Origin of the sequence: Algorimicrobium algoritergicola (assembly GCF_008086165.1) — a bacterium.
GTDB classification, from domain to species: Bacteria; Bacteroidota; Bacteroidia; order Flavobacteriales; family Flavobacteriaceae; genus Algorimicrobium; species Algorimicrobium algoritergicola.
Genome location: NZ_VSKL01000008.1, coordinates 1 through 114,210, shown reverse-complemented (window position 1 = coordinate 114,210; position 114,210 = coordinate 1). Strand labels below are relative to the sequence as shown.

Below are 114,210 nucleotides of genomic sequence, written 5' to 3'. Positions count from 1 at the left end.
ACTTAGCTTTTCAATAAATGCTTCTGAACGTTGCTGAAAACGTTGCCGTTTTTAGCGGCTGCAAACATACAACCTTTTTTATTCCTGCAAAGCTTTTTTTAGTTTATTTTGAAAGTTTATTTCTAATTCCAAATTACTAAATCTTTTTATGCTTTTCAAGGAACTTTGCTTTCATCAGCGCTGCTGTTTTAAGCGGCTGCAAATATACAACCTTTTTTATTCCTACAAAGCTTTTTTTGATTTAATTTGAAATTAAATTTCTAACCCCTAATTTAAACTTCTATTTTGCCTCTCAATGAACGTCGCTGCCAACTGTGTTACCGTTTTTAGCGGCTGCAAATGTACAACCCATTTCTACCCTTTTACAAACTTTTATTCATGTTTTTTTGAAATAGTTTTCTTCTTGCAGTATATCAAGTGGTTACACGGCCCGTTTTTAACTTAACAAATCATCTATAATGCCTTTTGGGTTCGCTTTGATTAACAGCTGCGTTCCTAATTTGTCGTTTTCCAATCAAAATCAACATATATAATATAGTATAATGATTACACATTAATACCTTTATTATAGGAAGAAGTTCCAGACAACGCCAAAACGAACTGCAAAATCTCGATACGGATAATTAGGTGCTGAATAAAAATCATAACCGGTCCAGGCAGAATTAAAGTGTTCTGCTTTTAAATAGATTCGTATTTGACTAATTTTTGCATTCACAAAAAAATCAAATCGTGGGAAACTACCATAGTCTTGATTGTTCTGAACATAAAACTCCGCTAACAACGGATCGTAACCATCCATCTTATAACTGGAGAAGTAATTAAAGGTTATACCTGTTTGAAGAAACAACGCGTTCTTAAAAAACCTATTGGAATACATTAATGTGTTTCGCGTAGTTAGTTCTGGCAAATTGAATACCATACCATCATCCTGTACATTCTGATACATGATGGTATTATATAAGGTAAACTTGCGAAAGAAGTCAAATCCCTTTTCCCATTTTACTTTAACGTAACTAATAGACTGATCTGTTTGAAATGGTTTCACTAAATCATCTATACCATCTTTCATAAAATAGGTATAGTCGTTTATAGTATTAAAGTCCGCCGAGATTGTTCCTAATAATTTTGAATTCACATTAAAACCGAGTTGCTGTGTTTCGGTGTTATTAAAATTACTTTGCCAATTATAGTTTTTGTAAACACTTTGATATAGTTGATAGTTATAATTTGGTGCTCGGGAGTTGTGATTTATTTGGGCTCCGAATGAAAATTTATCATTTAATCTATAGGATGCATTGGCTAATAGATAATTTCCATCAAAATCGCCAACAACATTTAAACCGGCTTCTGCATGAAGTTTAAATCCACTTATAGTTTTATCATATTGCCCACCTACAGAAACAACATCACCTTTTAACCTATTCGTTATATATTGATTATTAATCAAGGCAACTTTATCATACCCATAATTATAATTGGTATAGCCCACGCTAAATTTAACATCACCTATTATATTGTTCTTATAATTTATCCCTAATTCTGTATTAAAATTTTCTAAAGTAACCCGATCTCTTAAGCCACTAGTTTGAAAGGACTCTCCAAAATATGCAGTCTCTCGATCTTGATTGTATTCATAATACTTATCTTCAAAAGAAATAATATTACTAACACGCAGTTCATTTTTGGAAACTGAATCTTTTGGTTTAATTAAATAGTAGTTATGATCTAAGTGAAAGCGCTTACCTTTTAATATGTTTTCAGCATCTTCAAAATTAACTGCCAGAACGCCTCGATCTGTAAATTCAGGATTGCCGGATTCAAAAAACGGAATGTTATCATCTCGTACACCACCATTTTCCTGGTTCATTAAATCCTGCATGACAATGTGCGCGTTTGCGAAATACCGATTGTTTTTAGTTTTATAACTTGTGGTAAACCTAAAATTCCCTGTGCTCGTTAATATATGTTGGTATTTTCCTAATGACCTCAACCCTTTATATGCTATGGAAAAATTTAACTGTTTGGAGGTATTTACGGTAAAAAATGCATCTAGCTGCTGACCTTGCTTAAAGGCTGTTTTATAGTAAAGCTCGGTAAATGGCGTAGGCACTTCATAATAATTAATGTCTTCAATTTCCATATAATTAAAATGACGTGCTCTTGCGCCAAATAATGGCATTAAAGCATCCTTTTTATATATGTAGCTTAAGGAATTGTAGGATTGACCTACGTTTGAGAATGGCAGCAATTCAAAATTATCTCTTCGTAAATAATTAAACTTATATTCCTTCTGAATCGTTAACGTGGTATCAACATAGGTTGTATCATTACTTTCAGATATAATAAGATACTGTTCAATTCTAGCCTCTAAATTTTTAATATCCTTAATACTGGTGCTTTTGGCAGATCCTCTGGAAAGCGTATCATTATATGGTGTGTTTCTCTCAACACTTCCATCACTATTGAGTCGCCCTTTTGTTTGACCTATAAGTAAATTACCACAAAACACTAAAAAAACGACTAAAATTATTTTCCTCATAATTATTTTTTCGACCTTGCAAATGTATATACAATTTATAATAACGTCATTATATTAAGAATTATTTACATGCTAAAATTACAATATTCAGATTTTAAGTACGAATGTGGCACAGACGAAGCTGGCAGAGGCTGCTTAGCAGGTCCTGTTACTGCAGCTGCTGTTATTCTTCCTGAACATTTTGAAAACCTCATTTTAAATGATTCCAAGTTGCTTTCTGAAAAGAAAAGAAATATTTTGAAACCTATTATAGAACACGATGCATTAGCTTTTGGTTTTGCTCATATTTACCCGACTGAAATTGATAGCATCAATATATTAAATGCATCTATTTTAGCCATGCACCAATCAATAGAAACGCTTAAGATACTTCCGGAGTTTATAATTGTAGATGGCAATAGGTTTAAACCCTATCAAGACATTCCTCATGAAACCATTGTGAAAGGAGATTCAAAATTCTTGAGTATTGCGGCCGCTTCCATTTTAGCCAAAACGTATCGAGATGCTTATATGGAAACCATTCACGAAGAATTCCCCATGTATAACTGGAAACAAAACAAAGGCTATCCAACCAAAGAACATCGGGAAGCTATTCGGAAATATGGCCCTACAAAATACCATCGAAAGTCCTTTAGATTGTTACCTGAACAGTTAAAAATGGAATTGTAACTTCTGCCTATATTCATTTTAAACCTATAAATTATTTATGTAGGTTTGTATAAATTCCCTCATCAATGAAAAACATTTGGTTTTTATGTACTTTGAGTCTACTTTTTTTAGGATGTAACTCCTCTAAAAAAAAGACACAATTAATGGATTACCTCAATAATGACGCCGCTGTTATTGTTAAGGTTAAAAATGTAGGAAGTTTAAAAAGCAATATTAGCAACAATGCTTTTTTGCAAGCATTAGAAACGACTAGAAACTACAAAAACCTTTCAGAAACGTTATCACTTCTGCAGTATTTAAAAACAGAAGACGATTTATACCTGTCATTATTTAATGCGAATGATAGTTTAGATTTTTCAATTATCACCAAAATAAAACCGGATCTTTTCCTGATAGATTCTTTACCAAACCATAGTATTGAAACTTTAAAGTACGCTAAACATACCATCACCAAAAGTCAAGTAGGTAATCAAGCGCTTTTCAGCATTACCAAGGATAGTGTTTTTATAGGCGCTTCAACTAAAGCGTTATTGATAGCATCACTGGAAGATGATAAAATTCATCCAACTATAAAAGCGCTTATCAATTCATCTAATAGTGATAATCAACTTTCCGTTTTTATTAATAAGAAGAAAGACAGCCATATCAATAGCTTTTTCATTAATGAAAACATGAGCACACTAACCTTAACGGATTATTTGTTTTTTGATGTGGATATTGATCAGAACGCCATGAAATTAAATGGTGTTGTAAAGTCTGCCGATTCCACTAAAAAACTCATTGATGTTTTCAAAAACACCAAACCTCAAGAAAACAAACTAGCAACTATTACGCCTTCCAATAGTGATGGCTTTTTAAGTATGACGTTTAATGATTATGCCATTTTCAATAAAAACCTCAACGCGTTTAGAAAAGCAGACTCTACCCAAACCACTACTCTACTAGATAATGTTATTGAAACAGGTGTAATTTATGAAGGGAACAATCGCGCCATTGTATTAAACTCCTTAGATGTTTATATTACTAAAGATGCGCTGTTGAACGATCAAGATATGATTGAAACCTATCGTGATATTGAAATTTTTAATTTTAGTCAGCCCGAATTTTTCCTAAAAACATTTTCACCTTTCATCAATTTCAAAGAGGCCAACAAATACTGTATCGTAGATAATTTTATTGTATTTTCTAACAATATTGAGTTTCTTCATACTATTATAGCGAGTTATAAGAATCAAACTACCTATAGTTCTCAAAGTTCATATAAAAGTCTGAAAGACCAGTTTAGCGATGAAGCCTCTATATTAAGTGTCGTAAATCCTGATAAACTAGAAACTATTATTAATAGAAACCTTAACGACAGCTTAAATTTAAAGCTAAACGCATTTAATGCAACAGGTTTACAATTTATATATGACACTAATTTTGCGCATGTAAATGCTGTTATTCAAAAAGGAAAAACGCGAGCAGTAGAAAATGCGGTTACTGAAATGGCAGCTGTAAAAATTGATGCCGATTTATTAAACAGTCCGCAATTGGTTACCAATCATGTTACCAATGAAAAAGAAATTGCCGTTCAGGATATTAAAAACAACTTGTATCTGATTTCTAGTAGCGGAAAAATTCTTTGGAAAAAACAGCTTCAGGGTGCCATTTTAGGCAAAATTGAACAAATAGACATGTATAAAAATGGCCGACTGCAATTAGCTTTTGCCACAACAAATCGGGTTTATGTATTGGATAGAAATGGAAAGGATGTAAAACCATTCCCTATTAAATTCAATGGTGCTATTACGCAACCGCTTTCTGTATTTGATTATGATGGCAATAGAAAATACCGCCTAATGGTTACACAAGGTAAAAACGTGTTGATGTTGGATGACAAAGGTAAATCGGTTAAAGGTTTCAATTTTGAAAAAGCTGCTGATAACCTTATCCACCAACCACAACATATTAGAATTGGCAGAAAAGACTATTTATTATTTAAAACAGCAAACAAGCTATACATTTTAGATCGCGTTGGAAAAACACGTGTTACACCAAAAGCGACTTATACATTTTCAGATGAAGCCGTATATTTATACAAAGGTAATTTTGCAACCACTACAACAAACGGTAAGTTAGTAACTATTGATACGAAAGGAAATACGGCAGCTCAAGATTTGGGCTTAACCGATCAGCACTATTTAGAAACCACCAGTAAAACGCTTGTAGCATTATCAGAAAACAGATTAACCATAAAAAGTAATACTTACGAATTGGATTACGGTAATTATAGTAAACCAAACATCTTTTACCTCAACGACAAAATTTACGTGTCGGTTACCGATAAACAAACCCAGAAAGTATTCTTGTTTGATAGTAATGCCAAACTGCTTTCAAACTTTCCTGTTTATGGTACATCTCAAATAGATATGGCGAATATGGATAAAGGCAGAAACCTAGAGTTTGTAACAAAAGGCAGTAGTAACACCATTTTAATCTATCAGATAAACTAATTATAATCAGCTATTTGAAACATAAAAAAATTGTTTTCACAATAATATGTCCATAAAAGTGTTAACTTTATAACATGGGCTTTATTAATAAGTCTAAATGACTATAATATTTTAAATTATGAGAAAAAACCTTTTTGTATTAGCATCCTTCGTACTCGTACTGGTTACGGTATTTAGTTGTGATGATGATGATAACCTAAATAACGGAAACGACAATCAAATTGTACTGACTACTGAAAACAATTTATACGAAGGCGATTTATACGCATTGTATTTAGAAAAAGAAGTCAGCAATACTCAAAACACCATTGCGCTCTTACAAGATATTATTGACGCTGGTCAAGGTACTCCTGAAATTGAATTGCAATTAGACGAAGCAGAACAACAATTAGAGATCCAAAATTCCAATTTGGCTATCCAAATGGGAGTAGAAGCTGAATATGTTTTACCACCACGTGTTCCAAGAAGACCACCAAACCCACCAAACCCACCTTCACCATGTCAAGGAACATGTTTTCCGTTAGATGGTGGTTTTAATTTTATAACCATTACACCAGACATAGCAAGTGTAAACATTAGGTTTCTAGATTATAATACGGAAGATGAAATTGAAACCGTTATGTTTAATAACTTTTCACCTTCTGAAAATTATAATGGGGTTGTATCTATTCAACCTGGTTCTTTGAACAAATTCACGGGTCAAGTAATTATTATTGTAGAAAGAGAGAATGTTAATGGAGCTACTGCATCTTACAGCTTAAATGCTAGATTCTATTAATTTCAATAATATAACATTATAAAAAAGCTTTTTGTAACTTTACTTAAAGCTTTTTTTATGCGATACTATTACCTCCTTATTTTTTTAGTTTTGACCGCTTTCTGTAGTTATGCTCAAGAAGATTTTTTAATTGATGAGATAGGCGACAATTTAAACGAAGATTTCGGTAAGGCATATCAATACTATTATAGTAATAAAGATTCCACATACTTTTATTTCAATCGCGTAAAGCAAACGGCAAATAAGTATAATTTTATCGAGTATCAACTAGAAGCTTTGATACGAGAATCATGGGCCGCCAGTTTTCATAATGATTTATACATCATTAAAGAAAACATTCAACAATTAGATTCTATTCAATTAAATAACAAAAAAGAATTGGATACCATCTACTTGAAAAACTATTATACATCTTCTATAACATATACAAAAGGGCTGTATGAATATGACTTGAATAATTATAAGCCCGCTTTAATGCATTTTAATGAGTTTATTAGAACTTGTGAAGAAAACCAAAATTACTACGAAGACACTGAAATTTTAAAGCTTTATTTGTCCGCTACTACTTTTGTAGGTAAACTGTATGTAAATGAAGGCAAATATAAACTGGCTAAAGACTTCTATGAAAAAACCTTAAGAACTATAAATCAAAACACGGGATTTGACATGAGTTTTTCCAACAATATTCAAATACTGTTGGCTGATATTCATCAAAAAGAAGGGCAATTTGAAAAAGCCAATGCGAGTATTTTAAAGGTTTTGCATTATTATATTGACGTAACAAAAAACAGCAATCGGATTATTACATCGTATCAACGCATTATTGATAACCATTTAAAACTCAAACAAACGGATAGCGCTATCTATTATTTACAAAAAATGAAACCTTTTGTTACTGAAGCACATCCGCTTTTTGATCGGTATTATACATCAAGTGCTCATATTAGTGAAGCAGAAGGCAATTATGCGGAAGCCGAAGTGGATTTGCAAACCGTAATAGATATTTTAAAAGCAAACCCACAATCCATTGAAAACAACAAATTAGCACAAGCTTACCAAGAAATGGGCTCGTTACATATGCAGTTTAATCAGCCCAAAAAAGCTTTGGTTCAATATCAATTTGCAGAACAAAATTTAAAGGAGAATAAGACAACCATAAATCAGACCAAGTATCTTCAACTTTTAAAACATAAAACACAGGCTTTAAATAGTCTGGAATTGTATAATCCAAGTTTAGAAACAACGCATGAAGCCATAGCAATACTTGACGCTTTAAAACCAACCTTCAAAAACAATTCAGACAAACTCTTTTTAATAGATGATGCCTTTCCTGTTTTTGAATCTGCTTTGGAAGCCAATTTTAAGTTATATCAAGAAACCCAGCTAGACAGTTTAATTGATACCGCATTTTATTATTCAGAAAAAAGTAAATCGGTTCTTTTAATGGAAGCGCTTTTAAGCACGAAAGCCACGAAATTTGCTAACATTCCTAATCATATTATTGAAGAAGAACAGATCTTAAAATCGCGTATCACCTATTTGGAAAAGCAATTGAACACTGCAAAAAACACCGATTTGGAAGCTGAATTGTTCGATACCCAAAACAGCTATCGCGAATTAATAACCAAAATTGAAACCGATTATAAAACCTATTACGATTTAAAATACAATTCCGAAGTAATCAGCTTACCAGAATTACAGAAATTTTTGAAACCTAATACAGCGTTAATATCCTATTTCTATGGAAATGATGCTATTTATAGTATTACCATTACTAAAAACAGCAAAGCTATACAGCAACTAAAACGAGATGTGGTATTAGATGAAGCTATTATTTCGGTTTATAATATGCTGAATAACCCGAAATCAGATTTGGAAGCACTTAATAAAAAAACATTTCAATTGTATTCCCAATTCGTGGCACCAAGTATTGAGAACGTTTCAGAAAAAAATATCATTATTATAGCGGATGGCTTATTAAATTACTTGCCATTTTCTAGTTTATCTGTAACGGGTTCAACAGAATATCTGGTTGAGAATCGTGCTATTAGTTATGTAAATTCGGCCACTTTACTCCAGCAGCTTTCAGACGGCGAATCTATTAACAATAAAGTTTTAGCCTTTGCTCCTAGTTTTGATGGCCAAGATACCAACAACCTATTATCCTTACCAAATAATAAGAATGAAGCTACAGATATTTTAAACTATTTCAACGGTAAAACATTAACTGAGAGTCAAGCAACACTGCAAAATTTCAATACCGAAAGTGCTGATTTTGGCTTATTACATTTTGCAACCCATGCCATTTTAGATGATGAAAATCCCGAGTATTCCTATTTGGCATTTCAACCAGATGGGAATAGCAATTTATTATATGTAAGTGATTTATATAATTTAAATAGCAACACCAGTTTGGTAACATTAAGCGCTTGCGAAAGTGGTATGGGCGATTTAAAACGTGGTGAAGGCTTTATCAGTTTAGCTCGTGGCTTTTACTTTAGTGGTGCAAAAAGTATTGCTAGTACCTTATGGAAAATTAATGATGGGTCGTCCTCAAAAATCATGGATGCTTTCTACAAAAATCTATCCGAAGGCGATGATAAAAATGTGGCTTTACAAAAAGCACAATCGGCATTTATACATGATAATAGCCAAAATGCATTGGCGCATCCTTATTATTGGTCAGGTTTTGTAATATCTGGAAATATGCAAGCTATTGAAACGACCAACAATTGGATGTGGTATACTCTTGGAACTTTAAGCTTTTTAGTGCTTTTGTTTCTGTTTATAAAACGCCGGAAATCTAATTGAGTTCTTCTAACAAGGCTTTTGCTTTGGCTTGATTATAACTGTAATTAGCAATCAGGTTTTCTAAATGAATTTTGGCTTGCTCTTTGTCTTTATCCTTTATAGCTATGAGTGCTAAATACCAAGTAGATTCTGCAACAAAATCAGAATGATCATCTTTCACAATTTCCGTGAATAGTGTTTTGGCATCGTCTATATTTTCCAACCCTAAATGAGCTTGTGCTTTATAAAATGGAATATAGTTTTGTGCTGTTGTTTCTGAAAGCGCATCAAATTTCTCAATAGCTGTTTCATAGTTTTTAGTTTCGTAGGCTACAAAAGCTTCACGTTCTAATGTGTTTTCATCATCGCCTCTCGTAATGGTGTAAACGGTATTGGGATATTCACTGAAATTCGTGTTGTATAAATTGGAATAATTTGTTCCAAAAAAGGAGTTATAGCCAAACCAGCCAACCAATAAAACAAGGGAAGCTGCTACAGCTAAATAACGATAATTAAAGGACTCCGTTTTTTTGGAATTAATATCGTGTTCAAAACCTTGCAGTTTGGTTTTTAACACATCAGACTCATGACTTTTAATAGCTTTTTTTAAGCTATTTTCATATTCGAATTCAGCCTTAAATTCTTCATCTGATTCTAGGAGTGTCTGAAAAACCACCTCCTGTTCAGCCGTTAAGCTGTTAGAAAAGTAGTGATATAATAAATCTTGATTAGTCATTGCTATTGCTATTAATACGTTCTTTAAGGGTTTTCATACAGCGAGATTTGGCGCTCTTTACCACATTTTCACTGGTATATTCACTGGTTGCTATAATATCTTTAATGGAATAACCTCTATAATAAAATAAGGTTAATAATTCTTGACATTTTTTTCCAAGTGTTCCAAAATACTTCTTCAATAATACTTGTTCCGTGGTCAAATCGTTTGGATCTAAATCAAACGAGGCATCAACGAGTGCATCGCGTTCTCTAATAAGCGACAAATCAAAATCTGGATTTATAGTCTTATTATTTTTCTTCATTTTATCAAAAATTAAATACTTCCCAATGCTAAATAAATAGGTGGAAATGGTACTTGTAAATTCTTCAACTTTACCTTCCATCACATTATTATAGAAAATAATATATGCATCTTGATAGACATCTATTGTGTCATCCTGTGGCAAATTATACTTTCTAGCAAAATTCAGAAACTTATCTCTATTGTCTTCATATATCTGTTTGAATAACAAATCTGAGCCTTGTTTTAAATCTTCAATCGTTATGTTCTCTTGAACGCTTTCCATTTAATATCCTAGAATTAAAAAGGTTAACATACTACCGCTAATTTAACTTATTTTAAGAAAAGTCCCTTACAATTCTTACAAATCTGAATTATTTTTCAATCAAATAGCATTTTCATGTTAACCTTTAATATTAGCAATCATAAAATATTACAATTTTAAAACACATATTATGAAACGTATAACAAAACATCTATTTCAAACCTTTATGGTGACGCTTTTAATATTCAATTGTAGCGCAGATGACGAACCTATTGATGGACCTGCACCAGCATCTACTATAAATTTAGAGTTTGACCTCACAACCAATCAAGATCAAATGGGCGATTTTGCTAACAATGCCATGGCGGTTTTTAACGGTAAGGTTTGGTCTTTTGGTGGATCTAATGATTATGTTGCTGAAGGCGATTCTACTGATGAATTATGGAATAGCAGCAACGGAACCAATTGGGCTTCTACCGATACTGGCGGAACCTTGACAGCTTCTGGCAGACACGAACACACATTGAGTGTTTTTAATGGAAAAATGTATTTAATTGGTGGTCGCGATAATGATGATAACTTATTAAGCGACATTTGGGTAACGGATGATGGCACCACATGGTCTAGACTCATGGAACTGGCACCTTTTGGCCAAGTTTCTGGACATAGCACCTTAGTATTAAATGGAAAAATGTACGTGATTGGTATAAACTATAGTACAGGAAACACCAAAGTTTGGTCTAGTAGTAACGTTACAGACTGGACTGAAGAAACCGCCAATGCATTTCCGGGTTTAAAACGCTATAAAGCCATTGTAAAAAACAATGCTATGTATGTGGTTGGAGGCGATAAAACAACATCCGAATTAACCAATGAAATTTGGAGAAGTTCCAATGGTGATAGTTGGTCATTAGTTACGCAAACAAGCACAACATTGCCAGCAATTAAAAGACATACCGTTACCGTTTTCAACAATAAAGCGTATGTAATTGGTGGTCATACCGCAAGTTCAGAACATACCAATACCATTTACTACTCCTCAGATATGGAAAATTGGTTCATTTATACAGACAGTAATCCGTTAGAGGAAATCAATAGCCATGCAACGCTGGTTTACACTAGTGATTTATGGGTTTTTGGTGGATCTAGAGCGGGAACAGCCGGTAGGACTGGAAAAATCTGGCGCATTATGGAGTTTTAAAGCATACAAAACCTATTAATAATTAATTATATGTTTTAAACAGAAACAAAATTCTGTTTTGTCATGCGCGAATGTTAACCTTTCAATTTAAAAGACATTAATAAGAAAACAATATTAAAATCTAACAATTTAAAACATGAAACAAATGAATCAGAAATCATTTAGAAATTACACGTTTATTTTAGCCGGAATGATGCTACTATTTACAACTGCAAAAATGCAAGCACAAATTGCCATTGGTGGTGGTTTGGGTTATAATGAAAAAATTTCAGGTCCGGGTATTACGGTAAAAGCTGAATTTAATATTACAGATGCTATTGCGGTTTCACCAGGCGTGACTTATTTTTTTGGGAATAGCTTATATGGTTTTAATCAAAACACATTAGCAGTGGATTTGAATGCGCATTACTTTTTTCACCTAATTGAAAATAAGCTTAAAATTTATCCACTTCTTGGTGCCAACTACTCCAATTATAAAACAGGCGCTTCCTATTACAGTTATTATTATGATACGTATGAAGTTAGTGATAGTGCTTTTGGTGTCAATATTGGCGCTGGAGGAAGATGGCAATTTTCAGAAAAATTAAGTGTGTATTTAGAACCTAAATATGTGGTAAGCGATTATGAACAAATTATAATAAATGCTGGAATCCTCTTTCAACTCTAAAAACAGAACATTTTATTTTATTTGAATTAGTCTTCAGATAAAAAAGCCAAAAGTTTATGACTAACCTCGTTTAAACTTTTGGCTTTTTACATTTTTAATCCCAAACAAAAATAGCTTTGGAACATTTGTTATATACTTTGAAACATTTGTGCTATCCTATATTAAAGCCTCAAACTAGATTTGTTCCTGTAAAAGATTTCGGTTTTTTTATACGGTATGTTAACCTTTCAAAAGGGTAACCATTAAATAGAAAACAATATAACAATCAATAAACTTTAAAATTATGAAAACACAAACAATTCAAACAATGATGTCAAAAACAAAATTTGTACTACTGGCTTTTTTAGTCGCCTTTAGTTTCTCGTGTTCAACCGAAGATGGTAACGATGGTGCGGCTGGTCCAATTGGTCCTGCGGGATCCAATGGAGCAGATGGAACAGATGGCAATGCTAATGTGCAAACCTTTGTGTTTGACACATCAGCAATGTCTGGGAGTGCTTTTACATTAAATATTCCTGAAATCACACAAGACGTTATTAATAATGATGTAGTATTAGGTTATATAACAACTTTTGATGCCTACACGCATTCAATACCAGGAGCTGTATATGGAGGAAGCTATCTTGCAAGAGCGTATTGCATCCCGAGTACATATAAAATTACATACAACAATTGGGATGGTTCTTCACATTCAGTTACTGCAGGAGATTATAATACTGCAAAAATTATTATCATAGAATCTTCAAGTACAACAACTGGAAGATCTGTGCAAGGAAAACAACAAATTTACAACGAGCTTAATCAAGCTGGCGTGGACATAAACGATTACCATGCTGTTTGCGATTATTACGGAATTGATTATTAAATATACCCTTAAGTTTCTTAATTAAACCGAAGCCGAAAAGCTTCGGTTTTTTTATGAGTTATGTTAACCTTTTTAAAAAACTAACATTAAATAGATAACAAACAAGAATCAATAAACTTTAAAATCATGAAAACAATTTCAAAAACAACGCAAACAAACATTTCAAAATTCAAGTACCTGTTATTAGCCCTATTGGTAACTTTTAGCTTTTCATGCTCTCCGGAGGATGGAAATGATGGTGCTCCTGGCCCAACGGGAATTGACGGAACTAATGGCACGAACGGAACAGATGGACAAGATGGACAAGATGGGAATGCTAATGTTATTGCATCCGATTGGTTTGGACCAGATGGTCAAACATTTGTAACCAATGGATACACAAAATATGCCGAATTTGATGTTAATGTACCTGAATTAACAAACGACATAATTGATGGCGGTGTTATATTGGTATATTCCAAATTCACCAACTTTGTTCCTGAAGTTTGGCCAGCTGGAAATACAGCACTTTTACCAATTACTATAAGTGGGGGAACCACAGATCATGTGTTTACATTTTATACTGAAACGACTAATATTAACTTTCGCTATGGTCGGGAAGGACCAGCTCCTACTTGGGAATTTTCAAATACAGCCCGTTTTAGATATGTTTTAATTCCGAGTGCAGAGGCCAAAAATAGTTTAGATTATTCTAAAATGACCTACGAAGAAGTTATGAATCATTTTGATTTAGAACTATAAAATTTCCCTAACATGTATTAAAATTCGAAGTTAAAAGCTTTGGATTTTTTTTGTAGTTATGTTAACCTTTCAAAAAAGCAACCATTAAGTAGAAAACAATATAGCAATCAATAAACTTTAAAATTATGAAAACACAAACAATTATGTCTAAAACAAAATTTGTACTACTCGCTTTTTTAGTAGCCTTTAGTTTTTCTTGCTCAACTGAAGACGGGAACGATGGTGCTCCAGGAGCTGAAGGGCCACAAGGACCTGCAGGAACAGATGGTAATGCCAATATAATAGTAAAAACAGTAATACCAGATCCAGGACCATATTTAACTTGGACCGTTGGATCTTACCTTGGTAATAATGCAAATGTACATGCAATAACTGATACTGATATTTCGCAAGATGTATTAGATAATTCAATGATCGTTGTTTATTTTCAACTTCGTGGAAGAGACACTTGGTATCCTATGACTTATAGTTTTGTTGACGGTAGTGGAAGTGAGATAATTACCTTTACTACAGGCTTAAACAATTTAACAATCTATGCTTATACAGATTCTGGTGTATTGAACGCTGTAATAACTAAAGTGAAATATTATATAATTGATAGTTCCAATAATAAAACCCAATCGATAGATTATACTAAAATGAGCTATGAAGAAATCATGAATCATTTTGATTTAAATTAATAAATACATAATCAAATTCATATTTAAACCGAAGTTAAAAGCTTCGGTTTTTTTATGCCTTTTTATTGCAAAATGATTAGTATTGTAATCTGAAATTTTAGATTATGATATCCCGTAAAAACGCTTCCATTTCCAAATGTATTATTCATAAAGTGGGTAATAAACACAACAATACTAAAAATGCTTTTTCTGAAAAAGAAGTCATTTTTGATGAAGCCAGTTATGAATTGATGTTACCGTTTTTATTACGGCCATTTGCATCTGTAGTACAATCATATCGTTTTAATCATCACGCCGATATTTCGCTTAATGAAATAAACACGTACAGCAATCAGATTTTTACAGAAGACGATAATTTTATTGAAACCTCACAACATATCGTAAAGCATTTATTTGAGCAATCCAATTCCGCACAAATTAAAACAGGCGATGTGCTAGTCGTACTTTTTGAAGGTATTGAGTTTAACGAAATGACCACCAATGCTATTGGGATTTTTAAAATTGAGAACAAGGTGAATTTCTTTCAAACCTATTTGGAAAACAATAGTTATGACGTTTTAGTACAAAAAGGCATCAGCAGTAAAAAAGTAGATAAAGGCTGTTTAATTTTAAACCAGAGTGATACGGAAGGACGCATTATTTTTAGTGCCGACAATAATAATTACGACACGCAATATTGGACCAATCACTTTTTAAATATAAAATATGCTGATGATGCCAATAGCCATACCCAACAATATATTGAGTTATGTAAAGATTTTTCTGAAGACATTTTAAAAATATCCTACGGAAACCAAGAACAAAACACATTTTTAGCCAAGACTATCGATTTCTTTAAAGAGCATGAGGTTGTCAATGTAGAAACGTTCAAGGATGAATTATTTGAGGAAGACAAACACAAATCCTTGTTTGACGATTATAAGAAAACCTTTGAAAGCGAAAAAAACCTCGTTATTCGGAATCAGTTTGATGTGGCAGAACTCGTTGTTAACAAAGAAAAGAAAAAGATTAAAACTGAAATTAAACTGGACACCAACATTCAAATAAAATTAGATATTGATGCTCCTGAAGCATCCAGTGAATATCTGGAACGCGGTTATGACGACGAAAAGAAAATGCATTACTACAAAGTATTCTTTAATGTAGAAGGGTAGAATGATTGGTGATTGGTGATTGGTGATTGGTGATTGCAAAAAAAGGTTGATTAGAATGTAAATCCAATTTTTATTCCACCATATTTTGCAGCATCACCCGATTCAAATTCACGTGTCATTGCAGATCTAGCATATTCAAAATACAAGGTTTTAGTCTGTATAACCAACCCATAATTAAAGGTTGCCGTAAAACGTTCAATATTGTTAGAACTTATAGTATAAACACTTTTTCTATTAAATAAACTACCTTGCAATGTGGCATCATAACCTATCACATTTCCTACGGTTTCAGCATAAGCATACACACGAAAACCGGTTCTTTTTTCAGAAGCTGAAAATGGTGTGTTAATTATTCCTAATGTGGTGTTTAATCCTAAAGATGCATTTGTAAATAACGTACCTATCTCTGCTCCTGTTTCCGCTTGTAAAGAAAAGACCTTCTTAAAATTCACCAATTGCTGTTCATAATCTACACTATAATTTATAACAACATCGTTTTTAATTTGATGTTTCCAACCTTGAGGAATTTTGTTTCCTGTGGCTTCATGGATACCCACTTGCATTTCTTTTCCAAAAGCACCTGGTCCTATAATACCAAAACTATATGATTGTGATAAACGAAATTTTTCTTCTGTATTTGTTGCAATTATAAAAGATTTCAACATAATGGCAGCTGCAAACGGTCGGTCTCCAAATTGGATTTCTGGACTTGCATAATCATTAGGTGTAAAACCAATATGCTCAATGGCTAATCCATATTTTAAGCTGGATTCGGTCGTTTTAAAAAACAGACTATTTATGGGATTCTTTTTCAAACTTGGCATCACCAACTCCAAATTATAACCTTGTGTATAGTTTTCATCGGTTGCAGCAAAGTAATCATTATCATAATTAAATCGGAAATAGCGTTCGCTGTCTATATCGCGAAACGATTTAAAGTGTTCTATTTTTTGAGAAAACATAGAACCTGTTACCATAAAAAAAATGCCGAGCGATACCAATTTTAACTTCATACCCATACCTACGAGAAATATAACATCATGGTTTTGAATTGTAAACTGAATAGTCGAACTTGAATCCTTCTAAAATCAAGTTTGCTATGAAACAACTTCAAATACTTACAACCCTATTTATTATGCTTATTATTTGTCCATTAACTGCTCAAAATCGCGATATCAGTTATATGACATCTGGTGGCGAAATCCATCCGCTTCAAGCTAATATGGATATCAGGCATTACACCATTGATTTAGATGTGGATATTACCAACGAATTCATAGCAGGATTTGCCGAAATTGATATCCTTTTAAACAAACCAACCGATTCGTTATTATTCGATTTAGTCCATTTTTTAAAAGTAGAAAGCATATCGGTTAATGGAAAAACGACCGAATTCTTTCAGAAAAAAGACTACATATATATAATAAACAAAACCGGTTTTTCAGCAGGACAACAAACCGTGAAAATTGATTATGGCGGAAAACCGCCTGTAGCTATCAAACCACCTTGGGATGGTGGCTTCACGTGGACAACCGATAAAAGTGGAAATCCGTGGGTTGCTATTAATTGCCAAGGCGAAGGTGGTAAAGTGTATTTCCCATGTAAAGATCATCCAAGTGATGAACCTAATGAAGGCGTGGATCTATATGTAACCGTACCCAATGGCCTAAAAGTTGCTAGTTTTGGAATGCTTCAAAGTGAAACTCCAATGCCAAACAACAAAACCCAATTCCATTGGAAAACCAATTATACCATTAGTAATTACTGTGTGGTTTTTAATATTGCCGATTATCATGTGGAAAAACGCATGTACACAACCATTGATAATAATGAGGTTCCCATGGAATTTTATATTCTGGCGGAGGACAAAGAACATGCGAATAAGGTATTAGACATTCGGGAACGCGACACACGAGTTTTAGAAAAATATCTTGGTGAATATCCTTGGGTAAACGAAAAGATAGGGATAGCTCATGTGCCAAATCCCGGTATGGAACATCAAACCATGGTTACTTTTGGTGATCCCTTTGATTTTAAACTCATTTATGGACAACCGTATTCAGCCAATTTATACCATGAATTTGGACATGAATGGTTTGCTAATAAAGTTACCAATAGCGATTGGACGCACATGTGGATTCAAGAAGGAATTGACACCTATATTGAGTCGTTTTTATTTAAAGAAATTGGTGGTGAAAAAGCCTACGATAGTATTATTGGAACCTTTAAAAAACGGATTAAAAACCAGCAACCATTGGTTTTAGGCAATCATGAAACGGAAGCCGCAATATATACCAGTGATATTTATTTTAAAGGTGCCTTTTTTATGCATTCGTTAAAAACTGTTATTGGTGATGATGTGTTTTTCAAAACCCTAAAAGAACTTGCCAACAACCCCATTTACACCTATGACAATACCGTAACAACGGATGATGTGGAACAACTTTTCAGTGAACGTTCTGGTAAAGATTTAAAACCATTTTTCGATTTTTATTTACGAACCATCAATAAACTAAACGTAGACGTTACAAAAACAGGCGATTCAAATTATACCATTTCAACAAATAATGCACCTATTCCTATGCGCATAGAAATTACGACGAATACAGGAATACAGACAGTTTTATTAGAAAAAAACAAACCATTTGTTATTTCTAGTGAAACCTCACCAATTTTAGATGCAGGTGATAATTTTTTAAGCAACATGACATATAATGAATAGCACGCAAAATTTCACTGAATGCATTAATTTAAAATCTGATGACTGTTTAATTTTAGCCATCTATTAAACCATTAAAACCTCATGAAAAAAACGCTCCAAATTAGTAACGGTATCGCTTTGGTTTCCACCATAATTATTAATTATTTATCCAATACAGGAAACATAAACAACACAACAATTGGTGACGTTTCAAACAATTTAAATTCCCTGTTTACTCCCGCTGGTTATGCATTTTCCATTTGGGGATTTATATACTTACTACTTCTAGGGTTTATTGTTTACCAAGGTAGAAGCTTATTTGTAAAAGTCCGCAATGACGATTTCATTTTAAAAACAGGTTGGTGGTTTGTTATATCGTGTGTCGCAAATAGTGCGTGGGTTTTTGCTTGGCTTTATGGTTACACCGGATTATCCTGTGTTTTTATATTCTTATTATTAATAGCGCTTCTTAAAATAGTTATTAATAATGTCATGGAATTATGGGATGCTCCCATTTCAATTATCGCATTTGTTTGGTGGCCATTTGTATTTTATAGCGGTTGGGTTACGGTTGCTAGTATTGCAAACGTATCATCCTATTTAGTGAAAACTGATTGGGATGGTTTTGGAATTTCACCCGTTACATGGACTATTATTATGATTGGTATTGCAACTATTATTAATTTACTGGTCACTTGGCAACGCAATATGCGCGAATTTGCTTTGGTTGGTGCTTGGGCTTTGATTGCCATTGCAGTTGCCAATAAATCGGATCAGGAAACAATTTATATAACGGCTATTATTGCTGCTGGAATTTTAATTGTCAGTTCGGGAATTCATGGTTTTAAAAATCGTACAACCAGTCCGTTTATAAAATTAAAGGAATATCGCAATCAGACATAATTTCAATAATAAATTACTTAACCGAAACGGATTCTGCAATAAATGATGATTCAAAAAGTGCCGAAAAATGCGTTAATAATTTCGCTTTTACTTCGGTTTCATCTATCGTTCGTTTTCCTAATTCAACGTTTAATGAGGTAACCGCTTTGCCTTTAATACCACACGGAATCATATTATCAAAATAGCCCAAATCGGCATTGACATTCAAGGCAAATCCATGCATGGTAACCCAACGACTCGCGCGAACTCCCATAGCACATATTTTTCTGGCAAATGGTGTTCCTACATCCAACCATACGCCTGTTTCTCCAGGACTACGTTCCGCTTTCAGGCCATATTCTTCTAACGTTAGAATAATCATTTCCTCTAAAAGGCGTAAGTATTTATGAATATCGGTAAAGAAATTTTCTAAATCCAAAATCGGATAACCCACTATTTGTCCAGGTCCATGATAGGTAATATCGCCACCACGATTCACTTTATAGAATTTAGCGCCTTTTTCTACTAACTGCTTTTCAGAAATTAATAGGTTGGACATATCGCCACTTTTCCCAAGCGTATACACATGCGGATGTTCTACAAGTAAGAAATAATTAGGCGTTTCTAGATTAGCATCCTCTCGCCTATTCTTAATTTTAGTATCAACCACATCCTTAAAAAGAGCCTCTTGATATTCCCAAATGTCTTTGTAATCGCGTAGTCCTAATTCTTGTAAAGTAATCTGCTTATTCATAGATGGCAAAATTACGATAAAGTTTTAAATACAAAAAGTGATTAGTGATTAGTGATTAGTGATTAGTGAAAAAGTACAAAAACACTATATCCTATTGGTTTGAAGCTATCAACTTTACATCTTTGAAACTTTGCGTCTCTGCGAGAAAAAATAACTTAACAGCAAACAACGCTACGACTCACAACACTGAACACTAATTCTTCGGATTATTCAAAATAACCAAAGCAGCAATCACGCCTGGAACCCAACCGCAAATCCAAAGGATAAAAACTATTAAAATAGATCCGCAACCTTTGTCTAAAACCGCTAAAGGAGGACATAAAATTGAAAGTAGCACGCGCCAAAAACTCATAATAAATGTTATTTAATAATTGATGTATCTATAGGACTCAAAAAGTGCCAAAACGTTACAGACGATTTTCAGTACAATATATTGAAATCCTAATGAATAGTAATTATCTTTGTGGCTTCATAAAAAATAATCAGTTTAAAAATATGTCGCAGTTATCAGAAGTGGAAATCGTAAGAAGAGAGAAGCTTGCCAAATTACGTGAGTTAGGTATTAACCCATATCCAGCAGATTTATATCCTGTAGAAGAAACTTCTAAACAGGTCAAACAGAATTTTTCTGAAGGAAAAACCGTTATACTTGCTGGACGTTTAATGTCGCGACGTATTCAAGGAAATGCTAGTTTTGCGGAACTTCAAGATAGTGCGGGTCGTATTCAAGTGTATTTTAATCGTGATGAAATTTGCACAGGAGACGATAAAACAAAATACAACACCATATATAAAAAGCTTCTGGATATTGGCGATTTTATAGGTATTGAAGGTGAACTTTTCACAACCCAAGTGGGCGAAAAAACCGTTATGGTTAAAAATTTCACCTTATTAAGTAAAACGCTAAAACCCTTACCACAACCTCGTGAAGATGCTGAAGGTAAAATTCATGATGCCTTTACAGATCCAGAGCAACGTTACAGACAACGCTATGCTGATTTGGTGGTGAATCCGCATGTGAAAGAAATTTTCATTAAGCGAACCAAACTTTATACAGCTATGCGTAATTTTTTCAACAACGCTGGCTACTTTGAAGTGGAAACGCCCATTTTACAACCTATTCCAGGTGGTGCAGCAGCTAGACCATTTATAACACATCACAACAGTTTGGATATGCCTTTGTATATGCGAATTGCCAACGAATTATACCTAAAACGCCTAATAGTTGGTGGTTTTGATGGTGTTTATGAGTTTTCTAAAAACTTCCGTAATGAAGGTATGGACAGAACCCATAATCCGGAATTTACGGCTATGGAAATTTATGTATCCTATAAAGATTACAACTGGATGATGGATTTCTGTGAGCAGTTATTGGAGCATTGTGCTATTGCTGTAAACGGAACATCTAAAGCTACTTTTGGCGAACACAGCATAGATTTTAAAGCACCGTATGCACGTGTTACTATGGCAGAATCTATAGAACATTTTACAGGATTTGATATTGCAGGAAAAACCGAAGCTGAAATTTTTGAAGCTGCTAAAGGCATGGGAATTTCTGTGGATAAAACCATGGGTAAAGGAAAACTAATTGATGAAATTTTTGGCGAAAAATGCGAAGGGAATTACATCCAACCAACCTTTATTACAGATTATCCAAAAGAAATGTCTCCGCTTTGTAAAGAGCATAGAGACAATCCAGAATTAACTGAACGTTTTGAACTCATGGTTTGCGGTAAAGAAATTGCCAATGCCTATTCAGAATTAAATGACCCAATAGATCAGCGTGAACGTTTTGAACACCAATTAAAACTAGCCGCAAAAGGTGATGATGAAGCCACCGAATTTATTGATTACGATTTTTTACGTGCTTTAGAATACGGTATGCCGCCAACATCAGGCATGGGTATTGGCATGGACCGATTAATTATGTTTTTAACCAACAACCAATCCATACAGGAAGTATTATTCTTCCCACAAATGCGCCCAGAACAAAAACCAGTTGCTATAGGTGAAGATGCCAAAGCCGTTTTAGAGCTTTTAAAAAAATCAGAAAAACTAGCTTTAACAGATTTAAAGGAAGCTTCTGGATTAAGCAATAAAAAATGGGACAAAGCCATTAAGGACTTAACAAAAAACAAAGTCGCTAAAGTTGAAAAAACAGACGACGGTTTATTTGTGGAAGTGGTATAAATAAAACCCTTACCCATCCTAATAGGTATCGAAAATAAATTTACGTTATAAAATTAAAAGGCTTACTAGTTAGTAAGCCTTTTTTGTTACCTAAAAATAAGTATCTTTATGGGATAACAGTCACTTACAACCTACTCTATCCTGACGTAATTACTGGATATGAGTGATAAAAGTTATTATATAACACGTTAGTTTTAATGCTTAAGCAAGTTTGCGGAATTAAAAACGTAACATGAATATGCTATTTTCCAAAAAGATATAAAAATCAATTCTCACTCAATTTCTAAAAGGAATATTTTACGGATTATTTAGCTCGCTTGCGGAATCAAAAAAAATTAGATTACGCTAAAAATTACTCAATCGGAGTTTAGCTATTTGCGGAATTATTTACTCAAACTCCAATAAAGGAAAAAGGGAAATCACTCAAACGGAATTTTAGCAAGTTTGCGGAATTGAAAAATATAATGAATAAAAAAGAATTTAATTGGAATCTAAAAAGCACTAAAAACTAACAACGTGTATCAAAAATTGCTAGATTAGTGCTTAAATTAAGATCGTTGCTATTTTGTTACGTCTGATTTTCCTTCGGAAAATCCTCGCTTACAAAAACGCAACTTTCCATACACGAACACGTTGCCAGTAATTTGAGAAAACCGAAATCGAATTGAAAATATGATATTGAATAGGATAACGGAATTTTATGATGACCTTTTCCAGTATCATTATGAAAAGCAAAAAAAATTGGATTCTGACCCAGAAGCGTTTCCAACTTTTATAATTTCTTTTTGTCAAGGCACTAACATATTGCTGATTTTAATAATCCTTTATTTCGTAACTGACTTGAGCATGATTGTTGGCAAAAAATTTCTGCCTTATTCGGTTTTCGGACTTTACCTAATTTTAGTAGGAATTAACACCTATTTATATACATTTAAAAAAAGAGCAGAAAAAATAATAGAACGGAATAAAACGATTAACAAAAAAATGAGATTATTTAGTAATTTATATATACTATTTTCAATCTGGTTCCCATTGTTTTTGATTTATTTCTTTAACGAGATTTATTAAATCGGATTGATTGAACAACTGAATAGCGGAATAGCGGAATAGCGGAATAGCGGAATAGCGGAATAGCGGAATAGCGGAATAGCGGAATAGCGGAATAGCGGAATAGCGGAATAGCGGAATAGCGGAATAGCGGAATAGCGGAATAGCGGAATAGCGGAATAGCGGAATAGCGGAATAGCGGAAAAATAAAAAACTACTGCCAACACACGTATAAAACAAATAAAAAACTTCTAATTTATTTATAAAAAAAAGTATCCTACTTTAAATTTTAAAAATAAATCACAGCTAAAGTTCGTGAGAAGTATGTACTGCCAACACGGTAAATAAAAAAATGCTTATTTTCGTGCCTAATCAAAAGGAAAGTGCGTGTTTACTTTCTTATGATTTTCGTTCCGAAAATCCTCTGACACAAACCCGCACTTTTCATACACGAAACCGTTGGCAAACATTTGAGAAATGAGATACCTGAAAATAATTTTTGTTCTTTTTTTTGTTTTTGGTTGCCAAAAACAGAATAAAACCCACATCGCAATAGGAACTTGGAATAAATGCTTGAAAGATGGGAGCTATTTCGAATATAAAATTACGGACGAATATATAATGGTTTTGACAACCAAATCAGAAGAAATTATACTTTTTCGAAATAAAGTGACTGACAAAGGACTCATAATGTCGGAATTTAAAAATGGCGCAAGTTTAATAATAAATAATGATACTTTAATTACCGTATCTGAATCAGAAAACAAAGTTATTTTAAAAAGCACATATACATATGACACATATGAATTCAATAAAGCTGAATTTAAAATTGACAAAATTGATTCTTTAAATTTGGAATCGTGGAAAAACAAAACAGTATCTGAATTTAAAAAAAGAGCAGAATTAGCAAGTTGTCTTGACTTAAGAACTGAAGAAGAGAAAATAATTCCGACTTTGAATATGGATGACCTTGAGGAAGAGGAAATTCAAATAATCGAAACTGAAAAAAAATAAAAAACGATTTGCCAACACACGTATAAAACAAATAAAAAACTTTTAATTTATTTATAAAAAAAAGTATCCTACTTTAAATTTTAAAAATAAATCACAGCTTAAGTTCGTGAAAAGAATGTACTGCCAACACGGTAAATAAAAAAATGCTTATTTTAGTGCTTAACCAAAAGGAAAGTGCGTGTTTGCTTTCTTGCCATTTTCGTTCCGAAAATCGGCTAACACAAACACGTAACATTTCATAAACAAAAACGTTACCAGCAAGCCCATATGAATCCTATTTCAAATTTAATTGATAGAATAAACAAGGAGAATCTTTGGGATAGAGAAATACAATTAGAGCGCAATGAATATTTAAAAATCAAAGGTAGTATTGACACGAACATCTATCTAGTCATAAATGGAAGCTTGAGAATATTTGTAATTGATGAATATGAAGAACACACCATTAGGTTTGGATATAAAGATAATTTGATAGCTTCATTAGATTCATTTTTAAATGAACAGCCTTCTGATTTTTATATTCAAGCATTAAAGAAAACGACGTTAAAATCCATCAATAAAAAAAAGTATATATCTTTCATTGAATCAACTGTAGAGAATAAAAAAATATGGCTTTCTATTTTAGAAAGTTTCGTTTTACAACAAATGGAAAGAGAAAGAGATATTTTAACGTCATCTCCTGTAGAACGCTATCATAGAGTTTTAAAAAGAAGCCCTCAACTATTCCAGGAAATTCCAAATAAATATATTGCTTCGTATTTAAGAATGACTCCTGAAACGCTTTCAAGAATTAAAAAATCTTAATTTCGATCAAGGTTTTAATCAAATTATATCTTGAAATTTGTAATAAAAAATTATGGTATCAACATCAAACAATTTATTGCAAGACTTATTAGAGCTTACTCGTGAGAATTTAAACATTGTAGAAAATTTAAAAAACCAATCTAAAGACCATTTAAATTGGAAAGAAAATCTAGAAAGTTGGAGCGCATTAGAATGTATTGAACATCTAAATAAATATGGCGATTTTTATATTCCAGAAATAGCAAATAAGATACATACGTCTAAACATAAAAGTTCTGAAATATTTAAAAGTAATTGGTTAGGAAAATATTTCAGTAAATCGGTTTCATACAATGAGGATTTAAATAAAATGAAAACATTTAAATCTATGAATCCATTAAACTCAAAACTAAACAATCAAACACTTGAAAAATTTATAAATCAACAACATCAAATAATTGAATTACTCAATAAGTCAAAAAACGTCAATCTTGACAAAACTAAAACCGCTATTTCAATTTCGAAATTAATTAAGTTAAGACTAGGAGACACATTTAGAGTATTAATATATCATAATGAAAGACATATCAAACAAGCAGAAAAAACAATAGTAAAAGCCAGCAAGTAACATACGGATAAAACAAAAAAAACTCAAATTTATTGTTAGACAGCAAGTATTCTACCTTAAATTTTGAAAGTAAATCACAGCTTAAATTCGTGAGAAGTAACTATTACTAACACGGTAAATAAAAAAATGCTTATTTTAGTACATAACCAAAAGGAAAGTGCGTGTTTGCTTTGTTGTCATTTTCGTTCCGAAAATTCGCTGACACCAACACGCACTTTTCCATTTACAATCACGTTGGCACACATTTGAAAACCGAAACTTGAGATTAATAATAAACATATCGATTTTGACTTTTTTACTGCTTGGATGTTCAAATCCAAAACGGAATTTAATTGTTGTGGAAAACGATTATGAAATTGATTTAACCGAATTAGGTTCTGTACGGGAAAATCTAAACGGATTTTGGATTCCTGAAAATCACATTGATTCTGAAAATATACTCTGGTTAGATTTTCATAAAAAGAAAAATTTTGCGCCTTGGGAAACAATCCCATATACTGAAGAAATTAAACGAACTGAATCTTTACCAATAAAATCTTGTCCGACTTTAGCTGGATTAATAAAATTGAATGGTAAAGTTCAGTTGGAATTTGTAAGTTTAGGAGGTTCAGACACAACCGAAATCGAATCTTTAACTAAAACGAAATTCAAAATAGACGGAATGACATATTTGAAACACAAAGGTTATGACTTTTTAAAAACTTGGAATGTTCACGGATATGAATCTGAAAAATGAACCCCAATAAAGGAATGACCAATCAAAAAATCACCATAAAATACATATTAATAGGAATAATTGCCGTTTTTTTCACCTGGATGATTCACGAATTTACCCACTGGTTAACAAGCGAACTATTAGGGCATAAAAATATTATGAGATTAAATGCAACATCTATTATCCAAGGGCAAAACCCAACAGAAATTGATAACGCTATTATTTCCATTTCTGGACCGATTGTAACTGTTTTTCAAGGAATAATTGTTTTTATTTTTCTGAATTTAAAAGGTTGGAATAAATATATTTACACGCTTTTGTTCACGGCGTTTTATATGAGATTTTTGGCTGGACTATTTAATTTGATAATGGCGAATGATGAAGGACGTGTTGGTCAGTTTTTGGGAGTTGGGACTTACACACTTTCAATAATTATAAGCGGAATTTTGTTTTATTTGGTATATAAAATATCCAGCAAATACAAACTGAATTGGAAATTTCAATCTTGGACAACTGTTATAATTATTTTGGCAAGCTCGGTTCTGATCTTTTTAGATCAACTTTTTAAATTCAGAATATTGTAAAAAACAACATATAGAAGAAAAAGTCTAGGCATAACACCATATATTTTTTAGTACTTAACCAAAAGAAAGGACGTGTTTGCTTTCTTCCGCTAGTCGTTACGAAAATCCGCTGACGGAAGCATGTACTTTTCATACACGAAACCGTTGTACCAATTAACCCAAACAACAACTTTCCTATTCAAATTCAACAAGATACAAGGAGACTCTAAAATAAAAGTTAAAATGTTTTTTATTTCTAACCGATTGTTTAGTTTTGCAGTGTAATTAGAAATAATGGCAAGAAAAAAAGAATATAATGAAGACGTAGTAGTTGAAAAAGCAATGAATATTTTTTGGCGAAATGGCTATGGAACTACCTCTATGCAAATGCTTGAAAAAGAAATGGGCATTAATAAGTTTTCTATATATTCAAGTTTTGGAAACAAACATGGTCTATTCCTCGAAAGTCTAAAAAGCTACAAAAGAAAAGTGCATTCCGTTTTCGAAGAATTCAAAAACTCTAATAATGGTCTAGAAGACATAAAAGACTTTTTCTATAATTCAGTTCGTATTTGTAATGTAGATGGAAATGAAAAAGGGTGTTTAGTAACGAATACTTACAATGAATTTTCACAAATAGAAGATGAATTAATTAATGAACAAATGAATTCTTTTATGAATAATCTAAAAGAGTTATTCATTATGAAATTAAAAATGGACACTACAAAGGATGAAGAAACTATATTAAAACAAGCTAACTATTTATTATTAGCAAAACACGGCTTGGCTGCGGCATCAAAAGTAAATAATGAAAAAGAAATAGAAGATTATATTGAAATGACCTTCAAAAATTTATAAACATTTTTTTTAACCAATAACTAAACGATTGTTTAGTTATTAAATAACAAGTAAATAAATAAAATCACAATTATGACAACTTTAAAAATTCACAACATCGAAACTGCACCAGAAGGTAGCAAAACATTATTAGAGCAATCTCTTAAATCCAACGGTATGATACCAGGTTTACACGGTGTTTTAGCTGGAGCGCCAGAACTATTAGAAGCATACCAAACTTTGCACAAACTGTTCACAGAATCATCATTCAACAAAGAAGAATTAACTGTCGTTTGGCAAACAATTAACGTAGAACACGAATGTCATTATTGTGTACCTGCTCATACTGGTATTGCTAATATGATGAAAGTAGACTCAACTATAAGTGAAGCATTAAGAAATAGAACAGCCATGCCAACCGAAAAATTGCAAGTCCTACACGATTTTACTTTAAAGGTTGTTCGCAATCGTGGTCACGTAACTCAAGAAGATTTGAGCACATTTTATGAAGCAGGATATGAAGAAAGACAAGTTTTGGAAGTTATTTTGGGCTTATCTCAAAAAGTGATAAGTAATTATACAAATCATATTGCGAACACACCTGTGGATGCCCCTTTTCAAAAATTTGCTTGGAAATAAGAAACCGTTTAATTCTAACAGCACAAGAAAAGTTCAAACCAATAGTTTGGACTTTTCTATTTAATGATTAGCATGTACTTTTCATGAATGAAACTGTTAGGACTAATTTGATAAAAATTGAATGTTAGATGTAATTGGAGAACTACTTTTTTGGCGTGAAGATTCTAAATTTGCGAAACGGAAAAAAGCCAGACGTGAATTTGAAAAAGAAAACCATCTTCCGAAAAAACTAATGATTCATCCTGTTTGGCAATTATTCGGAATTTTTATGCTTTTGGTACTCATAGCAAAATTAGTAATTGGCCATTTCTTCTTTTCTGATTATGGAACAAAAAAAACGACTGAAAAAATAGCTAAAATTGAACTGATACTCGAAAATGAAAAAAAATCAATCGGAATATATCCTGAAAAACTAAATATAATAATTAGAAATAATCCGTTAAGAAAAAACATTACATCTGATTATTGGAATAATGAGTTCATTTATGAACAGATTGAAGATGGAATTGGATACCTTCTTATCTCAAAAGGTAAAGACGGAATTTTAAAAACAGAAGACGATATTTACGGAATAAAAAACGTTTCTCAATAAAGTACACCATTAAAAATCAAGTCGCATTGCATTCCCTTTTCATTACAATCTGTCTTTAAAGTATCACGTCTTAATTCCACGCATTCCAGCAGATCGCGCCAATTGTAATTCCTTTTTCTTATTTTTAAAGAAATGAACCTGTTGCTACAACGACTTATTCCATATAAAACTATTTTACTATGAAAACTATTAAAACTGCTTTGCTCATCATGTTTATTTGTGTCGCTGGAAATCAAGTGCATGCGCAAACAATTAACACAAACCAATCCAGAGTGAATTTTGAAATTACAGCTGGTGCTATTTTTACTGTAAATGGCACGTTCAGCGGGATGCAAGGTGATTTTAATTTTAATAAATCAAATGTAAACAATTCTAATTTCAACATTTGTGTGGATGCTAAATCCATTGATACAGATAATAACAAGCGTGATACCCATTTGCGTTCTGACGATTTTTTTGCAGTAGACACCTATCCAACTATTTGTTATAAGTCTACTTCCGTTATAAAAACGGATGCAGGCTATGCCACTACAGGAGCGCTAACCATTCATGGTGTTACCAAACAAGTAACAATTCCTTTTACCTTTATAAACAACACCTTTAAAGGTGACATTGAAATTAACCGTTTTGATTATAATATTGGTGAAGACTACGGAACCTTCCGTGTGGGTACAACAGCAACGGTTACCATAACCTGCCTGGTAAACTAAATGAATGTCCTCATTTTTCCTTCTTTATTAAAATTTGAACTATTTTAGCTTTATTAAACCCCAATCATGAAATTAACGTACCTATCTATTACCTTATTATTACTTTTAGTATACCCAAAAAACACATCAGCACAAACCTATAATTCATTTTATGGTAGTGTTGTAAACAATGTTTCGGCTACAAACATTTTAGCAGATTTAACAACCTTTGAAGGTTTTGGCGTTAAGGAATTAGGCTCTGCACAATTAAACAATACTAAAAATTGGCTTGTAGATCGTTACCAAAATTTAGGCTATACAGCTATTGAGGAGCAAGCATTTTCAGTTTCGGGAAATACAACTTATAATGTAATTGTTACCAAAACAGGAAGTCTATATCCCAATACTTATGTTATAATTGATGCACATTACGATACTATTAATGGTCCTGGAACGAATGATAATGGCTCTGGAACTATTTTACTATTAGAAATGGCACGACTTTTTGCCAATGTAGATACCGAATACTCTATAAAATTTATTCACTTCAGTGGCGAAGAATTAGGTCTATTAGGAAGTAGTTATTACGTTAATAACACCGTTAACCCTGAAAATTTAGATATTAAATTAGTTTTAAATATTGACCAAGTTGGTGGTACGAATGGTGCTAGTAATTCGACTATTGTTTGCGAAGAAGACAGAAGTAATCCGTCAGGAAACAATGCGGCTTCATCTGCTGTAACGCAAAGTTTAGCCACGTGTATTGAACTCTACTCGAGTTTAAATACGGAAATTTCTAATGCCTATGGTTCCGATTATGTGCCTTTTGAAAACAACGGCGAAATAATAACGGGTTTATATGAAAAAAATGAAACACCGTATTCACATACAGCCAATGATTTATTAGCAAATATGGACCCTGCCTATCTGTTTCAAGTTACAAAAGGTGCGCTTGGAGCGGCTTTAGAATTTGCAGTATCTACCAATCCATTAAGTATGGAATCAAATAATTTTGATGGTGATGTTACCGCATACCCAAATCCAACATCTGGAAATTTAAACATTCAATTAACGAATCCATCACGCAAAAATACGTCAGTAACAATCTATAATATGATTGGGAAAAACGTCTTCTCTACCCAACTTGATAACAGTAATAATTCAGTAGATTTAACAAATCTGGCTCGTGGTTTATATTTAGCCGTTATTGAAAATGGTTTTCAAAAAACAACCAAAAAAATTATTCTTAACTAAGAATATATTAATCACGAATTAAAGGCATCGTACTGCAACGTAACAAGCCTTCCTGCTTTGCTATTTCGGCATAAGGTACTTCTTCAACGGTTATACCATTGCTTCGTAACCATGTGTTTAAGCGGGTGAAATTCTTTTCGGAAATAACAACGTCTTCAGAAATAGAAAACACATTACTATTCATATTATACATTTCATCTCGCGTAATATGAAATAGGTTTTCTTTTCCAAATAAATCTACCAAATACATATAATCGCTTTCTTCACGGAAACCACTTTTATAAATGATTCCTTTATTTTTTCCAACCGGTTGAAAACAACAGTCTAAATGAAGTGCGTTATCACGTGGTTCGATTTTAGATTTCACTAAATCGAATTCCTTAACAATTTTATTCGGAAACAAATCCTTTATATATTGAACACCTGCCATATTAGTTCTGGCCGTGATATAGTTTTTATAATCACTCCCTTTATAGGTTCCAACAAAAATATAATCATTCCAAAGCATGACATCACCACCTTCAATATGAACTTCTTCGGGCGGGCGCACTACTTTTTCTGGATTTACTTGATCAATAATATATTGAACGGCTTCCAACTCTTCTTCACGATTAGGCAGAATATTCGCTTTTACAAATACATCATCAATGACAAAGGCAATGTCTCGTGTAAAAATCTGATTGCAGTCTTGTATTAATTTTGGTCTGTAAACTTTAACATCATACTTCTCAAAAACATCAGCAACAGCTTGGATTTCTTTTACCATATCTGCTTCCACAGGATAAGTTCCTGCTTTTATGTGCTCCAATGATTTTGGATCATAAGCTTCATCTTCAGTTGGTGTTGGACCATTACTAATGGCTGTACCTAATACAACAGCTCGTAATCTCGATGTTTCGTTTTTAACGTTTAATTTTAGCATAGTGTAAATATAAAAAAGCTTCATTAATAAAAATGAAGCTTTTGAATCGTATATAAAATATTATCTTTTATCAATAGACTTAAATGGCCTTAATGTTTCGCCTACATAAATCTGACGTGGACGACCAATTGGCTCATTATTCAAACGCATTTCTTTCCATTGAGAAATCCATCCTGGTAAACGACCTAAAGCAAACATAACCGTAAACATATCTGTTGGAATACCCATAGCTCTGTAAATAATTCCCGAGTAGAAATCTACGTTTGGATATAATTTACGATCTACAAAATACGGATCTTGTAAGGCTTCTTGCTCCAATGCTTTTGCAATATTTAGAATTGGATCTTCAACACCTAAATCGCTTAAAATTTCGTCAGCTGCTTTTTTAATAATTTTAGCTCTTGGATCGAAATTTTTATAAACACGATGTCCGAAGCCCATTAATCTAAATGGATCTTCTTTATCTTTAGCTTTCGCCATGTATTTTTCTGTGTCTCCACCATCTGCATTAATAGCTTCAAGCATTTCTAATACGGCTTGATTAGCACCACCATGAAGTGGACCCCAAAGTGCCGAAATACCTGTAGAAAGCGATGCAAATAATCCAACATGAGACGAACCAGCAATTCTTACCGTTGATGTAGAACAGTTTTGCTCATGATCTCCATGAAGAATTAATAATTTATCCAAGGCGTTAACTACTATTGGGTTAAATTTATATTCTTCATTAGGCTGCTTAAACATCATTTTCAAGATGTTTTCAACATAGCCTAAATTTTTATCGCCATAATCTAATGGTAAGCCATTTTTCTTTCTAAACGTCCAAGCTACTAATACCGGAAATTTCCCTAATATTTTTACAATAGCTTTGTACATATCCTCTTCCGAATTCACATTTACCGAAGATGGGTTGAAAGCCGTTAATGCACTAGTTAAAGATGCAATAACACCCATTGGATGTGCTGATTTTGGAAACGCATCTACTATTTTGCGAATATCTTCATCAACAACTGACTGTGCTTTAATATCTGTATGGAATTTATCTAACTCCGCTTGCGTTGGTAATTCACCAAAAATTAATAAGTAAGCAACTTCTAAAAAATCTGCTTTTTCAGCTAGCTCTTCAATAGAATAACCACGGTACCTTAAAATTCCTTTTTCACCATCTAAAAATGTAATTGCGCTCTCGCAAGAACCCGTATTTTTATAACCTGGATCTAAAGTTACAACACCATTGGTTGCAGTTCGTAAATTTTTAATGTCGATTCCCACTTCATTTTCTGTTCCTTTAATAAGAGGAAATTCGTGCTTCTCGCCATTAATTTCTAAAGTAGCTGTGTTTGCCATATATCTATTTAATTATTATAATGTTTATTTGAATTCTTTCGGGATTACGAAAATACGAAATATCTCCCTATTTTTAAAGTCAATTAACAAGGTTTTATCAATAAAGATATTGGTAAAACTGATGCAAAAAAATAGCGATTATTAGGAGACTAACAATCGCTATTTAAAATTTTATGTTTATCAAGTAGATTGGCGCCTACCTTTTAACTTTAAAGGCTTTATCTTTTGGAAAGTAAGCCGTATCACCTAATTCTTCTTCAATACGTAATAATTGATTGTATTTTGCCATACGATCACTACGTGATGCCGAACCTGTTTTTATTTGTCCACAATTTAAAGCTACCGCTAAATCTGCAATGGTATAATCTTCAGTTTCACCTGAACGATGAGACATAACAGATGTATAGCCTGCGTTATGTGCCATATTTACAGCTGCAATGGTTTCCGTTAACGTTCCAATTTGGTTGACTTTAATTAAAATGGAATTTGCTATATTGCTATCAATTCCTTTAGATAACCGCTCCACATTAGTTACAAATAAATCATCACCAACTAATTGTACTTTATCACCAATTAATTCAGTTAAATATTTCCAACCGTCCCAATCATTTTCATCCATACCATCTTCTACAGAGATAATAGGATATTTACTACATAGTTCTGCGATATAATCGGCTTGTTCTTTGCTGGTTCTTATTTGTCCTTTAGCGCCTTCAAATTTTGTGTAATCGTAATTTCCGTTCACATAAAACTCGGCAGCAGCACAATCTAAAGCAATCATAACATCATCGCCTAGTTTATAACCTGCATTGTCAACAGCTTTTTTAATCGTATCCAAAGCATCTTCGGTTCCGCCTTCCAAATTTGGAGCAAAACCACCTTCATCACCAACTGCTGTACTTAATCCACGATCATGTAACACCTTTTTAAGGTGATGAAAAATTTCGGTTCCCATTTGCATAGCATGACTGAAATTTTTTGCTTTTACTGGCATTACCATGAATTCTTGAAATGCAATAGGTGCATCACTATGAGAACCTCCATTAATGATATTCATCATTGGTACTGGAAGTGTATTGGCTGATACGCCACCTACATAGCGATATAATGGTAAACCTAACTCATTTGCAGCGGCTTTTGCTGCAGCCAGAGAAACACCCAAAATGGCATTGGCTCCTAATTTTGATTTATTGGGCGTGCCATCTAATTCCATCATGACTTGGTCAATTGTATTTTGTTCAAATACAGATGTACCTAGTAACTCCTGCGCAATAATGGTATTCACATTTTTAATAGCTTTAGTCACACCTTTACCCATGTAAGCCGTTCCACCATCGCGTAATTCTACAGCTTCATGCTCGCCAGTGGAAGCACCAGAAGGGACCGCTGCACGTCCTAAAAAACCGTTTTCTGTAGTAACATCTACTTCTATGGTTGGATTACCACGTGAATCTAAAATTTGTCTGGCGTGAATATCTATTATTATGCTCATAAGATTAATTTTAAGTTTAATATTTAGCGATTTACATTTACGATCTTCTTTGGTAAAATGAAACTGCTATTTTTATACTATTATTTTGTAATACATAAACCTCAAAGAATTAGATAGTTCCTTGAGGTTTTAGGATTATGCGTTTTTAATGTTTTCAATAAATTGATCGAAAAGATATGAGGCATCATGTGGTCCAGGACTTGCTTCTGGGTGATATTGAACTGAAAAACAATTTTTCGTTTTCATTTTAATACCTGCAACCGTATTATCATTTAAATGTACATGTGTAATTTCAATGTCTGGATGCTGCTCTGTTTCTTCTCTATTAATTGCAAAACCATGATTTTGCGATGTAATTTCACCTTTAGTCGTAATCAAGTTTTTAACTGGATGATTTATTCCACGGTGACCATTATGCATTTTATAGGTTGAAATACCATTAGCTAATGCAATAACTTGATGCCCTAAACAAATACCAAATAAGGGTAAATTGCGCTTTATAATTTCTTTAGCTAAAGTTTGTGCATCCATAAGTGGTTCAGGATCTCCAGGACCATTGGATAGGAAATAGCCGTGTGGTTTAAAAGCTTCTAAATCTTCAAATTTAGCATTAAAAGGAAATACTTTTATATAAGCATCTCGTTCCGCTAGATTTTTTAAGATATTCTTTTTTATCCCAATGTCTAATGCTGCTATTTTATACGTTGCATTCTCATCACCATAAAAATATGGTTCTTTGGTAGATACTTTTGAAGCTAACTCAAGGCCATCCATATTTGGAACATCTGCCAATTGTTTTTTTAAAGCCTCAATATTTTCAACATCTGTAGAAATAAGAGCATTCATAGCACCATTATCTCTTATATAGCTAACAAGTGCACGTGTGTCCACATCTGAAATAGCTAATACATTATGTTTTTCGAAAAATTGCTCTAAACTGCCTTCTGCTGAAGGTCTTGAATAATTGTAGCTGAAATTCTTACAAATAAGACCCGATATTTTAACGGATTCAGATTCCATTTCATCTGCATGGGTTCCATAGTTACCAATATGTGCATTGGTTGCAACCATTAACTGGCCAAAATAGGATGGATCCGTAAAAATTTCTTGATAACCGGTTGTTCCTGTATTGAAACACACTTCGCCAAAAGCAGTTCCTTTTTTACCGATAGATTTTCCGTGAAAGATTGTTCCGTCTGCTAATAGAACTATAGCTTTTTCTCTTTTATTATATTTCATTTCTAAAAAAAGGTTTTGCAAAATTGCATAAAAAAAAGGATAAACTAAAATGTTTAACCTTTTTTAAGTTTCAAAAATTTAAAAAATTTTAAAGTGTTTTATTATAGCGCAACATTTGCAAGAAATCCTGTTCGTCTTTTATTGACAACTCATTTTCCTCAACATACTTTTTCAGTTGCTTTCCATGGTCTTTAAAAAGCATTTTAAATGTTTTATTATTAAGCTTAATCTCTTCTAATTTATCATTCTGAAGCAAATAAAAATCATTATAAACAAAGTACTTATCATTACTTATGCGTTCTTTAGTCATTTTGCTAAAGTTTCCTTTTATAATTTTTGCCTTGATCCTTTTTAAAATGGTATACTCATTACTCTCATCTAAAACAAAAAAATATTTCATTTCATTATCTTCATCTTTAAGCTTTAAAACTTTTTTGTTATTGATTAGCGCAAAAACAATATCATTATCATTAAATTCATAAAACTTCCCCACATCTAGTTTTATAACTAATTTATCACTCATGCCATTGTAGTTACCATTATCAAACTTATAATATTTATCATCAACAGTATGGATAACAAGTGTATTGGCTTCGCCTTCAAAACCAAGGGGAGAACCTTCTACATAGTTAGGCGAGTTCGGGTCATTATTATGTGGATTTAAAGCATCTAGAATTTGTGAATTAGAACCAAAGTAATCTTGCGGTGGTGATAGCTGATTTGGCATAAGATCAGGTGTTGGAGCTATAGCGTACGTTGTTTCTGATCGTATTGGAGCAATCTGTGCATATCCATAGGCACTAAAAATTAATAAAAATAGAAAAAATCGTGTTTTCATAGTATAGGATTTTTGTTCTTAAATAATAATATACTCTTATAAATTTTCAACTCCAAATAAATGGATATAAATTAAATTGAGCGATACCTTAGTTTGGGGTGAATTTTCAATGGCGCCACCGAAACTGAAAACAAAGGGAAAGCGCTTCCAAAATAATTATATTAAAAAAAGGGATAACTAGTATCGTTATCCCTTTTTAAAATTACCATAAATTCTAAAACGCTTTAAAGCGTCTTATTATAGCGTCTTATTATAGCGTAACATTTGTAAAAAATCTTGTTCGTTTTTTATAGACAGTTCATTTTCCTCAACGTACTTTTTCAGCTGCTTTTCATGGTCTTTAAACAACATTTTAAATGTTTTGTTATTAAGTTTAATCTCCTCTAGTTTATCATTCTGAAGTAAATAAAAATCATGATATACAAAGTATTTATCTTTACTAATGCGTTCTTTTGTCATTTTACTAAAGTTACCCTTTATAATTTTAGCTTTGATTCTTTTTAAAATTGTAAACTCTGAGTTCTGGTCTAAAACAAAAAAATATTTCATTTTTTCATCTTCATCTTTAAGTTTTATAGCTTTAGTATTATTTATTAAAGCAAAAACGATATCCTTATCATTAAATTCATAAAACTTCCCCACATCTAGTTTTATAACTAATTTATCACTCATACTATTATAGTTACCGTTATCAAACTTATAATATTTATCATCAACCGTATGAATAATAAGCGTATTCGCTTCGCCTTCAAATCCAAGCGGTGAACCTTCAACGTAGTTAGGGGAGTTTGGATTGTTATTCACTTGACTTAAGGCATCATTTACATATACATTAGTTCCCAAGTACTCTTGTGCTGGAGATAGCTGATTTGGCATTAACTGCGGAGTTGATCCAATAGCGTAACTTCCTTCTGAAATTTGAGAAAACCCCAAACTAGAAGCGCATAATAAAAGTAATATGATTCGATTTTTCATTTTTAAAGGATGTGTTTAATTACTTTATTAAGATAACACAATAAATTAATAATTACAAACAACCTGCAAACGAACTCATTAAACCAGATAATTGATTAAAACAGTTCTAAAAAACTGGACATAAAAAAAGGGATAAACCTTAATTGGTTATCCCTTTTTTGTTTTAATAAACGTTTATTAAAGCGTTGTATAATAATTAAATATTTTAACGAAATCTGATTCCTCTTTAATATTTAAGTCACTTTCTTTTATATACTTTTTCATCTGTGATTCCTTATCCGAAAACAATTCAGAGATAAGTTTTTTCTTCAGTTTAAGTTCTTCTAATTCCTCACCATTCTTGATGTATAAATCTTCAACCATGTAATATCTATCGTTTGATGTACGTGCTTGCGTCATTTTGTTAACTCCACCTGGCTTAATTTTAGCGACTCTCTTTTTTAGAATATAAATACTATCGTGGGAAGCTAACACCTCATAATAACGAGCTCTTTCTTTCTCGCCACTAAAGCGTTTCATTTTCTTGTTATTTAAAAGTGCAAAATCAATAGTCAATGTATTCATAACATAAATAGAATCTTTATTTAATACAGAAACAAACTGATCACTTTGTGCATTATAATTTCCGTTAGGAATATTAAATTTAGTACCATCTTTAGCAACTAATATCAATTTATTATCACCTTCTTCAAAGGCCAAAGGTGTTCCATCAACAGAATATCTGCTTTTATTTGGCAACCAACTACCTCTTGAATTTAAGGCATCCATGGATTGACCTAAAGAATTACTTTGGGTTCCTTGTAAATTTGATAAACCGCCATTTGATCCTTGAGCGAATGAAGTTAATGTTGAAAGGGCTATAACTGCTAGTAAAAAAAAGTTTTTCATAAATATTTTTTTAATTAATGGAAACAAAAATAGGATAAATTTTTACAATTTATCCTATTAGAGCACTGCGTTAACATAAATTAACGTTTATTCTTCTTCTTCGTTTGAAGCTTTAGTTTCTGCAGCAGGAGCAGCAGCTGGTTTAGCACCACCTCTTCTACTTCTACGCGTTGTTTTCTTAGTTGCTTTATCAGCATTGTAGATTTCGTTGTAATCAACTAATTCTATCATGGCCATATCAGCGTTATCACCTAAACGATTACCTAACTTGATAATACGCGTGTAACCACCTGGACGATCACCAACTTTTGGCGCTACATCTCTAAATAATTCAGCAACTGCCTCTTTTTGTCTCATTCTAGCCATTACTATACGTCTGTTATGAGTTGTATCCTCTTTAGACTTTGTAATCATTGGCTCAACAAATTGCTTCAACGCTTTTGCTTTAGCAACAGTTGTGTTAATACGCTTGTGCTCGATTAATGAACATGCCATATTAGCTAACATTGACTTTCTGTGAGCAGTTTTTCTACTTAAGTGATTTATTTTTTTTCCGTGTCTCATGACATTTGTTTTATCATCTTGCTACTAAACTCGACATCGAGGAGCAAAATATGATTAATTAATCTTTATCTAATTTGTATTTTGATAAATCCATTCCGAAATTAAGACCTTTAACATTTACAAGCTCTTCTAGCTCTGTTAAAGATTTTTTACCGAAGTTACGGAACTTCATTAAATCGTTTTTGTTGAATGATACCAAGTCGCCTAAAGTATCAACTTCAGCAGCTTTTAAACAGTTTAATGCACGTACAGACAAGTCCATATCAACCAATTTGGTTTTCAATAATTGTCTCATGTGAAGTGATTCTTCATCATACGTTTCAGTTTGTGCAATTTCATCAGCTTCTAATGTAATACGCTCATCAGAGAATAACATGAAGTGATGAATAAGTGTTTTAGCAGCTTCAGTTAACGCATCTTGTGGGCTAATTGAACCATCAGTAATGATTTCGAAAACTAATTTTTCGTAATCTGTTTTTTGTTCTACACGGAAATTTTCAATGCTATACTTAACATTCTTAATTGGTGTGTAAATAGAGTCAGTAAAAATAGTACCAATTGGTGCAGAAGCTTTCTTATTTTCTTCAGCAGGCACATATCCTCTACCTTTTTCTATGGTGATTTCCATATTAATATTTACTTTAGGATCTAAATTACAGATTACTAATTCTGAATTTAATACTTGGAATCCTGAAATAAATTTTTGAAAATCGCCAGCTGTGATTTGCTCTTGACCAGAAATAGAAATAGAAACAGATTCGTTATCTACATCTTCAATTTGTCTCTTAAAACGTACTTGTTTTAAGTTTAAAATGATTTCTGTTACGTCTTCAACTACACCTGCAATTGTTGAGAATTCATGGTCTACGCCTTCAATTCTAACGGATGTAATTGCAAATCCTTCTAAAGAAGACAATAAAACTCTTCTTAAAGCATTTCCTACTGTTAAACCATAACCAGGTTCTAAAGGTCTGAATTCGAATTTACCTTCGAAATCAGTAGAATCAATCATGATTACTTTATCGGGTTTCTGGAAATTAAATACTGCCATATTTTTCTTCGTTTTAATTGTTATTTAGTTGCGCGATTTAAACGTATGAAGAAGACCTATAAATCCTTTGGCTAAATAGCAATATATTATATTATTATTTAGAATAAAGTTCTACGATGAATTGCTCGTTGATGTTTTCTGGAATTTGAAGTCTAGCAGGAACAGATACATACGTACCTTCTGATGTAGAGTTATTCCAAGTAATCCATTCGTAAACGTTACTTGAGTTAGCTAAAGAGTTCGTAATAGCTTCAAGTGATTTTGATTTTTCTCTAACGGCAACAACATCTCCAGCTTTAAGTTGGTAAGATGGAATGTTTACTAAGCTACCATTTACAGTAATATGTCTGTGAGATACTAATTGTCTAGCACCGCTTCTAGAAGGAGAAATTCCCATTCTGAAAACAACGTTATCTAAACGTGATTCACATAATTGTAACAATACTGTACCTGTAATTCCAGGAGCAGCCGTTGCTTTTTTAAACATATTTCTGAATTGTTTTTCTAAAATACCGTAAGTATATTTAGCTTTTTGCTTCTCCATTAATTGGATTGCATATTCAGATTTCTTTCCACGACGCTTGTTTGCACCATGTTGACCTGGAGGATAGTTTCTTTTTTCAAAAGATTTATCTTCTCCGAAAATAGCTTCGCCAAATTTACGTGCTATTTTAGTTTTAGGACCAGTATATCTTGCCATTTTAAAAATTTGTTATGAGAGTGGCTATGAATTAAGGTCTTAATCTTATCCTTCGATAACCGTTACTCTCTCGTTGATACTTGTTTATAATTTATTTTTTTAGTTTGCAAATTTACATATAAATATTGACATCAACTATAAAAATATAGTTGATGTCAAATTTAAGATATATATAAATTATACACGTCTTCTTTTTGGAGGACGACATCCATTATGTGGTAATGGCGTAACATCAATAATTTCTGTTACTTCAATACCTGCATTGTGGATAGATCGGATAGCAGATTCTCTACCATTACCTGGACCTTTAACATACACTTTTACTTTCTTTAAGCCAGCTTCTGTTGCTACAGCTGCAGCATCTTCAGCAGCTAATTGAGCAGCATAAGGTGTGTTTTTTTTAGATCCACGGAATCCCATTTTACCAGCTGATGACCATGAAATTACATCGCCTTTTTTGTTGGTAAGAGAAACAATGATATTGTTAAATGAAGCAGTTATGTGAGCTTCACCAACAGCGTCTACTATTACTTTACGTTTTTTTGTACTTGACTTTGCCATATGATTATAGTTTCTAGTTGTTAGTTTTTAGTTGTTAGAATCCTAAACATTGCTATTTCAAACAGATTCATCTAACGGCTAAACTCTAATGACTAATGTCTATTTATTATTTAGTTGCCATTTTTTTGTTAGCAACAGTTTTTCTTCTACCTTTTCTAGTTCTAGAGTTGTTCTTAGTACGTTGACCACGTAATGGAAGTCCAGATCTATGACGAATACCTCTGTAACATCCAATATCCATTAATCGCTTAATGTTTAATTGTGTTTCAGAACGTAATTCACCTTCAATCGTGAACGATCCAACAGACTCACGAATGTTTCCAATTTCGTCATCCGTCCAATCTTGAACTTTAGTACTTTCTTCAACTTTAGCTTGTGCTAAAATTTCTTTTGCTCTACTTCTACCTATTCCATAGATATACGTAAGCGAGATAACACCTCTTTTGTTTTTTGGTATGTCTACACCTGCAATTCTTGCCATAATTATCCTTGTCTTTGTTTGAATCTAGGATTCTTTTTGTTAATCACGTAAAGTCTACCCTTTCTGCGGACGATTTTACAGTCTGCACTTCTCTTTTTAACTGATGCTCTTACTTTCATCTGTTCCTTTTTATTAGTATCTATAAGTTATTCGAGCCTTCGTTAAATCGTAAGGACTCATTTCTAATTTCACTTTATCCCCTGGTAACAACTTAATGTAATGCATACGCATTTTACCAGAAATATGTGCTGTCACAATGTGACCGTTTTCTAATTCAACACGAAACATAGCATTTGATAATGCTTCTATAATTGTTCCGTCTTGTTCTATTGCTGCTTGTTTTGCCATGGTATAATTATTGAGCTACTGCTTTTCTATTTTTACCTGTTTTCATCAAGCCATCATAATGTCTGTTTAACAAGTATGAGTTTACTTGTTGCATTGTATCAATAGCAACACCCACCATAATTAAAAGTGAGGTTCCACCGAAAAACAATGCCCATCCAGATTGTACACTCATAAGTTTAACGATAATCGCCGGGAACACAGCAATAAGTGCTAAAAAGATAGAACCTGGTAAGGTTATTTGCGACATAACTTTATCTAAATATTCAGATGTTTCTGTTCCTGGACGAATGCCTGGAATAAAACCACCACTACGCTTTAAGTCATCTGCCATTTTATTGGTAGGTACTGTAATAGCTGTATAGAAATATGTAAATACTATAATCAATAATGCAAACACTAAATTATACCAGAAACCAAATATGTCAGCAAAATTAGTAGCCATCCATTGTCCAGTTGCCGTATCTTTCAAGAATGATGATCCACCAATTAAACTTGGAACGAACATAATTGCTTGAGCAAATATAATTGGCATAACTCCTGAAGCATTTAGCTTTAAAGGAATATACTGTCTAGATCCAAATACGTTTTTCTCATAACCACCAGAGGCAGTTCTTCTTGCGTATTGTACGGCAATTTTTCTAACTCCCATGACCAGCATGATTGAAGCTAAAATAATTAACAACCAGATTACCAATTCAAAAAGAATCAGCATCACACTGTTTGATTCTAATCTTGAAGATGCGTTTAACAAAAAGTTCTTAGGTAATGTAGCAATAATACCCACCATAATTAATAATGAAATACCATTACCAATTCCTTTATCCGTAATTTTTTCACCTAACCACATCGCGAAGATACAACCAGTTACTAAAATGATAACAGATGAGAAATAAAACAAACCGCCTTGACCTAATAAGAATGCCGATGGTGGAATTCCTAAAGCTGGTAAGCTTGCTAAATATCCTGGAGCTTGAACTAAACAAATAGCAATGGTTAACCATCGTGTTATTTGATTAATTTTCTTTTGTCCACTAGCACCTTCTTTTTGTAATTTTTGCAAATACGGAATAGCAATTCCCATTAACTGAACTACAATAGAAGCCGAGATATAAGGCATAATACCCAACGCAAAAACAGAAGCATTTGCAAACGCACCTCCTGTAAAAGCATTTAATAAACCTAATAAACCGTCTTCAGTACTACCTTGTAAACCTTCTAATTGCGCCGCATCAATACCAGGTAATACAACCTGTGCACCAAAACGATAAACTAATAAAAGACCTAATGTAACAACAATTCTGTTTCTTAATTCTTCTATTTTCCAAACATTTTTTAATGTCTCAATAAATTTCATGCGCTTAAATTAGATTATAAAGTTACTACTTCACCTCCTGCAGCTTCTATAGCAGCTTTTGCTGAAGCGGTAAACTTATGTGCAGATATTTTTAATTTTGCTTTTAATTCTCCACGTCCCATAATCTTAACAAGATCATTCTTGTTAATTAGACCAAGAGTCATTAGAGTTTCAAAATCTACTGTATCTTTAATTTTCTTATCGTCAACCAATTGTTGAAGCGTATCTAGGTTTACACCTTGATGCTCTATACGATTGATATTCGTAAAGCCAAACTTAGGAACACGTCTTTGAAGTGGCATTTGACCACCTTCAAAACCTATTTTCTTAGAATAACCAGAACGAGATTTTGCTCCTTTGTGACCACGAGTTGCCGTACCACCTTTTCCAGAACCTTGTCCTCTACCTATTCTTTTACCTTGACTTTTAACTGAACCTTCTGCAGGTTTTAAATTACTTAAATCCATTTTTCAGTATTTTATTTTGTTTCTTCAACAGAAACTAAATGTGAAACTTTAGCTACCATACCAAGGATATTTGGTGAGGCTTCGTGCTCTACAACTTGACCAATTTTTTTAAGACCAAGAGCTTCTAAAGTTCTTTTTTGTCTTAATGTACGATTGATTGCGCTTTTAACTTTTGTTACTTTTATCTTTGCCATCGTTCTTATCCTTTAAATACTTTATCAAGAGAAATACCTCTATCACGAGCAATTGTTTTAGCGTCTCTTAATTGCAATAATGCATCAAAAGTTGCTTTTACAACGTTATGTGGGTTAGATGAACCTTGAGATTTTGATAATACATCATGAACTCCTACTGCTTCCAAAACTGTTCTCACAGCTCCACCAGCAATAACCCCTGTACCAGGAGCTGCAGGAATAATGTTTACTCTTGCTCCACCATATTTACCTTTTTGTTCGTGTGGTAACGTTCCTTTTACAATAGGAATACGTACTAAATTTTTCTTAGCATCTTCAATTGCTTTGGCAATTGCACTAGCCACATCTTTAGATTTACCTAAACCTTGACCAACTACACCTGCTTCATTTCCTACAACAACAATTGCTGAAAATCCGAATGCTCTACCACCTTTAGTTACTTTTGTAACTCTCTGTACTCCAATTAAACGATCTTTAAGATCTAATCCACTTGGTTTTACTAGCTCTGCGCTTTTGTATTTTTGATACATAATTTCTTAAAATTTAAGTCCTGCTTCTCTAGCACCATCTGCTAATGATTTTACTCTTCCGTGATATAAATATCCACCTCTATCAAAAGAAATAGTATCTACACCTGCTTTAAGGGCTTTTTCAGCCACAGATTTCCCTACTAATGTAGCAACCTCTGCTTTTGTACCTTTTGCAGAACTAATGTCCTTATCTCTTGAAGATGCTGCACTGATAGTTTTACCAGTAACGTCATCTACAACTTGTGCATAAATTTCTTTATTGCTTCTGAAAACAGATAATCTTGGTCTAGCTTCTGTACCAGAAACTACCTTACGAACTCTGCTTTTTATTCTTAATCGTCTTTCGTTCTTTGTTAATGCCATAACTTACTTATTAAGCTGATTTACCTGCTTTTCTTCTTAATTCTTCGCCAACAAACTTCACACCTTTTCCTTTATAAGGTTCTGGTGGTCTAAAGCCGCGGATTTTGGCAGCTACTTGACCTACAAGTTGTTTATCATGAGAGGTTAATTTAATGATTGGATTTTTCCCTTTATCTGAAATAGTTTCAACATTTACTTCTGGAGCAATGTCTAATACTATATTATGAGAAAAACCTAAAGCTAATTCAAGTTTTTGTCCTTGATTACTCGCTCTATATCCAACACCAACTAACTCTAAATTTTTTGTCCATCCATTAGATACACCTTCAACCATATTATTGATTAGTGCTCTATAAAGACCATGTTTTGCTTTTTCGTCTTTCTTATCAGAAGAACGCTCAACTATAACATTTCCTTCTTCAACTTTAATTGTTACATCAGAAAATTCTTGTGATAATTCACCTAATTTTCCTTTTACTGTAACCACGTTATTGTTGATTTCAACTGTAACTCCTGCTGGAATTACTACTGGGCTATTACCTATTCTTGACATGTTCTATAGTCTTTTTTAATTAGTAAACGTAACAAAGTACTTCACCTCCTACATTATCTCTTTGTGCCTGTTTGCCTGTCATTACACCATGTGATGTAGAAACGATAGCAATACCAAGACCATTAAGAATTCTAGGAAGTTCTTTTGAACTTGCGTACTTACGTAAACCTGGTTTACTTATTCTTTGAATCTTCTTAATTACAGGCTCTTTAGTTTCTTTGTTGTACTTAAGGGCTATTTTAATAGTTCCTTGTACAGCTGAATCTTCAAACTTGTAACTTAAAATATATCCTTGATCGAATAATATTTTAGTGATTTCTTTCTTCAAATTAGAAGCAGGTATCTCTACCACTCTGTGATTTGCACTCACAGCATTTCTAATTCGGGTTAAATAATCCGCGATTGGATCTGTAGTCATAATTATAAATTTGCGGTAACGGTTTTCAATCTTATTTTTAAGGATTAAACCTGAAACCAATTAATATTTTTTACCAACTTGCTTTTCTAACACCAGGTATTAAACCTTGGTTAGCCATTTCTCTAAACATTACACGAGATAAACCAAATGTTCTCATATAACCTTTAGGTCTTCCAGTTAATTTACAACGGTTGTGTAAACGTACAGGTGAAGCATTTTTAGGTAACCTTTGTAATGCTTCATAATCGCCAGCTTCTTTTAAAGCTTTACGTTTTTCAGCATATTTAGCTACTGTTTTTTCTCTTTTTACCTCACGGGCTTTCATTGATTCTTTAGCCATATCTTAATTTTTTTGAAAAGGTAATCCTAATTCGGTTAATAGTGATTTTGCTTCTTTATCAGTATCCGCATTGGTTACAAAAGTAATATCCATACCTGAAATTTTGTTCACTTTATCAATGTCAATTTCTGGAAAGATAATTTGTTCTGTAATTCCTAAATTGTAGTTTCCTCTACCGTCAAATCCGGTTGCTCTAACACCATTAAAATCTCTTACTCGTGGTAAAGCTGAAGTTACTAAACGATCTAAAAATTCGTACATTTTTTCACCACGTAAAGTTACTTTAGCGCCAATTGGCATACCCTTACGTAATTTAAATGATGCAACATCCTTTTTAGAGATAGTTGCTATTGCACGTTGTCCTGTTATAGTCGTTAATTCTTCCACTGCGTGGTCTATTAACTTTTTGTCTGCAACTGCTGCACCTACACCTTTAGATAAAACTATCTTTTGTAGTTTAGGCACTTGCATAACATTATCATAACCAAATTCATCCTTAAGAGCAGCAATTATTTTGCTGTTGTACTCTTCTTTAAGTCTCGGTGTATATCCCATAACTATATTACTTCATTTGATTTTTTAGAAAATCTCACTTTTTTGTCGCCTTCCATTCTGTATCCTACACGTGTCTCTTCACCTTTAGCGGTTAATAAAGACAAGTTAGAAATATGAATAGCTGCTTCTTTTTCAACGATTCCTCCTTGAGGGCTTTGTGCACTTGGTTTCATATGTTTTTTCACCATGTTCACACCCTCAACAATCGCCTTGTTCTTATCTATTAATACCTTTAGTACTTTACCTTCAGATCCTTTATGATCTCCAGCATTAACTTTTACGGTATCTCCTGATTTAATTTTAAGCTTTGTCATTTTATTTTTCATTAAAGCACTTCAGGTGCCAATGATACAATTTTCATGAATTGTTTATCACGAAGTTCTCTAGCAACAGGACCAAATACACGTGTTCCTCTCATTTCACCCGTTGGGTTTAATAAAACACATGCGTTATCATCAAATCTAATATAAGATCCGTCTGGTCTTCTTACTTCTTTCTTAGTACGTACGACAACTGCTGTAGAAACAGCACCTTTTTTAATGCTTCCATTAGGTGTTGCATCTTTAACGGAAACAACTATTTTGTCTCCTACAGAAGCGTATCTTCTTTTAGTACCACCTAGTACACGAATGGTTAAAACCTCTTTCGCTCCGGTGTTATCAGCTACTTTTAATCTTGATTCAGTCTGTAACATAATTACTTCGCTCTTTCAATTATTTCAACTAATCTCCAACATTTAGATTTACTCATAGGTCGTGTTTCCATGATCTTTACAGTATCTCCAATGTTACAATCGTTCGTTTCATCGTGTGCAACATATTTCTTTGTTTTCAACACGAATTTTCCATACATAGGATGTTTTACTTTCTTAACTTCAGCTACCACAATAGATTTCTGCATCTTATTACTAGTAACAATTCCTACACGTTCTTTTCTTAAATTTCTTGTTTCCATCTTTCTGCAGAATTATTGTAATTCTCTTTTTGTTAATTCTGTTGCAATTCTTGCTACGGTTCTTCTTGCAGAACGCAACTGAATTGGATTTTCTAGAGGCGAAATTGCATGAGCCATTTTCATTTCTGAATAACTCTTCGTTGTCTCACCAAGTTTCTCTTGTAACTCGGCTACAGATAATTCTTTAATTTCTGATTGTTTCATAGTATCAAATAAATTATGCTTCGTAATCTCTAGCAATTATAAATTTAGTTTTAACTGGCAATTTCTGTGCTGCCAATCGTAATGCTTCCTTTGCAACATCTAGTGGTACACCACCTACTTCGAAAAGTACGCGACCTGGCTTAACTACTGCTACCCAATATTCCACGGCACCTTTACCTTTACCCATACGTACTTCAAGAGGTTTCTTTGTAATAGGCTTGTCTGGAAAAATTTTAATCCAGATAGATCCTTCTCTCTTCATGAAACGTGTAGCGGCAATACGTGCTGCTTCAATTTGACGTGCTGTAACAAAGCTAGTGTCCATTGATTTTATACCAAAGGTTCCGCTAGATAGTAAATGCCCTCTTCCGGCATTACCTTTCATACGTCCTTTTTGTTGCTTACGAAATTTTGTTCTTTTAGGCTGTAACATTCTTTCTTTTCTTTAAACGATTACTTTCTACGACGAGGTTTTGAATCTCTGTTTCCACCACGTCCACCTTTTCCTTGCTTTTTAGATAATCCAACAAGCGGAGAAAGTTCTCTTTTACCATATACTTCACCTTTCATGATCCATACTTTAACACCTAGTCTACCATAAGTAGTATGTGCTTCAACTAAAGCATAGTCAATATCGGCTCTAAAGGTTGATAAAGGAATACGTCCTTCTTTGTAATGTTCGCTACGTGCCATTTCAGCTCCGTTTAAACGACCACTAATTTGAATTTTGATTCCTTCAGCATTCATTCTCATAGTTGCAGCAATGGCCATCTTAATCGCACGTCTGTAAGAGATACGATTTTCAATTTGACGAGCCACACTAGATGCAACTAAAAACGCATCAAGTTCCGGTCTTTTAATTTCAAATATATTTATTTGAACTTCTTTACCAGTAATCTTTTTAAGCTCTTCTTTCAACTTGTCTACCTCTTGACCGCCTTTACCAATAATGATACCTGGACGAGCCGTTGTGATAGTAACGGTTACAAGTTTAAGCGTACGCTCAATAATTACTCGTGAAACACTAGCTTTAGATAGACGTGCATGAACGTACTTTCTGATCTTATCGTCTTCGGCAAGTTTATCACCATAATCGTTTCCTCCGTACCAGTTAGATTCCCATCCTCTGATAATTCCTAAGCGATTTCCGATTGGATTTGTTTTTTGTCCCATATCTATTTAAGCTTGTGTGTTATTGTTGGCTCCAACTACGATTGTTACGTGGTTTGAACGTTTTCTAATTCTGTGTGCACGACCTTGTGGTGCTGGACGCAATCTCTTTAACATTGAACCACCATCTACACGGATCTCCTTAATAAATAATTCAGCATCTTCAATACTTGCATCTTCGTTCTTCGCTTGCCAGTTTGCAATTGCAGACAATAACAAAGTCTCTAAACGACCTGATGCTTCTTTTGAGCTAAATTTTAAAATATTAAGCGCTTTCTCTACGCGTTCACCTCTTACTAAATCGGCTACTAAACGCATTTTTCTCGGTGATGTAGGACAGTTATTAAGTTTTGCAAAAGCGATTTCCTTTTTTGCTTCCTTAATAGCGTCTGCCATTTGTTTTTTACGACTTCCCATAGCTTACTACTTTTTACCTTTATTTTTAGCACCTGCATGACCTCTAAAAGATCGTGTTGGTGAAAATTCTCCTAATTTGTGCCCTACCATGTTTTCAGTTACATAAACTGGAACAAACTGACGTCCGTTATGTACTGCAATTGTTTGACCAACAAAATCCGGTGTAATCATTGAGGCTCTAGACCACGTTTTGATTACCGTTTTTTTGTTACCCTCCACATTGGTAGCCACTTTCTTCTCTAATTTATAATGAACGTAAGGTCCTTTTTTTAATGATCTTGACATGTCTTATTTCTTTCTACGTTCTACAATATATTTATTACTCGCTTTTGTTTTAGAACGGGTTCTATAACCTTTAGCAGGTATACCATTTCTAGAACGTGGATGACCACCTGAAGATTTACCTTCACCACCACCCATTGGGTGATCGACTGGGTTCATCACTACTGGTCTTGTACGAGGTCTTCTTCCTAACCATCTTGATCTACCAGCTTTACCTGATACTAACAATTGATGATCTGAATTAGATACAACACCTATTGTAGCCATACATGTAATTAACACTAAACGTGTTTCACCTGATGGTAATTTTATAGATGCAAATTTATCACCTCTAGCCATTAACTGTGCAAATGTTCCAGCACTTCTAGCCATAACAGCTCCTTGTCCTGGACGTAATTCTACACAAGAAATAATAGTTCCTAATGGAATTTGAGATAGTGGCATAGCGTTACCGACTTCTGGAGCTACATTGCTGTTTCCAGAGACGATAGTCTGACCAACTTGTAAACCATTTTGAGCAATGATATACGTTTTCTCACCATCTTGATAGTTTAACAACGCAATAAACGCTGTTCTGTTTGGATCGTATTCGATAGACTTAACTTCAGCTGGAATTCCAGTTTTGTTACGTTTAAAATCGATAATACGATACCTTTGCTTATGACCACCACCTATGTAGCGCATAGTCATTTTTCCGCGACTGTTTCTACCACCAGACCTTTTTTTCGGAGCTAATAAACTTTTCTCCGGCTTATCAGTAGTAATGGCGTCGTAACCATTTACTACTCTAAATCGCTGTCCTGGTGTGATTGGTTTTAATTTTCTTACTGACATTTTTTGTTGTCTTTAATTACATGTTACTGTATAAATCAATCATTTCACCTTCCGCCAGTTGTACAATTGCTTTTTTAACAGCATTTGTTTTACCATGTTGAATACCAGTTTTTGTAAACTTAGTACTTCTATCTGGACGGACATTAATAGTACGAACTTTTTCAACAGAAACGCCATAAGCAGCTTCCACCGCTTTTTTGATTTCTACCTTGTTCGCCTTGGTATTCACCGCGAAAGTATAGCAGTTTCTCAACTCGCTATTAGCAGTCGCTTTTTCTGTGATTATAGGTTTAATTAAGATGTTCATCTGTTTCTTATTTACTTAAATTCGTTACAATTCCTTCTAAAGAACTCTCTAAAAGTATTACTCGATTTGCATTTAAAATCTTGTAAGTACTTATCTCCGAGCTAGTTATAACTTCAGAACCTTTTAAATTGCGTGACGACAAATATACATTATTATTTGAAGCACCCAACACAAAGAGAGATTTTTTATTGACTAGGTCTAAAGCTTTTAAAACTGCTGTGAAGTTTTTTGTTTTTGGAGACTCAAAATTAAAGTCTTCTAAAACAACTATTGACTTCTCGCTTGCTTTAATTGAAAAAGCAGATTTACGAGCTAATCGTTTCACATTTTTGTTTAATTTAAAGCTATAGCTTCTAGGTCTAGGTCCGAACATACGTCCACCACCTTTAAAAAGACCAGATTTTATACTACCAGCACGAGCTGTACCTGTTCCTTTTTGTTTCTTTATTTTACGTGTACTACCAGAAATTTCTGCACGTTCTTTTGCTTTATGAGTCCCTTGTCTTTGGTTTGCTAAATATTGTTTAACATCCAAATAAACCGCATGATTATTAGGCTCAATAGCAAACACATCTTTAGACAAGTCAACTTGTCTTCCTGTGTCTTTTCCGTTTAAATCTAAAACTGCTACTTTCATTATTTTCTAATAATTACATAAGCGTTTTTATGTCCAGGAACACATCCTTTAACAACTAGTAGGTTCTTTTCAGCAACTACTTTTAAAACTCTTAAATTTTCAACTTTTACTTGATCAGTTCCCATTCTTCCGGCCATCTTCATTCCTTTAAATACTCTTGCAGGATATGAAGCCGCACCAATAGAACCAGGAGCTCTTAAACGGTTGTGTTGACCGTGAGTAGCTTGACCCACACCAGCAAAACCATGACGTTTAACAACACCTTGAAATCCTTTACCTTTTGATGTTCCAGAAATATCCACGAACTCTCCTTCAGCAAAATGCTCAACTGTTATTGCATCACCTAATTTGTACTCCTTATCAAAACCTTTAAATTCAACGATCTTGCGTTTTACAGAAGTTCCTGCTTTTTTAGCGTGACCTAAGTCCGCTTTAGTAGCACTTTTTTCTGTCGCGTCATCGAAACCAAGTTGTACAGCACTATAACCGTCAACTTCTTCAGTTCTGACTTGGGTAACGATACATGGTCCAGCTTCGATTACTGTACATGGAATGTTTTTTCCATTTTCATCGAAGATGCTGGTCATACCGATTTTTTTTCCAATTAACCCAGACATAATTTTTCTTTATTATATTATGGACAACTCGCGATTTGTCCTGCTTGTTTGTTTATGGATGATTCGCGACTCACCCGTAAAATATTCAAGGCTGAAAAATACGTTTCAGCCTTGAATTGTATTTTTCCGTTTTTCCTTAACCAATCGTTAAGGACATGTAAGCTTATAACTAAACTTTGATCTCTACTTCTACACCACTTGGTAACTCTAACTTCATTAGAGCATCAATTGTTTTTGAAGAAGACGAGTAAATATCAAGTAAACGCTTGTAAGAGCTTAATTGAAATTGTTCCCTTGACTTCTTGTTAACGTGTGGAGAACGTAATACAGTGAAAATTTTCTTGTGTGTTGGTAATGGAATTGGCCCCGTTACGACTGCACCTGTACTTTTTACTGTTTTTACAATCTTTTCAGCAGACTTGTCTACTAAATTGTGATCGTAAGACTTTAATTTTATTCTAATTTTTTGACTCATTTTCTTAAGATTTACGATTCAATACCTTTAGCAGCTTTTATAACTTCTTCTGAAATATTAGAAGGCGTTTCAGCATAGTGTGAAAATTCCATTGTTGATGTTGCACGTCCTGAAGACAATGTTCTTAATGTTGTTACATAACCAAACATTTCAGATAAAGGAACAGTAGCTTTTACAGTTTTTGCACCTGCTCTGTCACCCATATCACTCATTTGTCCACGACGACGGTTTAAATCTCCTACAATGTCACCCATGTTTTCTTCAGGTGTAATTACCTCAAGTTTCATGATTGGTTCCATTATAACCGCTTTAGCAGCTTTAGCACAGTTTTTAAATCCTAATTTAGCAGCTAATTCGAATGATAATTGATCCGAATCCACATCATGATAAGATCCATCTCTCAATGTCACTTTCATAGAATCAATTTCATAACCTGCTAATGGACCATTAACCATAGCCATTTTGAATCCTTTTTCAATAGAAGGGATAAATTCCTTAGGAACGTTACCACCTTTAATTACAGATTCAAATTGAAGACCTACTACACCTTCATCTGCTGGTTCAACCGTAAATACGATATCAGCAAATTTACCACGACCACCAGATTGTTTCTTGTAAACTTCTCTATGATCTGCAGCAGCTGTAATAGCTTCTTTATATTCAACTTGTGGTTGACCTTGATTTACTTCTACTTTAAACTCACGACGTAAACGATCTACAATAATATCTAAGTGAAGCTCACCCATTCCTGATATAATTGTCTGACCAGAATTTTCATCAGTTCTAGCTGTAAATGTCGGATCTTCTTCAGCTAATTTAGCTAAAGCCATACCCATTTTATCAACATCTGCTTTAGTTTTTGGCTCAACCGCAATACCAATTACTGGATCTGGGAAGTCCATAGACTCTAAAACAATTGGATGTTTTTCATCAGACATGGTATCACCAGTCTTAATATCTTTAAATCCTACTGCAGCTCCAATATCTCCTGCTTCAATAAAATCGATAGCATTTTGCTTATTAGCGTGCATTTGGTAAATACGTGAGATACGCTCTTTTTTACCTGAACGGTTGTTCAAGATATAAGAACCAGCATCTAAACGACCTGAATAGGCACGGAAGAATGCTAAACGTCCTACGAAAGGATCAGTAGCAATTTTAAATGCTAAAGCAGCAAAAGGCTCATTAACATCTGGTCTACGTCTTTCTTCTTTATCTGTATCTGGATTAACGCCAACCACACTTTCTCTATCCATTGGAGAAGGTAAGTAACGACAAACCGCGTCTAATAAGAATTGAACCCCTTTATTTTTAAATGAAGAACCACAAATCATAGGAATAATAGCCATATCCATAACAGCAGCTCTAAGCGCAGCGTGCACTTCGTCTTCTGTAATAGAATCTTCATCTTCCATGAATTTTTCTAATAAATTCTCATCGTAGCTAGCAACTTCTTCAATCAATAAAGCTCGGTATTTACGAACTTCATCTTTCATGCTTTCTGGAATCTCCACTACGTCAAAAGTGGCACCAAAATTTTCGTCATGCCATACGATGGCTCTGTTCTTAACTAAATCTACAATACCTTTAAAGTTTTCTTCATCACCAATATTCAAAACAATAGGCACTGCATTAGAACCTAACATTTCTTTAACCTGGTTACAAACCATCAAAAAATCTGATCCTTGACGGTCCATTTTATTAACGAAACCAATTCTTGGCACTTTATAGTTATCAGCTAGTCTCCAGTTAGTTTCAGATTGTGGCTCAACACCATCAACTGCACTAAATAAGAATACTAAACCATCTAATACACGTAAAGAACGATTTACTTCAACCGTAAAATCTACGTGACCAGGAGTATCAATTATATTAAAATGGTAACTTTGTGCATCTGGAGTTGGCTCTGCGTTTTCTTTCGGGAAAACCCAATCACAAGTAGTTGCAGCAGACGTAATTGTAATACCTCTTTCAGCTTCTTGCTCCATCCAGTCCATTGTAGAAGCACCATCATGTACTTCACCAATTTTATGTGAAACCCCTGTATAAAAAAGAATACGCTCTGTTGTTGTTGTTTTACCAGCATCAATGTGAGCAGCAATTCCAATATTTCTTGTTAGTTTTAAATCTCTTGCCATTTCTTAAAATCTAAAGTGTGAGAATGCTTTATTTGCTTCTGCCATCTTATGTGTATCAACACGCTTTTTAACGGCTGCTCCTTCTTCTTTAGCTGCTGCTAAAATTTCTGAAGCTAAACGCTGCGCCATTGATTTTTCATTTCTCTTACGTGAATAGCTAATTAGCCATTTCATTGCCGTTGAAACTTTACGATCTGGACGGATTTGCATAGGAATTTGGAATGTAGCACCACCAACACGACGACTACGTACTTCTACGTGAGGCATCACATTAGATAAGGCATCTTTCCACATTTCTAATGCAGTTTTCTCATCATCTGTTTTCTTTTCTTCTACGATATCAATTGCATCGTAAAACACTTTAAAAGCTACTGACTTCTTACCATCCCACATCATCATGTTTACGAATCTAGTTACTAACTGATCGTTAAAACGTGGATCTGGTAAAAGCGGTCTCTTTTTTGCTGCTCTTTTTCTCATGTCTTCTTCTTAAAGTTTTTTAATTACTTCTTAGGGCGTTTTGCACCATACTTAGATCTACGTTGCGTTCTACCTGCAACACCTGCTGTGTCTAAGGCACCACGTACAATGTGATATCTAACTCCTGGTAAATCTTTTACCCTTCCACCTCTAACCAATACTATCGAGTGTTCTTGTAGGTTGTGTCCTTCTCCTGGGATGTAGGCGTTTACTTCTTTACCGTTTGTTAACCTTACCCTTGCAACTTTACGCATTGCAGAATTTGGTTTCTTAGGTGTAGTAGTGTAAACACGCGTACATACTCCACGTCTTTGTGGACACGAATCTAAAGCAACCGATTTACTCTTCTTGGTTATTTTGGTTCTTCCTTTACGTACTAATTGTGAAATTGTTGGCATATATTTCTATATAATTTATGTTTAACCTCTCATTTGAGGGCTGCAAAGGTAGAAATAAATTTTTATTTTTCAAACGTTAATTCATTAATTTTCAATTCTTATTAAAAATCACACCCCAAATTATATCAAAACGAATCTTTTTGCGTTAGTTTTACATTCTAAAGACTTTCAGAAAAAGCGTGCATAGATTTCTTATTTTATTCCTTATTATACTCTTTGGATCAACCTCTGATTTAATGGGACAAAATTTGTACCTCAAAATTCAAAACGAATTCGCAGAAAACACGCATGTCATAGATTCCATTAGCTACCATAAAAAGCACACGGATTACAATTCATTAAATAGCGAAATAGATACACTTAAATATACATTAATTAGATTAGGTTATATAGACGCCAAATGGCAAGGTGTTACCAAAATAAATGATACTATTTTTGAAACTTCAGTTTCACTTGGCAAACCCTTCAAATCCATAGATGTCTATTATGATCTGGAGACACTTCCGCCAGGTACATTAAAACAATTACGTGTTCATAGCAGTAAATTATATTTTACAATCCGTTTTAAAGAAATTGAACAAACACTTCAATTTATCAATAAAAAAATAGCAGACCAAGGCTTGCCTTTCAATACCCTTAAACTTGATAACATTAAAAAAACGAATAATAACACACTAAAAGCCGATTTAGTCCTGTCAGGAGATAATGAAAAGCGTTTTGTAAATAAAATAATCGTTAAGGGTTATGAGAAATTCCCAAAATCGTACTTAAAGTATTTTTTAAAACTTAGAACTGGCAAAACTTTAAACTTGTCAGAAATAAAGCAACAAACAAATTTACTTCAAGAATTACCGTTTGCGAATCAAATAAGAGAACCTGAAATTTTATTCAGCAAAGACTCCACCATATTATATGTGTACATTGAAAAAACAAAAAGTAACACGTTTGATGGTTTTCTTGGATTTGGCACCAATGAAGAAACCAGCAAATTAGAATTAACAGGTTACCTAAACCTTGAACTCACCAACAATTTAAATTTCGGAGAAAGTTTATCACTTGCGTATAGAAGTGATGAGAGTGAACAAAAGTCCTTTAATGTCAATATTAAGTTACCATACCTTTTCAGTTCGCCAATTGGTACAGAATTAGAGCTTAATATTTTTAAAAAGGATTCCTCCTTTACAACGGCCGACCAAAGTGCGCGAATTAATTACCAATTAAACTCCAAAAATCAATTTTCCGTCGGAATTAAATCTACAAAATCAAATAACCTACTAAGCAGTGCCAATTTAAACCCATTTATTAAAGATTACGAAACAACTTTCTACACAATTGGATACACTTTTGTTAATCGCGTTACAGATCGTTCAATTTTTAGAAGAAATGCACAAATCCGAATTGAAACAGGCATTGGAAATAGAACTATTGCACAACTAAAAGATCAGCAATACCAATATACTGTAGACGCATTCAAAATATTCAACTTAAACCCAAAGAACAATGTTTATTTAAGGACAACAAGTTTTGGTTTATTTTCAGATAGTTATTTAGAGAATGAATTAAGCAGGTTTGGCGGTATTAATTCTATTAGAGGGTTTGAAGAAAATAGTTTAAGTGCTACGTTTTATGGCTTAATAGCTACTGAATATCGTTATTCATTAAGTAGTGATTTATATATTCATTCAATAATTGACATTGCTTATTTTGAAAATAAAATAATAGATCAAAAAGAAAAACTATATAGTTTTGGTTTTGGTTTTGGATTAAACACCAAAGCCGGACTTTTACGCTTCAATTATGCCAATGGTAAAAGCGAAAATCAAAGTTTCAAACTATCCAATTCTAAAATACATTTAAGTTTATCCGCACTTTTTTAGGAATAATAGGTGTTAAAAAGCGTAGATTTTGAAAATAATTTGAAATTTTAACCCTTATTTATTGTTTAATTAACTTTTTATTATGATTTTTGGCCTAGACTAATTCAAATAAAATACAAAATGAAAACAAAGTTTAGTGGAATTTTAACGCTGTTTCTAGCGTTTGTTGTGCAACTTACGTTTGCGCAAGAAAAAACAATTTCAGGAACGATTTCCGATGAAAACGGATTACCTCTTCCCGGAGTTAATATTATTGTAAAAGGTACTACAACTGGAACTCAATCAGATTTTGATGGTAATTACTCCATCAATGCGAGCACAGGAGATGCCCTATCCTATTCCTTTATTGGATACACAACCAAAGAAATGACTGTTGGTGCATCCAATACAATTAGCTTTGCAATGGAGGTTGATAGTGAGGCTCTTGAAGAGGTTGTCATTACCGCTTTAGGTGTTGAGAGAACAGCTGGTCAGTTAACTGCTGCTACGAAAGTAGTTGATGCAGAAGAATTAACACAAGCTGCCAATCCTAACGTTGTACAGAGTTTAACTGGTAAGGTTTCTGGTTTAAAAATTAACACAACTAATAATGGTGTTAACCAAACAACTAGAATTGTATTAAGGGGTAACCGTTCATTAACAGGAAACAACCAAGCGTTGATTGTTATTGATGGTGTTATTTCTAGTGCAAATACACTTTCTAATTTAGCTCCTGAAATCATTGCCTCTACCAACGTTATTAAAGGTGCTGGTGGTAGTGCATTATATGGTTCTCAAGGTTCTAACGGTGTAATTATCGTTACGACTAAAAGTGGATCTTCTAGTGAGAAAATTGAAGTTTCTATAAATTCTTCTATCTCTTTTGAAGATGTAGCATTCGTTCCAGAACGTCAGACTAAATACGGTCAAGGTTGGAATGGTGTTCATACATCATACGAAAACGGAGGTTGGGGTCCAGAATTTGATGGTACTATGCAGCCTGTAGGTTTACCTCAAGCTGATGGTTCTTATATTATGGCACCTTACTCTGGTGATAGTGACAATATTAAAGAATTCTTTAAAACTGGTACTATTTTACAAAACGGTGTAACACTTTCTGCTGGTGATAAAACAGGTAATGTTTTACTATCTGTAAACAACCAACAAACAGAATTTGTTGTTGAAGGTGATGAATTAAACAGAACTACTGTTTTATTTAAAGGTAACAAACAATTAGGTAAATGGAATGTTGGTGGTAACGTAACGTATAACACGTCTTCAGTTAAAACTACAACTTCAAACTTATTTACTGAATTATTACAAACAGCGTCTAACGTTCCTGTTGAGCAATTTGAAAACTCTGGAAACGAAGGACACTGGACATCTTACTACAGAAATCCATATTGGATGAGAGATAACATTAGAAATTCAAGTAATACGACTAGAATGAATGGTGTTGCAAACATTAAGTATGAAGTAAATGATAACATCAACGTTGTATTGAACAGTAGTGTTCGTAACTTCAAGAGTTATTCAAGAAATTATACAAATGAATACATTGACACGATCGGTATTGGTGGTGGAGATCATTCTACAGTTTCACAATTTGGACAAAGTAATAGTGAAGAAACAAATATCTACAATGATATTTTTGTGAACTTTGACTATATGTTAACTGATGATATTTCATTAACAGCTTTAGTAGGTAATAACATTCAAGATAATATGTATTCTGCTACTTCAGTAAGTGGTAGTAACTTAACAATTCCTGGATATTACAACATTGATAACATTACAGGAAGACCTAACACATTTAACTCTATTGAGAGAGACCGTCGTTTCTCTTTACTAGGAAGTGTAGATTTAGGATATAAGGATTTCTTATACATATCTGTAACTGGACGTAATGACTGGACATCAAGATTAGCAGACGATCGTAACTCGTTCTTCTACCCTTCTGTTGGTTTATCTTTTGTAGCAACTAATGCTTTCCCTGGATTAAAGAAAGGTGGTATATTAAATTATGCTAAAATTTCTGGAAACTGGGCTAAAGTTGGTAACGACCGTGTTGGACCTTACCAAATTAATTCTACTTTAAACCAAGCAACTGGTTATCCATTTGGAGGTTTAAACTCTTTTGTATTAGATCAAACAATTGCTGATCCATTATTAGTAAATGAGTTTATAGAATCTTATGAGTTAAACCTTAACTTAGCATTCTTTAAAGGTGATAGAGTTCGTTTAGACTTTTCTATCTATGAAACTAAAAACACGGATTTAGTAACAGGTATTACAACATCTGCTGCTTCTGGTTTAGCTAATACTACGGTTAACGTAGCAGCTTCTACTACATCTGGTTTTGAAATTGATTTAGGTTTAACACCTATTAGAACAAAAGATTTCCGTTGGGATTTAGATCTTAACTTTGCAACAGATAAAACAGTTATCGACAAGATCTCTGACAATTCTGACGAAGTTGCTTTAGCTGCTTTTGCTGATGTTGGTATTTTTGCAACAGCTGGTGAAGAGTTTCCTTTAATTAAAGGTACTGCTTACCAAAGAGACCCTCAAGGTCGTGTATTAATTGATCCTTCTACAGGTAACCCATTAAAAACTGGTAGTTTCCAAGTATTAGGTAAGTCAAACCCTGATTACGTAGTAGGTTTAAACACTGCTGTAAACTATAAAGGAATCAGACTTGCTGCTGTAATGGACTATAGAACTGGTCACCAATTTTGGGCTGGTACTAAAGACTGGTTATCTTGGTCAGGTCACTTAGTAGAATCTGCTGATGGTGGACGTAGAGGATTTATTTTCCCTAACTCTGCAATCAATACAGGTACTGCTGCTAACCCAGTATACGAAGCAAACACAAATGTAATTACAGGTGGAACTACATACGCTAACTATTTAGATTATTTCTCTAATGAGTACAGAAGTGTAAGTGAAAACTTTGTATTGGATGCAACTGCATTCAAAGTAAGAGAATTATCATTAAGTTATGCATTTTCTAAAGAAATGTTGAAAAACGTAGGATTATCAAGTTTAAGACTAGGTGTTAATGCAAGAAACCCTTTCACTGTATTACCTGCTGAAAACAGAGGTTATGCGGATCCAGAAATCGGAAGAAGTTCTGGTAACGATCAAGGTTTAAGTGTTACTGGTCAATATCCTATCACAAGAACATACGGTATGACTCTTAATTTAACTTTTTAATAAATAAACATGAGAACGAAATATAAATTTTTATTATTAGTAATCTTCGCGATTACTGTATCGTGCAGCGATTATTTGGATGTAAACAAAAGTCCAAATTCACCTTCTGCCGAAGATGTGACACCGGATTTAATTTTGGCAGGTGCTATGAGTGATACTTATAGAACACAAGCTAGAAGAATGAACCGTTTAGGAAATGTCATGATGAATAACTGGGGAGCTAACGTAAACTCGTTTACAGGTGGTTTCTCTGAAGAATTCACGCTTGCAATTGATAACAACTTTTACAATGATCTTTTTACAGGATTATATAGAGGAACATACAATTTCCAAGCTATTATAGACTATGATAGTGCTGATTATGACAATCATAAGGCAATTTCAAAAATCATGAAGTCTTTCTACTTACAATATGTAGTTGATTTATATGGTGATGTACCTTATTTTGAAGCACACCAAGGAATCAAAAACTTGACACCTGCATACGACGATGATCGTGCAGTGTATGAGGAATTATACAATCAAGTTGATGAGGCAATTGAATTAATTGCAAACGCAGGATTAAATACAATTCCTGTAGGTAGTGAAGATGTTATCTTTAACGGATCTATGTCTAGCTGGGTTGCTTTTGGTAACTCATTAAAATTACGTTTATTATTACGTCAAAGAACGGATGCTACAATGAATGGTGATACTGAATCTGCTGCTTTTATAGCTAGCAAATTACCAGAATTACAAACTGCTGCGTTCTTAAACAATGATGCAACAATCAACCCTGGATACTCTTCAGAGAGTACTGCTCAACAAAACCCATTTTATAACTATATTGGTTTCTCTAATAACGAGACAACGGCAACTGGTTATAACTTCTACAGAGCATCTCAATATGCTGTTACATTTTTAATTAACAGTGCAGATGATCGTGTAAACTTCTTATATGACGAAGCTGATGATGGAAGTGGTGGAGTTGTTGGTCATGAACAAGGTGCTGATAGTGATAACTCACCAGCTGGATTATCTCCAATTGGACCAGGTTTATTAATTGACTCAGCTCAAGATGGTTATGTAATGACTGCTGCTGAAAGTTTATTAATGCAATCTGAAGCACAATTATTCGGATTAATTCCAGGTGACGCTCAAGCTAGTTTTGAAGCTGCAATTGATGCATCTTTCCAACTTTTAGGAGCTAACAGAGCTGGATACACACCAAACCAACCAGGAGTAGGTTGGGTAGGATCTGATAGTGATAAGTTTGAAGCTATCATGAGACAAAAATGGATTGCTACTAATGGTATAAATGCTATTGAATCTTATATCGAGTTCACAAGAACTGGTTTCCCAGATGATATTCCTTTAGCTTTAACCGCTCAATCTTCAACCAGACCAAAGCGTTTGATGTACCCATCTGATGAGTATATTTCAAATTCTGCAAATGTACCAGACCAAACAAGTGCTGATGTATTCGCAACTGGACCATTTTGGGCACAATAATTAAAAAAAAATAGAAATTATGAAAAATTTAAAAATTTATTTTACAGCGGTTTTCGCCTCTGTAATTTGCTTCTCGTGTATAGTAGACGATGAAGTAGAGAACGCAACTCAAAATGAAGATTTGTCAAGAATCATTGGGTTTAAAGAAGATGTAACTTTAGGTAACTTTGTTCAAAGTGCTGGTACTACATTTGATTTTGGCGTACCTGTTCACTTATTAGGTGGAAACAATGGGTTAGCGTTTGATAGTGAAATCACAGTTACTTATGAAATTGGTGATATTCAAGATTTAAACTTAAGTGCAAGTGAGTATGCAAGTACTTTTAACTTAACTAAAGATCAAAGATTAGCAATAGAAGGTGGTACAGCTACTATCTATGACTTCGCTGTGGAAGCACAAGAAGGTGTTCATTTTGATTTAGTTGATACAACGTTAGAATCAACTATTCCTGCAAATTCTACATTCGATTTAATTGATACGAAAGTGTACAATGATGAATTAAATGCTAGTAAAATTTCATTTTACGTTTTAAACTTAAAAGCAATCACTACAAGTGGTGATGTTGTAATTGGTGAACAACTAATAACAACTATTGTTAAGTTACAATTATGTAGAACAGATTTAGCAGGAACTTATACTGCATCAGGAAACACAAGTGGTTCATTTACTATTACTAGTTTAGGTGGTGGTGATTACCAATTGAGTTCTATGTTTGGATGGCCAACTAGTGGTTATACATCTTTCTTTTATGCTTGTGCTGGTCAATTAGTATTTACAAGCTGGCCTTACTCCAATGAAATTATTCAAGGTGTTCCTGGTTATGTAAACGGTAGTGGTCAAATAGTATTTGAGCAGTTTGGAATTGAAAACGTTTATTCAGGTTGGACAGTAATTTTGACTGCACAATAAGCATTAACTAATAAATAAATTAAAACAAAATGAAATATATAAAACACTTAATGCTTTCAGCTTTAGTTTTAGCGAGCTTCTCGTCGTGTATTGATGATGACACAGAATACACGTTTACGCCAAAATCGCTTGTAACTATTGATAATGTATCTGAAAGTGCTATTACAGAAGGAGAGAGTGTAACTGTAACTTTAACAGTTGATAAGCCTTTCAAAGAAACTTTAGATTTCAAATTAGAAATGATGTCTGGAGGCGATAATTCAGATTATACTGTTGGTAATGACCCAACTGATCCAAATTCAGCTACAACAGCAGATGATGGTTTTGGTAGCCAAGGATATTTAGTTCAAATACCTGCGTATGCATCATCATATACGTTTCAAATTAACGCTGTTCTGGATTTAGACGTTGAGGGAACTGAAAAGTATACCTTTAAATTAACCAACACTAGAAATGGTCAAGGTTTAATAAATGGTAACAACATCATTAAATTTGATGTTGCTAACTATACGGATGATAACATGGGCTTACGTTTAAGCTGGGCTAAAGATGAATCTTTCCAATATCTGAAAGAGAATGTATTACTAGCGATTGATAATGACACAGGTCTAGAATATGTTTATACGGATGATGATGAAATATTATCTGACACGAAAGATTTATGTGGTGTTGTTGATTTTGATGTATTTTTAGATAATGCTAACGTTTTTGCTTATACAGGTGACTGTCCAGAATATGTTATTACTGGTAGTGCAGTTCCTAATGCAAATAACACAGAAGTATTAGCTGATGGTACTTATCAAGTAATAGTTGATATGTGGGATTTTGATTTGAATTTTGATGATGACGAATCTTTAGTTGGTGGTTTTGCTGTTCCTTTGGAAATAGAAATCGCAAAAACTGGTCAATTCCATACAAGTATTTCTTACCCAAGCTTGTTTTTCTCTTACAGTGATGTTAGTACTCCTAACACTGCTAATGGTCAAAAGCTTGTTGCTACTGTAGAAGTAATGGGAGGTAAATACACAGTATATAATAACCTAGGTGAATTAGTTGCTCAAGAATAGTAACTATTTTATTTATAATATTAAAACCGCTTCTTTTTAGAAGCGGTTTTTTTATACCTTTGTTTTATGGAACAGGAAACATTAATTTTTGGCTTACATTCAGTTATAGAAGCTATTCAAGCCGGTAAGACTATTGAGAAAATCTTTATTCAAAAGGGGCTACAAGGCAACCTTGCCCACGATTTAGAATCTCTTATCAGAAAAGAAGGTATTAACGCCTCCTATGTGCCTGTTGAGAAATTAAACCGATTAACATCCAAAAATCATCAAGGTGCCGTAGCGCAAATATCGCCTATTGAATACCATGATATTGAGAATTTAGTGCTAAACGTGATTGAATCGGGTAAAACCCCCTTATTCTTACTGTTGGATCAATTAAGTGATGTTCGTAATTTTGGAGCTATAATCCGTACGGCAGAATGTACAGGTGTCAACGGCATTATTATCCAAAAAAAAGGAAGTGCACCCATAAATGGTGATACCATTAAAACAAGTGCTGGCGCTGTTTTTAAAATGCCTATTTGTCGGGTAGACCATATTAAAGATGCCATGTTTCATTTACAGGCTTCTGGTATAGCTGTTATAGCCGCTACCGAGAAAACAAATGATACTATATATGATATTGATTTTAAAGTACCATGCGCTATCATCATGGGATCTGAAGGTCGTGGTATAAATCCATCCGTACTTAAACTTGCAGATAGTAAAGCTAAACTACCGTTACTTGGCACTATTGAATCCCTCAATGTATCCGTTGCTTGTGGCGCCATTCTTTATGAAGTGGTAAGACAACGCTTAGTTTGATGAATCGTCAGACTTTTTAAAAATATAGTTAATAGAAATGGGTTGGTTCTCCTCCTCTACTTCTGTTTTAATGTCTTCGGTTTCTGGTAAGCTTTCAATAAAGTTACCATGTTCATCAAAGTGTTTTAGAAACGGATCTTCTTCTTCTATATAACTCGGTTGTTCCCAATAGTATTTATTAGGTATTGGAAGATGTTTCTTAAAGATAAAAGCAAAAACCAATCCCACAATTAAACCAGATAAATGTCCTTCCCAGGATACGCCGTCTTTAATAGGTAGCACATACCAAATCATACTTCCATATAAAAAGATAACCAATAGAGATAAGGCAATTAGCCGAAAATGCTTGGCTATAATACCTTTAAAGAATAAGAAACTAACTAATACATAAATAAGTCCACTGGCACCAATATGATAAGCTGGCCTGCCAATACTCCACGTTAATAAACCCGAAAGTAAAATTCCTAGAATAAGGATTTTCCAAGCCATCTCCCTATAGAAATAAAACAAGGCGGCGGTTAGCACAAACAAGGGAATAGTATTATGATATAAGTGCGTAATCCCAGAATGAATAAACGCACTAAAAACAACACCACGGAGACCAAATAATTTCTGTGGAAATATGCCATAATTTGTGAAGTCGAATCCAAAACGTATTTCAAACCAGAATACTAACCAAATGAGCAAGACAAATGCTACTGGGACTAAAATAACCTGATTAGAAAATTTAAATTCTTCTTGACTTTTCATAAACAAACCATTACAAATAACTAACCATTAATGACGTTCTGTTAAATTGTCAGTCTGCAAGATTGACAACTAATTACAAATTGTTAATCAAAATGTACAAAACCATTCCAATAGAACCTATAATTATAATTAAATTTGCGCTATGAATGAACCTTTAGCAGAACGATTAAGACCCAAAACACTTGACGACTATATTAGTCAAGCACATTTAATAGGTCCTAATGGTACGTTAACCAATCAAATAAAGCAAGGCTTAATCCCATCCCTTATACTTTGGGGTCCTCCTGGTATTGGAAAAACAACCTTAGCAAATATTATTGCTACAGAATCCAACCGACCTTTTTATACATTGAGTGCTATAAATTCAGGCGTTAAAGATATACGTGAGGTTATAGATAAAGCCAAACAGTCTGGCGGTTTATTCACTACCAAAAACCCCATTTTATTTATTGATGAAATTCACCGATTTAGTAAATCACAACAAGACTCGTTATTACAAGCCGTAGAAAAAGGTTGGGTAACATTGATTGGTGCCACAACTGAAAACCCGAGTTTTGAAGTAATTCCTGCATTATTATCACGATGTCAGGTGTATATTCTAAATGCCTTTAATAAAACGGATTTAGAAGCCCTTTTAAAACGCGCCATTGAAAAAGACACCTACTTATCTCAAAAAAATATTACGCTAAAAGAAACGGAAGCTTTAATGCGTATTTCCGGAGGTGATGCCCGAAAACTATTGAATATTTTTGAGCTAATAGTTAATTCGCATGAAACTGGAGATATTATCATTACCAATGAATTGGTTACACAACGCATTCAAAATAATACAGCCAGATATGATAAAACCGGCGAGCAACATTATGATATAATTTCAGCACTTATAAAATCTATTCGCGGTAGCGATCCCAATGCCGCAGTGTATTATTTAGCGCGAATGATTGAAGGTGGTGAAGATGTAAAATTTATAGCCAGGCGCCTCCTTATTTTATCGAGTGAAGATATTGGAAATGCAAACCCAACGGCTTTAGTTATTGCCAATAATACGTTTCAAGCGGTTTCTACTATTGGACATCCCGAATCCCGAATTTTATTAAGTCAATGTGTGACGTATTTAGCCTGTTCACCTAAAAGTAATGCCGCCTATTTGGCCATCAGCAAGGCACAACAAGTGGTACGTGATACGGGCGATTTAAGTGTCCCATTATCCATTAGAAATGCGCCAACCAAACTGATGAAAGAAATTGGTTATGGCGAGAATTACCAATATGCCCATAACTATGAAAATAATTTTGCCAAGCAGGAGTTTCTGCCAGATGACATTAGTAACACCAGATTCTATGAGCCAGGAAACAATGCACGTGAAAACGCACAACGGGAGTTTTTAAAACAACGCTGGAAGGACAAATATGGCTATTAAAACGTCACGTTTAAAGTATGAATTAATAACGAGCCATCAGCAGTTGTTTTAGCAATGACCCAATTATCGTTTACTTTATAAACGGTAGCCTGTATACCTTCCACCATATAAAATTCTTCTTTACCCGAAAAAATTAAGGTATAAACTACTTCCCCTTTGTCGTTCAGTAACTCATAATTAATAACATCCTTCTTTTTAGCTGTTAAAGCTTGAGTTGCATCTGTTTTTTTAGATTCAGAAATTAATTGATCACCCAAAGCAACTGGAGGTGCTATAGCAGCGGGTTTTGTTATTGTACTTGCAGTTGCACTTGCTGCTTGAGTTGCCAGGTCAGCATTGTAACTATAATTCAATGTATTAAACGACTCAAATGCTTGTCTTAATGATAAGTTATAAGCCACTTTATATTTTTTTTCTCGCGATTGCCCAATTCCGGATGTGAAAACAACTTGTTTTTGACAGTTTTTCAATTCTATTCTAAACTTGGTTTCAAAAATGCCAGATTCATTTAACACATCTGCCCATAAAGCCAGACAGCCATTATTTATTATATCTTGTGGTAGAGGCTCATCACTCATCAGTGCTACAAAGCCTTGCTTTTCAAATAAAAATTTGGTCAATGAGTTTAATTGATATTGGTCACGTTCTGTACAGAATTCATAGGAAGTTGGTACAATTACATACTTATATTGATTCAAATCACTTTGTGAAAAACTAGATTGAACGGTTATAAATAAAGCGAATAAAAGGGTGATTTTTTTTATCATGATTTTTTTTAAAAGTAAAGATTAAAGATACATTAAAATTACAAATAGGCTTTTAATTCCTTCAAATTTGTAACCTGTTTTATGTTACTATCAATTTTCACGCCATGGTAGTTAAAACAAATAGCGTCCATGCCAAAATTTAATGCTCCTAAAACATCAGCTTCCAAATTATCGCCAATCATTAAGCTCTTCGTTTTATCAGCTGCTGCCCTATTTAGTGCATAATCAAAAATTATGGGATTGGGTTTCTTAACACCTGCTAATTCAGAATTAGTAACTGTTTTAAAGTATTTTGATATTTTAGATTGTTCCATCTTTTTATCTTGTGCCTCTTGAAAACCATTGGTAATAATATGCATTTGATAATGTGGCTGTAAATAATTTAATAAGTCAAAAGTGCCTTCAAACAAATGATTAAACGTGGGTAAACTAACAATATAATCTATAGCTAATTGATTAATAACATCGTCGTGAATTACGGTTTTTATAGCATCAAAACTTTCTTTTAATCGTCTGTATCGCAATGATTCTTTATCAATCTGATCATCTCTATACAATTTCCAATAGCTTAAATTTATGGGTTCGTAAACTTTTAGAAAATCAAGTATATCAACGTCTATATTATGTGTGTTGAATATTTCCTCAAATGCTAAAGCCGAATTTTTATCAAAATCCCAAAGGGTATGATCTAAATCAAAAAAAATATCTGTAATGCCGTTAATCTTCATTTGCTGAATCTAATATCATATTAAACAATTCTTTATAACCTCTCCATCGTTCCATATCACTAAACGTATAGTTATGAAAAACAGAAACAAACTCGCCATTTACTTGTTTCACTTGGTTGATAACACGTAACAGAGATTCCTTTTTATCTAATAAAGAATTATGTTTTAAAAGTGTATAATCCATAACGTGGTAAGCCGTTATTTTTAAAGGTGTTTGTATTTCAAAATCCAAATCATAAAAGAAAAATGGCGTACAGGTTCCTGCTCGAAATCCACTGTAATTAACATACCCCATGGTATAATCTTCCATGATTTCCAATTCTACCAAATTTCTATACGAAATAGGTAAATTTAATTTAGAAAAGGAGTGTCTGGATGCTAATAGTGATGTGTTTAAAATAGATTCCATCCGGAGTTTTTCCTTCTTCAAGATAGCCATATTATCCAACGCAAAAAATGATGCTTTAAGTCCTACATGGCAATAATCTGCTACTTGTTTTATAAGGGATATAAATTCTTTTTTTTGTGCATTAACACCTTTATCATAGGTGGAATAATCACCTATTAAAAAGAAAAATAGAAACTTATTTTTACGCTGTTTTTGTCGATTTATAATATATTTAAAGGTATCATCTGGATCGTGTTTTAAGCCTAATAACACCATAAAACGCATATATAATCTACGAAATTTAAAGCCAGATAAATCCTTAAGCGTGCCGCCAATAGTACGCATTAAACCCTTCGCTTTAAAACTGAAGGCTGAAGGCACATCAATAATTGGCTTAACAGAATAGGTTTTACTTGGAAAAACAAAATCGGGATAGTGATTTTCTAATATTAGTTTGAATTTATAAGCCCAAATATCAACTACTGGCTGATGAAGAAATCCATGTTTAAAGGCCAAACTTTCTTCTGCCGTAAAACGACCAAATTCATCCTTTACATGTGGCAAATACTCTTCATAGCGACTTAACAAATAAAAAGTAGCCGCAAACAGATCATAAGGTATACAACTCTTATCATTGGTTGTGAAAAAACATTTGGTTTCCTCCCAATCATGCACTTGCACCTCAACATCCGATAAGCCTTGTTCAAAAAGAAGTTCATGACTTTTTATAAATAACTCGTTCCCTAATGGTTGTTTGGCGTAGGAAATTTTAATGGAGTTATGTGAAATAAACTCTTCCACAGTGGTTGTGAAATTTACAGGAACTTTTAAGATACGCGTAAAAACATGCTTAAAAGCATACTTAATACGTGGTGTTATTTTGGGAGTGTATATGAGAATCATTACAGTAAGTTATCATCTGCAAAGCTAAAATAGGCCTTTTCCGTTACTATAAGATGATCCAATACCTTAATATCTAAACTTTCGCCTGCTTTTTTTAATTTTTGGGTAATTTGCTTATCGGCTTCGCTAGGTTTTAAGGTTCCAGACGGATGGTTGTGCGCTAAAATTATTCCAACGGCTCCAAATTCTAAAGCATTTTTAAGTACCAATCGTACATCTACCAAAGTTCCTGTAATTCCACCTTTACTCAACTGTTGTTTTTGAAGTACTTTGTTCGCATTATTTAAATAGATAATCCAAAATTCTTCATGTGGTAATTCGCCTATAATAGGTTGCATGAGTTCAAAAACGGACACACTGGATGTGATTTTTTTACGTTCCAGAGCTTCTTCACCTCTACGTCTCCTACCCAATTCCATAGCAGCTGCAATAGATATGGCTTTTGCTTCACCAATACCTTTAAAATCCATGAGTTGTTTAATACTTAACTTACCCAACTGATTTAAATTATTATCCACGCTTGCCAAAATACGCTTGCATAAATCCAAAGCGCTTTCATCACGATTGCCAGAACCTATAATAATGGCAACCAATTCGGCATCGCTTAAAGCGGCTTTACCTTTGTCGCGTAATTTTTCGCGAGGCTGATCGTCCTGCGACCAATTTTTAATGGATAATGATGGTGCTTTTTCTGACATCCGTTAAAGATAAATATTGTAAATTTCAACTGCAATAAATTAGCCACTTAAATAAACCCGTAAAGGCAAAACAAAAATTTTGAATTACCCACCAAAACAGCATCAAGATAGCAGTAGAAAACATTTAATTCATGTGATAAATACCTATCCGTTGGCAACCGTTATTTCCGTTTTAAACAACGAACCCATAGTCACACATATTCCGTTAATTTATGAAAATAACAAATTAATTGGCCATTTGGATGGCAATAATCCACATGCAGCATTGCTACAAAACCAGAATAAGGTAACCGTAATTTTTTCGGGTCCACAATGTTATATTTCACCAAGTATTTATACAACCAAACAGTTACCAACTTGGAATTATGTAAAAGTGCACGTTGAAGGCGTAGTTTCAGAAATTGAAGACCCAGAAAGCATTAAGCAAACTATGGTTGCTATGACAGAGTTTTTAGAGCAACCGCATCACAACTATACATTAGATAAAAATGATCCAGATATGGACACATATCTTCCCTATGTAAAAGGTTTTAAAATAGCTATTACCAATTGGGAAGGTAAATTTAAACTCTCACAAAACAGACAAACGGAAGATTTTGAAATAGCAAAAACCGAAATGATAAAGCATAACCAAGTTCATCTTGGCGATTTTTTAAATCAAATAATCCAATAACAAAACGTTTGTACAAATGAAAAAAGGTGCCTTAATCATTTTTCTATTTCTTATTAGCTTTTCAGCAAGTGCTCAAAACACCATTCTGTGGAAAGTAAGTGATACTATTAACCAAAAAACCTCTTATATTGTAGGAACCTTTCATCAGTTTGGAAATTCATTTGTGGACAGCATTCCGCAATTGCAACAGGCTTTATTAGGATCTGAGCTCGCTATTTTTGAATCTGTTAACAATACGGAAAGCGCTCAAAACATTATCAATTCACGCCAAGCTACAAATGCTATTGAAACCGGTTTGAAAAAGCGTGATTTACAAAAACTTAAAACTATTACAGGCAACTGGAAAGTAGATTTGCATAAACTAAAGCCGTTAGAATTACGCTGGAAACTACAACAGGAATCTCAAAAGGTAATCTGTGAGACTGTTAAACCTACTGATACTTGGGATCACTTTGATAATTACTTGATACATATTGCCAAAACAAATACCATTCCTGTTTTAGGTTTAGAAACGGATAGCTTACAATTGGAATTTATAACCAAAGAAAATAAAGATCCTAATTGGAAGCAGGAACGTAAAAACATTTCCAAGCTTATAGAGCAGCTCACTACAAATAAACCCAATATGGATTATTGTGTTTTTGCTAACAAATACAGGAATTTTGAGCTCGACTATAAATTTGAAGATTCGTGTCCAGAAAACATACTTATAAAACAGCGTAATTCCGATTGGCTACAAGTGATTCCCGATTTATTGAAAACAAAAAATACCTTTATAGCCGTTGGTTATGCTCACTTACGAAATAGCTGTGGACTTTTAGAGCAATTAAAACAAAATGGCTTTTTAATAGAACCGGTGTTGCTTAAAAATAGCAATTAAACGTTTTTATAAATAAAGTTGCCAAGCAATTACTGCTTTGCATTTCATTTTACCAAAAATTCATTAAATTTATAGTGTGGATATAGACTATTGCTTATATCCAATTGTTACCACACATTTGAGAGCAACATTGAGAAATTGGAATAACATAGAATGGATTTTTGAAAAGGATGGAGCCTTAAGGGATATTTATGTCCAAAACGCAACGATTGCGGATTGGGAAAAAGTAGTTGATTTATTAAACTCTGAATACAAATTGACTTTTGGAGTTTATGAAGATAATTTGACGGACAAAATTGACTTCGGATACGTGAAAACAATGTTTGCGGACGAAACTGGCGAATTGGAAACTAAATCTGCAACTATTGATTTAAGTGGAATTGTTGTTAAGTGCTTCTTTTTTCTAGAAAACCAAATTGAGTTTGACATAAATCCAACCGAAATTAAAACGGAATCGGAATTTAATAAGATTACGGATTTTATGAAATCCATCAGTTCCAAATTGGAAAAACAGATAACACTTTGTGGAGAAAACCAACCTGAATTTCCACTAATAAAAATTGACCCTAAAAACGGAATTGAAAAAATACTGACTGAAAAAGAGGCTGAAAATTTATGGAAAAAATCTGACCAGAATTTTAGCGGATTTACAAAGTTAAAATCAAAAATAATAATGAAATACTTTCCGAAAATATTTGAAAATAAAATTATGGAAAGTGCAAATAGTGAATATAAATCAACACCGAAAGAAAAAAACGTGTGGTAACAACGTGTATAACCAATTGCTCAGTTTGTGTGTACTCGGAAAATCCTGCGGATTTTCCTACTGGTTCGTTTTCTTTTGCTAACTTAGTTCTCGCCAACGCAACAAGCCATACACGAACACGTTGCCATTAATTGCGGAGCGCACTCAAAACCTGAAAAATATGAGTATAACGAAAAAAGATTTTGGAATTAATTTAAAGACAGTTAATTGTCCAAAATGCGGAACTGAACAACCAAAAATAAGAATACCAAAAAGTTGGAAAGAAATTTTATTTGGTGGAAATACCTGTATTAGTTGTGGATGTAAAATGGATAAATACGGAGCTGAAATAAAATAAACTCTAATCTAGTTTTAAAACCAAAACCGTATACGGTATTTAGCCTGTGTCGGAATTATTCACTCAAATGGATTTTAAAGTTATTGCGGAATAAAGTACTGACCCAACTTACTCAAACTCTGAAAAGCGGAAAACGGAAAACGGAAAACGGAATTTAACTGAATGAAAAACAACGAAATGGCAACAAAGTACTGTGGTGAAAAACAAGTAAAAACTCATTAATTCATTCCTAACTTGAGTTGCATTAAAGACATTAAATTGACACAATTAAATAAGATTACATTTATCTTTATACATTAAAAAACCAAATAAATGATAGGGATTTTAATTGCAATTGCCATTTCGTGGTTGCTTTTATATTTAACTGAAAAGAAGACTATTCTAGCTTTAGGGTTTCTTCCTGTAGGTAAAAGATTAAAACAACTCGCAATCGGGTTTATAATTACCGGAATGCTTTGCGTTATGGTTCAGTATTTGGAGGTTTATCTAAAATCATCAACTTGGGTTTTGAATGAAAATATTACGCGCGCAATTATTTTAAAATCATTTTGGTGGGATTTTAAATCTGTACTTACAGAAGAACTGATTTTTCGCGGCGCATTATTATATATTCTCATCCAAAAAATTGGTGCAAGAAAAAGTATCTTAATTTCCGCAATTTCATTCGGAATTTACCATTGGTTCTCTTACGGCGTTTTGGGAAATATAATGGCAATGATTTTAGTTTTCATAGGAACAGGAGTAATGGGTTACGCTTGGGCTTGGGCTTTTTCAAAAAGCAAATCTATAATGCTCCCTTTCGGACTTCATCTAGGTTGGAACTTTATTTATAATACATTATTTTCAAAAGGACCATTGGGCGAATTAGTGCTAATTTCAAAAGGTGGAAATGAACTGACCGATTGGGCTTCATTATTAAACTTTATTAGTGGATTAGTCATAGTTCCTATTTTGGTGCTGATTTATGTAAAGTATTTTGTAAAAAAAAATGGAAATAATAACAACCGAATAAATCGTACACCAAATTCACTTAAACGCTGGAATAATAAAAACTAAAATTAAGTCAAAATAGTAAACCATCTGAATAAAAACAGCCAAATGCTAACTTAAGCCATGCATAACATATAACTAGCTTTACCTTATTTACAAATCTAGAAGTGTCAGGCCTCACGCATACGTGGCGGCAGACAGGATTTTCTATTCGGTTTTTATTTGCTAAATTACGTGCTAAACGTGGCAACAAACCTTATACAATTACGTGTGCCATTAAAAAAACACCAAAATGAATGAATAGAAAAACAAAATTAATAATTCTATTTTTTTGTATTCTAAAACTGGTTTTACACGTAATAGCAGATAGCCATTCAGGATTTCAAGGCGACGAATTATTACATATAGAAGCGGGAAAACACCTAGCATTTGGCTATATGGAATTTCCGCCTTTAATTGGTTTAATGGCCTTTTTGCAAAATTTATTTCATTCGCATTCCGTTTTTATCCATCATCTTTTTCCGCATGTCGCAACCATACTTATCTTAATTTATGTTGCCAAGACCACGTTTGAATTGGGCGGAAAAAACAAAGCCATATTTTTAGTGCTATTGGCTATTATTATTGCACCTGCTTTCGGACGCTCTCAACAACTTTTTCAACCCGTAATTTTTAGTCAATTATTTTGGGTTCTGGGTTTTTATCAACTTGTCCGTTTTATAAAATACCTCGATAACAAATCGCTATGGTACCTGACGCTATTCTGTACATTAGGTTTCTTAAGCAAATATGATAGTATATTTTTCCTATTCGGTCTATCCGTATTGTTACTCTTCAAAAACACGAGAACCGCATTAATACAAAATAAGTTTTGGTTCAAGATCCTTGTTTTTCTTTTATGTATCTCACCAAATATCATTTGGCAATACTTAAATGACTTTCCTTTAGTGCAAATGACCAATAGGCTTTATGAAACGCAATTGGATAAAATAAGCAGAGTTGAAAGTTTGATAAATTTATTAATGGCAGTAAATCCGTTGACATCTTTATTATTGATAATTCCAGCCGTTTTTTTCCTTTTCAAATCAAAAAATGAAATTGTATTTCAAATGCTGTCAATCGCAATTGGATTATCATTTGCTCTACTCATTTACAAAAACGGAAAAGGATATTATTTTTATCCCATAATATTGACTTTGCTTCCATTTGGAGCGCTATTTTGGGAGCAAGTTGTGTTAACAAAAAAAAGGTGGGCAATTTATCCCATTTCAGTTTTATTGATTTCAGGTGCTGTTCTTATCCCATTTGGGATGCCTGTTTATAGCTTTAATCGCTATCTTGAAAAAGTATATCCGCATGAAGAGAAACACATTCAAGGCGGCAAATTCGGAATTAAATACGATGAATATTATACAAAAGACAAATGGAAAACAACCATGTTGACCTTAAAAAAGGTTTACGACAGTTTACCTGATAAAGAAAAAGAACATTGTTTAATTTGGGGCAAACATTATGCGCAAGCTGGAGCGGTAAATTTGTTTGGAACAACGTACAACCTTCCTAAAGCTTTTTCCTATCACGGTAGTTTTTATAGTTGGGTCCCTAAAGGGAAAATGCCCAATACAACTATTGCATTGAGTTACCAAGTTGGCGACTTTTTTAAACCTTATTTTGAGAAAGTGACTTTGATGAAATCAATTTACAATCCGTATGCAGACAATGAAGAGGAACTTTATCAAAAGATTTATATCTGTGAAAAACCCAAGCAAAATTTTGAGGACATGAAGCTATTATTTGAGAAAAGAATATTTGAATAATAAGCAGCCATTAAACCTAGTTATAAAATATCTTTATCAGGTCCTTATAATTATCGAATTTAAAATAACATTTACATGGATGTTGTTAATCTGAATCAGAACTTTGCTAACGCTAGGTCCACCAATTAGCCATCAAAAAAACGCCTCGTGCTGATTGAACAAAACATTATGAAGAAGAAACAATTAAAACGTATATTCCGAATACTCTTTATTATTACGAGCATAAGTTCTCTTTGGTTCGTACCATGGATTTTGGTAAAGGCATGGATATTACCACTGCCTGATACGGTTCAAGAACAAGTAGAAGAAGCTATTAGTCATGGCGTAGATGGCATGATTGTTTATGTAGATGAAGCAGGCAAACCCCCTGCATTTTATGCTGCTGGCTGGCACGACCGAGAAAACAAAATTCCTGCCAACCCGAATGCTTTGTTCAAAATTGGTAGCATTACCAAATTATATGTTGCCGTAGCTGCAACCAAATTAATAAAAACTAAGCATTTGTCCTTGGATAAAACTTTAGCGGACTACTTTCCAGAACTCATTGGAAGAATTGAAAATGCCAATGAAATTACGTTGCGAATGATGTTGCAGCATCGTAGTGGCATTCCTAATTTCACCGATCATACAGATTACTGGGTTAATCCACCAGACGCTAGGCAAGAAAAGTTGGAATATGCGCTTGATTTACCGGCTAGTTTTAAACCAGATAAAGGATATGAATACTCCAACACCAATTATATGCTAATCTCTGATCTTATTGATAAGGTTTTGGGTTATAGCCATCAACAATATATTAAAGAAGAAATCTTAATCCCACTCAACCTCAACAATACTTTCGGGTCGCTACACAATGTAAATATAAACGATGTTATGAGCGGATATTACGTTGGAATTGAAAACGACATAAAAACTGATTATTCTGGTTTAATGATTGCCACAGCACAAGATGTTGGTGTATTCTTGCGCGCCCTGAATGATGGCTCTGTATTTAACGAAGGTGAACAGGAAATTTATTCTTACGTTTACGAACATGGCGGTTTACTTCCAGGCTATCAATGTCTTGCGGAATACCATAATGAGATAGATACCGTTGTTGTGCAATTTATGAACACGACCAATTTTGATGGATACAATTGGAATTTATCGCAAATTGTAATAAATAGAATTGTAAAAATAATAAAGTGCAAGAAAGACCAATAACAATTAAGTTGAACTCTTGAATTGAACAACAACATTATTCAATCGCCTATGTATCACTAACTACATCTAATCCAAAAAACTGGCAATCAAACCTCTTGGATGCGTGGTGTTAGGAACCGGAAAATCAAACCAACTTGACATACTTTTTTCAAAACCTGCCTTATTTAAATAATTATGTAGCGCCAAGTTTAATCCTCTGGTGTATGTAGGATGATCTGCACCTTGCGGATCTTGGTGGTATAAATCATTTTGAGCAAACCCTTTAAAAACTGGCCCTGTTATTTCTATTCCAAACGCTTCAGGATTCTGACCGATGGGACTGTGAATTGTAGTTGTAAATTGATGCCAATATGCCGACTGAATACAGTTTCGTTCAAATAACTGTTTTACCACTTCCAATGAATCGATTGTTTCTTGTTCAGTTTGAGTCGGAAATCCATACATTAGATACGCATGAACCATGATATTGTTTTGAGAGAAATTATCAGTCACGCGTGTTACTTGGGCAATATCCACACCTTTTTTCATTTTGGACAATAATCTATCTGAAGCCACTTCCAATCCGCCAGTTACCGCAATACAACCCGATTTTGCCATAAGCGCACACAATTCTAAATTGAAAGTTTTTTCAAATCTAATATTTGTCCACCAGGTAATAAATACGCCTCTCTCTAGTAATGTATTAGATAAAGCACGGAGCATTTTAGGTGGAGCCGCTTCATCAACAAAATGGAAACCGGTTATACCTGTGTCTTTTACTATTTTTTCAATTCTATCAACTAAATCTTCAGCTGTTGTATTTTGATAGTTTCCAATATAATCCAAGCTCACATCGCAAAACGTGCATTGCTTCCAGTAACAGCCATGAGAAATGGTTAGTTTATTCCATCTGGCATCTGTCCACATCCGATGCATGGGGTTTACAACATCTAAAAAAGACACATATTTATCAAAAGGTAATCCAGAATAATCGGGCGCAGGTAAATTTTTATGATGATAAATGGTATTTGGAACTTTGTTTTTATAGCTAACAGTAGCATGTTCTAAAACAAATGTGCGTTCTAAATCATCTATAGAAATATGTCCTTCCAGATAATTAACCATTTTAAGCAAAGGGCCTTCGCCATCATCCAATGAAATGAAATCTACAAATTCAAAAATCCGTGGATCTGTAAGCGATCGTAATTCGGTATTGCAATAGCCACCACCAAAAGCCACATGAATATCTGGAAAAAGCTGTTTTATAAATTGCGCACAACGTAAAGCAGCAAACAAATTACCAGGAAATGGAATGGTAAAACAAACTAAATTGGGTGTTTCGGTTTCAATTTGTTCGACTAAAATATCCAGCATTCTCTCTTCAATGATAGTCGGTTGGTAACTTAAAAACTCATCCAACTGATCAAAACTACTCGCAGATGTTCCAATTTGTTCCGCATATTTAGTAAACGCGAAAAACTCGTCCACGTTGGCTTGTATAAAATCGCCTATTTCTTCAATAAAAAGTGTTCCAAAATGCTTGGCTTTATCTATGACACCTATATTTCCAGCTTCCCATATAATTTCTGTATTTGCTTTGGATAGCCGGTGTCCTAAAGGTAAAAAATCAGGTTCCAAAATTTTATGAGCCGTTTTAATATCTTGCTTCTGAAGAAATGCGAGAACAACATCAACTCTTGAAATGTATTGGTGTTTCATCTTACTCACTTCAGGATACTGATAATTTTCCAAGTCTGCAGCTTCCTGAAACATAACACGTAGAAAATCACCCGTAAAAATGGCGGTAAATAGCTCGATACTCAAATCGCAATGTGCAACAGATATCTGTTGTTCTTCTAAAAACCCTTTTAAATAAGCCGTTGCAGGATAGGCTGTATTTAACTGCGTAAAGGGTGGCGTAATAAAAAGGATTTTAGATTGCATCGTGCAAAGATAGCGTTCTATAAATAGATTGTGTGAAATGGTATTGTTTTCTAAATCCAGAATATATTTCAGTTTCTATTTTTTTCAACCTGTTAAATTTTAGCCTGATACGTGTATAATTCATAATATCTGCCTTCTTTAGCTATCAATTGGTCATGTGTACCACGTTCCACTATATGGCCAGCTTCTATGACTAAAATTTGGTCTGCTTTTCTAATGGTACTTAATCGGTGAGCAATAACAATAGTGGTTCTGTTTTTAACTAATTCATTTAAACTTTTCTGAATTAGCGCTTCACTTTCGGTATCTAAACTAGACGTCGCTTCATCTAAAATAATAATGTTTGGGTTTGCTAAAATAGCACGAGCAATAGCTAAACGTTGTCGTTGACCACCAGATAATTTCACACCTCTCTCGCCTATTAAGGTTTCTAAACCGTCATCAAAACGATCCGTAAATTCATTGACGTATGCGGCTTTTACCGCATTTTGCACATCGGATTCAGTGGCATCTGGTCTTGGAAACATGATGTTCTCACGAATGCTACCTTCAAATAAAAATTCGTCTTGCAGCACGACACCTAAATACTTCCGGAAACTACTTAATTTAACCTGTGATAAATCGTGATTATCAATGGTCACTTTACCAGATTTTGGTGTTAAAAACGTTGCTGAAAGTCCCGCAATAGTGGATTTTCCAGAACCAGAACTTCCAACCAATGCCGTTACAGAACCAGCAGGCGCTTTAAAACTGATGTTGTGTAATACGTTTTTGCCTTCTTCATATGAAAAAGATACGTCATCAAATTCAATAGCTCCTTTTATGGTATTCAATTCAATATGTCTAGCTTTGTTATCCTCTTCAGCCGTCATATTCATAAGCTCTTCCGTTCTATCTAATCCAGCAAGGGCTTCCGTTAATTGACTTCCTATATTACTCATTTGTACAATTGGAGCAATCATAAAACCGAGAATTAATGTGAAGAATAAAAAATCACCTGTGGTCATTTCACCTATCATCATATAATAACCACCCATTCCCATAATTCCAGTAGTTGCCACACCAATTAAAAACGTGGAAGAACTCGTCATTAAAGCGGTTGCTGTTAAACTCTTTTTGACGTTTTGATATAATTTATCAACCCCTTTTTCAAAAACCGTGTTTTCTTGTTCTTCAGCATTAAACGCTTTTATTACACGAACGCCAGCCAGAGTTTCTGTTAATCTGCCTGTAACTTCGGCATTAATTTTACCACGTGCTCTAAAAATTGGACGAATAAATTTGAAGGCACGCAAGGCGATATAACCAAATATGGATAATGGCACAAACACGAACAAGGTCATCCAAGCGTTCAGTTTTATTAAAATTATTAAGGATACAACAGCTGTAAATGAACCACCAACTAATTGCACCAAACCGGTTCCAATTAAATTTCTGACACCTTCCACATCGCTCATAATTCTGGACACTAATGCACCAGATTTGGTATTATCAAAAAAACTAATAGGCAGCGAAAGCACCTTTTTCTGAACTTTTGATCGTAATTCGCTAATTAAATATTGTGCTTGAACGCTTAATATTCTAGTTAATAGAAAGGACGTTACAGCTTGTATGGTTATGGCACCAATTACAATGGCGATTAAGGTGTATAATTGCGACGTATCTTTATTTGGAACCACCTCATCTAGTAAAACTTTACTTTGCCATGGTAAAACCAAACCCGATAAACTTCTGATTACAATCAAAAGGAGACCAATAAAAACCAAATTTCGTCTTGGCCAAATTATGGTTTTAAAAGCCTGTTTCATGGTGACTCTCGGCTGTGATTTATCTTTTTTATCTGATGTTTTTTTTAAATGTCGCATGTTTTCTATTAGGTAATACAATTTGCAAAAATACGCATTACAACATCGTTAATTGATCAAAGCAAATAAAAAAGCATGAACGTTAAAAATAGATAGTCCACGCAAAGAAATTAAAGATTTAGTATCTTGCCTTTATCATGAAGATGTAACTTACTATTTAAGTCTGATTGTATAGATTCATTAAGTCAACACGAAAAACCAATATAATATGAAACGTATTATTACAACATTACTATTTGCAGGAATTCTAATTTCTTGTAACTCATCAGACAAAACGAAAACGGTAATTGAAGAATCTTCTGAAATTAAAAACCCTACAGATAGCGCAACAAATAAAGTCAATAAACAACTAAAAAAAATTGATTCAGACGAAGCTCTAATTGCAACCGCATTAATGGCTGCTCCGGAAGTAAGCCGATCTGGCGCTAAAATTATAGGTTATAATATGGCTGGTGAATTTGTGACCTTAAGAGAAGGTAACAATGAATTTATTATTCTTGCTGACGATCCGAATAAAGATGGATTCAGTGCCGCAGCGTATCATAAAGATCTTGAGCCATTCATGGCAAGAGGGCGCGCTTTGAAAGCGGAAGGAAAAAAACATCAAGAAATATTTGATATGCGCGAAGAAGAAGTGAAATCAGGAAAACTTAAAATGACCATTGGGTCAACCTTGCACATTTACTATGGTCCTGATACGAATTATGATCCTGAAACAAGTAAGGTTGAAAACGCGAAACTTCGCTATGTCGTTTATATGCCATACGCAACAGCAGAATCTACAGGTTTACCAGAAGTTCCAATTGCTCAAAACCACCCTTGGATTATGAATCCAGGAACGCATAGAGCACATATTATGATTTCACCAGTAGCAGAAAGCAGCAAGTAGTATTTAGGTTATTCCAAAATGCGACTTGAATAAAATGACTAACTCCAAAAACAATTCCGCTAACTATACCGTTTGCCCTGAATGTCATGGACGTGGTAAAAAAAGACGCAAACTTCGTAAAAAAGTTCGACTTCAATATCAGTTTGCACTGGATGTGGTTAAAAAAATAAATAGCAAAGAAACAACTCCAATTTGTCCTAGAGGTCACCTCTACTTCTGCTTGAAGTGTTCGGGTTCTGGTTTGGTTTCAGCTAGTCATCCACCTCAAGCCGATACCGAAAATTATCCACACGTGGCTATTATTGGTGGTGGCATTGGTGATGTAGCGTTTGCTGTGGCTTGCATCCATCGTGGAATTCCGTTTAAACTTTATGAGCGTAATAGTAGTTTTGATGAACGCAATCAAGGTTACGGACGCACTTTACAACAAGCCAGCAAAGTCGTTGCAGGATAGGCTGTATTTAGCTGCGTAAAGGGTGGTGTAATAAATAGGATTTTAGATGGCATCGTGCTAAGATAGCGTACCTTAAAATAAGTTGCTTTAAATGGTATCATATTATATCTATAAATCCAAACCATAAAGCAAAAAACCTATCTTTGCCCAACTAAATAACATCATGGCTCATACGCTTCTTTCATCACCTTTACAAGGTTTTACAGATTTCAGGTTTCGCAATGCTTTCAATCAGTACTTTGGTGGTATTGACACCTTTTATGCACCTTATATTAAGCTTAATGGCAAACTGAAAATTAAGCAATCTTACCAAAACGATTTACTACCAGAAAACAATGCGACTATAGAAGTCATTCCGCAAGTAATGACCAATGATCCTGATGAATTTTTATTTGTTACCAAATATGTTCAAAGTTTAGGCTACAAGGAGCTAAACTGGAATTTAGGTTGTCCTTATCCCATGGTTACCAAGTCTGGAATGGGTTCTGGCTTAATTTGTAACCCGTCACGAATTGACGAGGTTTTACACAAAGTACATAATGAAACGGATATTCTGGTTTCTATGAAAATGCGCATGGGCTATGAACATGCAGAAGAAATTTTAGATGCCTTTCCTATTTTAGACAACTATCCACTTAAAAATATTGCTATTCATGCCAGAATTGGAAAGCAACTTTACAAAGGACCAGTGGATTTAGATGCGTTTGAAAAATGCATTAGTAGCACCAAGCACAAATTGTATTATAATGGTGATATTACCAGTGTATCTGCTTTTAAAGCCATGGAAAAACGCTTTCCGAGTATTGATCATTTTATGATTGGTCGTGGCCTAATTGCCGATCCGTTTTTACCAAGTATGATAAAAAATGACACCACAGAATATCCTGAAAATAGATGGGAAATATTTTCAAAATTTCATGATACTATTTACCAGCAATACGATGAGTACTTGTCTGGCCCAACACCTATAAAAATGAAAATGCTCGGCTTTTGGGAGTTCTTTTCACAATCGACTTCCAATCCACAAAAAGTATATAAAGCTATAAAAAAAGCTTCAAACCCTGTGAAATACAAACAAGCGGTTGATAAAATTTTAAGTACGGAAATGAAAGCAAAAAGTACATTGAAATAGCTTTTTGTGTCAAGTATCAAATTCTAGTTTTAATAAGAAACATACGTACCAATTTACAACGAAAAGATGTTATAAAATGGCAATAATAGTCTGTGTTAACAAAGGTCTTCTTTAAATTAGGCAAATTGGAATATAAGGGCTATGTTTACCTTTTAATCGCAAGTAAATTGCTTGTAGAATAGAAGTATGAATCTAATAAGAACAAATCACCTAATTACTTTTTACGAAACGCTCGTAAGCAGGTTTTTTGATCTTTATTTCTATTTTGAAATATCTCCAAAACGCCAAATTATCTTCCCGAATTAGTCAGGCATAGCGCGTGTGCCTGAACAACTCCTTTACATTATTTATTACAGAAGCTATTCAATTTAAACATACTGAATACCTGTACTCGCATTAAAATAATGTAGAAATCCGGAATTAAAACGATGTTCTATTTTTTATATAAATTTAAAATAACAATATCATGGCTAAATTAAGAAAGAAGCTTACAAAAACTGAATTAAACGATAGGAAACAAGAGAAGATTCAAAAGAAAATGGAAGATAAAAAAATGAAGAAGCGTAAATCTAGAGTCTAACTTTATGGTTTATTAGATTTTCCTTAAATTTTTATAAAAAAGGCTGTAAATAAATATTTACAGCCTTTTTGTTTTGCGAAATATCATGTAATTATTCCGCCAAAAAAATAGCAATCAGGCGAAGCATTCGGGTAATTAAAAAAATAGTTTTATCTTAATGAATTAGGAAAACAAAAATGCACATAAATTATGAGTAGAGGATTTGTAAAAGAAGATGATCAGGAAGAAATACCTTTTGTAGCACCACGAGCAGATTTGCCTGAAGGTGTAACAAACTACGTGACCCAAAATGGGATGGATATGTTATTATCCGAAAAACAAGTCTTTGCTGACGAAAAAGAACAATTAGATATTTCAGACGAAAAAGAAAGACGTATTGCCATAAACCATATAAACGCCAAATTGCAATTACTAACAAACAGAATAGCAACCGCAAAAATTGTTGATTTATCCAAACAACCGCAAGATGAAATTCGTTTTGGCGCATTAATTACTCTTAAAATTGGAAGTGCTAAAACGTCTCAAAAATATCAAATAGTTGGTGTGGATGAAGCCGATATTGCTAAAGGTAAAATTTCCTTCATCTCACCCATTGCGAGATTATTAACAGATAAAAAAGTAGGCGACCAAGCTATTTTAAAACTAGCCAAAGAAGATCGGGTTTTTGAAATCATGGGTATTTCTTATGAGAACTAATCATAGTAAACTACCTCGTGGCATTGGTAGGAAATGAACTTTTAATGTCAAGGCAAGCCTCGGGGAATTATACCCTTTGGCGGTGCCAATTAGTTTAACCGGGGATCTGGTTTTAGCGCCATTTTTTGAGTCCAAATAATTTCAACACTACAAAAATCAAATTCTTCAGTTATTTTGCCATAACACGCATATATTCCAATGCCATGAATGGGATATTTTTCTACCGTATCATGAAAGTGTACGGTATCAAAATAACACCCTTCATCATCTACAAATGTGCAAAACCGCATGAGCTTTCCTGTGGCACCTTTATGAAATCGTGTATTTACCAATTTACCATATAACAGCACGTTTTCATTTCGATGTTGAAACATGTTTTTGGCTTTGATATGTTCCCGAATGGGTTCATTTATCAAATCGAAATAATTGCACAAAGGAAAACCCAATAGTTCCATTTGGTCATAAGCATCTTCTATCCAACTGGAATTAAGTTTTGGCAACGTAAATGCCTTATGATTTGGTTTGAATAATTGTTTTTGAGGTGTTTTTGCTTTACTAGAATTTATCTTAAAAATAGCATTCCAAAGTAATTCGGATTTGGGGATTTCTGTAAAATTAAACGCACCAATTCTAATTAAAATGGTTAATTGTTCAATACTAATCACCACGCGATCAATAAAATCATCCAACGATTTGAATTTACCATACAACTGCCGTTCGGTTAAAATTCGTTTTACCGTATAACTCTCTAAATTTTTAAGATAGCCAAAACCTAAATAAATCGTGATTCCTTCTATTGTATTGGGATGGTCACTTTTATTAATACACGGTGTTTTTATAATACCCTGACACATTTTTGTTTCATGAATATAATGTTCGGTGCTATAAAATCCACCACCATTATTTAAAACGGCCACCATAAACTCTAAAGGATAATAGCATTTTAAATACAGACTCTGATAACTTTCCACGGCATAAGAAGCCGAATGTCCTTTTGCAAATGCATAGCCTGCAAAACTCTTTATTTGCTCCCAAACTTCAAGGGTTAGTGCTTCTGTATAGCCTTTAGTTTTACAATTGGCTATAAATTTATCTTCAACAGCTTGAAATTCGGCTCTCGACCTAAATTTACCACTCATACCACGTCTCAACACATCGGCTTCTCCTAATGTTAAGCCTGCAAATTGATTAGCCACTTTTAGCACATCTTCTTGATATACCATAATACCATAGGTTTCTGGCATAATCTTTAACAATATCGGATTGGCTTCTTTCCGACGTTCTGGATGTCTTTGGCGTTTAATAAATTCTTGTTTCATCCCTGAACCCGAAACGCCTGGTCTTATAATGGAACTTGCTGCCACCAATCCTAAATAATTTTGGGTTTGGAGTTTACACATTAAACCTCTCATGGCTGGCGATTCTACATAATAAGCACCTGTGGCTTTTCCGTTTTTTAATAGCGCATTTACTTTGGGATCTGTTTTAAATTTTTCAACATCTGTGATATCAATTTCGGGTGCTTCGGGTCTGTTATATTTAATAATTTCCAACGTATCTTTAATTTTTGCTAATCCACGTTGTCCTAAAATATCGAATTTGAAAATCCCAGCATCTTCGGCTATAATCATATCAAACTGAACGGTTGGAAAGCCTTTTGGAGGCATATTGGTTGCTGAATAATAATGAATAGGTTTATCCAGTATTAATATCCCACAGGAATGTACACTCACATAGTTAGGAAAACCCTGAATTAATTCGCCATACTTAATTACCAAAGCACCCATTTCATCAAATTCTGGCTTTTGATATCTACCAGTACATATTTTATCTATTTCTTCTTTGGGCATTCCAAAAACCTTCCCTAATTCTCGAACAACAGCTCGGAATTTAAAGGTGTTATAAACAGCTAATAAGGCAACATTTTTAAAGCGTTTAAAAATATATTCGGTAATATCATGGCGTTCTTTCCATGAGAAATCGATATCAAAATCAGGTGGCGATTTTCGGAATGGATTAATAAATCGTTCAAAATACAAATCCAATTCTATGGGATCTACATCGGTAATCCCTATAATGTATGCCACAATACTATTGGCACCACTTCCCCTTCCTACATGAATATATCCTTGACTTTTTGAATAACTCACAATATCATAATTGATAAGGAAATAGGATACAAAATTCATTTCCTTAATAGTTTTGAGTTCAGTTTCTAATCGTTCTCGTACTTTTATGGAAGGAGTTGGGTAACGTCTGTAAATTTTCTGTTCGCAGAGTTCCTTTAAATAATTAAAATCTTCTTGTTCCGTTTCCAGATATACAGATTGATTTTGTGATATGCGATTTTCACCAAAACTAAACTCAATATCACAGGCTTCAAACAGTTTGTTTGTATTATCAATTATAAAAGGAAACAATTGAAAAAATTGCTTTAATTCAATGGATGAATACATTTTGTCATGCTCACTACATTCCTCTGTTTTTGATAATTTACTCAACAAGGTATTGTTATCAATGGCACGCAACAAACGGTGTGCATTAAAATCTTTTTTATTCCGAATAGTCACTTGTTGCTGGACGACCAGTTTATCTTCATAATCCTTATAAATTGTAAAGGGCAACTTTTTAAGATCATTAATAGTGATACCTATAAACTCAAAATCTTCAAATTTGGTTTTCTCAAGTTGCATAACTTGTTCCAACGGGTAAATTACAAACGCATTCTCAAATTTTGGGGACACGTCTGGAAGCTGCTTTTTTTGATGTGCGTATTCCGATAAAAAAACATTCAGTTCCTGAAAGCCGTCATTATTTTTTGCAATTCCTACAAATTGTTGTTTCGCGCCATTTCTAAAATCGATTCCTACAACAGGTTTAATGTGATATTCCTTCGCTTTTCTAATAAAATTTAAACAAGCCGATGTATTATTAATATCGGTTAACGCTAAATGTTTTACACCACATTGCTTGGCCAATTCCAAAAGGTCAACTTCTGAAAATGTGCCAAAACGCAAGGAATAATATGAGTGACAATTAAGATACATTAGTGTTTACGGTGTGCTAAAATTACGGGGGGTTCGCCATTAAATGGATTTTTAAAACGTCCAATGGTTTTTGCGCCTATGGACGCGGCGCGCTGAATGCTTAATTCGCCATATTTACTACGAATAGTATCCATAGCGTTATATAAATTCAGCATGTCTTCGGTATCATCAAACAAATTAATTTGATAATTTCCTGTAACAATATGGGTGAATTTAACGCCTACCAAACGGATTAATAAACGCCGTTGGTATAGTTTATCAAATAGTTCCAAAACCGCAGGAACAAGAATATGGTCTGCGCTGGTGTATGAAATTTTAATTTGTTTGGTATAGGTATTAAAATCGGAATACCTGATTTTAACAGCAATACAAGCTGTTAATTTATCGGCTCTTCGTAACTGAAACGCCAAATTTTCTGCCATAGCAAAAATGGTAGTTCGTAATTTTACAACATCAATGGTATCTTTTGTAAACGTGCGCTCGGTAGAAATAGATTTACGCTCATGAAACGGAATTAGTGGTGGATTATCAATACCATTGGCACGCTTCCAAATAGTTTTACCGTTGGCACCCAAAACACTTATCATCATTTCCAAAGGCATTTGCTGAACCACATGTACTTTATCCACTCCCAAATTCCGTAATATTTGATAGGTTTTTTCGCCAACAGATGGAATTTTCCGAATGGATAATGGCGCTAAAAACGATTTCTCATAACCCATATCAATCCGTAATTGATTATTCGGTTTGGCTTCACCTGTAGCTACTTTTGACACAATTTTATTGGCTGATAACCCAAACGAAATAGGCAATCCGGTTTCTCTTATAATTTCCTGGCGTAATTCCGAAGCATATTTATAGCTCCCAAAAAATTTATCCATTCCGCTTAAATCGGCATAAAACTCATCAATACTTGCTTTTTCAAAAACAGGCACGCGCTCTTTAATAATTTCAGTCACCAGGTGTGAATATTTGGTGTAGGTAGATGAATCGCCTCTAATAACAACCGCTTCCGGACATAAGCGTCTGGCTACTTTCATGGACATACCAGAATGCACACCAAAACGTCTGGTTTCATAACTACAAGCTGCTACCACACCTCTATCGCCAATTCCGCCAACTAATAATGGTCGTTTTTGTAATCGACTATCAATCAGGCGTTCACAGGACACAAAAAAGGTGTCTAAATCCAGATGTAAAACTTGTTTGCTCATGCCGCAAAGTTAGCTACATTATTAAGCAATTATTGCTTACATTTGTAGCATTATGAAAAATATCACTAAAAATATTCGGCACCTTCGCCATCTCAAGGGGTTAACGCAAGAAGTATTTGCGGACGATCTAAAAATTACGCGTTCTCGAATCAGTTCGTATGAAGAAGGTCGCTCTACGCCTTCTATTGACATGCTTATTGAACTATCAAATTACTTTAAGATTCCTGTGGATATTCTTATTAAAAACGATTTAACCAAGTCTAAAGACACCTCCTTTATTGAAATTGGAAACAAGCGTGTTTTATTTCCCATAACCGTAGATGATGACAATGAAAATTTAATTGAAGTGGTTCCCATTAAAGCTTCTGCTGGTTATTTATCCGGTTATGATGACCCCGAATATATAGAGCAATTACAAAAAATTAAATTGCCGTTTTTACCATCGGGAAAACACCGTGCGTTTCCTATTAAAGGAGATTCTATGTTGCCTTTAAAAGAAGGTTCCTATGTGGTTGGTAAATTTGTTGAAGACAGACGTGATATTTCAAGCAACCGAACGTATGTTTTATTAACGCTAAACGACGGTATGGTTTACAAGCGTGTCATTAACACCATTAAAGAAACGAATAATTTAATGTTGGTTTCAGATAATCCACTTTATCAACCATACGAAATACCTATAGATGAAGTATTGGAGCTTTGGGAATTTACATGCAGTATTAACACCCAAGAATACGATCAAGAAGAGTTAAAAATTAGTAGTATTATAACCATGTTTAACAGTTTAGGTGTCGAACTTAAATCATTAGAAAAACATATTAGATGACCTATACAATTATAGATGTTGAAACAACGGGACAGTCCAATAGAATTACTGAAATTTCTATTTTTAAATATGATGGAAATGAAATAATTGATGAGTTTACATCCTTGGTAAACCCGCAAACTCTAATTCCTATTTACATAACAACTTTAACCGGCATTGACAATGCCATGGTGGCTAATGCACCGACTTTTCAAGACATTGCACAAGACATTCTTGCCATAACTGAAGATACGGTTTTTGTGGCTCATAATGTAAATTTCGATTATAACGTGATACGCAATGAGTTCAAGTTATTGGATTTAGATTTCAATCTAAAAAAATTATGTACAGTCAGATTGTCTCGGAAATTATTTCCAGGATTTCCATCTTACAGTTTGGGTAAATTGTGTAAAAGTTTAGATATAAATCTAACTGACAGACACCGAGCAAGAGGTGATGCCAAAGCCACTGTGATTCTATTCGATATGTTATTGAAAAAAGATGAAACAGGCGAAGTTTTTAGTAGTTTTTTAAATAAATCGTCCAGAGAGGCTACACTCCCATCTCACCTACCAACAGCGGTTTTTAATGCCATTCCCAATACGGCTGGTATTTATTACTTTAGAAATAAAGTAGGAAAAATAATCTATGTAGGAAAAGCCAAGGATTTAAAAAAGCGTGTGTTGAGTCACTTTTACAGCAAGACTCAAAAATCATTAGATATGTGTCGTGAAACTAGAGGTATTGACTTTGAGTTGGCTGGCAGTGAATTACTAGCACTTTTAATGGAAGATGCCGCTATTAAACATCATTTTCCGAAGTTTAATAAACAAGCAAAGCGCAATCCTAAAAGCTATGGAATCTTTAGTTATCAGGATCGGAATGGCATTATGCATTTAGCATTCAATCCTGTTAAATCATGTCCAAACCCGATTAAGGTTTTTCATAATATTAGAGACTGTCGTTTGTTTTTAGAGGAACTCTGTTTAAAGTATGAGTTATGCCCAAAATATTGCCATTTGCAAGAAGGTGTGGCGCAATGTTGCCATTATAACATTAAAACCTGCAAAGGTGTTTGTGCTAATGATGAACGACCTAGTGACTATAATAAACGCGTTCAAGATGCGCTAGAAATTATAACCAAAGTTGAAGAACATAAAGTTATAAAACGAAAAGGTCGTACATCTGACGAAGAAGCGTTTATTTTAATTAAAAACGGGATTTATTTAGGTTATGGATTTATTGATAACACCGAACAAATAAGTTCTCCTGATGATTTAGATAACTTTCTAATTCCACAAAAAGACAGTTTAGATGTCCAAAAGATTTTAAGAACATTGGTTTAAAGTGCTATTTACTTTTTTCAATTGTCACTTGAAACTTTTAAAATGCAACTTGGAGTCACTAAAAAAACAGTTTATTATTTTGATGTTAGATTATTGGTTTTAAATAATATTAAATTTATCTTCGAACGCATAGCTCATGTATCGTGGATAAAAAACTCATTTCCAAAAAAAAACCCGCTTTTCCTATCACGCCATTATTGTCGGAATACCTGACTGCGCAAGGACGAAATATTAAAATCCCCATTTTTTATGACGATTTACTGCGCTTTCAAGGTGCTGTAGAAATTCTAGACGAAAATGATAATGACACCCTATGGATTCGGACGTATTTTGCAGAACATGAACGTCACGAAATTGAATACAGCCTAAAACAAATGTATTCCATTCTGCATTCCGATGGAAGCGATAGCTTAATTCCTTACCTCAATATTGATAGTATAGACTTTTGCACCTTTGGTAATACCAAACCGTTTCGTATAAAAGTTCGGAATGTTTTAAACGATAATTACATTTTTCTATATGTAAAAAAAGCTGATGCTTCCCGTGTTTACGGACTGGAATTGGAGCATTTACTATCGCCTAATCACATTACATTTCTGGTTCATAAAGACACCTTAATTGAAGAACATATTTCTGGAATTGCTGGCGATACCTTTATTAGTGAGCATTTAGAAAAACTATCTGATCAAGACAAACGGGCATTGGCCAAGGAGTTTGTAAAATTCAACGAACGTTGTTTTGTACGGCTTTTAGCAGATATGCGTTCCTATAATTATGTGGTGGTTATTACACAAGATTTTGACCGTGTGCAATACCGTATTCGCGCTGTCGATTTTGACCAGCAAAGTTATGAAGGGAATCCTAAAGTTTACAAACCCCAGTTTTTAAAAGAAAACAATGCTTTAGTAAAATTAAGTTTGGAGGTTTTAGCGCCTGAATCTATAGTACAATATGAATTAGAAGAACGTTCCTTACTCGCTAAACGCGCTACAAGTGAACATGAGCGCTTGGAGCATCTTTTAAATTGCATGAGAGAAGACAATATATCAACACCAGAAAAAGTAAAGCAACTCAAAAAAGGATTATTTGAGTTGGTTGGTGATGTCAATTTTAAAAAATCTAAAAATATGGGTGAATTGTTAGGTAATGCTATCGATTTTATTGTTAGAAATTACAAAAATGAAAATCCTTATATCATCAAATAAAACGGACAAGACATGAAAATTAAAAAAGTATTAATTGCAAATAGAGGTGAAATTGCTATACGTATTTTACGTGCTTGTACCGAATTAAATTTGGATACGGTTGCCATTTACACCTATGAAGATCGCTATTCCCAACATCGAAATAAAGCAGATGAATCCTACCAAATTGGTGAAGACAACCAACCCTTAAAACCATATTTGAACAGTGATGAAATTATTGCACTGGCCAAATCTAAAAATGTGGATGCTATTCATCCTGGTTATGGTTTCCTTTCAGAAAATTCAGAATTTGCTAGAAAATGTGCTCAAAACGGGATTATTTTTATTGGTCCAAATCCAGATGTTATGGATGCTTTGGGCGATAAAATTACCGCTAAAAAAATTGCTGTAAAATGTAATGTTCCCATTATTGAAAGTAATAAAAAGAAATTAACCTCATTAAAAATCGCCATTTCTGAAGCCAAAAGTATAGGCTATCCACTGATGTTGAAAGCTGCTTCTGGTGGTGGTGGTCGTGGTATGCGAATCATTCGTAAAGATGAAGATTTAGAACAAAACTTCGATTCCGCAAAAAATGAAGCCTTAAATGCTTTTGGTGATGACACCATGTTTCTAGAGAAATATGTTGAAGACCCAAAACATATAGAAGTTCAAATTGTAGCCGATAATCATGGTAATATTCGTCATTTATTTGAACGCGATTGTTCGGTTCAAAGACGTCATCAAAAAGTAGTTGAAATTGCACCTTCTTTTAATGTTTCAGAAGACGTAAAACAATCATTGTACAAATATGCTATCAGTATTGCTGAAGAAGTAAACTATAACAATATTGGAACCGTTGAGTTTTTAGTAGATAAAGCTGATAATGTTTATTTTATTGAAGTCAATCCGAGAATTCAAGTAGAACATACGGTTACGGAAATGGTTACTGGAATTGATTTGGTTAAAACACAAATATTTGTTGCAGGTGGCTACAAATTATCTGATCAACAAATTAAAATTTACGAACAAGACACCTTACGAACTTATGGTTTTGCTTTGCAGTGTCGTTTAACCACAGAAGATCCTTCAAATAATTTCACACCAGATTACGGAACCATAACCACCTACAGAAGTGCTGCTGGAATGGGAATCCGTTTAGATGCAGGAAGTATTTATCAGGGTTATAGCGTGAGTCCGTTTTTCGATTCTATGCTAGTAAAAGTCTCTGCTCATGGTAGAACATTGGATGGAGCGGTGCGGAAAATGGTTCGTGCTTTAAAAGAATTTCGTGTTCGCGGTGTTAAAACAAACATTCACTTTTTACGAAATGTTATTCAACATGACACCTTTAAAGCGGGCGAAGTGACTGTTAATTTTATTCAGAATACACCCGAACTTTTCAATATTAAATTACCACAAGATAGAACCTCCAAAGTCACACAATTTTTAGGTGAAGTGATTGTCAATGGAAATTCGGATGTGAAGCATAAAGATGATAGCAAGATTTTTAGAAACCCGAAAGTTCCTAAATTCAATATAAATGATCCGTATCCAAAAGGCACAAAAAACTTACTCACGGAATTAGGTCCAGAAAAATTCTGTGAGTGGCTTAAAAACGATACTAAAATCCATTATACCGATACCACCATGCGTGATGCGCACCAATCGTTATTGGCAACCCGTATGCGAACTTTTGATATGATGAAAGTAGCAGAAAGTTATGCTAAAAACCATCCAAACACCTTTAGTATGGAGGTTTGGGGTGGCGCCACTTTTGATGTTTGTTTACGCTTTTTACATGAAAGCCCTTGGACACGATTACGGGAATTACGAAAAGCCGTTCCAAACATACTTTTTCAAATGCTCCTTCGTGGTAGTAATGGTGTTGGCTATAAAGCTTATCCAGATAATTTAATTGAGAAATTTGTAGAAAAATCATGGGAGAATGGCGTGGATGTTTTCAGGATTTTCGATTCCTTAAACTGGGTAAAAGCCATGGAACCAAGCATCAATTATGTTCGTGATAGAACAGGTGGTATTGCCCAAGCAGCTATCAGTTATACGGATGATATTTTAGATGTGAAACAAACCAAATACAACTTAAAATACTACACCCAATTAGCCAAAGATTTAGAAAATGCCGGTGCGCACATGATCGCCATTAAAGATATGGCTGGTTTATTAAAACCGTATGCAGCTACCGAATTGGTTGCCGCTTTAAAAGACACGGTAAACCTTCCTATTCATTTACATACACATGATACCTCATCATTGCAATCTGCAACCTATTTAAAAGCTATTGAAGCTGGTGTAGATGTTGTGGATGTTGCTTTAGGTGGTTTATCTGGTTTAACATCGCAGCCCAACTTCAACTCGGTTGTAGAAATGATGAAATATGAACCACGCGCTCATGCTTTTGATATGGATACGCTGAATCAATTTTCAAACTTTTGGGAAGATACACGCGAATTATATTACCCATTCGAATCTGGATTAAAAGCAGGAACAGCCGAAGTTTACAGACATGAAATTCCTGGCGGTCAGTATTCAAATTTACGTCCGCAAGCTATTGCTTTAGGATTAGGCGATCGTTTTGACGAGGTGAAAAAAATGTACGCTGAAGTGAATCAAATGTTTGGCAATCTAATTAAAGTAACCCCAAGTAGTAAAGTGGTTGGCGATATGGCCATTTTTATGGTGACTAATAACCTAAAACCACAGGACGTTATGGAACGTGGTGGCGAAATATCATTCCCAGAATCGGTTATTAGTTTCTTCAGAGGTGATTTAGGTCAACCAACAGGTGGTTTTCCAAAAGAACTGCAAAAAATAATTCTTAAAAATCAGAAACCATATACGGATAGACCGAATGCACATTTAGAGCCAATAGATTTCGATTTAGAATACGAAGATTTTAAAAAGAAATTTCAAAAAGGATTTACGCGCGCTTTAGAAATTGAAGATTTTCTATCCTACACATTGTATCCAAAAGTGTTTGAACAAGCACATGAAAACTACAAACTGTACGGCAATTTAGCACTCGTTCCTACCAAGAATTTCTTCTATGGCATGAAACAACGCGAAGAAACGTTGATAGAATTGGAGCCAGGGAAAACAATCATCGTGAGATTACTTTCCGTAGGTATTCCTAACGAAGATGGTGTTCGTATTGTGTTTTTTAGTGTGAATGGTGAAAACCGTTTTGTAGAAGTTTTAGACCGTTCGTTAAATATTAAAAAAGAAGAACATATAAAAATTGATCCTGAAAACTCTAATCACATAGGTGCACCATTACAAGGATCCTTAACTAAAGTTTTGGTAAAACGCGGACAACAAATTAAAGAAAACGATCCGTTATTTATAATTGAAGCCATGAAAATGGAAACGACTGTAACCGCTTTTAAAGCTGGAAAAGTAAAATCTATTGTTTTAAAAGAAGGCACTATGGTCATGCAAGATGATTTAGTTCTGAGCATGGAGTAATTACATATACCAATGTTACACGCCATAAAATGATAAGCATTAGTGCTAATAATTAATTCATTAGAGCAAATGTTTTTCAATAATCAAGCGTATTTTAGGTTCAACACTTAAAAAATATAATTATGAAAACTATAAGCAACCTATTGGCTATTCTATTTTTTGCATTTGCGGTTTCATGTAAGAATGAACCGTCTGATAAAAATGCAGATGTGGAACAAAACCCGATGAATGAAGAATTGACCAAAACCACCAATTATGAAGAAAGCGGGAATTTTAAAGATGAAGAATACATTTTAGACGCCAATAAAGACAGTTTAAATGTTAATTGGGATTTAGACAATCCAGAAAGACAACAAAACCTATATAAAACGTTTAGTATGACTGAAATTCAAATTCAGCAATATGAAAAAGCGTTAGAAGATTGGTGGAAATCAGATGATGATAGTCCTTATGATAAATTATCAGCCAATGAACGCATTAAAAAAGAAGATGAAATTTTGAAAGATATTTTAAATGATTCGCAATATAAAAAGTATCGCGAATGGGCCAATGAAAATGACAAGCGTGGCATTTAATAATGATCTATTCATCACTAGTTAAAAAATTTAAAAGTCTCAAATTGTATATAAATTTGAGACTTTTTTCATTCAATAAAATTTAGATTATTTTTGCCAAGATATCCATTGAAATATACTTCACAAGATGTCTTTTATTTAAATCACATCTTTAAGATAATCACGTTAACTACTTTCAAAGTGAATAAAGCGAAAACAGGCAAGACATATTGGACTACGTGCCAAGAATGTCGAGGACTTGGTAAAAAAAGACAAAGGCTTCGCAAGAAGGTGCGACTTCAATATAGGAAGGCATTAGAAGTATTTGAAAAAAACCACAGTCAAGGAATTACACCTGTTAAGCCAAAAGGCCATTTAAATCCATGCACAAATTGCAATGGCTCTGGTTTAATTCCAGCCGATAGCAATCCTATTCCTGACACTGAAAATTATCCACATGTTGCTATTATTGGTGGCGGAATTGGAGGCGTTGCGCTTGCCGTAGCTTGCTTACATCGTGGCATCCCGTTTACACTTTATGAACGCGACACCGATTTTAATGCACGATCTCAAGGCTATGGACTTACGTTGCAACAAGCCAGTAAGGCTATTGAAGGGTTTGGTATATTTTCTTTAGAAGCAGGCATTGTTTCAACAAGCCATGTGGTTCATACTACAGACGGCAACGTGATTGGCGAATGGGGAATTAGGAAATGGGTGGATTCAGATGAAAAATCGCCACCAAAACGCACCAACATTCATATAGCACGACAATCTCTACGCTTGGCACTTCTAGAACAACTCGGTGGACATGACATGGTAAAATGGGGACATCAGTTAACCAATTTTAGTGAAGACGAACAAGGTGTCAATTTAACCTTTGACGTGAATGGCACAATAAAAAATGCCAAAGCAGATCTTGTTGTAGGCGCGGATGGTATCCGAAGTTCTGTCAGGAATTTATTGATTGGCAATAACAAGACGCCTTTACGGTATCTAGATTGTATTGTAATATTAGGCATTTGTCCGTTGGCAGCTCTTGAAGACGTGACTAATGATTTATTGGATTCGGCTACAGTTTTTCAAACCGCCAATGGACACGAACGTATTTACATGATGCCTTATAGCCAAGATGCCATCATGTGGCAATTAAGTTTCCCTATGATGGAAAAAGAAGCCCAAGCCTTAAGTGCTCAAGGTTCTCACGCCCTCAAAGAAGAAGCGTGTAGTAGAACCCAATGGCACGATCCCATTCCGCAAATTATGGCAGCTACGGATGCCAGTCAAATTTCTGGATATCCAGTTTACGACCGCAAATTATTGACATCAGATTTGTTAGAAAGAGGCCAACAAATAACTTTAATTGGAGATGCGGCTCACCCAATGAGTCCTTTTAAAGGCCAAGGCGCAAATCAAGCGCTTCTTGATGCACTGGCATTGGCTCGTGGCATTTCAAAAGGATGTAGACCTTTAACACAATGGCGAGAAATTGGCATTAAAAAAAGTGTATTACAGGAATTTGAATCCGAGATGTTAGAACGCAGCGCTTCCAAAGTAAAAGATTCAGCAGCTGCTGCAGAATTTCTACATTCCGAAGTTGCACTCTTTGAAGGTAACGAACCAAGAGGACGTTGTTTAAAAACCAATGATTCCTAAAAAAAACATCACTACCTTTTGATGGATAATGATGCTTATAAAATTTTATATAAATGCGTTTTAAATCAATTTTTCTATAATTTAAAGGTCATTACTGGCAGTTTAGATTGGTTTGCTAAATCTTCAGAAATACTTCCTTTTAAAAGGCGATTTAGTCCCTTTCTAGCATTTGTACTTATTCCAATAACACCTGCATTAATTTCCTCGGCATATTGTATTAATCCGTCTTCAATTGTATGTCCTGCTATAAATTTAACTTGACTTGAACCTCCAGATTCCGCAAACTTTTTAAGCTTGGCATTAAATTCTTTAGTGTTTATAAAATCATTAAATGGTCTATTAACGTAAACAGGTTGCATGGTAGCTCCTAACTCTGAAAAAATAATACTTGCTCTCTTATAAACAGGTACACTTTCGATGCTCATATCTGTAGCAAAAATCGCCTTATTAAGATTAAAATCTTTAGGACTGGATTTTACAATTAAAACGGGCGTGCTACTGTTACGTACCATTTTTTCTGCATTTGAACCTGCAAAAATTCCATCCTGTAACGTAAGACCTTGGGATCCCATAACGATTAAATCTGCATCTACTTCTTTGGCTATAGCATCAACTTCATTGTATACCTTATGTCGTTTAATTAGAGGTTGAACGGTAACATCTTTTAAATAATCTTTATCTAAAAATGGTTCAAACTTCTTTTTAGTTAAAGCAACCATAAACAACATTTCGTTTTTATTATCAGAATCCGACTGCGAAATTAACGAGTCTGACAATTCTAGCATGTGCAATACATGTAGTGTGGCGTTATGTTTTTTTGCTAAAATGGCTCCTGTTTCTAAAGCAAATTCTGACTGCTTTGAAAAGTCAACAGGTATGATGATATTTTTCATGTTATAAATATTTGTGGTTAAACTTATTCCGTTTCACATTATGATTTAGAGTTAAAGACTACTCAATTTACTGATGATCAGCAGTTTTCATATAAAAACAATCATAATAAACAACTCACATGCAAATTACGAAAGAATATTGGAAGTATTGAGAAAGATTTAAGAAGAACTACATTTATCTATTCAAAGTTGATAAACAAAACATGGCAATTTTAAACTAATTAGTTGAAGCCTAACAATTGAATTTATGGGAATATTAATAATAGTAAAGTGAGCATTATGATTAATTTCCAACAGCTTATATGAATTGGTTTGTAGTTAATTTATTTAAATTGATTAATTTAGCCCCAACACTAAAAGCACAGATTTTAAAGAATCTATGCATATCATTAACTATAACCACCAACCAATTATGAAATCAATTTTACTATGTAACATTAAAAATTTATGTTTTGCATGTATTTTGTTATTTTGTTCAATACAAGTAAATGCACAGATAGCCTGTGGCATGCCAGATATTACACCGGCAGAAGCTAGAACCCTTATTGAAGATCTTGGAATTCAAAGACGTGCAAATATTTCTCCTTCTGGATTAATTACTGTGCCTTTTCAAGCTCATGTTGTTAGAACGAATGCCGGAACTGGCGGACCAAACGCAACAACAGTGATGAATAATATTATAGCTGCGAGAGATAAATACTTACCATATGGTATTACGCTTAATATATTACCTATTAACTATATAAATAATACGGATCTTATGGTTTTAGGAACCAATGGCGTTGCTGGGTCTGGTTACACTGAAGGTGACAATGTACTGCAACTAAACAATATACCGAATGTGGTAAATGCTTATTTTTTAACTGCAGCATATGGTTCAAGCGGAGGAGCTGTTGGAGGCTATGCCAGATTTCCTTGGAATTTACCAAATGATTATTTTGTTGTTGTTAATAATAGTGTTGCTGAAAACGGCGCAACTGTTGCTCATGAAATGGGTCATTATTTCGGCTTATTACACACCTTTGAAACAGCTTATGCTGAAGAATTAGTAAATGGCTCTAACTGTGATTCAGCAGGTGATTTATTATGTGACACACCAGCCGATGGCTTTCATACTTTTGGCGATGTCAATGGAGGGTCTTGCGCTTATTCTTCAGGTACAGATGCTAATGGAGACACTTATGCTGCAGATGAGACACAAATCATGTCTTATAATCAACCTTTTTCATGTGTGTCAAACTTTTCTCCTGAAGCAGAGTCACGCATTAGATTTTATATGGGTAAAGAAGATCCAACAAATACAAGAGCCTATTTATTTCAGCCTACTATGGTTTGTAATACTTTTAATGCCGTATTAGGAGCCGGTGGTGACGTATCTATTTCTGGCGCTAATATTGATGGAGGTACAACAGATCCTAATGGTGATGCGGTTACACTAACTGTAAGTCCATCATTTTTTACCTGTTCAGATGTTGGTGACCAAACGGTTACTCTTACAGCAACAGATCCTAATGGATTTACAAATTCGTGTACAACGATAGTTACTGTGGCTGATAATCTGGCACTTTCAGCCGTTTGCTCAAGTCCCATAATTTTTTTAGATAATTCTGGATTAGCAACCGTAACCCCAGCCAATATAGATGGAGGTTCTGCCGTAGGAAATTGTGGTTTAGATTCTGAATATTTGACTAATGGTTTTGCCGATGTTTCATTAAGTGTGTCTAACACTGCCCAAGTTGTTGGTCCAGGATACATGTTTGACGTTAAAGCAATAAATGCAATCACAATCAATTCTTTTAGCATTCGCCCATACAACACCGCAAATGTTGGTGGAACAGCAACTTATGAAGTGTATTACAAATCAGGCTCATGGTCTGGGTCTGAATTTAATCCTGCAGCATGGACTTTGTTGGCAAGCCCAACGTTAGCTGTAAGCGATTTAACTGTTACACCTTTAAATTTGTCATTAGGTATAGCCGTTGACGCAGGAAATACGGTTTCATTTTATATCACTTCAACTGATGCATCAGGTATTCTTGTAGAACAAGCTACAGCTGCCGGAAGTTTATGGATTAGTGATACGAATCTAGAGGTTTATGAAGGTCCTTATAGTGGTTATCCTTTTGCAGGAACAGCAGCCAATCCATATATGTTTAATGGAAATATAGATTATAATGCTGCCGTGCCATTTGATGGGGATTTTGACTGTTCTGATATTGGTGATCATGTCATCACATTGAACAGAAAAGATAATGCTGGCAATATTGAAACTTGTAACGCTACTGTTACTATCCAAGATGCGCAAGTACCTTCCGTAACATGTTTAGCAGATTTTACAGTTAATAGCACAGGAAACTTTACGCTTCCTGATTATTATGCTACAGGTTCTGTAACAGCTTCAGATAATTGTGGTATTGCTTTTGTTAACCAATTACCACCAGCTGGAGTAAGTTTAGCGGATGGTGTTCATGTAATAAGTTATTCAGCTTATGATGATAGTGGTTTGATAGGGACTTGTTCGTTTAATTTAACGGTGGACGATAACACTTTAAGTGTGGATACTTTTGAATTAGGTGTAAATGATATATTAGTAATACCAAATCCAACGTCAGGTATCATTACAGTATCTAATGATAGTGAGACCAAATTAATCTCTGCACAATTAATGGATTTAAACGGGCGTATCTTAAGGACTATTAATTTAGAACAAATGCAATCCAACAAAGAGATTGACTTATCTCAATATGCTAGTGGTATCTATTTGATGCGAATTGCTTCAGAAAAAGGAAGTATTACGAAACGGATAATTAAACAATAAAAATTAAAAAAGCCTTGTAAATAATTACAAGGCTTTTTTTTATTAGACTATTGAAGTTCTTTTTACAAATTAGAAAAATCTATTTTGATACCATTCATTTATAAACAATTAAGCATCTAACGTTTACAAAAACACTTCGAGAGCCCTTATTGTTTAAGCTTCAATTCGTTTTTGTTCGTTCCTTATTTTCCGTTTTCATAACAATAGTTCTATAAGGGAATGGGATTTCAATACCTTCCTTATCAAAACGTTTTTTAATACTTTCTAAAACATCAATTTTAAGTTGAAAACTATCGTTATAGCTTCTTCCCCAGGTCCAAGCTCTTATGGTCATTGAAGAGTCATTTAATTGTATGAGAGCTGTTTTTACTACTGGTAAACCTTCCTGTATTTCTAACTCTGTGCGGTTGTCTAAAATAAGTGGATGTCTCTCACATTCCTCCTGCATAATTTTTTTGGCCAAATCAATATCACTATCATAGGATATTCCAATTTCAATACGTTCACAACATTTGAGTTCGCCCATATCATAATTAATCAGCTTTTCCTTATTTATTATGGAGTTTGGAATAACAATCATCTTATTTTCAAAATTACGAATGACTGTATGCCGTAATGTAATATCTGTAACTCTACCCACCATAGCATCTGTAACCTTGATAAGATCGCCAATTCTAAAGGGCTTAAAAGTAATAATAAACAAACCCCCAATAACATTTGCCAAGGCTTCTTGTGCTGCAAGACCTGCTATAAGCGCTAATACTCCTGCTCCACCCAAAGCCGTTTGTGCAACACCTTTAAGCGAAGGAAAGGCTAAAAGACAAAGAAGAATTCCAACAAAATAAATAACAACAAGAACAACGTATCTTAAAAATTTAAAACTGGTTGGATCATGTTCGTTTTCAATCTTTTTTTGGATATCATATTTAAACCACATATTTGCTGTTGAAGCCGCAATTATGGTAAGTGCCAAAACAACACCTATGTAGAGAACTATTTTAAAATCGTCTGTAAGTGCATTATGTCGACTTTCATCTAACACCAGGTAACTCAAGGCTATTAATCCTAAAACAACCCATAACGTATTAAGAATACGCTTCAATAACCGCAACGATGTTGATTGTTCTCCAGGAAATTTTCGCTGTTTCTCTCTAGCCAACCAATGATGCAATTTAGTTGTCAGCATTCGTAACACTATAATTGCAACAATAACTATTGTCCCGTAAATAATATTCTGTTTATATGTTTCTAAAAATTCTATCATAATTAGTTTCTTGCTAATCGTTACTTAAATCATTTTATCAAATTGAAACGTGACGCCTAAATTACGACAATTATCTTCCTTTCTTAATCAAACCAATCACATCATATTATAAGTTTTATTCATTTCCTGTTGTATTAAAATTTACACTAGTTATATGATATACTTTGGAATCAAACATACAATTAGTTCATGATATTATATACAAAAAGATAAATGAGCTATTTAATAGACTTCATTTAGAATAAATCACTAATTGCATGGATTTATTAGAAGCAACTAGAAAAGGCTTACCGCAAATAAGCAGCCTTTTGGATACTGCCTTAAGAAAATTATCTTTACATGATAACGCTAACATAAAACGTACTATATCCTGACCTAATAAACGGCTATCAGTTATAAAAACTACTATAAAACACGTTGTATCACATATAAACAAACTGATGAACAAAATTTTATCATTCCTGATTTTAACATTAATAGTAACTTCTTGTAAAAAAGATATTGGAGTATCTGACAAAGAAGTTAATTCAGTCCAACAAGTTTTGAATTTTTACGATGGAGAGTGTTTAAGACATAAAGGATTTGAAACTAAAAACGTAGAAACAATAACTTATTTCGAGCTTGAAATGAGTAAAAGTCCGTTACTTAATAAAAATGCGGGAAATTTAAACCCACACGCTGGAAATATTGCCTATTTATTTCATTCAAGTTTAGAGGACGAAAAAAGTAACTATAATCAAGTTAGAGTTAAAATAAATCTGGAAAATGGAACAAGTTCTGAATATTCCTATTCCGACAAAGAAATAGCGAAAATTGAAAAACTAATGCCGAAAATAAATCAGATATCTGAATTATTAGAAAATAAAAAATATGAAATTTTATTAGGGATATTTGATAAAACTATTGAATTAGAAATAAGTGATTTAACTGAATTATTCAACAATTTAGAAAATGAATACGGAATTATAAAACAATCTCAATTTCAAGGCTTTGACCTTTTAGATACCAATAATTTTGGTCAAGTAATTAAAGTTAACATTGTTCAAGTGAGAGAAAAAATTGCTTTGAAAATGGTTTTAACATTTAAGAGAAATAATCGGAATTTAATAGCAATAGAATTTGAATAAAATGCTAACTTAAGCCGTATAAAAATAATTGCGGTTTAGTGCTAAATCACAGGTCGATGCGTGTTTGTAACATCGGAATTTTCTCTGGTTAGTTTTTGTTCACTAAATTAGATCCTTACACACGCAACTAATCATAAACGAAACCGTTAGCAGTAAATGAAATTTATGCAGAAATTCCATTACAAATTTAATTTAGATTCAATTTTAGTTTTGCTACTTCTTTTTTTAATTAGCGCTTGTAATCAAACGTCAGGTGTTAAAGATCAAAATGGATGTAAATATTTAGTGAATTTTAAAAATGATGAATGGCATGGCAAAATTATTGCCAAACACATCGATCAAACACTTAACAATTCTGGAGTAATAAGTATCGAAAACAGTAATGGAATTCTTGAAATTAGTGATGTATTTTTATCCGATTCAACAAATTATAAACTTATTAAGGTCGGAGATTCCATTGTGAAAATTAAAAATGAATTAATTGTTCAGTTATATAATTCAAGCGGTGTGACAAAAATGAAAACTGATTTTGATTGTGACTCATTTATTGTAAAAGACCAGGATTTTCTTTATGACATAATGGATGGATGGTTAAAATTAGGACTAAATCAATCTGATGTTATAAATAAATTGGGCCAACCAGATGAAAAAAGTCCAGAAGAATTTTGGGGAGCAATTGGAACATATGTAGAAAAATGGAATTATAATTCTAAAGGAATCACACTTCAAATGGATTCTGAAAACAAAGGTGGAAATAAAAAAGTTTTAATGATTACCAACAGTAAATTAAGTCAAATGAAAACTGTAAAAATGGTTCGCATTAATTCAAGTAGAGATTTTGTTTTAGAAAAATATGGAGCAGATATAAACGATGAATATTCTAGTGAGAACGTAATTATAGTTGGTTCTATTTATGGAGGAGTTATTTTCGAATTAGAAAATGATAAAGTAAAAACGATATTTATAGGAGCCAAAGCCGAATGAACAAATAATACCAACTGTGCATAAAAAATGTGTAGTTTAGTGTTAAATTAAAGAGAAGTGCGTGTTTGCTTTCTTTTCATTTTCGTTCCAAAAATCCGCTGAAGCATATACGCATTAATCATACACAAAACCGTTGCTAATAATATGAAAAAACCTACATCTACATGTTTTTTAGTTCTATTTCTTTTTTCATTTATGCTTTGTAACAGTCAGGAAAACACAAAAACAGAAATAATTCAAACACCAAAACACTTTAAAATTCTTGCCGAAAAAGAAGGGGATTTAGATAACGACGGCGTTTTTGAAAAAGTTATAGTTTACGATACCGAAAAAGAAACCGATATGGGGACGGAAAGGCAATTATACATTTACAAAAAGAATCATGACAAATGGGAGTTGTGGAAAAAATCTGTTGGTGCCATATTACCGAGTCAGCACGGAGGAATGATGGGCGATCCTTTTGAAGGAATCTCCATTGTTAGAAATTGTATTGTAATTAATCATACAGGAGGCGCTCGTCAAAAATGGCATTATACGCATAGGTTTAGGTATCAAAGTGATTATTTTCAATTAATAGGCGTAACTGTAAATTTTGGTTCATCCTGTGATAATTTCTATAATTTTGATTATAACCTATCAAACGGTAAGATTCATTATGAACAAGAAACAAGCGATTGTGAAAATAAAGGTTCCAAAATTGAGAAAAAAGAAATAGTAAGAAAACTCAAAACCTTGCCCACTATGGATCATTTTTATCCGGGAAACACGAAATTTACCTTTCCGAACTCAGAAACTATAATTTACTATTAAATAAAAGCGATTTGCAAACAAAGTTTATAATTAATGGCTAGTTCCAGCTTGCTTACAAACCCCGAAACGTCTATGCTCGCGGATTTGCTATTCGGTATGTTTTTGCTAACTTAAGCGCTTAAACACGCAACTAACCTTATACGAACACATTTCCTGCAAGCTAAAAAAAATGAAAATCGGAAAGAAATTTAATCAAATAAGTAAAAGTGACTATTTTCACTTGATAGATAATCATAAAAAATATACAGATTTCAATACTTTAGGAATGTACCGTTCGATTTGTGAAAATGAAACGCTTGAATTGCGTGACCGAATTGAAATAAGAGATTATGCAAATGCTATGTTTCATAAAACATTCAATTTCTATCAACTAAAAGACCCAAAAACATATTTTGATCTAACAACATTAGGAATTGAAATGACTGTTGCAGACGAAAGACAAATTTGGGATGATATTAGAGCTAATCAAGAAAAGATATTGTCCGAAAAGAAAATTAAGCATAGAAATTTTGGAGATTACTCAAAGCACAACTGCGGACATGAGGATTGCCCTTATAACGGATTAATGATTAAACAAGGTTCTTTTTTTTCAGAAGGAAGCATTCACTTCAAATCTGATAAAAATTCAGATTCCGCGAAATTGAAATCTGAACGAATTAAAAAGCAACGGAAAAACAAAAATCAAATAATAAGAGATGAACTTGACGATTAAAGAAACTTACAGCCACCAAAGTACTATGTATAATTAGTAGTTTATTCTCTCTTACCTACAAACCAAAACCATTAGAGCTCACAGATTTTATACTCGGTTGGGAGTTACCAAACCACCTAATAACAAGCTGTTAGGCTACATTGAGCCAAACCCCATTCATAGAGTTAAAAAATAAGCGTTATGCACCTGAATAAATGCTTACTCTGAATAATTTTCAACGGCTAAAACGCCCCATTCTGCAATAGACATTATTACTGGAATTAATGTTTTTCCAAAATCAGTTAGCGCATATTCCACTTTTAGTGGTGGTTTAGACGTGAAAACCGTTCTTTTTATTATCCCATCTTCTTCCAAAGTCTTTAATTGCAAACTTAAAGTTCTTTCAGTAACAGTCGGCATTTCTTTTCTTAACTCGTTGTAGCGTAATGCACCTTCCCTTAAATGAAACAAGATTACAGTTTTCCATTTACCACCTATCATTCCCATTGTTAAACTCGCGCAACAAGGGTATTCTTTTCCTTTAAATTTATACATAGTGCTTGATAAAATTATACTATCCTTTTTGACCGTTATTGCAAAGGTAAAATACTATACTTACTTTTGCAACTATAAAAATTATAGTAATAAAAAATTTCAAAATGAATACACCCAATATTTTAAAAAAAGACATTATAAATGCGTTTCAATTTAGACATGCAACAAAGGAATTTGATTCAACAAAAAAATTATCTGATGCTGATATAAATTTCATTCTACAAACCGCCAACTTATCACCAAGTTCATTTGGATTTGAACCTTGGCATTTTGTTGTAGTTCAAAATCTAGAACTACGCGAACTATTGAAACCTGTAGCTTGGGGAGCACCTGTAAAACTAGATACGGCAAGTCATTTTATTTTAGGATTAAGTATGAAAGCGCCAATGACAAAATGGGATGCCGATTATATTATGCATATAATGAAAGATGTAAAACAACTCCCAAAGGAAGCAATTGACATGTACACAAAGTTCTATCGAGAATTTCAAGAGCGTGATTTTGATTTAGATACGGATAAAAAATTGTTTGATTGGGCTTCAAAACAAACTTATATTGCATTAGGTAACATGATGACTTCTGCAGCATTAAACGGTATAGATAGTTGCCCAATTGAAGGATTTCATCAAGAAAAAGCAGAAGCCTTATTACGAGAAAAATTTGGGATAGATACAGACAAGTACGGTTTATCGTTTATGGTTGCTTTCGGTTATAGAAAAGAAAATCCACCTCATGCAAAATCCCGAAGAGATATTAGCGATATTGTTACTTGGAAATAATAGACTAACTAAAAAGGCAAGAAAACCGACTAAATATGGATTTAGAGCAAAATAAAAAAAACGCTATTGCCTTTTATAAAATTTCCTACGAAGGAAATCCAATAAAGGCTGTAGAAATGTATGTTGGTGACGAATATATACAGCACAATCCTATGGTTGAGAATGGTCCTCAACCGTTTATAGAGTACTTTAAAAGAATGCAAAAAGAGTTTCCCGTAAAATCGATTGAGTTTGTTAGAAGTGTTGCCGAAGGTGATTTGGTAGCTCTTCATACACATCAGGTTTGGCCGGATAATGATGAATATATTACAATGGACTTTTTTCGATTTTCAAATGAGGGAAAAATAGTGGAACACTGGGATAGTATCCAACAAATCCCAAAAGCTTCCGTAAACAGCAATACTATGTATTGAAGACCTTTATTAATAGCAAATAAGATTGAATAGAAAGTAGACTAACAACTATAAATTGGATATACGAATTTTTGAATAGCGAAAAAACATTATATCTATTCACAGGAATAATTGGTGTTATTTCAGTGGTTGTTAGCTTACTTTTTTTGTTTTTTTTAAATTAAAAAACGTTCCAATTACTATGATTGTAATAGGTATTTTGGAACTGATAATTACGTTCCCTACATATCTTAAATACCGACAAAAAATTGATGGTACGAATTCGAAATTTTAAACCAATGAAATCAAAATTTTTAAAGACGAGCAAATAGCTACCAAAAAGGCATTAAAAGCCTTCTTTTGGCTAAAATTGACTTATGGTATTCTGATTGTAGTACTTATCTTAGGAATGTCATTTTTCAATCCAAAGTCCGTACTTTTTGGAATTTCCATAGCACTTAATTTACATTTATCCTTTGCAATTCTCATTGACAATTTTGGAGAAATATACACGAAAAAATATCTAGCTGAATTAGTAAAAGCCTAAAAATAACGTGGCATAACACTACGTTTAGCACAGTACTTGGTGTAAGGTTGATAGCAATTAACACGCAAACTCTAAAATTAAACACTACTTTTATAACAAAATGATTCAACTGGTGTTTTTAGAATTATAGTAGTATTTAATAAAACTGAAATAGCAAAATTTGGATACAAACAACTGCATGGAATTAAACCAAATTATAGATAACATATATCCGCTAACAGCAAAATCCAAAAACGTAATAAAGGCGTCAATAATTGAAACTACCTTTCCCAAAGGGCATATTTTATTTCAAGCAAACAAAATTGAAACAAGTATATATTTCATCAAAAAAGGAATAGCAAGAGCATATGCTTATTCAGATGATAATCAAATTACGTTTTGGTTTGGCACAGAAGGCGATCCTATTGTTTCAATGCAAAGCTATGTTAACAATCAAAAAGGCTACGAAGATGTAGAATTATTGGAAGATTGCGAGCTCTACGAATTAAAAATAGAACAACTTCAAAAACTATTTTCAGAAGACATTCAAATTGCAAATTGGGGGCGTAAATTTTCAGAATTAGAACTTATTAAATCCGAAGAGCGACTTATTTCTTTACAATTTAATACCGCAACTGAACGGTATTTAGCACTACTTAAAAATTATCCCAGCATTATACAACGGGTTCAATTATCTTACATAGCATCCTATTTAGGCATTACCCAAGTTAGTTTAAGTAGAATTAGGGCTAATATAAAATAAATGTCGTTTTTATCATTTGTTAAATGGATTCTTCAGAATGTTTAAGACTTTTGTCTTGAAATAAGATTCTATATGGGAAGGGGTAAAATTGTTTTTACCTGTCTAAAACCGGGAATCATTAAAAATTCATTTTAAAATAAATTTAGATATGTCAAATACGATAAAAACTAAAACGCTTCTTTTTCTATCCTTATTCATGGTTCTACTTATAGGCTGCAATAATAAAAACAATCCAGATAAAACTTCAGTAATAGTAGAAGAGAAAACAGAAACGAAAGCCTTAAAAAAGATATTGTTTGTAGTTACAAGCCATAGTGAAAAAGGAAATACAGGAGAGAAAACGGGCTACTATTTAGGCGAAGTTTCGCATCCTTGGGATGTATTGCATGCTGCTGGTTACGAAATAGATTTTATAAGTCCAAAAGGAGGAAAAGCACCGGTAGACGCATTTGATATGAATGACTCTATTAATAAGAAATTTTGGGATAATGACACTTATCGTAACAAAATTGAAAACACAAAAAAACCTAGCGACGTAAATCCAGAAGATTATGTAGCCATTCATTATGCTGGAGGTCATGGAGCCATGTGGGATTTTGCAGACAACAAAGAAATTGCTGAAATAGCAGCTAAAATATATGAAAACAACGGTGTAGTAAGTGCCGTATGTCACGGACCAGCTGGCCTTGTAAATATTAAACTAAGCAACGGAAAGTATCTTGTAGATGGTAAAAAAGTAAATGCCTTCACAAATGAAGAGGAGATTAAAGTTAAACTTCAGGAGGTCGTTCCATTTTTATTAGAAGATCAATTAACGGAACGTGGTGCTATTTTCGAAAAGTCTGCACCTTTCACTACACATGTGGTTAGCGACCAAAGATTAGTAACAGGTCAAAACCCACAGTCTGCTCAAAGTGTTGGAAAGGCTACCTTAAAGGAGTTACAAAAACGAACTAAAAACTTAAAATAAATGAGTGGAGAAAAAAATTTAGAAACGCTTTTAAAATCAATGAAACCGAAACACAATGTTGGTGAATTTGTCTTTTGTAAAACAGATAATTTGGATGAAATAAACTTGAGTCAAATCATCATGACTTTTAAAGAAGCAGAAAGCATTACTCTTATAACCAAAAAGGAAATCGCAGACCAACTCAATTTAGACTATTCGTTTATTGCGTCTTGGATTACGCTTACCGTACATTCTTCTTTAGAAGCTGTTGGTTTAACAGCCGCATTTTCAAAGGCTTTAACCGAACATGGAATCAGCTGTAATGTTGTTGCTGCTTATTATCACGATCATATATTTGTAGATAAAAAAGACACAGAAAAAGCAATGGAAATTTTAAATGCATTTTCGAAATAAAGAATTAATGAACTGGATACTATTAATAATTGCTGGACTTTTTGAAGTTGCTTTTGCCGCTTGTCTTGGAAAAGCAAAAGAAGCAACAGGAATTGAATCGACCTATTGGTATCTTGGTTTCCTGGTTTGTTTGGTAATTAGTATGTTACTTCTTATAAAAGTAACACAACAATTGCCCATTGGAACAGCCTATGCTGTTTGGACAGGCATTGGTGCTGTAGGAACGGTTATGGTTGGAATATACATCTTTAAAGAACCAGCAACATTGTGGCGACTATTTTTCATGACCACATTAATTGCTTCAATTATTGGGCTGAAGATAGTTTCGCATTAAATGAATAAAACAATGCAAAAAATTATTGATAACTTCGCTCATAATTAATTGCTAGTTATTGCCTGATTACAGATGTTTCTTCAGAATATTCTATTCCTTATTTATCCCCTAAATTAGTTGATCAAACACGCCACAATCGCACACAAGGCCGTTACCTGCAAGCTAAAATAAAACATAGGCCAAATTTAACCAACAACAATAAATGAATACTTCAGTTTTAGAATCTAAATTGAAAAGGCACAAAATTTCTTATTCAAATGACAACGGTAAAATAATTATTGGGAAGTCGAAAACGGATTACGGAACGCTTATCGGACTAGTCATACTTCCCATAATTGCAGCTCTCGGAATTTCTATTTTCATGCTTGTAAACAACGCTGAATATCGCGGAAAAATAATTGCTGCCATTATATTTTTGTTCGGAACAGGATTTTATAACTATTCAAGAACACGAACCAAAAAACAATTAAATAACAACTTCATACTATTTGACCACAAAGTAATTAAAGTAAAAAACGATTTTGGCGAATATATTTTTGATTCAAAAAATATACTAGATTTTGAATACACTGCTGAACAAATTGACGAAGAAACGTATGAAGGAAATCTATACTTAATTGACAAAAAAGAAAGAAAACATCAAATTCTCGGATTTGACGATGAAAATGAAAAATATGTTCTGAACGATTTAAAATGGTTTTCGGAATATTTAATAAATCACGTGGATTTAAACAACCATGCGAATTTAAAAACATAGTGTAGGTGAGTTAATTGGAGGAAATCTGCAGAACAATTGTTTATTATACACTTTAGAGGCTTTAATATTGTTAATGTTGAATATAATGAATATCTTTGTAACTCATTAATTCTTAAACAGATGGCAGCCATGTACTTTCTATATACAAAAAAAAGCCTTTTAGGGTTTGCGCTGTCATTGTCTTACTTACATGACGATATTTTTTTAAAAAATTCAAAAGAGTTTATTAATTAATCCCTGTTACGACTCAAGAACAGGGCTACTCTTTATTATTTTTAAATTTAATCTTTTTTCTTCATAACACGACTATTAGCACTCATAATAGGAGCTCGGTATACGGCGCACTATTTTGAATGATTGAGTCACAACAATATAGTATTTAGAAGGAAATTCAAAAAAAACAAATATTATGTCAAAAAATGTAATTTTAACAACCGGAATATACGATATGATTAAAGATCATATCCGAAGAAAAAAAGTAACCAAACAAGAAGAAGAATTATTACTTCAAGAATTAAGAGAGGCCAAACAAGTACTTAGGCGAGACTTACCAAATGATGTTGTTACAGTAAACCGACGTGTAAAAATTAAAGATTACACGGATAACAATGAAAAAGAATATATGTTTGTGGCCACCACTAAAACAAACAATAAAAAAGGAAAATTATCTATTTTATGTGATGTTGCCGTTGCCACGGTTGGCAGACAGGTAGGCGATATAATAAATTGGCCTTTTAAAGATGGTGAAAGAAAATTAGAAATTTTAACGGTTGAAAATATTTAACCTTCAAAAACAAGAAAAAGAGCCTTTGTTATAATAACGCAAAGGCTCTTTTTAATTATATTACTATCAGTTTTTTTTGATGAAACCAATCGTTACTCACCCTTCGGCCAATCAATTCATTTTCATGTAAGATTGTGTTCAATACGCTTTGGATATCGAGTTCATGGTAAGTTGCCGTTTCATTCCATAACATCCCCTAATGCAAGTCGATCTTCTTTGTTTTATATCTATTGGCAATTTCATAGACATTTTTCATCCGTTCGAGCATGCCGGTTTCAGGATTTGGATAGGAATAATAGACATGCCAAGATTTTTTAAAAGCGGTGGTTTATATCCACTCCGCCCGTGTAATCAGGTTAGTTGTAGTTGGGTTCCATAGGGAAATCATGTACTGAATCATGTACCTGCAATATAAAACTTAAAGCTGAAGTCATAAAAAAAAGGGTTGTGAATACACAACCCTTTGATTTAATTAGCCTAAGCCTAGTAGCGGGAACTGGACTCGAACCAGTGACCTTCGGGTTATGAGCCCGTTTTAAGCTACATCAGCAACACAAACACTGGGCTTGCGAGCTGTTTTATTTTGAAATCGTATGCAAAAACGTATGCACTTTTGACTTTCTGATTATTAT

Annotated in this window: 118 protein-coding genes; 60 read left to right on the top strand and 58 right to left on the bottom strand. The window is 33.6% G+C overall.

Features of this window, described 5'->3' with window-relative positions; genetic code table 11:
* Window positions 1-565: 565 nt before the first annotated feature.
* Entirely contained in the window at window positions 566-2,539 is a 1,974-nt protein-coding gene (locus tag ES675_RS15860; RefSeq protein WP_148367558.1) for a putative porin, read from the bottom strand.
* A 69-nt stretch (window positions 2,540-2,608) separates the two neighbouring features.
* Here ES675_RS15860 and ES675_RS15855 point away from each other — a divergent pair, with 69 nt between their 5' ends.
* The 4 genes from ES675_RS15855 to ES675_RS15840 all read left to right on the top strand — a co-directional run bounded on the left by ES675_RS15855 (window position 2,609) and on the right by ES675_RS15840 (window position 9,292).
* On the top strand, window positions 2,609-3,208 hold the full coding sequence (locus tag ES675_RS15855; protein ID WP_066256673.1) for a ribonuclease HII: 600 nt from the start codon (window positions 2,609-2,611) through the stop codon (window positions 3,206-3,208).
* 65 nt (window positions 3,209-3,273) lie between these two features.
* Window positions 3,274-5,703, top strand: coding sequence for a ribonuclease HII (locus ES675_RS15850; RefSeq protein WP_066256671.1), 2,430 nt, complete (start codon window positions 3,274-3,276; stop codon window positions 5,701-5,703).
* Between the two features lie 118 nt (window positions 5,704-5,821).
* On the top strand, window positions 5,822-6,481 hold the full coding sequence (locus ES675_RS15845) for a hypothetical protein (RefSeq protein WP_066256668.1): 660 nt from the start codon (window positions 5,822-5,824) through the stop codon (window positions 6,479-6,481).
* 57 nt (window positions 6,482-6,538) lie between these two features.
* A complete protein-coding gene (locus tag ES675_RS15840; protein WP_066256664.1) occupies window positions 6,539-9,292 on the top strand; it encodes a CHAT domain-containing protein in 2,754 nt (917 codons plus the stop codon).
* Here the strand turns inward: ES675_RS15840 and ES675_RS15835 are convergent.
* Window positions 9,285-10,007: a tetratricopeptide repeat protein gene (locus ES675_RS15835; protein ID WP_066256660.1), complete on the bottom strand. Its 723-nt coding sequence runs from the start codon at window positions 10,005-10,007 to the stop codon at window positions 9,285-9,287. The two genes, ES675_RS15840 and ES675_RS15835, sit on opposite strands and share 8 nt — an antisense overlap.
* Complete coding sequence (locus ES675_RS15830) at window positions 10,000-10,575, bottom strand: RNA polymerase sigma factor (RefSeq protein WP_066256655.1); 576 nt, start codon at window positions 10,573-10,575, stop codon at window positions 10,000-10,002. Before ES675_RS15830 ends, ES675_RS15835 begins: the two co-directional genes overlap by 8 nt.
* A gap of 169 nt (window positions 10,576-10,744) precedes the next feature.
* Here ES675_RS15830 and ES675_RS15825 point away from each other — a divergent pair, with 169 nt between their 5' ends.
* The 6 genes from ES675_RS15825 (at window position 10,745) to ES675_RS15800 (ending at window position 15,862) form a co-directional block, all read left to right on the top strand.
* Entirely contained in the window at window positions 10,745-11,755 is a 1,011-nt protein-coding gene (locus ES675_RS15825; RefSeq protein ID WP_066256652.1) for a kelch repeat-containing protein, read from the top strand.
* Window positions 11,756-11,891: 136 nt separating this feature from the next.
* Window positions 11,892-12,422, top strand: a complete 531-nt coding sequence (locus ES675_RS15820; RefSeq protein ID WP_231931332.1) for an outer membrane beta-barrel protein — start codon at window positions 11,892-11,894, stop codon at window positions 12,420-12,422.
* A gap of 283 nt (window positions 12,423-12,705) precedes the next feature.
* A complete protein-coding gene (locus ES675_RS15815; protein WP_066256858.1) occupies window positions 12,706-13,287 on the top strand; it encodes a collagen-like triple helix repeat-containing protein in 582 nt (193 codons plus the stop codon).
* 126 nt (window positions 13,288-13,413) lie between these two features.
* The gene (locus tag ES675_RS15810) at window positions 13,414-14,028 is read left to right on the top strand and encodes a collagen-like protein (protein ID WP_066256847.1); all 615 of its coding nucleotides are present in this window, start codon (window positions 13,414-13,416) and stop codon (window positions 14,026-14,028) included.
* A 125-nt stretch (window positions 14,029-14,153) separates the two neighbouring features.
* Window positions 14,154-14,708 carry a collagen-like triple helix repeat-containing protein gene (locus ES675_RS15805; protein WP_066256844.1) on the top strand — a complete coding sequence of 185 codons (555 nt, stop codon included), beginning with the start codon at window positions 14,154-14,156 and terminating at the stop codon, window positions 14,706-14,708.
* Window positions 14,709-14,812: 104 nt separating this feature from the next.
* Window positions 14,813-15,862: a nucleoid-associated protein gene (locus ES675_RS15800; protein ID WP_066256840.1), complete on the top strand. Its 1,050-nt coding sequence runs from the start codon at window positions 14,813-14,815 to the stop codon at window positions 15,860-15,862.
* 50 nt (window positions 15,863-15,912) lie between these two features.
* On the opposite strand, the gene ES675_RS15795 is transcribed toward ES675_RS15800, so the two are convergent.
* Window positions 15,913-16,824, bottom strand: a complete 912-nt coding sequence (locus tag ES675_RS15795) for a lipid A deacylase LpxR family protein (protein WP_231931335.1) — start codon at window positions 16,822-16,824, stop codon at window positions 15,913-15,915.
* A gap of 137 nt (window positions 16,825-16,961) precedes the next feature.
* Here ES675_RS15795 and ES675_RS15790 point away from each other — a divergent pair, with 137 nt between their 5' ends.
* The gene (locus tag ES675_RS15790; RefSeq protein WP_066256837.1) at window positions 16,962-18,584 is read left to right on the top strand and encodes a M1 family metallopeptidase; all 1,623 of its coding nucleotides are present in this window, start codon (window positions 16,962-16,964) and stop codon (window positions 18,582-18,584) included.
* 81 nt (window positions 18,585-18,665) lie between these two features.
* The gene (locus ES675_RS15785) at window positions 18,666-19,466 is read left to right on the top strand and encodes a hypothetical protein (protein ID WP_066256833.1); all 801 of its coding nucleotides are present in this window, start codon (window positions 18,666-18,668) and stop codon (window positions 19,464-19,466) included.
* 13 nt (window positions 19,467-19,479) lie between these two features.
* On the opposite strand, the gene lipB is transcribed toward ES675_RS15785, so the two are convergent.
* Both lipB and ES675_RS15775 read right to left on the bottom strand, forming a co-directional pair.
* Window positions 19,480-20,199 carry a lipoyl(octanoyl) transferase LipB gene (lipB, locus tag ES675_RS15780; protein WP_066256828.1) on the bottom strand — a complete coding sequence of 240 codons (720 nt, stop codon included), beginning with the start codon at window positions 20,197-20,199 and terminating at the stop codon, window positions 19,480-19,482.
* 193 nt (window positions 20,200-20,392) lie between these two features.
* Window positions 20,393-20,551 (bottom strand): YqaE/Pmp3 family membrane protein, encoded by a 159-nt coding sequence (locus tag ES675_RS15775; RefSeq protein ID WP_082986016.1) that lies wholly within the window; start codon window positions 20,549-20,551, stop codon window positions 20,393-20,395.
* A 143-nt stretch (window positions 20,552-20,694) separates the two neighbouring features.
* On the opposite strand from ES675_RS15775, the gene lysS reads away from it, so the two are divergent.
* Window positions 20,695-22,389 (top strand): lysine--tRNA ligase, encoded by a 1,695-nt coding sequence (gene lysS, locus ES675_RS15770; RefSeq protein ID WP_066256860.1) that lies wholly within the window; start codon window positions 20,695-20,697, stop codon window positions 22,387-22,389.
* Window positions 22,390-23,406: 1,017 nt separating this feature from the next.
* Here the strand turns inward: lysS and ES675_RS15765 are convergent.
* Entirely contained in the window at window positions 23,407-23,676 is a 270-nt protein-coding gene (locus ES675_RS15765) for a hypothetical protein (protein WP_148367556.1), read from the bottom strand.
* Window positions 23,677-23,913: 237 nt separating this feature from the next.
* Here ES675_RS15765 and ES675_RS15760 point away from each other — a divergent pair, with 237 nt between their 5' ends.
* The 10 genes from ES675_RS15760 to ES675_RS15715 all read left to right on the top strand — a co-directional run bounded on the left by ES675_RS15760 (window position 23,914) and on the right by ES675_RS15715 (window position 31,150).
* The gene (locus ES675_RS15760; protein ID WP_148367555.1) at window positions 23,914-24,450 is read left to right on the top strand and encodes a hypothetical protein; all 537 of its coding nucleotides are present in this window, start codon (window positions 23,914-23,916) and stop codon (window positions 24,448-24,450) included.
* 267 nt (window positions 24,451-24,717) lie between these two features.
* The gene (locus ES675_RS15755) at window positions 24,718-25,254 is read left to right on the top strand and encodes a Crp/Fnr family transcriptional regulator (protein WP_066252576.1); all 537 of its coding nucleotides are present in this window, start codon (window positions 24,718-24,720) and stop codon (window positions 25,252-25,254) included.
* 52 nt (window positions 25,255-25,306) lie between these two features.
* On the top strand, window positions 25,307-25,861 hold the full coding sequence (locus tag ES675_RS15750; RefSeq protein ID WP_066252574.1) for a DinB family protein: 555 nt from the start codon (window positions 25,307-25,309) through the stop codon (window positions 25,859-25,861).
* Between the two features lie 286 nt (window positions 25,862-26,147).
* A complete protein-coding gene (locus tag ES675_RS15745) occupies window positions 26,148-26,597 on the top strand; it encodes a hypothetical protein (protein ID WP_066252572.1) in 450 nt (149 codons plus the stop codon).
* Window positions 26,594-27,160 carry a hypothetical protein gene (locus ES675_RS15740; RefSeq protein WP_066252570.1) on the top strand — a complete coding sequence of 189 codons (567 nt, stop codon included), beginning with the start codon at window positions 26,594-26,596 and terminating at the stop codon, window positions 27,158-27,160. The genes ES675_RS15745 and ES675_RS15740 overlap by 4 nt, the downstream gene beginning before the upstream one ends.
* Before the next feature lie 273 nt (window positions 27,161-27,433).
* Window positions 27,434-27,997: a TetR/AcrR family transcriptional regulator gene (locus ES675_RS15735; protein WP_066252569.1), complete on the top strand. Its 564-nt coding sequence runs from the start codon at window positions 27,434-27,436 to the stop codon at window positions 27,995-27,997.
* Between the two features lie 72 nt (window positions 27,998-28,069).
* Window positions 28,070-28,615, top strand: coding sequence for a carboxymuconolactone decarboxylase family protein (locus ES675_RS15730; RefSeq protein ID WP_066252567.1), 546 nt, complete (start codon window positions 28,070-28,072; stop codon window positions 28,613-28,615).
* 121 nt (window positions 28,616-28,736) lie between these two features.
* The gene (locus ES675_RS15725; protein WP_066252565.1) at window positions 28,737-29,207 is read left to right on the top strand and encodes a hypothetical protein; all 471 of its coding nucleotides are present in this window, start codon (window positions 28,737-28,739) and stop codon (window positions 29,205-29,207) included.
* Window positions 29,208-29,386: 179 nt separating this feature from the next.
* A complete protein-coding gene (locus tag ES675_RS15720; RefSeq protein ID WP_066252564.1) occupies window positions 29,387-29,917 on the top strand; it encodes a YceI family protein in 531 nt (176 codons plus the stop codon).
* Between the two features lie 66 nt (window positions 29,918-29,983).
* Window positions 29,984-31,150 (top strand): M28 family peptidase, encoded by a 1,167-nt coding sequence (locus tag ES675_RS15715; protein ID WP_066252562.1) that lies wholly within the window; start codon window positions 29,984-29,986, stop codon window positions 31,148-31,150.
* Between the two features lie 7 nt (window positions 31,151-31,157).
* Here the strand turns inward: ES675_RS15715 and ES675_RS15710 are convergent, their stop codons facing one another.
* The 39 genes from ES675_RS15710 to rpsL all read right to left on the bottom strand — a co-directional run bounded on the left by ES675_RS15710 (window position 31,158) and on the right by rpsL (window position 56,243).
* Entirely contained in the window at window positions 31,158-32,072 is a 915-nt protein-coding gene (locus ES675_RS15710; protein ID WP_066252582.1) for a dimethylarginine dimethylaminohydrolase family protein, read from the bottom strand.
* A gap of 60 nt (window positions 32,073-32,132) precedes the next feature.
* The gene (locus tag ES675_RS15705; RefSeq protein ID WP_066252560.1) at window positions 32,133-33,419 is read right to left on the bottom strand and encodes a citrate synthase; all 1,287 of its coding nucleotides are present in this window, start codon (window positions 33,417-33,419) and stop codon (window positions 32,133-32,135) included.
* A gap of 196 nt (window positions 33,420-33,615) precedes the next feature.
* Window positions 33,616-34,911, bottom strand: a complete 1,296-nt coding sequence (eno, locus tag ES675_RS15700; RefSeq protein ID WP_066252558.1) for a phosphopyruvate hydratase — start codon at window positions 34,909-34,911, stop codon at window positions 33,616-33,618.
* A gap of 135 nt (window positions 34,912-35,046) precedes the next feature.
* Window positions 35,047-36,150 carry a glutamine-hydrolyzing carbamoyl-phosphate synthase small subunit gene (carA, locus tag ES675_RS15695; protein WP_066252556.1) on the bottom strand — a complete coding sequence of 368 codons (1,104 nt, stop codon included), beginning with the start codon at window positions 36,148-36,150 and terminating at the stop codon, window positions 35,047-35,049.
* 88 nt (window positions 36,151-36,238) lie between these two features.
* On the bottom strand, window positions 36,239-36,988 hold the full coding sequence (locus tag ES675_RS15690; RefSeq protein WP_066252553.1) for a hypothetical protein: 750 nt from the start codon (window positions 36,986-36,988) through the stop codon (window positions 36,239-36,241).
* Window positions 36,989-37,225: 237 nt separating this feature from the next.
* Window positions 37,226-37,963, bottom strand: a complete 738-nt coding sequence (locus ES675_RS15685; RefSeq protein WP_066252552.1) for a hypothetical protein — start codon at window positions 37,961-37,963, stop codon at window positions 37,226-37,228.
* Between the two features lie 177 nt (window positions 37,964-38,140).
* Window positions 38,141-38,851: a hypothetical protein gene (locus ES675_RS15680; RefSeq protein ID WP_066252551.1), complete on the bottom strand. Its 711-nt coding sequence runs from the start codon at window positions 38,849-38,851 to the stop codon at window positions 38,141-38,143.
* Window positions 38,852-38,938: 87 nt separating this feature from the next.
* Window positions 38,939-39,415 carry a 50S ribosomal protein L17 gene (gene rplQ / locus ES675_RS15675; protein ID WP_066252549.1) on the bottom strand — a complete coding sequence of 159 codons (477 nt, stop codon included), beginning with the start codon at window positions 39,413-39,415 and terminating at the stop codon, window positions 38,939-38,941.
* Window positions 39,416-39,473: 58 nt separating this feature from the next.
* Window positions 39,474-40,466 (bottom strand): DNA-directed RNA polymerase subunit alpha, encoded by a 993-nt coding sequence (locus ES675_RS15670; protein ID WP_066252546.1) that lies wholly within the window; start codon window positions 40,464-40,466, stop codon window positions 39,474-39,476.
* 94 nt (window positions 40,467-40,560) lie between these two features.
* Entirely contained in the window at window positions 40,561-41,166 is a 606-nt protein-coding gene (gene rpsD, locus ES675_RS15665; RefSeq protein WP_066252544.1) for a 30S ribosomal protein S4, read from the bottom strand.
* Between the two features lie 177 nt (window positions 41,167-41,343).
* The gene (gene rpsK, locus ES675_RS15660; RefSeq protein ID WP_066252543.1) at window positions 41,344-41,727 is read right to left on the bottom strand and encodes a 30S ribosomal protein S11; all 384 of its coding nucleotides are present in this window, start codon (window positions 41,725-41,727) and stop codon (window positions 41,344-41,346) included.
* 106 nt (window positions 41,728-41,833) lie between these two features.
* On the bottom strand, window positions 41,834-42,208 hold the full coding sequence (gene rpsM / locus ES675_RS15655; protein WP_066252542.1) for a 30S ribosomal protein S13: 375 nt from the start codon (window positions 42,206-42,208) through the stop codon (window positions 41,834-41,836).
* A 2-nt stretch (window positions 42,209-42,210) separates the two neighbouring features.
* Window positions 42,211-42,327, bottom strand: coding sequence for a type B 50S ribosomal protein L36 (gene ykgO / locus ES675_RS15650; protein WP_013305171.1), 117 nt, complete (start codon window positions 42,325-42,327; stop codon window positions 42,211-42,213).
* A 13-nt stretch (window positions 42,328-42,340) separates the two neighbouring features.
* Window positions 42,341-42,556, bottom strand: coding sequence for a translation initiation factor IF-1 (gene infA / locus ES675_RS15645; RefSeq protein WP_007094967.1), 216 nt, complete (start codon window positions 42,554-42,556; stop codon window positions 42,341-42,343).
* 7 nt (window positions 42,557-42,563) lie between these two features.
* On the bottom strand, window positions 42,564-43,910 hold the full coding sequence (gene secY / locus ES675_RS15640; RefSeq protein WP_066252540.1) for a preprotein translocase subunit SecY: 1,347 nt from the start codon (window positions 43,908-43,910) through the stop codon (window positions 42,564-42,566).
* A gap of 14 nt (window positions 43,911-43,924) precedes the next feature.
* Complete coding sequence (rplO, locus tag ES675_RS15635) at window positions 43,925-44,377, bottom strand: 50S ribosomal protein L15 (protein ID WP_066252539.1); 453 nt, start codon at window positions 44,375-44,377, stop codon at window positions 43,925-43,927.
* Between the two features lie 11 nt (window positions 44,378-44,388).
* Window positions 44,389-44,571, bottom strand: a complete 183-nt coding sequence (gene rpmD, locus ES675_RS15630; protein WP_066252537.1) for a 50S ribosomal protein L30 — start codon at window positions 44,569-44,571, stop codon at window positions 44,389-44,391.
* Window positions 44,572-44,576: 5 nt separating this feature from the next.
* Window positions 44,577-45,101, bottom strand: coding sequence for a 30S ribosomal protein S5 (gene rpsE, locus ES675_RS15625; protein ID WP_066252536.1), 525 nt, complete (start codon window positions 45,099-45,101; stop codon window positions 44,577-44,579).
* A 6-nt stretch (window positions 45,102-45,107) separates the two neighbouring features.
* Window positions 45,108-45,464, bottom strand: coding sequence for a 50S ribosomal protein L18 (gene rplR / locus ES675_RS15620; RefSeq protein WP_066252534.1), 357 nt, complete (start codon window positions 45,462-45,464; stop codon window positions 45,108-45,110).
* Between the two features lie 10 nt (window positions 45,465-45,474).
* The gene (rplF, locus tag ES675_RS15615) at window positions 45,475-46,017 is read right to left on the bottom strand and encodes a 50S ribosomal protein L6 (RefSeq protein WP_066252531.1); all 543 of its coding nucleotides are present in this window, start codon (window positions 46,015-46,017) and stop codon (window positions 45,475-45,477) included.
* Window positions 46,018-46,036: 19 nt separating this feature from the next.
* The gene (gene rpsH, locus ES675_RS15610) at window positions 46,037-46,435 is read right to left on the bottom strand and encodes a 30S ribosomal protein S8 (RefSeq protein WP_066252528.1); all 399 of its coding nucleotides are present in this window, start codon (window positions 46,433-46,435) and stop codon (window positions 46,037-46,039) included.
* A 70-nt stretch (window positions 46,436-46,505) separates the two neighbouring features.
* On the bottom strand, window positions 46,506-46,775 hold the full coding sequence (gene rpsN, locus ES675_RS15605) for a 30S ribosomal protein S14 (RefSeq protein ID WP_066252525.1): 270 nt from the start codon (window positions 46,773-46,775) through the stop codon (window positions 46,506-46,508).
* 3 nt (window positions 46,776-46,778) lie between these two features.
* Complete coding sequence (rplE, locus tag ES675_RS15600; protein WP_066252523.1) at window positions 46,779-47,330, bottom strand: 50S ribosomal protein L5; 552 nt, start codon at window positions 47,328-47,330, stop codon at window positions 46,779-46,781.
* Between the two features lie 2 nt (window positions 47,331-47,332).
* A complete protein-coding gene (rplX, locus tag ES675_RS15595) occupies window positions 47,333-47,644 on the bottom strand; it encodes a 50S ribosomal protein L24 (RefSeq protein ID WP_066252580.1) in 312 nt (103 codons plus the stop codon).
* A gap of 11 nt (window positions 47,645-47,655) precedes the next feature.
* A complete protein-coding gene (gene rplN, locus ES675_RS15590) occupies window positions 47,656-48,024 on the bottom strand; it encodes a 50S ribosomal protein L14 (protein ID WP_066252521.1) in 369 nt (122 codons plus the stop codon).
* Between the two features lie 2 nt (window positions 48,025-48,026).
* Window positions 48,027-48,284: a 30S ribosomal protein S17 gene (gene rpsQ / locus ES675_RS15585; RefSeq protein WP_066252519.1), complete on the bottom strand. Its 258-nt coding sequence runs from the start codon at window positions 48,282-48,284 to the stop codon at window positions 48,027-48,029.
* 12 nt (window positions 48,285-48,296) lie between these two features.
* On the bottom strand, window positions 48,297-48,488 hold the full coding sequence (rpmC, locus tag ES675_RS15580) for a 50S ribosomal protein L29 (protein ID WP_066252517.1): 192 nt from the start codon (window positions 48,486-48,488) through the stop codon (window positions 48,297-48,299).
* A 13-nt stretch (window positions 48,489-48,501) separates the two neighbouring features.
* Window positions 48,502-48,921 carry a 50S ribosomal protein L16 gene (gene rplP, locus ES675_RS15575; RefSeq protein WP_066252514.1) on the bottom strand — a complete coding sequence of 140 codons (420 nt, stop codon included), beginning with the start codon at window positions 48,919-48,921 and terminating at the stop codon, window positions 48,502-48,504.
* A gap of 20 nt (window positions 48,922-48,941) precedes the next feature.
* Window positions 48,942-49,661, bottom strand: coding sequence for a 30S ribosomal protein S3 (gene rpsC / locus ES675_RS15570; RefSeq protein ID WP_066252512.1), 720 nt, complete (start codon window positions 49,659-49,661; stop codon window positions 48,942-48,944).
* Between the two features lie 6 nt (window positions 49,662-49,667).
* The gene (rplV, locus tag ES675_RS15565) at window positions 49,668-50,075 is read right to left on the bottom strand and encodes a 50S ribosomal protein L22 (protein ID WP_066252510.1); all 408 of its coding nucleotides are present in this window, start codon (window positions 50,073-50,075) and stop codon (window positions 49,668-49,670) included.
* Between the two features lie 6 nt (window positions 50,076-50,081).
* Window positions 50,082-50,360: a 30S ribosomal protein S19 gene (rpsS, locus tag ES675_RS15560; protein ID WP_066252508.1), complete on the bottom strand. Its 279-nt coding sequence runs from the start codon at window positions 50,358-50,360 to the stop codon at window positions 50,082-50,084.
* Between the two features lie 3 nt (window positions 50,361-50,363).
* Window positions 50,364-51,191 (bottom strand): 50S ribosomal protein L2, encoded by an 828-nt coding sequence (gene rplB, locus ES675_RS15555; protein WP_066252506.1) that lies wholly within the window; start codon window positions 51,189-51,191, stop codon window positions 50,364-50,366.
* A 16-nt stretch (window positions 51,192-51,207) separates the two neighbouring features.
* Complete coding sequence (gene rplW, locus ES675_RS15550; RefSeq protein WP_066252504.1) at window positions 51,208-51,498, bottom strand: 50S ribosomal protein L23; 291 nt, start codon at window positions 51,496-51,498, stop codon at window positions 51,208-51,210.
* A 7-nt stretch (window positions 51,499-51,505) separates the two neighbouring features.
* A complete protein-coding gene (gene rplD, locus ES675_RS15545) occupies window positions 51,506-52,135 on the bottom strand; it encodes a 50S ribosomal protein L4 (RefSeq protein ID WP_066252502.1) in 630 nt (209 codons plus the stop codon).
* Window positions 52,135-52,752 carry a 50S ribosomal protein L3 gene (gene rplC, locus ES675_RS15540; RefSeq protein ID WP_066252500.1) on the bottom strand — a complete coding sequence of 206 codons (618 nt, stop codon included), beginning with the start codon at window positions 52,750-52,752 and terminating at the stop codon, window positions 52,135-52,137. Before rplC ends, rplD begins: the two co-directional genes overlap by 1 nt.
* A 169-nt stretch (window positions 52,753-52,921) precedes the next feature.
* Window positions 52,922-53,227 (bottom strand): 30S ribosomal protein S10, encoded by a 306-nt coding sequence (gene rpsJ / locus ES675_RS15535; protein ID WP_010181931.1) that lies wholly within the window; start codon window positions 53,225-53,227, stop codon window positions 52,922-52,924.
* An 11-nt stretch (window positions 53,228-53,238) separates the two neighbouring features.
* Window positions 53,239-55,365, bottom strand: coding sequence for an elongation factor G (gene fusA / locus ES675_RS15530; protein ID WP_066252498.1), 2,127 nt, complete (start codon window positions 55,363-55,365; stop codon window positions 53,239-53,241).
* A 3-nt stretch (window positions 55,366-55,368) separates the two neighbouring features.
* Complete coding sequence (gene rpsG / locus ES675_RS15525; protein ID WP_066252497.1) at window positions 55,369-55,845, bottom strand: 30S ribosomal protein S7; 477 nt, start codon at window positions 55,843-55,845, stop codon at window positions 55,369-55,371.
* Between the two features lie 23 nt (window positions 55,846-55,868).
* Window positions 55,869-56,243 (bottom strand): 30S ribosomal protein S12, encoded by a 375-nt coding sequence (rpsL, locus tag ES675_RS15520; protein WP_014782632.1) that lies wholly within the window; start codon window positions 56,241-56,243, stop codon window positions 55,869-55,871.
* A gap of 236 nt (window positions 56,244-56,479) precedes the next feature.
* Between rpsL and ES675_RS15515 the strand changes: the two genes are divergently transcribed.
* The 6 genes from ES675_RS15515 to rlmB all read left to right on the top strand — a co-directional run bounded on the left by ES675_RS15515 (window position 56,480) and on the right by rlmB (window position 65,587).
* Complete coding sequence (locus tag ES675_RS15515; protein ID WP_066252495.1) at window positions 56,480-58,120, top strand: POTRA domain-containing protein; 1,641 nt, start codon at window positions 56,480-56,482, stop codon at window positions 58,118-58,120.
* 120 nt (window positions 58,121-58,240) lie between these two features.
* The gene (locus ES675_RS15510) at window positions 58,241-61,315 is read left to right on the top strand and encodes a SusC/RagA family TonB-linked outer membrane protein (protein ID WP_066252493.1); all 3,075 of its coding nucleotides are present in this window, start codon (window positions 58,241-58,243) and stop codon (window positions 61,313-61,315) included.
* A 9-nt stretch (window positions 61,316-61,324) separates the two neighbouring features.
* Window positions 61,325-62,806: a SusD/RagB family nutrient-binding outer membrane lipoprotein gene (locus ES675_RS15505; protein ID WP_066252491.1), complete on the top strand. Its 1,482-nt coding sequence runs from the start codon at window positions 61,325-61,327 to the stop codon at window positions 62,804-62,806.
* A 19-nt stretch (window positions 62,807-62,825) separates the two neighbouring features.
* Window positions 62,826-63,716 carry a hypothetical protein gene (locus ES675_RS15500; RefSeq protein ID WP_066252489.1) on the top strand — a complete coding sequence of 297 codons (891 nt, stop codon included), beginning with the start codon at window positions 62,826-62,828 and terminating at the stop codon, window positions 63,714-63,716.
* Between the two features lie 29 nt (window positions 63,717-63,745).
* Window positions 63,746-64,783, top strand: a complete 1,038-nt coding sequence (locus tag ES675_RS15495; RefSeq protein WP_148367553.1) for a hypothetical protein — start codon at window positions 63,746-63,748, stop codon at window positions 64,781-64,783.
* Between the two features lie 66 nt (window positions 64,784-64,849).
* A complete protein-coding gene (gene rlmB / locus ES675_RS15490; protein WP_066252484.1) occupies window positions 64,850-65,587 on the top strand; it encodes a 23S rRNA (guanosine(2251)-2'-O)-methyltransferase RlmB in 738 nt (245 codons plus the stop codon).
* On the opposite strand, the gene ES675_RS15485 is transcribed toward rlmB, so the two are convergent.
* The gene (locus ES675_RS15485) at window positions 65,579-66,337 is read right to left on the bottom strand and encodes a rhomboid family intramembrane serine protease (RefSeq protein WP_066252483.1); all 759 of its coding nucleotides are present in this window, start codon (window positions 66,335-66,337) and stop codon (window positions 65,579-65,581) included. The genes rlmB and ES675_RS15485 overlap by 9 nt on opposite strands.
* Window positions 66,338-66,479: 142 nt before the next feature.
* Here ES675_RS15485 and ES675_RS15480 point away from each other — a divergent pair, with 142 nt between their 5' ends.
* Window positions 66,480-67,757: a replication-associated recombination protein A gene (locus ES675_RS15480; protein WP_066252481.1), complete on the top strand. Its 1,278-nt coding sequence runs from the start codon at window positions 66,480-66,482 to the stop codon at window positions 67,755-67,757.
* Here the strand turns inward: ES675_RS15480 and ES675_RS15475 are convergent.
* From ES675_RS15475 to radC, 4 genes are read right to left on the bottom strand one after another with little or no spacing between them, the layout of a single operon-like run.
* Window positions 67,754-68,524, bottom strand: coding sequence for a hypothetical protein (locus ES675_RS15475; protein WP_066252480.1), 771 nt, complete (start codon window positions 68,522-68,524; stop codon window positions 67,754-67,756). The two genes, ES675_RS15480 and ES675_RS15475, sit on opposite strands and share 4 nt — an antisense overlap.
* A gap of 38 nt (window positions 68,525-68,562) precedes the next feature.
* Window positions 68,563-69,252, bottom strand: a complete 690-nt coding sequence (locus tag ES675_RS15470) for a YjjG family noncanonical pyrimidine nucleotidase (RefSeq protein WP_066252478.1) — start codon at window positions 69,250-69,252, stop codon at window positions 68,563-68,565.
* Window positions 69,242-70,543 carry a polysaccharide deacetylase family protein gene (locus ES675_RS15465; protein WP_066252475.1) on the bottom strand — a complete coding sequence of 434 codons (1,302 nt, stop codon included), beginning with the start codon at window positions 70,541-70,543 and terminating at the stop codon, window positions 69,242-69,244. The genes ES675_RS15470 and ES675_RS15465 overlap by 11 nt, the downstream gene beginning before the upstream one ends.
* Window positions 70,543-71,241, bottom strand: coding sequence for a RadC family protein (gene radC / locus ES675_RS15460; protein ID WP_066252473.1), 699 nt, complete (start codon window positions 71,239-71,241; stop codon window positions 70,543-70,545). The genes ES675_RS15465 and radC overlap by 1 nt, the downstream gene beginning before the upstream one ends.
* A 79-nt stretch (window positions 71,242-71,320) precedes the next feature.
* Between radC and ES675_RS15455 the strand changes: the two genes are divergently transcribed.
* From ES675_RS15455 to ES675_RS15430, 7 genes are all read left to right on the top strand, one after another.
* Window positions 71,321-71,914, top strand: a complete 594-nt coding sequence (locus tag ES675_RS15455) for an FMN-binding negative transcriptional regulator (RefSeq protein ID WP_066252470.1) — start codon at window positions 71,321-71,323, stop codon at window positions 71,912-71,914.
* 16 nt (window positions 71,915-71,930) lie between these two features.
* A complete protein-coding gene (locus tag ES675_RS15450) occupies window positions 71,931-72,794 on the top strand; it encodes a TraB/GumN family protein (protein ID WP_066252467.1) in 864 nt (287 codons plus the stop codon).
* A 76-nt stretch (window positions 72,795-72,870) separates the two neighbouring features.
* On the top strand, window positions 72,871-73,560 hold the full coding sequence (locus tag ES675_RS15445; protein ID WP_066252464.1) for a hypothetical protein: 690 nt from the start codon (window positions 72,871-72,873) through the stop codon (window positions 73,558-73,560).
* A gap of 160 nt (window positions 73,561-73,720) precedes the next feature.
* On the top strand, window positions 73,721-73,897 hold the full coding sequence (locus ES675_RS16480) for a hypothetical protein (protein ID WP_157448680.1): 177 nt from the start codon (window positions 73,721-73,723) through the stop codon (window positions 73,895-73,897).
* A gap of 312 nt (window positions 73,898-74,209) precedes the next feature.
* Window positions 74,210-74,953: a CPBP family intramembrane glutamic endopeptidase gene (locus tag ES675_RS15440; RefSeq protein WP_066252462.1), complete on the top strand. Its 744-nt coding sequence runs from the start codon at window positions 74,210-74,212 to the stop codon at window positions 74,951-74,953.
* Window positions 74,954-75,183: 230 nt separating this feature from the next.
* Window positions 75,184-76,704 (top strand): ArnT family glycosyltransferase, encoded by a 1,521-nt coding sequence (locus tag ES675_RS15435; protein ID WP_066252459.1) that lies wholly within the window; start codon window positions 75,184-75,186, stop codon window positions 76,702-76,704.
* 168 nt (window positions 76,705-76,872) lie between these two features.
* Complete coding sequence (locus tag ES675_RS15430) at window positions 76,873-77,907, top strand: serine hydrolase domain-containing protein (RefSeq protein ID WP_066252457.1); 1,035 nt, start codon at window positions 76,873-76,875, stop codon at window positions 77,905-77,907.
* Between the two features lie 66 nt (window positions 77,908-77,973).
* Here the strand turns inward: ES675_RS15430 and ES675_RS15425 are convergent, their stop codons facing one another.
* Together ES675_RS15425 and ES675_RS15420 are read right to left on the bottom strand one after the other, a co-directional pair.
* Window positions 77,974-79,830: a B12-binding domain-containing radical SAM protein gene (locus ES675_RS15425; RefSeq protein ID WP_066252454.1), complete on the bottom strand. Its 1,857-nt coding sequence runs from the start codon at window positions 79,828-79,830 to the stop codon at window positions 77,974-77,976.
* A 92-nt stretch (window positions 79,831-79,922) separates the two neighbouring features.
* Window positions 79,923-81,695, bottom strand: coding sequence for an ABC transporter ATP-binding protein (locus ES675_RS15420; RefSeq protein ID WP_066252452.1), 1,773 nt, complete (start codon window positions 81,693-81,695; stop codon window positions 79,923-79,925).
* Window positions 81,696-81,903: 208 nt separating this feature from the next.
* On the opposite strand from ES675_RS15420, the gene ES675_RS15415 reads away from it, so the two are divergent.
* The 4 genes from ES675_RS15415 to ES675_RS15400 all read left to right on the top strand — a co-directional run bounded on the left by ES675_RS15415 (window position 81,904) and on the right by ES675_RS15400 (window position 85,446).
* Complete coding sequence (locus ES675_RS15415) at window positions 81,904-82,584, top strand: hypothetical protein (RefSeq protein ID WP_066252449.1); 681 nt, start codon at window positions 81,904-81,906, stop codon at window positions 82,582-82,584.
* Between the two features lie 34 nt (window positions 82,585-82,618).
* Window positions 82,619-83,038, top strand: coding sequence for a hypothetical protein (locus ES675_RS15410; RefSeq protein ID WP_066252447.1), 420 nt, complete (start codon window positions 82,619-82,621; stop codon window positions 83,036-83,038).
* A 163-nt stretch (window positions 83,039-83,201) separates the two neighbouring features.
* Entirely contained in the window at window positions 83,202-84,170 is a 969-nt protein-coding gene (locus ES675_RS15405) for a tRNA dihydrouridine synthase (protein WP_066252445.1), read from the top strand.
* Between the two features lie 769 nt (window positions 84,171-84,939).
* Window positions 84,940-85,446 (top strand): GreA/GreB family elongation factor, encoded by a 507-nt coding sequence (locus ES675_RS15400; protein ID WP_066252442.1) that lies wholly within the window; start codon window positions 84,940-84,942, stop codon window positions 85,444-85,446.
* Window positions 85,447-85,535: 89 nt separating this feature from the next.
* Here the strand turns inward: ES675_RS15400 and ES675_RS15395 are convergent, their stop codons facing one another.
* Together ES675_RS15395 and dinB are read right to left on the bottom strand one after the other, a co-directional pair.
* Entirely contained in the window at window positions 85,536-88,493 is a 2,958-nt protein-coding gene (locus tag ES675_RS15395) for a DNA polymerase III subunit alpha (RefSeq protein ID WP_066252441.1), read from the bottom strand.
* On the bottom strand, window positions 88,493-89,707 hold the full coding sequence (gene dinB / locus ES675_RS15390) for a DNA polymerase IV (RefSeq protein ID WP_066252439.1): 1,215 nt from the start codon (window positions 89,705-89,707) through the stop codon (window positions 88,493-88,495). Before dinB ends, ES675_RS15395 begins: the two co-directional genes overlap by 1 nt.
* Before the next feature lie 52 nt (window positions 89,708-89,759).
* Here dinB and ES675_RS15385 point away from each other — a divergent pair, with 52 nt between their 5' ends.
* The 6 genes from ES675_RS15385 to ES675_RS15360 all read left to right on the top strand — a co-directional run bounded on the left by ES675_RS15385 (window position 89,760) and on the right by ES675_RS15360 (window position 98,738).
* On the top strand, window positions 89,760-90,533 hold the full coding sequence (locus tag ES675_RS15385) for an XRE family transcriptional regulator (protein ID WP_066252436.1): 774 nt from the start codon (window positions 89,760-89,762) through the stop codon (window positions 90,531-90,533).
* Entirely contained in the window at window positions 90,530-91,858 is a 1,329-nt protein-coding gene (locus ES675_RS15380; RefSeq protein ID WP_066252434.1) for an exonuclease domain-containing protein, read from the top strand. Before ES675_RS15385 ends, ES675_RS15380 begins: the two co-directional genes overlap by 4 nt.
* A 143-nt stretch (window positions 91,859-92,001) precedes the next feature.
* On the top strand, window positions 92,002-93,063 hold the full coding sequence (locus ES675_RS15375; RefSeq protein WP_066252432.1) for a hypothetical protein: 1,062 nt from the start codon (window positions 92,002-92,004) through the stop codon (window positions 93,061-93,063).
* Window positions 93,064-93,075: 12 nt separating this feature from the next.
* Complete coding sequence (locus ES675_RS15370) at window positions 93,076-96,528, top strand: pyruvate carboxylase (protein ID WP_066252429.1); 3,453 nt, start codon at window positions 93,076-93,078, stop codon at window positions 96,526-96,528.
* A 122-nt stretch (window positions 96,529-96,650) separates the two neighbouring features.
* Window positions 96,651-97,103: a hypothetical protein gene (locus ES675_RS15365; protein ID WP_066252427.1), complete on the top strand. Its 453-nt coding sequence runs from the start codon at window positions 96,651-96,653 to the stop codon at window positions 97,101-97,103.
* 180 nt (window positions 97,104-97,283) lie between these two features.
* Window positions 97,284-98,738, top strand: coding sequence for an FAD-dependent oxidoreductase (locus ES675_RS15360; protein WP_066252425.1), 1,455 nt, complete (start codon window positions 97,284-97,286; stop codon window positions 98,736-98,738).
* A gap of 74 nt (window positions 98,739-98,812) precedes the next feature.
* On the opposite strand, the gene ES675_RS15355 is transcribed toward ES675_RS15360, so the two are convergent.
* Window positions 98,813-99,631, bottom strand: a complete 819-nt coding sequence (locus ES675_RS15355) for a universal stress protein (protein WP_066252423.1) — start codon at window positions 99,629-99,631, stop codon at window positions 98,813-98,815.
* Between the two features lie 508 nt (window positions 99,632-100,139).
* Here ES675_RS15355 and ES675_RS15350 point away from each other — a divergent pair.
* Entirely contained in the window at window positions 100,140-102,449 is a 2,310-nt protein-coding gene (locus ES675_RS15350) for a T9SS type A sorting domain-containing protein (RefSeq protein ID WP_066252421.1), read from the top strand.
* A 160-nt stretch (window positions 102,450-102,609) separates the two neighbouring features.
* On the opposite strand, the gene ES675_RS15345 is transcribed toward ES675_RS15350, so the two are convergent.
* Window positions 102,610-103,713 carry a mechanosensitive ion channel family protein gene (locus ES675_RS15345; protein WP_066256809.1) on the bottom strand — a complete coding sequence of 368 codons (1,104 nt, stop codon included), beginning with the start codon at window positions 103,711-103,713 and terminating at the stop codon, window positions 102,610-102,612.
* A gap of 440 nt (window positions 103,714-104,153) precedes the next feature.
* On the opposite strand from ES675_RS15345, the gene ES675_RS15340 reads away from it, so the two are divergent.
* From ES675_RS15340 to ES675_RS15325, 4 genes are all read left to right on the top strand, one after another.
* On the top strand, window positions 104,154-104,840 hold the full coding sequence (locus ES675_RS15340) for a hypothetical protein (protein WP_066256806.1): 687 nt from the start codon (window positions 104,154-104,156) through the stop codon (window positions 104,838-104,840).
* A 165-nt stretch (window positions 104,841-105,005) separates the two neighbouring features.
* Window positions 105,006-105,824: a hypothetical protein gene (locus tag ES675_RS15335; RefSeq protein WP_148367551.1), complete on the top strand. Its 819-nt coding sequence runs from the start codon at window positions 105,006-105,008 to the stop codon at window positions 105,822-105,824.
* Window positions 105,825-105,968: 144 nt separating this feature from the next.
* Window positions 105,969-106,634, top strand: a complete 666-nt coding sequence (locus ES675_RS15330) for a hypothetical protein (protein ID WP_066256797.1) — start codon at window positions 105,969-105,971, stop codon at window positions 106,632-106,634.
* Between the two features lie 169 nt (window positions 106,635-106,803).
* Window positions 106,804-107,346 (top strand): hypothetical protein, encoded by a 543-nt coding sequence (locus ES675_RS15325; RefSeq protein ID WP_066256792.1) that lies wholly within the window; start codon window positions 106,804-106,806, stop codon window positions 107,344-107,346.
* 198 nt (window positions 107,347-107,544) lie between these two features.
* On the opposite strand, the gene ES675_RS15320 is transcribed toward ES675_RS15325, so the two are convergent.
* Window positions 107,545-107,880, bottom strand: a complete 336-nt coding sequence (locus ES675_RS15320; RefSeq protein WP_066256786.1) for a winged helix-turn-helix transcriptional regulator — start codon at window positions 107,878-107,880, stop codon at window positions 107,545-107,547.
* 104 nt (window positions 107,881-107,984) lie between these two features.
* On the opposite strand from ES675_RS15320, the gene ES675_RS15315 reads away from it, so the two are divergent.
* From ES675_RS15315 to ES675_RS15280, 8 genes are all read left to right on the top strand, one after another.
* Complete coding sequence (locus ES675_RS15315) at window positions 107,985-108,659, top strand: NAD(P)H-dependent oxidoreductase (RefSeq protein WP_066256781.1); 675 nt, start codon at window positions 107,985-107,987, stop codon at window positions 108,657-108,659.
* Window positions 108,660-108,694: 35 nt separating this feature from the next.
* The gene (locus tag ES675_RS15310; RefSeq protein ID WP_066256779.1) at window positions 108,695-109,072 is read left to right on the top strand and encodes a nuclear transport factor 2 family protein; all 378 of its coding nucleotides are present in this window, start codon (window positions 108,695-108,697) and stop codon (window positions 109,070-109,072) included.
* Window positions 109,073-109,776: 704 nt separating this feature from the next.
* A complete protein-coding gene (locus ES675_RS15305) occupies window positions 109,777-110,340 on the top strand; it encodes a Crp/Fnr family transcriptional regulator (RefSeq protein ID WP_066256775.1) in 564 nt (187 codons plus the stop codon).
* Window positions 110,341-110,488: 148 nt separating this feature from the next.
* Window positions 110,489-111,310 carry a type 1 glutamine amidotransferase domain-containing protein gene (locus ES675_RS15300; protein WP_082986015.1) on the top strand — a complete coding sequence of 274 codons (822 nt, stop codon included), beginning with the start codon at window positions 110,489-110,491 and terminating at the stop codon, window positions 111,308-111,310.
* The gene (locus tag ES675_RS15295; protein WP_066256772.1) at window positions 111,311-111,703 is read left to right on the top strand and encodes an ACT domain-containing protein; all 393 of its coding nucleotides are present in this window, start codon (window positions 111,311-111,313) and stop codon (window positions 111,701-111,703) included.
* A 7-nt stretch (window positions 111,704-111,710) separates the two neighbouring features.
* Complete coding sequence (locus ES675_RS15290) at window positions 111,711-112,037, top strand: DMT family transporter (RefSeq protein WP_066256812.1); 327 nt, start codon at window positions 111,711-111,713, stop codon at window positions 112,035-112,037.
* A gap of 202 nt (window positions 112,038-112,239) precedes the next feature.
* Window positions 112,240-112,794: a hypothetical protein gene (locus ES675_RS15285; RefSeq protein WP_066256767.1), complete on the top strand. Its 555-nt coding sequence runs from the start codon at window positions 112,240-112,242 to the stop codon at window positions 112,792-112,794.
* 409 nt (window positions 112,795-113,203) lie between these two features.
* Window positions 113,204-113,578, top strand: a complete 375-nt coding sequence (locus ES675_RS15280; protein ID WP_066256765.1) for a GreA/GreB family elongation factor — start codon at window positions 113,204-113,206, stop codon at window positions 113,576-113,578.
* Window positions 113,579-114,210 lie beyond the last annotated feature (632 nt).

Excerpts from the sequence above, each read along its gene's own strand:
- ES675_RS15860 (WP_148367558.1), bottom strand. The coding sequence starts at position 2,539 with ATGAGGAAAATAATTTTAGTCGTTTTTTTAGTGTTTTGTGGTAATTTA.
- ES675_RS15855 (WP_066256673.1), top strand. The coding sequence starts at position 2,609 with ATGCTAAAATTACAATATTCAGATTTTAAGTACGAATGTGGCACAGAC.
- ES675_RS15850 (WP_066256671.1), top strand. The coding sequence starts at position 3,274 with ATGAAAAACATTTGGTTTTTATGTACTTTGAGTCTACTTTTTTTAGGA.
- ES675_RS15845 (WP_066256668.1), top strand. The coding sequence starts at position 5,822 with ATGAGAAAAAACCTTTTTGTATTAGCATCCTTCGTACTCGTACTGGTT.
- ES675_RS15840 (WP_066256664.1), top strand. The coding sequence starts at position 6,539 with ATGCGATACTATTACCTCCTTATTTTTTTAGTTTTGACCGCTTTCTGT.
- ES675_RS15835 (WP_066256660.1), bottom strand. The coding sequence starts at position 10,007 with ATGACTAATCAAGATTTATTATATCACTACTTTTCTAACAGCTTAACG.
- ES675_RS15830 (WP_066256655.1), bottom strand. The coding sequence starts at position 10,575 with ATGGAAAGCGTTCAAGAGAACATAACGATTGAAGATTTAAAACAAGGC.
- ES675_RS15825 (WP_066256652.1), top strand. The coding sequence starts at position 10,745 with ATGAAACGTATAACAAAACATCTATTTCAAACCTTTATGGTGACGCTT.
- ES675_RS15820 (WP_231931332.1), top strand. The coding sequence starts at position 11,892 with ATGAAACAAATGAATCAGAAATCATTTAGAAATTACACGTTTATTTTA.
- ES675_RS15815 (WP_066256858.1), top strand. The coding sequence starts at position 12,706 with ATGAAAACACAAACAATTCAAACAATGATGTCAAAAACAAAATTTGTA.
- ES675_RS15810 (WP_066256847.1), top strand. The coding sequence starts at position 13,414 with ATGAAAACAATTTCAAAAACAACGCAAACAAACATTTCAAAATTCAAG.
- ES675_RS15805 (WP_066256844.1), top strand. The coding sequence starts at position 14,154 with ATGAAAACACAAACAATTATGTCTAAAACAAAATTTGTACTACTCGCT.
- ES675_RS15800 (WP_066256840.1), top strand. The coding sequence starts at position 14,813 with ATGATATCCCGTAAAAACGCTTCCATTTCCAAATGTATTATTCATAAA.
- ES675_RS15795 (WP_231931335.1), bottom strand. The coding sequence starts at position 16,824 with ATGTTTTCTCAAAAAATAGAACACTTTAAATCGTTTCGCGATATAGAC.
- ES675_RS15790 (WP_066256837.1), top strand. The coding sequence starts at position 16,962 with ATGAAACAACTTCAAATACTTACAACCCTATTTATTATGCTTATTATT.
- ES675_RS15785 (WP_066256833.1), top strand. The coding sequence starts at position 18,666 with ATGAAAAAAACGCTCCAAATTAGTAACGGTATCGCTTTGGTTTCCACC.
- lipB (WP_066256828.1), bottom strand. The coding sequence starts at position 20,199 with ATGAATAAGCAGATTACTTTACAAGAATTAGGACTACGCGATTACAAA.
- ES675_RS15775 (WP_082986016.1), bottom strand. The coding sequence starts at position 20,551 with ATGAGTTTTTGGCGCGTGCTACTTTCAATTTTATGTCCTCCTTTAGCG.
- lysS (WP_066256860.1), top strand. The coding sequence starts at position 20,695 with ATGTCGCAGTTATCAGAAGTGGAAATCGTAAGAAGAGAGAAGCTTGCC.
- ES675_RS15760 (WP_148367555.1), top strand. The coding sequence starts at position 23,914 with ATGAGATACCTGAAAATAATTTTTGTTCTTTTTTTTGTTTTTGGTTGC.
- ES675_RS15755 (WP_066252576.1), top strand. The coding sequence starts at position 24,718 with ATGAATCCTATTTCAAATTTAATTGATAGAATAAACAAGGAGAATCTT.
- ES675_RS15750 (WP_066252574.1), top strand. The coding sequence starts at position 25,307 with ATGGTATCAACATCAAACAATTTATTGCAAGACTTATTAGAGCTTACT.
- ES675_RS15740 (WP_066252570.1), top strand. The coding sequence starts at position 26,594 with ATGAACCCCAATAAAGGAATGACCAATCAAAAAATCACCATAAAATAC.
- ES675_RS15735 (WP_066252569.1), top strand. The coding sequence starts at position 27,434 with ATGGCAAGAAAAAAAGAATATAATGAAGACGTAGTAGTTGAAAAAGCA.
- ES675_RS15730 (WP_066252567.1), top strand. The coding sequence starts at position 28,070 with ATGACAACTTTAAAAATTCACAACATCGAAACTGCACCAGAAGGTAGC.
- ES675_RS15725 (WP_066252565.1), top strand. The coding sequence starts at position 28,737 with ATGTTAGATGTAATTGGAGAACTACTTTTTTGGCGTGAAGATTCTAAA.
- ES675_RS15720 (WP_066252564.1), top strand. The coding sequence starts at position 29,387 with ATGAAAACTATTAAAACTGCTTTGCTCATCATGTTTATTTGTGTCGCT.
- ES675_RS15715 (WP_066252562.1), top strand. The coding sequence starts at position 29,984 with ATGAAATTAACGTACCTATCTATTACCTTATTATTACTTTTAGTATAC.
- ES675_RS15710 (WP_066252582.1), bottom strand. The coding sequence starts at position 32,072 with ATGCTAAAATTAAACGTTAAAAACGAAACATCGAGATTACGAGCTGTT.
- ES675_RS15705 (WP_066252560.1), bottom strand. The coding sequence starts at position 33,419 with ATGGCAAACACAGCTACTTTAGAAATTAATGGCGAGAAGCACGAATTT.
- eno (WP_066252558.1), bottom strand. The coding sequence starts at position 34,911 with ATGAGCATAATAATAGATATTCACGCCAGACAAATTTTAGATTCACGT.
- carA (WP_066252556.1), bottom strand. The coding sequence starts at position 36,150 with ATGAAATATAATAAAAGAGAAAAAGCTATAGTTCTATTAGCAGACGGA.
- ES675_RS15690 (WP_066252553.1), bottom strand. The coding sequence starts at position 36,988 with ATGAAAACACGATTTTTTCTATTTTTATTAATTTTTAGTGCCTATGGA.
- ES675_RS15685 (WP_066252552.1), bottom strand. The coding sequence starts at position 37,963 with ATGAAAAATCGAATCATATTACTTTTATTATGCGCTTCTAGTTTGGGG.
- ES675_RS15680 (WP_066252551.1), bottom strand. The coding sequence starts at position 38,851 with ATGAAAAACTTTTTTTTACTAGCAGTTATAGCCCTTTCAACATTAACT.
- rplQ (WP_066252549.1), bottom strand. The coding sequence starts at position 39,415 with ATGAGACACGGAAAAAAAATAAATCACTTAAGTAGAAAAACTGCTCAC.
- ES675_RS15670 (WP_066252546.1), bottom strand. The coding sequence starts at position 40,466 with ATGGCAGTATTTAATTTCCAGAAACCCGATAAAGTAATCATGATTGAT.
- rpsD (WP_066252544.1), bottom strand. The coding sequence starts at position 41,166 with ATGGCAAGATATACTGGTCCTAAAACTAAAATAGCACGTAAATTTGGC.
- rpsK (WP_066252543.1), bottom strand. The coding sequence starts at position 41,727 with ATGGCAAAGTCAAGTACAAAAAAACGTAAAGTAATAGTAGACGCTGTT.
- rpsM (WP_066252542.1), bottom strand. The coding sequence starts at position 42,208 with ATGGCAAGAATTGCAGGTGTAGACATACCAAAAAACAAAAGAGGTGTT.
- ykgO (WP_013305171.1), bottom strand. The coding sequence starts at position 42,327 with ATGAAAGTAAGAGCATCAGTTAAAAAGAGAAGTGCAGACTGTAAAATC.
- infA (WP_007094967.1), bottom strand. The coding sequence starts at position 42,556 with ATGGCAAAACAAGCAGCAATAGAACAAGACGGAACAATTATAGAAGCA.
- secY (WP_066252540.1), bottom strand. The coding sequence starts at position 43,910 with ATGAAATTTATTGAGACATTAAAAAATGTTTGGAAAATAGAAGAATTA.
- rplO (WP_066252539.1), bottom strand. The coding sequence starts at position 44,377 with ATGGATTTAAGTAATTTAAAACCTGCAGAAGGTTCAGTTAAAAGTCAA.
- rpmD (WP_066252537.1), bottom strand. The coding sequence starts at position 44,571 with ATGGCAAAGATAAAAGTAACAAAAGTTAAAAGCGCAATCAATCGTACA.
- rpsE (WP_066252536.1), bottom strand. The coding sequence starts at position 45,101 with ATGTATCAAAAATACAAAAGCGCAGAGCTAGTAAAACCAAGTGGATTA.
- rplR (WP_066252534.1), bottom strand. The coding sequence starts at position 45,464 with ATGGCATTAACAAAGAACGAAAGACGATTAAGAATAAAAAGCAGAGTT.
- rplF (WP_066252531.1), bottom strand. The coding sequence starts at position 46,017 with ATGTCAAGAATAGGTAATAGCCCAGTAGTAATTCCAGCAGGAGTTACA.
- rpsH (WP_066252528.1), bottom strand. The coding sequence starts at position 46,435 with ATGACTACAGATCCAATCGCGGATTATTTAACCCGAATTAGAAATGCT.
- rpsN (WP_066252525.1), bottom strand. The coding sequence starts at position 46,775 with ATGGCTAAAGAATCAATGAAAGCCCGTGAGGTAAAAAGAGAAAAAACA.
- rplE (WP_066252523.1), bottom strand. The coding sequence starts at position 47,330 with ATGGGATATACACCGAGACTTAAAGAAGAGTACAACAGCAAAATAATT.
- rplX (WP_066252580.1), bottom strand. The coding sequence starts at position 47,644 with ATGACAAAGCTTAAAATTAAATCAGGAGATACCGTAAAAGTTAATGCT.
- rplN (WP_066252521.1), bottom strand. The coding sequence starts at position 48,024 with ATGTTACAGACTGAATCAAGATTAAAAGTAGCTGATAACACCGGAGCG.
- rpsQ (WP_066252519.1), bottom strand. The coding sequence starts at position 48,284 with ATGGAAACAAGAAATTTAAGAAAAGAACGTGTAGGAATTGTTACTAGT.
- rpmC (WP_066252517.1), bottom strand. The coding sequence starts at position 48,488 with ATGAAACAATCAGAAATTAAAGAATTATCTGTAGCCGAGTTACAAGAG.
- rplP (WP_066252514.1), bottom strand. The coding sequence starts at position 48,921 with ATGTTACAGCCTAAAAGAACAAAATTTCGTAAGCAACAAAAAGGACGT.
- rpsC (WP_066252512.1), bottom strand. The coding sequence starts at position 49,661 with ATGGGACAAAAAACAAATCCAATCGGAAATCGCTTAGGAATTATCAGA.
- rplV (WP_066252510.1), bottom strand. The coding sequence starts at position 50,075 with ATGGGAAGTCGTAAAAAACAAATGGCAGACGCTATTAAGGAAGCAAAA.
- rpsS (WP_066252508.1), bottom strand. The coding sequence starts at position 50,360 with ATGTCAAGATCATTAAAAAAAGGACCTTACGTTCATTATAAATTAGAG.
- rplB (WP_066252506.1), bottom strand. The coding sequence starts at position 51,191 with ATGTCAGTAAGAAAATTAAAACCAATCACACCAGGACAGCGATTTAGA.
- rplW (WP_066252504.1), bottom strand. The coding sequence starts at position 51,498 with ATGAACATCTTAATTAAACCTATAATCACAGAAAAAGCGACTGCTAAT.
- rplD (WP_066252502.1), bottom strand. The coding sequence starts at position 52,135 with ATGAAAGTAGCAGTTTTAGATTTAAACGGAAAAGACACAGGAAGACAA.
- rplC (WP_066252500.1), bottom strand. The coding sequence starts at position 52,752 with ATGTCTGGGTTAATTGGAAAAAAAATCGGTATGACCAGCATCTTCGAT.
- rpsJ (WP_010181931.1), bottom strand. The coding sequence starts at position 53,227 with ATGAGTCAAAAAATTAGAATAAAATTAAAGTCTTACGATCACAATTTA.
- fusA (WP_066252498.1), bottom strand. The coding sequence starts at position 55,365 with ATGGCAAGAGATTTAAAACTAACAAGAAATATTGGAATTGCTGCTCAC.
- rpsG (WP_066252497.1), bottom strand. The coding sequence starts at position 55,845 with ATGAGAAAAAGAGCAGCAAAAAAGAGACCGCTTTTACCAGATCCACGT.
- rpsL (WP_014782632.1), bottom strand. The coding sequence starts at position 56,243 with ATGCCAACAATTTCACAATTAGTACGTAAAGGAAGAACCAAAATAACC.
- ES675_RS15515 (WP_066252495.1), top strand. The coding sequence starts at position 56,480 with ATGGGACAAAATTTGTACCTCAAAATTCAAAACGAATTCGCAGAAAAC.
- ES675_RS15510 (WP_066252493.1), top strand. The coding sequence starts at position 58,241 with ATGAAAACAAAGTTTAGTGGAATTTTAACGCTGTTTCTAGCGTTTGTT.
- ES675_RS15505 (WP_066252491.1), top strand. The coding sequence starts at position 61,325 with ATGAGAACGAAATATAAATTTTTATTATTAGTAATCTTCGCGATTACT.
- ES675_RS15500 (WP_066252489.1), top strand. The coding sequence starts at position 62,826 with ATGAAAAATTTAAAAATTTATTTTACAGCGGTTTTCGCCTCTGTAATT.
- ES675_RS15495 (WP_148367553.1), top strand. The coding sequence starts at position 63,746 with ATGAAATATATAAAACACTTAATGCTTTCAGCTTTAGTTTTAGCGAGC.
- rlmB (WP_066252484.1), top strand. The coding sequence starts at position 64,850 with ATGGAACAGGAAACATTAATTTTTGGCTTACATTCAGTTATAGAAGCT.
- ES675_RS15485 (WP_066252483.1), bottom strand. The coding sequence starts at position 66,337 with ATGAAAAGTCAAGAAGAATTTAAATTTTCTAATCAGGTTATTTTAGTC.
- ES675_RS15480 (WP_066252481.1), top strand. The coding sequence starts at position 66,480 with ATGAATGAACCTTTAGCAGAACGATTAAGACCCAAAACACTTGACGAC.
- ES675_RS15475 (WP_066252480.1), bottom strand. The coding sequence starts at position 68,524 with ATGATAAAAAAAATCACCCTTTTATTCGCTTTATTTATAACCGTTCAA.
- ES675_RS15470 (WP_066252478.1), bottom strand. The coding sequence starts at position 69,252 with ATGAAGATTAACGGCATTACAGATATTTTTTTTGATTTAGATCATACC.
- ES675_RS15465 (WP_066252475.1), bottom strand. The coding sequence starts at position 70,543 with ATGATTCTCATATACACTCCCAAAATAACACCACGTATTAAGTATGCT.
- radC (WP_066252473.1), bottom strand. The coding sequence starts at position 71,241 with ATGTCAGAAAAAGCACCATCATTATCCATTAAAAATTGGTCGCAGGAC.
- ES675_RS15450 (WP_066252467.1), top strand. The coding sequence starts at position 71,931 with ATGAAAAAAGGTGCCTTAATCATTTTTCTATTTCTTATTAGCTTTTCA.
- ES675_RS16480 (WP_157448680.1), top strand. The coding sequence starts at position 73,721 with ATGAGTATAACGAAAAAAGATTTTGGAATTAATTTAAAGACAGTTAAT.
- ES675_RS15440 (WP_066252462.1), top strand. The coding sequence starts at position 74,210 with ATGATAGGGATTTTAATTGCAATTGCCATTTCGTGGTTGCTTTTATAT.
- ES675_RS15435 (WP_066252459.1), top strand. The coding sequence starts at position 75,184 with ATGAATAGAAAAACAAAATTAATAATTCTATTTTTTTGTATTCTAAAA.
- ES675_RS15430 (WP_066252457.1), top strand. The coding sequence starts at position 76,873 with ATGAAGAAGAAACAATTAAAACGTATATTCCGAATACTCTTTATTATT.
- ES675_RS15425 (WP_066252454.1), bottom strand. The coding sequence starts at position 79,830 with ATGCAATCTAAAATCCTTTTTATTACGCCACCCTTTACGCAGTTAAAT.
- ES675_RS15420 (WP_066252452.1), bottom strand. The coding sequence starts at position 81,695 with ATGCGACATTTAAAAAAAACATCAGATAAAAAAGATAAATCACAGCCG.
- ES675_RS15415 (WP_066252449.1), top strand. The coding sequence starts at position 81,904 with ATGAAACGTATTATTACAACATTACTATTTGCAGGAATTCTAATTTCT.
- ES675_RS15410 (WP_066252447.1), top strand. The coding sequence starts at position 82,619 with ATGACTAACTCCAAAAACAATTCCGCTAACTATACCGTTTGCCCTGAA.
- ES675_RS15405 (WP_066252445.1), top strand. The coding sequence starts at position 83,202 with ATGGCTCATACGCTTCTTTCATCACCTTTACAAGGTTTTACAGATTTC.
- ES675_RS15400 (WP_066252442.1), top strand. The coding sequence starts at position 84,940 with ATGAGTAGAGGATTTGTAAAAGAAGATGATCAGGAAGAAATACCTTTT.
- ES675_RS15395 (WP_066252441.1), bottom strand. The coding sequence starts at position 88,493 with ATGTATCTTAATTGTCACTCATATTATTCCTTGCGTTTTGGCACATTT.
- dinB (WP_066252439.1), bottom strand. The coding sequence starts at position 89,707 with ATGAGCAAACAAGTTTTACATCTGGATTTAGACACCTTTTTTGTGTCC.
- ES675_RS15385 (WP_066252436.1), top strand. The coding sequence starts at position 89,760 with ATGAAAAATATCACTAAAAATATTCGGCACCTTCGCCATCTCAAGGGG.
- ES675_RS15380 (WP_066252434.1), top strand. The coding sequence starts at position 90,530 with ATGACCTATACAATTATAGATGTTGAAACAACGGGACAGTCCAATAGA.
- ES675_RS15370 (WP_066252429.1), top strand. The coding sequence starts at position 93,076 with ATGAAAATTAAAAAAGTATTAATTGCAAATAGAGGTGAAATTGCTATA.
- ES675_RS15365 (WP_066252427.1), top strand. The coding sequence starts at position 96,651 with ATGAAAACTATAAGCAACCTATTGGCTATTCTATTTTTTGCATTTGCG.
- ES675_RS15355 (WP_066252423.1), bottom strand. The coding sequence starts at position 99,631 with ATGAAAAATATCATCATACCTGTTGACTTTTCAAAGCAGTCAGAATTT.
- ES675_RS15350 (WP_066252421.1), top strand. The coding sequence starts at position 100,140 with ATGCCAGATATTACACCGGCAGAAGCTAGAACCCTTATTGAAGATCTT.
- ES675_RS15345 (WP_066256809.1), bottom strand. The coding sequence starts at position 103,713 with ATGATAGAATTTTTAGAAACATATAAACAGAATATTATTTACGGGACA.
- ES675_RS15340 (WP_066256806.1), top strand. The coding sequence starts at position 104,154 with ATGAACAAAATTTTATCATTCCTGATTTTAACATTAATAGTAACTTCT.
- ES675_RS15335 (WP_148367551.1), top strand. The coding sequence starts at position 105,006 with ATGCAGAAATTCCATTACAAATTTAATTTAGATTCAATTTTAGTTTTG.
- ES675_RS15330 (WP_066256797.1), top strand. The coding sequence starts at position 105,969 with ATGAAAAAACCTACATCTACATGTTTTTTAGTTCTATTTCTTTTTTCA.
- ES675_RS15325 (WP_066256792.1), top strand. The coding sequence starts at position 106,804 with ATGAAAATCGGAAAGAAATTTAATCAAATAAGTAAAAGTGACTATTTT.
- ES675_RS15320 (WP_066256786.1), bottom strand. The coding sequence starts at position 107,880 with ATGTATAAATTTAAAGGAAAAGAATACCCTTGTTGCGCGAGTTTAACA.
- ES675_RS15315 (WP_066256781.1), top strand. The coding sequence starts at position 107,985 with ATGAATACACCCAATATTTTAAAAAAAGACATTATAAATGCGTTTCAA.
- ES675_RS15310 (WP_066256779.1), top strand. The coding sequence starts at position 108,695 with ATGGATTTAGAGCAAAATAAAAAAAACGCTATTGCCTTTTATAAAATT.
- ES675_RS15305 (WP_066256775.1), top strand. The coding sequence starts at position 109,777 with ATGGAATTAAACCAAATTATAGATAACATATATCCGCTAACAGCAAAA.
- ES675_RS15300 (WP_082986015.1), top strand. The coding sequence starts at position 110,489 with ATGTCAAATACGATAAAAACTAAAACGCTTCTTTTTCTATCCTTATTC.
- ES675_RS15295 (WP_066256772.1), top strand. The coding sequence starts at position 111,311 with ATGAGTGGAGAAAAAAATTTAGAAACGCTTTTAAAATCAATGAAACCG.
- ES675_RS15290 (WP_066256812.1), top strand. The coding sequence starts at position 111,711 with ATGAACTGGATACTATTAATAATTGCTGGACTTTTTGAAGTTGCTTTT.
- ES675_RS15285 (WP_066256767.1), top strand. The coding sequence starts at position 112,240 with ATGAATACTTCAGTTTTAGAATCTAAATTGAAAAGGCACAAAATTTCT.
- ES675_RS15280 (WP_066256765.1), top strand. The coding sequence starts at position 113,204 with ATGTCAAAAAATGTAATTTTAACAACCGGAATATACGATATGATTAAA.